Genomic DNA, 108080 nt, shown 5'->3' on the forward strand with positions numbered 1-108080 from the left:
GTGCGGGGTTGACCCCGCACCCCCGATCACCGCCCCCGCGCTGCTTCACCGGATCGACTACACGAATAGCCCGGCGGAGGGAGCGGCGATGGGTCTCCTCGATAGGCTGTGCTGCACGGCGACCTTCGCCTCATTTGCCGCAAGCGGGCGCGCGGCGGCGGTTGGCGCAGCACGTGCTTGGCCGGCCCTGGCTGCTGCTTCAGACTTTCGCCAGCATCCGGCCCAGCGGGCGCCCGCCCAGGATATGCACATGCAGATGCGGCACCTCCTGCACGCCGTTGGCGCCGGCGTTGGAGATCATGCGGAAGCCCTCCCCAGCCGTCAGTGTAACGCCTTCGCGGCGGCAGACCTCGGCAATGGCGCGGGTGTAATCCACGATTTCGGCATCCGAGGCTTCGGAGGCGAAGTGATCGTAGCTGACATATGCGCCTTTGGGAATCACCAGCACGTGGACCGGCGCCTGGGGGTAGAGATCGCGGAAGGCGAGGCTGTGCTCGGTCTCCAGCACCGTTGTGTTCGGGATCTCGCCGCGCAGGATCTTGGCAAAGATGTTCTGGTCGTCGTAGGCGTAGGTCATGCGCGCTCCTTGCAGTGTTTCGGGTGAGGCGGGCTTTCCATCAGTCGGCGAAGAGATGAGGGCTGTCCGCGATCTCGCGCGCGGCATCCTGGGAGATGGAGAGAAACCGCGCAAGCGCCTCGGCATTCTTCTCCAGATCAGCGGTTTCGCGAAAGCGATGATGGTTCTTGAACTCGGCATCGCGGATGCGGTCGCTTTCAAAGATGATATCGTTGCGAATTGTGGGCAGGAGCCGCTTGAAAGTCTCGGCCGATGTCTGTTCGCCCGCAAGCCCCACGCGCATGGCGTGTCCGATGAGGTAGTCGTCGGTGAAGGTGCAGTCGATCTCCAGCATCCGCGTGACCGAGCGGTCGGCGGCGAAATCCTCCAGAAGTTCGATGTTGCTGGGATCCATGCAGACCATCATGCGGTCGGTTTCGTAGTAGTCAAACAGCATCCGCATCAGCGCGCGCCGGTGGCGCGTCCGCTTTTCGAGGCTCGTCTGAATGCCACCCAGATCGGGTAGGACAGCACTTTCCTCGTTGAAGATGTATTCGACCGCCGGGACATTGGTCGTCTGGCGGATGCGCTCCAGCACCCGCTTGGCCACATGCCACTTCTTGCAGACGATCACCAGCAGCTCGCGCTCGCGCCCGAGGGTCGATTCCGTTTCCCAGAAACGCGAGGCAAAGCGCCGGCCGATGCGGCCGCGACCGGTGAGGAACTTGAAGAGCTCCGGCCCTTCTCCCGAGATCTGGAAGGAGACGTCCGAGGCCGCATAGAGCAGACCCAGCCGGCGCTTGAGGTCCTGTGCTTCAGGGCTGATCTTGCGCGCAAAGAGATAGTCCTGGCTGATCAGCATGTCGTAGTGATCGTTATAGAAGGTGACCGGCATCCCGTAGTCGGTGAACATCAGGAAGGTGAGCGTGCGGCTGCGGATCTCGCCCTCTGGCACCAGGTGGGGCACGACGGTCTGGAAGAACGTTTCATCCGGGATCCAGGTGCTGGCAAAGAAGCGCATCACGTCCCTGCGCCGTTTTGCAAATCTCAGAGTTTTCTCGACGGTGGAGCGCCGCAGGCACCACCACTGGCTGCCGATCCGGATCTGCAGATCCTCCGGCAGCTTGCGGTCGAGCTTCAGGCGTCGCTGCAGACCCATCGCCGCATAGAACAGGCGCTTGTTCTTGCGCTCGTTGAAATAGTGGCGGTAGATCAACCGCTCTTTCTTCATGCCGGTCTTGATCCAGTCGCTCTCGAAATAGTCGAAACTCTCGATGAAGTCGGCATCGTTGTCATCGAGAAACCGGTGCGTATGCTCAGCTGTCTTGATCGGCATGCAATCGCCAGACAGCATGTAGAAATGTGTTGCCCGCGGAAAGGCCTCGAGCGCGGCTTCCACGGCATGAAGTGTTGCCTGCACAAGCGACCACTCGCCCCAGCCGCATTTCACCCGTTTGCTGGCAAGGACCACGTTGGCATTGTCGGAAAGGGCGGTGCGGATCTGCCGGAAATCCGTGGCATCGGCCCGCGCGTCGAAGTGGATCGTAACATAGTCGCCCGCCGCTGTCAGACGCTCCGCCTGCCGGACGATGGCGTCGGGGTCCTTATGGCACAAGAGGATGTAGGCGATTTTTGCCACGTCGGTCCTTCTGCTCGTCTCGCCGCCAACCTATACTGGGGCAAGAATGAAGACACATTGAATAAACTGCATTTATTTGTTCTTTTCTAACCAAATCGGGTCGATAACCCCAAAAACCGGCAGGCCGGGCAGGAGTTGAGCAAGATGGGCTTCCCAGGCACCTGGATGACCGAAAGTGAAAGCATGGTGTACCGCGTGGTGCCCAAATGCGCCTGCTCGACCATCGGCCAGATCATGTATTACTCCGATCACGGCAGGTTTTTCGACGGCGATATCCACGATGCGAAGGATGGGCTGCACAAGTGGGCGCTGGAGGACAGCCAGCGCCCGATCACCGAAAACGTGCAGCATCACAAGTCTTATGCCTTCACCTGCGTGCGTAATCCCTACACGCGCATCCTGAGCTCGTTCTTCGACAAGATCTGCGGCATCCAGCGCAACGGCAGTCGCTATCGCGGCAATCTGGTGCCTGTGCTGACGCAGAAATACGGCATCGATGTGGGCGGTGACGATGGGCGGGACGACTTCGACCAAATCGCTTCGTTCCGGCGATTTTTGCTCTTTGCGCGTGACACCATCCGTTTTCGCAAGCCGATGGACCCCGACATTCACTGGTCGGCCATGTCAGGGCACATCAGCACCTTCATCGTGAACGGCGGCACCTACGACAAGATCGTCTGGACGGAGAGTTTCAACGCGGGCATGCAGGAGGTTCTGGATGCGATCGAGACACCGCATCCGATTGTCCTGACCGAGGTGCCGCGGTTCAACGAGAGCGAGGGGCACGGGCCGAAGCGCGCCCATCCGGTTGAGGCGTACTTCGACGATCTGTCGATGCATCTTGTCTATGAGATCTACAAGCGGGACTTCGAGCTTTTCCGCTATGATTTCGAAGACCCGTCGAAGAAGGCTCCGACCGGCGAGATCGACCTCGAAGAGGTGCACGCCAAGCTTGGCGACTAGGGCGTCACCGTTTCAATTTGAAATCTATCGAAAGACAGCTCGCGATCGAGCCTAAGGGGTCGGAAAGAAATCGCCTTTCCACAACAAGATGCGGTCAGCCCCCGGCGAAGGGGCCAAGAACGCTCGTGCGGTGGTGCACCTGGAAGATATGGTTGTAGAGCTGCGCCACCCATTGCTTGCCCTCCATCGTGTGCTCCAGATGGCCGAGCGCGGGGCCGATAAGGGGCTGCACCTGAGACCAGAAGAAATCGGGGAATTTTTCCATCAGGTCCACGGCACTTTGATAGCCGAGCTCCTCGGCCATGCCGGTTTCCTTGAACTCCAGATAGAGCGCGCCGATCTTGCGGTGATAGAAGGGATCGGCCATCTGGCCGATAAGGTCCGCGGCGCGGACAAGTGCGGGTTCGCTGCTGGTGGACTGGTAATGCGCATCATTCGGCACGGGAAAGCGCGTATAGTCGATGGCGGCGGCGATGCGCTCCTCGTCAATCAGGCTGGAGCCTGCGAAGCGCTGGCGCGCGTAGATCATCCCGCGCTCGACGTGGTAGGGGGCGAGGTAAGCATCGGATGCGCCGCGCGGCGGGGTGATGGTTGTGCCGTCCGCGTCGATCACCACCTTTGAAGCGCCATCGCCCTCGCAGATGTCGCGCATGTACCCCACGTCGTGCAGAAGCAATGCGACGATGTAGTGCAGCCAGTCACAAGGCTGCAGCGCTTCCGTGACCAGCCGGCCCCGGATGATCTGCTGACCCACAAGGGTGACCATGATCGTGTGCTCGGCGTTGTGGTAAAGCGCGTCGGAGTTCGCCAGGCGCTCCAGCACCATTTTTGCGCAGCCATTGATGAAGGCGGCGTATTCGGGCTCCCGGCCCGAGAAGTATTGCAGGAATGTATCCGAAAGATGGTCACCAAAGGACGCTGCCAAAGTGGCTGTCGGGTTGAACATCAGAACGCTCCGGGGCCGGTCTTGTGCCTTGGTCATACACTATTTTCCGCAATGGGACCATTCCGTCCGGTACCGTGTGGTCTGCCGATCGCTGGGGCCCGCTTGCGCGTCACCGCTGCACCGACTACATCTGCGCGCATGGCGCAGGTGAAATCCACTTCGAAGTCCGATCCGAACTACAAGGTTGTCGCCGAAAACCGGCGGGCCAGGTTCGACTATGCGATCGAAGACGACGTGGAATGCGGGATCGTTCTCGAGGGGTCGGAGGTCAAGTCGCTGCGGGAAGGTGGTGCCAATATCGCCGAGAGCTACGCTGCGGTCGAGGACGGTGAGCTGTGGCTGGTGAACAGCTACATCGCCCCCTACAAGCAAGCCAAGACCTTCCAACATGATGAGCGGCGGCGGCGCAAGCTGCTGGCCTCGCGCAAGCAGCTGGCGGATTTCTGGAACGCGACGCAGCGCAAGGGCATGACCCTGGTGCCTCTGGTGCTGTACTTCAATCATCGCGGGATGGCGAAGATCAAGATCGGCGTGGCCAAGGGCAAGAAACTGCATGACAAACGGGAGACGGCCGCCAAGCGCGACTGGTCGCGCCAGAAATCCCGGCTGATGAAAGATCATGGCTAGCCACGCGGTGGCCTGAAAGCCCACCGCACCTGCCGGCACAGACCTTGGATCCGGCAGGTGGGGTGGGCTTTCAGGCCGCCCCTTCCCGCAAGCAGGCTTGCCTCTGCGGTCTGCGCTCGTTACCCAATGGGCGTTCTCAACCAAGGGGGTCTCCCATGTCCGATGATCCGAAGACACTGGTCTCGACCACGTGGCTGGCGCAGCATCTGAAGGATCCCGATTTGCGGGTGTTGGATGCCTCGTGGTATCTGCCGGACGCCGGACGCGACGCCCGAGCCGAATACGAGGCCGCGCATGTTCCAGGGGCGCGCTTCTTCGATATCGACGAGATTTCCGACCACCGTTCCGATCTGCCGCATATGGCGCCACCGGTGGAGAAGTTCATGTCGCGCCTGCGGGCGATGGGTGTAGGCGATGGGCACCAGGTGGTGGTCTACGATGGCGCCGGCCTGCTGTCGGCGGCCCGGGTCTGGTGGCTCTTCCGTCTGATGGGGCAGGAAAACGTGGCCGTGCTCGACGGTGGCTTCCCCAAGTGGCAGGCTGAAGAGCACCCCATCGAGGACATGCCGCCGGTGATCCGCGATCGCCACATGACCGTGCGCTTCCAGAACCATCTGGTGCGCGATGTGACGCAAGTCTCTGCGGCGTCGAAACTCAGGGATCACCACATCGTCGATGCGCGGGCCGCGGCACGGTTCCGCGGTGATGCGCCCGAGCCGCGCGAGGGCTTGCGTCCGGGGCATATCCCGGGGTCCCGCAACGTGCCCTACTCAGAGCTTCTGAACGACGACAACACCCTGAAGGATCCCGAAGCCTGCCGTGCGATCTTCGAGGCCGCGGGCGTGGATCTGGGCAAGCCCATCATCACCTCCTGTGGGTCGGGTGTAACCGCAGCGATCCTCGCGCTCGCGCTGGAGCGGATGGGGCATGCGCAATGGTCGCTTTATGATGGATCCTGGGCCGAATGGGGCATGTTCCCCACCGTGCCCGTTGCAACTGGAGACGCCTGATGTTCGAGACCCTCAAAACCCGCCCGGCCGACAGCATCCTTGCCTTGATGCAGATGTACAAGGATGACCCGCGGCCCAGCAAGATCGACCTCGGCGTCGGCGTCTACAAGGACGCAACCGGCCTTACGCCGATCATGCGCGCGGTCAAGGCCGCGGAGCATCAGCTCTGGGAGGCGCAGGATACGAAAGTCTATACAGGGCTTGCGGGCGATCCCGGATTTTCCGATGCGATGATTCAGCTGGTCCTGGGTGATGCGGTTCCCCGCGACAAGGTGGCCGCTGTGGCCACACCGGGTGGTACCGGGGCCGTGCGACAGGCCTTTGAGCTGATCCGCATGGCGCGCCCGGAAGCGCGGGTCTTCGTGTCCGACCCGACCTGGCCCAACCATCTGTCGATCCTGAGCTATCTGGGCATGGAGGCGGTCAACTATCGCTACTTCGACGAAGACACGCGTGCCGTCGACTTCGAGGGGATGATCGCCGACATCAAGGGCGCCAAGGCCGGCGATGTGGTTCTGCTGCATGGATGCTGCCACAACCCGACCGGCGCAAATCTGAATCTCGCGCAGTGGCAGGCGGTGGTCGATGTGCTGCTCGAAACCGGTGCCGTGCCCATGATCGACATCGCCTATCAGGGCTTTGGCGACGGGTTGGAAGAGGATGCGGGGCCGACACGGCTGGTCGCGTCTTCGGTGCCGGAATGCCTGATCGCGGCCAGCTGTTCGAAGAACTTCGGCATCTACCGCGAGCGCACGGGGCTCTTGATCGCGGTCAGCCAGAACAGCGAAGCGCGCAAGCTGCATCAGGATACGCTGGCGTTTCTGAACCGCCAGAACTTCTCCTTCCCGCCGGATCATGGCGCGCGGCTTGTCACGATGATCCTGAACGATGCGGCGCTCAAGGCCGACTGGATGGCCGAACTGGAAGAAGTGCGCGGCAGCATGCTGAGCCTGCGCAGCCAGTTGGCGGGCGAGTTGCAGCGGCTCTCGGGTTCGGACCGGTTCGGGTTTCTGGCCGAGCACCGCGGCATGTTCTCGCGCCTCGGCGCGTCACCGGAGAAGGTGGTGGAGATGCGCGAGACCCACGGGATCTACATGGTGGGTGACAGCCGGATGAACATCGCCGGGTTGAACGCCGAAACGGTGCCTGTTCTGGCCAAGGCGATCATCGACGCCGGGGTGTAGCTGCAAGTGGCATGGCAGCTGCCTTACACTTCCGGCAGACGCCGATCGGACCAAGACGAAAACAAAAACCCGGGCACATCGGCCCGGGTTTTCCGTTTCGCATATGTCCGCAGGCTTAGCCTTTGGAGAAGTCCGGATAAGCTTCCATGCCCATTTCGGCCGTGTCGAGCCCGCTGATCTCGGCCTCTTCGCTGACCCGGATGCCCATCGCCGCCTTGAGGATGAACCAGACGATCAGGCTTCCGACGAAGGTGAAGACACCGTAGGCCACGATCCCTGTCAGCTGCGTCATCAGGCTCGCATCGCTGTTGTAGAAGATCACCGCGATGGTGCCCCAGATCCCGGCAAAAAGGTGCACGGGGATCGCGCCGACAACATCGTCGATCTTGAACTTGTCCAGCATCGGGACGGTGAAGACCACGATCACACCACCGATCGCACCGATCCAGAGGGCACCGAAGAGCGTGGGCGCCAGCGGCTCAGCCGTGATCGAAACGAGGCCCGCCAGTGCACCGTTCAGCACCATGGTGAGGTCCGGCTTCTTGTAGAAGATCTGCGTCAGGAGCAGAGCTGTGACTGCACCGGCAGCCGCCGCCATGTTGGTGTTGGCGAAGATCCGGCTCACGTCCGAGACGTCACCGACGGTGCCCATGGCCAGTTGCGAGCCGCCGTTGAAGCCGAACCAGCCCAGCCACAGGATGAATGTGCCAAGCGTGGCCAGAGCCAGGTTGGAGCCCGGCATCGGATTGACCTTGCCATCTTTGTATTTGCCCAGACGCGGGCCGAGCACGATGGCACCGGCAAGAGCCGCCCAGCCGCCAACCGAGTGCACAACGGTCGAACCGGCGAAGTCGGAGAAGCCTGCCTCGGACAGCCAGCCGCCGCCCCACTGCCAGGAGCCGGAGATCGGGTACATAACGCCTGTTAGGACGACAACAAAGATCAGGAAGGGCCAGAGCTTGATCCGCTCGGCCAATGCGCCCGACACGATCGAGGCCGTGGCTGCGACGAAGACGAGTTGGAAGAAGAAGTCCGAGCCCACCGACGCATAGTCAAGCGCCGCATCGGCGGCCGCCACACCCACCGGGTCGAGTACGGTTGGAGAGAAGAAGGTGCCGACGTAGCCGTTAAAGTCGCCCGGATACATCAGGTTGAAGCCCATGAACCAGTACATGATCGCGGCAATGGAATAGAGGCCGATGTTCTTCGTCATCTGCATGGTCACGTTCTTCGAACGCACCAGCCCGCCTTCGAGCATCGCAAAGCCTGCGGCCATGAAGAAGACCAGGAAGCCTGCCATGCAGAACAGCAGCGTGGTCATGATGTACGGGCCGATCTCGTCAAAGCCCGGTGCCGCATCCTGCGCCAACGCCAGCGACGGCAACACGGTAAGCGCCGCTGCGGTGGCAATTGTCTTGAAATGTGTCATATTACCTATCCCTAAATTGTCGCAGCTTCAGAGCGCGTCTTCGTTGGTTTCGCCGGTGCGCACACGCACCGCCTGATCGACGCCGAGGACAAAGATCTTGCCGTCGCCGATTTTGCCGGTCTGCGCCGTTTTGGTGATGGTATCGACCACCTGATCCACGACGCTGTCGGCGACAACGATCTCGATCTTGACCTTCGGCACGAAGTTCACGGCATATTCGGCACCACGGTAGATTTCGGTGTGACCGGACTGAGAGCCAAAGCCCTTGATTTCCGTCACCATCATACCGCGCACACCGGCTTCGGTGAGCGCTTCGCGCACCTCCTCCAGCTTGAACGGCTTGATTGTTGCAATGATGAGTTTCACCTCTTGTCCCCTTCATTTGGCAGACTTGCTGCGGTATTTGCGCCCGCAGAAGACGCCAGAGGGCTGCGATGTTGGAAGTTACGTAGGCGAAATCATGGGCAAAACGCGCCCTGAGTGTACAAAAAATAGGCAGGTGATTTTTTTTGCCTATAATTTCAGCATAAGTTTAATCACCTTTCTGCATGGCAGCGCCTCAACAATCGCAACGCGGCAGGGTAGACTGCCGGAAACAACATAGGGCCGGGCAGGGTCGTCATGAGTGATTCACGCAAACGCAGACGGCCTCTGGTCGCTGACAGGCGCTATGCGACGGCGTCGAAAACAGCGCGCAAAGCCAAAGCGAAACCGAAGGCGAAGCCGCGCAAGACGACGCGTCGCAAGGCACCTCAGCGGCGGCGCGGCGGGCTGATCGGGCTGGTGCAGCGGCTGATCGGCTGGGTTTTGCGTCTGGTCTGGCGCATCACCTGGCGCGCGGGTCTTGTGGCCTCCGTCGTGCTCGGGCTGTTCGTCGGCTACTACTATACCACCTTGCCGGATGTGACCGAGCTGCTCGACGGTCGGGCGCGCGGCTCTGTGACCTTGCTCGACAACGAGGGCCGGGTGTTCGCCTGGCGGGGTGACCAGTTTGGCGGCGCGATCACCACCGAGACGGTCTCGCCGCACTTGCGCAATGCGATCATCGCGACGGAAGACAAGCGCTTCCACCGCCATTTCGGCATCAGCCCGCGCGGGATCGCGAGTGCCGTGCGGATCAATCTGAGCGAGGGGCGTGGGCCGCTCTCGGGCCACGGCGGCTCGACCATCACGCAGCAGACCGCCAAGCTTTTGTGTCTTGGCATCCCGTTCGATCCGACGGTGCAGAGCGAAGCGGAATACGAGGCCGATTGCCGGCGCGGCACGATCAAGCGCAAGGCCTCCGAGGCGATCTATGCGCTCGCGATGGAAGCGAAGTATTCCAAGGACGAGATCCTGACGATCTACATGAACCGCGCGTTCTTGGGTGCCGGTGCGCGGGGGTTCGAGGCGGCCAGCCAGCGGTATTTCGGGAAATCGGCGGCCAATGTCACAGCGGCAGAGGCGGCGATGCTTGCCGGTCTGCTTGTCGCGCCCACCCGCTTTGCGCCCACCAATGATCTCGCGCGCTCACAGAACCGGGCGGCGACGATTGTGCGCCTGATGAACGAGCAGGGATACCTGAGCGATAGCGAGGCAAAGGAGGCCCAGGCCAACCCCGCGCAGCTTTCTCAAGCCGCAGAGGCCCGCGCGGGCGGCTACTTCGCCGATTGGGTGATGTCCTCGGGGCCTGAGTTCTTCACGCGCAAGACCACCGAGGACGTGATCATCAAGACCACGCTCGACCAGCGCATTCAGGCGGCGGCAGATGCGGCGATGGACTGGGTCTTCGAGAACAAGATCCGGCCGGGCAGCAAGGCGCAGGCGGCGATTGTGGTGATGTCCGCTGACGGGGCGGTGCGGGCCATGGTCGGCGGACGCGAAACAAAGGTCGCGGGCGCCTTCAACCGCGCGGTGCAGGCCAAGCGGCAGACCGGCTCCGCCTTCAAACCCTTCGTCTACGCGGCCGCGCTCGATCTGGGCTATTCACCGAATGACACGGTTGTGGACGAGCCCATCACCATCGACATCCCCGGCTCTGGCCCGTGGTCGCCGCGCAATTACACCAACCGGTTCTACGGCAAGGTCACGCTGACCGATGCGCTGAAAGACAGCCTGAACATCCCGGCGGTGAAGGTGTCGGAGTTCGTCGGCCGCGATTTGGTGCGCCAGGTCGCCAGTGAGTTCGGGCTTGAGAGCGATCTGGCCGCAGGGCCTGCGCTGGCACTTGGTGCGTCCGAGAGCACGCTGATCGAGATGACGAGCGCCTATGCGGGCATTCTGAACGGTGGCTCCTCCGTCCAGCCCTATGGGCTGATCGAGCTGCGCCTGCTGGGCGACGACGAGCCCCTGATGGGCACCGGCGGCGGGATCGGTGAGCGCGTTGTCCAGGAAGCGGCGGCCCGCCAGCTGATCTACATGATGGAGAAGGTCGTCTCGGAAGGCACGGGCGCCCGCGCGCAATTGGGCGGTCGGCAAGTGGCGGGCAAGACTGGCACGACCCAGGCGGCGCGGGACGCGTGGTTCGTGGGCTTCTCGGCGGACTATGTGGCGGGGGTCTGGATGGGGTATGACGACAACACCCCGCTCACGGGCGTGACGGGTGCAGGTTTACCCGCGGAGATCTGGCGCGAGACCATGGCACGCGTGCATGAGGGTGTGCCGGCGAAACCGCTGCCGATGATGCTGCCGTCGAACACGAGTGCTGCCCGCGAACCGCAGGGTGGCCAGGAAGGCGGTGGCGGCGCCGTCGGCCTTCTGGAAGGGCTGCTGCGCGACATTCTGGGTGGTGGCGGAACGAGCAGTCGCCCGGGGGCGGAAAACGTGCACGGACCCGACCGCTGAACTCAGCTGGCGTTCCGCAGATCGCCGATCATCGCGTTGATGTCTCCGCCGCGCCGGTCGAGCATCGCGCCGATCTCGCCGCGCTCGGTCAGCAGCAGGTTCACGCCCTCGATATAGACGTTGAAGAACTTGTTGCTGCCGGACTTGTCGGAGATGTGGAAGTTCACCTCGAACGGGCCCTCGCCCCGCAGATAAGCGAGCGTCCGGATCTCGTAGCCCGCATTGATCTGGCGCGCAGACTGGATTTCGACCCGTCCACCGACGAAGTCGCGGAACTGTCGGCCGTATTTGCGGGTGATGTAGGTGGTGAAGGCATCATTGAAGGCGCGTTTCTGCGAGGCAGAGGCGGAGCGGCCATCTGCGCCAAGCGCATATTGCGCCATGATGTTCACATCCGCGTAGCGCGCGAAGAGGTTTTCGAACTCACGCAGGATCGCGGCGTCGGATTGCCCGGAGTTGATGACGCGGTCGATGTCGGCCACAACCTCGTCCACCAGCGCGCGCGCGGCCGCTTCGGTCAAAGCCGCGGCGGGGGTTGCCGCGATCAGGGTAAGGGCAGATGCACTCAGGAAAACATCTCGGCGGGTGAGATTACTCGGCATAGGGGTCCTCGTATGGGTCAGCTGCAAAGGGGTCGATGTCGGTCTGGCTGTCCTGTCCCAGTTCGAACCTGCGGTTTTGCAGGTAGATCGAGCGCGATTGCGCGTAGCTGTCCGCACTCTCATAGAGCACGGAATCGATTGTATCGGAGAACTTCTCGCGATCATTCAGCACAGAAGCCGCTGCCGTCGAGGGCGGGACAGAGCGCAGATCGTCGTCGAACTTGTTGTTGGTATTGGTCGTCAGCGGGTTGGTGAAGAAATCCACCACAAGCCCGACGGTATCGCGCTGTGTCGAGGGGCCAAAGACCGGAAGCTCGACATAGGCGCCCTCGCCGGCGCCCCAGACGGCCAGCGTTTCACCGAAATCGGTGGTGTGCTGCGGGATATTCAGCTCGGTCGCTGGGTCGAAGAGCCCGCCAATCCCGAGGGTCGAGTTCATGACAAAGCGTAGCGTGGCAAGGCCCGTCCCGCGCAGATCGCCTTGCAACAGGCTGTTCACCGCCACCCGGGGCATCGAGAGGTTTTCGGAGAAATTGTTCACCGTGTTACGGATTTCGACCGGCACGACGCCATAGGCCTGTGACACGGGCCGCACGAGGTTCTTGTCGAGGCCTTTGTTGAAGCCGTGGATCTTGCGGTTTTGCGTCTCGTAGGGATCATTGATCCCGTCGGCACGGGTCACGGCCTCTTGCGTGGCGCAGCCGCCAAGGGCGAGGGCCGTCAGGAGGGCGAAGGTCGGTCGCGCGAACGCCTTGGGAAGGGGGAGTGCAGGCACTGGGATCATCCTGTGAAATTGACGATACTGGACTTAAGACTTTTTACGGTGATGCCCAGAGGGCGCATGTGGGAATTCATTCGATGTGGCAGCTGCGCGACAGCGCAACAATAGTTGTATTGGGCGTATACAGTCCACAATTCAACGGACAAGCCGCGAATTGTGAGCGGAAATGTGTCCATTCAACCTGCACGGGTGACTGGGCGAGGTCAAGGTCCGGACCGCGGCAGTCCTGAAAATCTGAGAATGGGTAGGCAGTTAGCGCCTTCAGAGGCTGGGCGGGGCAGCGCGGCTGCGATGGATCGCCGCGCCGCTAATCCGCTTGTGGAACCCGGCAGGTTTGGCATACTTCTTGCACAAGCGCCGCGCCGCGCCTTGCCGCGCCCGCACTCATCCAAGAGGATCCGACCATGAGTATTGCTTCCCGCCTTGCCGATCTGGGCGTCACCCTGCCTGATGCGCCTGCGCCAGCCGCGAATTACGTGCCTTTCGTGCAGGTGGGCAACACGCTCTATGTGTCGGGGCAGATTTCCAACGGGCCCGACGGTCTGGTGACCGGCAAGCTGGGGGCAGACACGGATGTGGAGGCCGGGGCAGCCGCGGCCAAGCTCTGCGCGATCAGCCTTCTGGCGCAGGTCAAAGCCGCCTGTGGCGGTGATATCGAGCGCCTTGTCCGGGTCGTGAAGCTGACCGGTTTTGTGAATTCGACCGCCGATTTCACGGATCAGCCCAAGGTGATCAACGGCGCTTCGGATTTTCTCGTTGAAGCGCTTGGCGAGGCAGGCCGCCACGCGCGCTCGGCCGTGTCCGCGGCGGCCCTCCCGCTTGGTGTGGCGGTCGAGATCGAAGGGATCTTCGAGATCAAATGAGGGTCGCGCTGCCAGAGGCCTTCCTGCGTTATCCACTGGCACATCGGGCGTTGCATGATGTGGCGTGCGGGCGCCCCGAGAACAGCCGCGCGGCGGTCCGCGCGGCTATCGACGCCGGATACGGTATCGAGATCGACGTTCAGATGAGCGCCGATGCCCAGGCGATGGTGTTCCACGACAATGCGCTGGATCGTCTTGCCGATGGCAGCGGCCCGGTGCGCGCGGTGGCGGCCGACCAGCTCGCAAAGACGCCGCTGAAGGGCGGGTCAGAGGGCATTCCCGATCTTCCCGAGGTGCTCTCGCTTGTTGCGGGACAGGTCCCGCTGCTGATTGAAATCAAGGATCAGGACGGCGCGCTGGGGCCTGACATCGGCCCGCTGGAAGTGGCTGTGGCAGCAGCGCTGAAGGGTTACGAGGGGCCGGTCGCGGTGATGTCGTTCAACCCGCATGCGGTGATGCGCATGGCCCAGCTTTGCCCCGACGTGCCGCGGGGGCTGGTCACCGATGCCTATGGTGCCGCGGATTGGCCACTGCCCGAAGAGACCCGTGCGCGGTTGAGAGCGATCCCCGACTACGACCGGGCCGACTGCAGCTTCATCAGCCACAACTGGCGTGACCTGAGCAGACCACGGGTGGCTGACTTGAAGGCCCAAGGGGCCAACATCCTCTGCTGGACCGTCAAGTCGCCCCAAGATGAGGCGGAGGCCCGCAAGATCGCGCAGAATGTCACCTTCGAGCAATACCTCGCCCCGCTCTCCGCTTGATCCTGCGCGAGCGGGCTACAAGTAAGACGGGGAGCAGAGGCGACCGGATGCAGGAACAGGAGATCGAGATCAGGGTTCTGCCCTCGCTGCGCGAGATCGACGCAGCCGAGTGGGATGCCTGCGCCTGCCCGGAAGCCGAAGGAGGCGCCCGGCCTGCGGACCCTTTCACGACGCACCGGTTCCTGTCGGCGCTGGAAGACAGCGGATCGGTCGGGGCCGGAACCGGCTGGCAACCGCAGTACCTTGCGGCGCGCGTCGAGGGCCAATTGATCGCCGTGGCGCCGATGTATGCCAAGTCGCACAGCCAGGGCGAATACATCTTCGATCACAACTGGGCGCATGCCTATGAACGCGCCGGCGGGCGGTACTATCCGAAGCTCCAGATCGCGGTGCCGCACACACCGGCGACCGGTCGGCGGTTCCTGGTGCGCCCCGGGTTTGAGCACACCGGCAGCGCCGCCCTGATGCAAGGGGCGGTGCAACTCGCCGAGAGCAACCGCCTTTCGTCGCTGCACGTGACCTTCTGCACCGAGGCGGAGGCGATGCGCGGCAGGGCCTTCGGACTGATGCTGCGCAAAACCCAGCAGTTCCACTGGCGCAACGACGGATATGCCGATTTCGAGGGGTTTCTGAGCACGCTGAGTTCGCGCAAACGCAAGAACATCCGCAAGGAGCGCGCGCGGGCGCAGGCCTTTGGCGGGACAATCCATACGTTCAGCGGCGACGCGCTCGAGCCCGAACACTGGGACGCCTTTTGGCGATTCTACCAGGACACCGGCGCGCGCAAATGGGGCACCCCCTACCTCACGCGGCGCTTCTTCGACATCGCGCAAGAGACCCTGCGCGACGACATGGCGCTGGTGCTGGCCGAGCGTAACGGGCGCTGGGTGGCGGGTGCGTTGAACTTTTTTGGCGCTGAGGCATTATACGGCCGGTATTGGGGATGCATCGAGCATCATCCTTGCCTGCATTTCGAGCTGTGCTACTACCGCGCGATCGATATCGCCATTGCGGAAGGCTTGGCACGGGTCGAAGCGGGCGCACAGGGGGAGCACAAGCTGGCGCGGGGCTATCTGCCGGCGCCCACGTGGTCGCTTCATTGGGTGAACGACCCGGGCTTTTCCAAAGCCATCGGCGACTATCTCGAGGCCGAACGTGCGGCCGTTGACGAAGAGATAACGGTGCTGACGGAGTACGGGCCCTTCAAACGGGCCGAAGTCGAGGAACAGGAATGACTGAAAAACTGAGTGATGAAACACGCGGCCCCCTTCTGGAGCCGCTCTTTGCAGCCGGATGGCAGATGGTCGAGGGTCGGGACGCCATCGAGAAGACCTTTGTCTTCAAAGACTTCGTGGAGGCCTTCGGCTGGATGGCCCGTGTGGCGATCTGGGCCGAGAAATGGGACCACCATCCGGAGTGGAGCAATGTCTACAAGACCGTCGAGGTGGTGCTGAGCACCCATGATGTCGGCGGGTTGAGCGCGCTGGACGCCAAACTGGCCCGGAAGATGGACAGTTTGGCGGAGTAACCCATGGAAGACCTACTGCAAACCGAGATCTGGCAGGGCAAGACCCTCGCCGATCTGCTGACGCTCGACTTCCTCCTCAGTGCCGCGGGCTCCGTGCTGGCGGCCTTCGGCATTCTGATCATCGGCTGGATCGTGTCCGCCTGGCTCCAGCGTCGGATTCAGAACCTCGGCAAAAAGCACCGCCATCTGGACGACACGCTCTTCGATTTTCTGTCGTCCATCGTGCGGTACGTCGTGCTCGGCTTTGCCGTGCTCTTCGTGCTCAACACCTTCGGGGTTCAGACCACCTCGGTCGTGGCCGTCATCGGTGCGGCGGGCCTGGCCATCGGTCTGGCGCTTCAGGGCACGCTGTCCAATGTGGCGGCAGGCGTGATGCTGATCCTCTTCCGGCCGATCAAGCTGGGTGATTTCGTGGAAGTGGGTGGAGAAATGGGCACCGTCAAGGCGATCACGTTGAATTTCACGGAACTGGCCGACATCAGCAACGTGCAGGTGATCATCCCGAACTCCGAAGTCTGGGGCAACGTGATCACGAACTACTCCACGAACGACAAGCGCCGCGCGGAATGGACCTTCGGTGTGGGCTATGGGGTCAACCTGGCCGAGGCCGAGCGGATCATTCGCGAGACGGTGATGGCTGATCCACGCTCGCAATCGCATCCGGAGCCGTTCATCCAGGTCAACAATCTGGGCGACAGCTCGGTCGATTTTCTGGTGCGGGTCTGGGTCGATGCGTCGGAGTACTTCGGTTATCAGGCCGATATCAAGCGCGCCGTGAAAGAGGCGCTGGACGCAGGCGGGATCGATATTCCCTTCCCCACGCGGACGATGGTGCAGGTCAAAGCGTCCTGACGGCTGGCGCCCGGCGGTCAGCCCGCCGGGGCCACTGGGTCACATGTTTTCAAGCAGCGCTTCGCCGCCCGAAACCTCGCAGACGCCGGGGCTTTCCTCGGCCTGCAGCAGGGTCACTTTGCCATCATCGACCAGCATCGCATAGCGCTTCGACCGGGCATGCAGCCCGGCGGGCGGGGCGTCGAAATCCATGCCGATGGCCTTGGTGAACGAGCTGTCGGCGTCACCCAGCATGGTGATGCCGGCGGCGGTGGCCCCTGTGGCCTCGCCCCAGGACTTCATCACGAAGGGGTCGTTCACCGAGACGCAGATGATCTCGTCCACGCCCTTTGCGTCGAACTGATCCTTGGTGCGGATGAAGCTCGGCACATGGGCCGAGTGACAGGTCGGCGTATAGGCGCCCGGCACAGCGAAGAGCACGACCTTGCGGCCTTTCGTCTTGTCGGACAGCGAGACGGCGGCTGGCCCATCGGCGCCCAATTGGACCAGAGTTGCGTCGGGAAGTTGATCGCCCTGTGAAATCGTCATGTGCTAGGCCTTTCTTGGAATTGCGTTTGCCTTGCCCTCGGATATAGGTTGCGACCTCGGGCGAGGCCAGTGAATTCCGACGGGCAAAAGAGGGGGCGGGATGCGTCATATCATCGTGATCGGAGCGGGGCAGGCCGGCGCGTCCTGCGTGGCCAAGCTGCGCAACATCGGCTGCAATGACCGCATCACGCTGATTGGCGCCGAGCCGGTGCCGCCCTATCAGCGCCCGCCCTTGTCCAAGGCTTATCTCATGGGGGACATGGGTCTGGAGCGGCTGTTTCTGCGGCCCGAGAGCTTCTATGCCGAGCAGGACATCACCCTGCGTACCGGCACTGAGGTGACGGCGATCGCAGCGGATACGCAACAGGTGCGGCTGGGCGACGAGACGCTGGGTTATGACGATCTGGTGCTGACCACCGGGTCCGAACCGCGCCGCCTGCCCGCCAGCATCGGGGGTGATCTCGAGGGCGTCTATTGCGTGCGAGACCTCGCCGATGTGGACGCCATGGCCCCTCGTTTCGCAGCCGGGCGCCGCGTGCTCATCGTCGGGGGTGGCTACATCGGGCTCGAGGCCGCTTCCGTGGCCGCCAAACTGGGGCTGCAGGTCACGCTGGTCGAGATGGCAGAGCGCATCTTGCAGCGTGTTGCAGCACCTCAGACCAGCGACTACTTCCGCGCGCTGCATGAGGCGCACGGCGTTGCGATCCGGGAGGGCGTGGGGTTGGAGCGGCTGACCGGTGACGGGGCCGTAGGCGGCGCAGTGTTGAGCGACGGCACCGAGGTCGAGGTCGATTTCGTGATTGTCGGTGTGGGCATTGCGCCCTCCACGACGCTCGCCGAGGCGGCGGGGATCGAGATCGACAATGGCATCCGGGTGGACGCGCAGGGTCGGACGTCGATACCGCATATCTGGGCGGCTGGGGATTGCACGTCCTTCCCCTATCGCGACCGGCGCATCCGGCTGGAAAGTGTCCCCCACGCGATCGACCAGTCGGAGTTGGTGGCTGAGAACATCATGGGCGCGGGCAAGGACTACGTGGCCAAGCCCTGGTTCTGGTCGGACCAGTATGACGTCAGATTGCAGATCGCGGGGCTGAATACGGGCTACACGGATGTGGTTGCGCGTCAGGGCGCAGGGCAGACGGCCTCTTTCTGGTACTACCGCGAGGGCAACTTGCTTGCCGTCGACGCGATGAATGACCCGCGCGCCTACATGATCGGCAAGCGGCTGATCGAGGCGGGCAAAAGTGCCGACCCTGCGCGCGTGGCCGATGCGCAGGCTGATCTGAAACCGTTGCTCAGCGCGTGAGGATCATCGCGGGTGAGTATCGCGGTACAGCGCTTGCCACTGTCGGCAGGGGCGACACGGCTGCGCATCTGCGCCCCACCACCGACCGGGTGCGCGAAAGCCTGTTCAGCGTGCTGACCCATCACGATGTGATCGCGGGCGCGCGGGTGCTGGACGTCTTTGCCGGAACCGGCGCGCTGGGGCTGGAGGCGCTGTCGCGCGGCGCCACGCGGGCCGCCTTTGTCGACGACGGGCGTGTGGCGCAAGGGCTGATCCGCCAGAATATCGCCAAGCTGCGCGTGCAGGATCGCACCGAGACGATCCGGCGCAATGCCTTGCACCTGCCAGCGCGTGACGGCATGCCCTTCGATCTGGTGTTTGTCGATCCACCCTATGGAAAGGGGTTTGGAGCAAAGGCGCTTGCCGTCCTCGAGACCGGCGGCTGGTTGTCACCGGAGGCGTTCATCGTGTGGGAGGAGGCGCAAGAGATGCCGGCGCCCAGCGGCTTTGAGGTCGTGGATCGGCGTCGCTATGGTGACACGCATATCACGTTGCTGTCGAAAACCACGCCATAAAGTGATACGCAACCCTCATGTTCGCATCTGCCATCTCCCTTTTCTGGTCGATCCCGGACGCACGCGGCGCGACCGGGCCCGCGCCCAGGCGCAGGCCGTCGCCGATCTTCATCGGGGATGCGGTGCAGCCCTGGGGTCGAGAGACCCTGCTGCTCGAAATTCTGCGCCGGGATGCGGAGGATCAGCCGTTCGAATAGGTGGGGTGGAACAACCCGCCGGGTGAGAGCGTGAAGATATCCGCACCGTCCGACGTCACACCGATCGAATGTTCGAACTGCGCCGAGAGCGACTTGTCGCGGGTCACGGCGGTCCAGTCGTCGGCCAGTGTCTTGGTCTCCGGACGGCCCAGGTTCACCATCGGCTCGATGGTGAAGAACATGCCCTCTTCGAGAACAGCGCCGGTTCCTGGCCGGCCGTAGTGCAACACATTGGGGGGCGCATGAAACACCCGGCCCAACCCATGCCCGCAGAAATCGCGCACAACGGACATGCGGTGACTTTCCACGAAGGATTGGATTGCGTGGCCGATGTCGCCGAAGGTCTTGCCGGGCTTGACCGCCTCGATCCCGATCATCAGCGCGTCATGGGTCACCTGGATCAGCCGCTCGGCCTTGCGCGGTAGCTTGCCCGCCACATACATCCGGCTGGTGTCACCGAACCAGCCATCGACGATCACTGTGACGTCGATGTTCAGGATATCGCCGTCCTTCAGCCGCTTCTCGCCCGGGATGCCGTGGCAGACCACGTGATTGACCGAAATGCAGCTGGCGTGCTTGTAGCCCTTGTAGCCGATGGTGGCCGATGTGGCGCCCGCCTCCTCGACCATTCTGGTGATGGCCATGTCGATGGCACCCGTGGTCTGGCCGACAAAGATCAGCTCTGCCACGTCGTCGAGAATGCGCGCGGCAAGCTGGCCCGCGGCCCGCATGCCGGCAAAATCGCCCTTCTCGTAAATGCGGATGCCATCCTTTGTATGGCGCCCGCGAAGATCGTCGTCCACTGGACTACTCCGTCGTGACTGTTGGGCGCGGTTTTAACGCGCAAAAGACCCAAGGGCCAGTGGCCCTCAGATCCGTATTTCGAGCGCGTCTGAGAGTTCGACGCCTTGAGGGGAGATATTGGTGCGATGACACAGGGTTTCAACGCCCTGATCGCGCGCCTGTCGATATGTCGCATCATAGAGCGGGTCGATATCGGCTGCGAGCGTGAATGCGGTGCAATCTGTCCGCTGGACCAGGTAAAGCATCACCGCACGGTGGCCCTGCCGCGCCATCTCGGCAAGCTCGGCAAGGTGCTTGGCACCCCGCGCCGTCACGCTGTCGGGAAACTCCGCAAGGCCCGACTGGCGCGAGAGCGTGACGCTCTTGACCTCGACATAGGCATCCGGCAAGCCCGGTTCCGAGAGCAGGAAGTCGATGCGGCTGCCCGCGCCGTATTTCACCTCCGGCCGCACCATCCCGTAGGCGGCAAGTCCGGGGACGGCGCGGGCCTGCAGCGCCGCCTTCAGCGCCTTGTTCGGCAGCGAGGTGTCGACCCCGGTGAAATGCCCGTTCTCGTGATCGACAAGGCGCCAGCCGTATTTCAGCTTCTTCTTCGGGTCGTTGTTCGGCTCCAGCCAGACCCTGGTGCCGGGCTCTGCAAGGCCCATCATCGAACCGGGGTTTGCACAATGGGCGGTGATCTCGATGCCTGTATCCTCGAGCACGCAATCGGCGAGAAAGCGTTTGTAGCGGCGGGTCAGCCGGGCGGGCACAAGATCGGTTTGAAAGCGCATGAGGCCGGGTCTATACCTCACGGCAGGTGAGACGCAAGGAAGGCCCTTCATGCCCAACCCCACGGCTGCGATGCTGGTGATCGGAGATGAAATCCTCTCCGGTCGGACACGCGATGCGAACATGTACCACCTGGCTGGCAAGCTGACGGAGGTCGGCCTCGATTTGCGTGAGGTGCGCGTGGTCAGCGATGATCGGGGTGCGATTGTCGAGGCGGTTCAGGCCCTTGCGGCTGCCCATGACCATGTCTTCACCAGCGGCGGCATTGGCCCCACGCACGATGACATCACGGCCGATTGCATCGCCGCGGCCTTCGGCGCCGAGATCGACGTGCGTGCAGATGCGCTGGCCATCCTGAAGCAACACTACGCCACAACCGGGATCGAACTGAACGAGGCGCGCCTGCGCATGGCCCGCATCCCCGCAGGCGCGACGCTGATCGACAACCCAGTCTCCGCCGCACCGGGGTTCACCCTTGCGAATGTGCACGTCATGGCCGGCGTGCCGTCCGTCTTTCAGGCCATGGTGGAAGCTCTGCTGCCGCAGCTTGTGGGCGGGGCACCTTTGGTGTCGGAAACGCTGCGGGTGCTTCGCGGCGAGGGCGATATCGCCGGACCCTTGGGCGCTTTGGCCGAGGAGTATCCCACGCTCAGCCTCGGGTCCTATCCGTTCCAGCAGAAAAACGGGCGCTACGGCTCCAACGTGGTGATCCGTGGCTCCGATGCGGCGCTGGTCCGACAGGCCAAGCAGCGGTTGGCCGAGACCTTCCGGGAATGACCTCGCCCGATCTTTTTGCGGTGAGTGACGCGACCTGGCCTGCGGCGGCCTATCGGCCTGTGGGCCCGTGGGTGCTGCGCGACGGGCAGGGGGGTGGCAAGCGGGTCTCCGCAACCTCTGCCACCGAGGCGGCACGGCCCGACGACATCGCGTTGGCCGAGGCAGACATGGCCGCACGCGGGCAGTCGCTGCTCTTCACTTTGCAGCCCAAGGATGCCGAAATCGACACGGCACTGGCCGACCGCGGCTATGAGGTCGTCGACCCCACAAACCTCTGGATCGCGCCCATAGATCGGTTGACCGATCTGCCGGTGCCGCGGGTGACGGCCTTCTGCATCTGGGAGCCGCTGGCGATCATGGAGGAAATCTGGGCCAAGGGCGGTATCGGCCCGGCACGGCTCGCCGTGATGGCGCGCGCGGCGGAAAAGACAGGCATCCTCGCGCGCTGGAACGAAAGACCGGCTGGCGCCGCCTTTGCGGCAATCCATGAGGATGTCTGCATGGTGCATGCGGTGGAGATCCTGCCCGAACAGCGCCGCCAGGGCGTGGCCAGCTGGGTCATGCGGGCGGCGGCCTTCTGGGCCGCGGCCCGAGGCGCGCGGCATATCTCTGTGCTTTGCACGCAGGCCAACGAGGGGGCGAACCGGCTCTATTCCTCTCTGGGCTTCGAGACCGTGGGCCAGTACCATTACCGGCATAAACGCTCACGGAAGGTGCCCTGACATGGCGGATGAGACCCTGCCCACAGCCTTGAACCTGCCTATGGTCGACCCTCTGCCCGAGGCCACGCAGAAATACTTCGACATCTGTCAGGACAAGTTGGGGCTCATCCCGAATGTCCTGCGCGCCTATGCCTTCGATATCGAGAAGCTCGACGCATTCACGGCGATGTATAACAACCTGATGCTGGCACCCTCGGGGCTCAGCAAGCTCGAGCGCGAGATGATCGCTGTGGTTGTCTCCTCGATCAACAAGTGCTTCTACTGCCTCGTGGCGCATGGGGCCGCGGTGCGCGCGCTTTCGGGCGATCCGCAACTGGGTGAGGCCCTGGTGATGAACTACCGCGTGGCCAGGCTCGATGCGCGCCAGCGCGCCATGCTCGATTTTGCGGCGCAGATGACCACGGCCAGCGCAACGATTGAGGATGCGGATCGCACCGCGCTTCGCGATGTGGGGTTCACCGATCACGACATCTGGGACATCGCGAATGTCGCCGGGTTCTTCAACATGACCAACCGTGTGGCCAGCGCGACGGCCATGCAGCCCAACGACGATTATCACGCACAGGCCCGATGACGCGGGCACGGCTCCTTTGCACGCTTGCGGCTCTGGTCGGCGCCGGTGCCGTTCCGGCGGCTGAGCTGACGCTGCCGTCCGCTGCCAGGATGACGGTCGAGCGGGCGACGGAACTGGACAGCTTCGATGCACCTCTGGGCCCCTTTTCCGACGGGCAAGTGCCGGCGCGCACCCTCGAAGGCGCCGTGACACGGCGCGCCTGGCGGATCGACACCGGCAATCTGACCTCGTTGCAGGTCATGGCCCCCCTGCGGGAGCAGATCGAGGCGCTCGGCTACGACATCGTCTTCGAATGCACAAGCTCTGCCTGCGGCGGCTTTGATTTCCGGTTCGCGATTGAGGTGCTGCCAGGGCCGAACATGTACGTCAATATTGGCTCTTATCGGTATCTGACCGCGTTCAAAGGGCCGGACGACGATCCCGACGAAACTCTGACGGTGCTGACAAGTGCCACCGCGGCCTCGGCCTATGTGCAGGTGATCCATACAGCCACTGACGCCGCCACCCCACCAGTTACCAGCGCAGCACCGGTGGCGCGCCCTGATCTGCAACCGCCCGAGCCCGAGGCGCCCGATCTTCTGCGCGATGGGTTCGTGGTACTGTCCGATCTCGATTTCGACACCGGTACGACCGCGCTTGGCCCCGGGCCTTTCGCCTCGCTGCAAGAGCTTGCAGATCTGATGGAGGCCCGCCCGGAGCTTCGGATCGCCCTGGTCGGTCATACCGACACCGTTGGTGGGCTCGAGCCCAACATCGACCTGTCGCGCGCCCGCGCGCAGGCCGTGCGCGGGCGGCTGGTCGCGCAGTACCAGATCGATCCGGCGCGTCTGGATGCGGAAGGCATGGGATATCTTGCGCCCGTCGCCTCCAATCTGACTGCCGAGGGGCGAGAGCGGAACAGGCGCGTGGAGGCGATCGTGCTCAATACGGAATAGGATTGCTGCGAAACCGCGGGGGGCGGGCGACAGCGCGGTCGCCTGTTACCAGTCCGAGGGGCCCTTGTCCGCAAAGGCGTGCACAAGAAAGTCGATGAAGGCGCGCACTTTGGGCTGGGTGAACCGCCCCGGCGGGTAGACCGCGTAGATGCCTTGCGTTTCCAGTGGCAGATCGGGGATCGCATCCTCGACCAGACCTTTCTCCATTGCGTCGGCGTAGAGAAAGCTGGGCAGGTAAGCGATCCCGAGCCCGGAGATCGCCGCATTCAGCAGCGATTGCCCGTCGTTCACGCTGAGCCAGCCGGCAGTGCGCACCTGGCGTTTCTCGCCAGATGGCGCGGTGAGTTTCCAGACGTTGCCTGACGACTGGTTCGAATAATGCAGCAGCTTGTGCGCGTTGAGATCATCGATCTTACGGGGCCGACCGTATTTCTCGAAGTACTCGGGGCTCGCAATCATGCGTTTCGTCGTTTCAGTCAGCTTGCGCGCGCGCAGCGTGCTGTCTTCCAGCTCGCCGATGCGGATCGCCATGTCGAAGCCTTCCGAAATCAGCTCCACATAGCGGTTGTTGAGCACCATGTTCACCGTGATATCCGGGAAATCGGACAGGAACTGGCTCAGGACAGGAGACAGGTGGTTAACCCCGAAGTCGGTCGCGACCGAAATGCGCAGCAGACCCGAAGGCGCACTTTGCATGGAGGTGACCAGCGCATCAGCCTCGCCCGCGTCGTTCAGGACGCGCCGCGCGCGATCATAATAGGCCAGACCGATTTCCGTGGGGCTGACCCGTCGTGTCGTGCGATTGAGCAGGCGCGCGCCAAGGCGCGCTTCCAGCGAGGAGACATGCTTGGAGACAGCCGATTTGGAAATCCCCAGCTTCTTGGCCGCATCGGTGAAGCCACCTTGGTCGACAACTGTGGCAAATGCTTCCATTTCTGTGAGGCGGTCCATCGCCTTCCCCTTCCTCGATCCCAAAGGCCTGACCGGGTTATGCGGGTGAATTCAGGCAGGAACGCGGCAGAGGTGAGACAGTATCACGGTATTTGAGTGGATCGTCCGGGGCGCGGAAACGCCGCAAGAGCGTATTATCGGACAGCCGAACGCGGTTGGAGCATCTTGAACGTCGGACCATCTTCGACAAGTTGCCTCGCCGTCTTATCTTCTGCACAGTGGGACAAAAGTGGAGGAGACCAAGATGACACGACTGTTTGCCGCTATCGCCGCAGGGATGCTGAGCGCAGGGTCTGCGTTTGCGGGGGGAGAGACGCCGTCCAATCCGGACGCCGAGCTCTATTTCGTCAATCTCGAGGACGGAGCAACGGTCTCCTCGCCCGTGCAGGTGATCTTTGGACTGCGCGGGATGGGTGTGGCTCCTGCGGGCGCGGAAGTGGAGAACACCGGCCACCACCACCTCCTCATCAACCGCCCGCCACTGGGCGAGGGTGAATTCGGCGACGAGGAGTTCGAGCTGGCCATTCCGGCCGACGAGAACCACGTCCATTTCGGTGGCGGTCAGACCGAGACAACCGTCGAGCTGCCGCCCGGTGAGCATACCTTGCAGCTGGTTCTGGGGGATTGGACCCACGTGCCGCACACCGATCCGATCGTCTCGGAGGTGATCACGATTACCGTCGAGTAGGCTCGCTCACAGGGCCGCGGCGAGCCGTGTCCCCTGATTGATCGCACGCTTGGCATCGAGCTCGGCGGCCACGTCCGCGCCGCCGATCACATGGCAGGGTGTCCCTTGCGCCTCCAACGCGTCCGCGAGGCTGCGATCCGAGAGCTGTCCGGCGCAGAGCACGATGGTGTCCGCTTCGATCAGCGTGGGGTTTTCGCGCGCCTCGCCGTGGGAGACAAGGATGCCGCCTTCTTCGATGCGCTCGTAGTTGACGCCGCCGATCATCTTGACGTCTTTCATCGCCAGGGCCGCGCGGTGGATCCAGCCGGTGGTCTTGCCGAGGCGTTTACCCGGCTTTTCCGCCTTGCGCTGCAGCAGCGTGATCTGCCGCGCCGGCGCGTCGGGCTGTGGGCCTTCGGGCGCGAGGCCCGAGCGGTGCTCGGCAGGGTCCGCCACGCCCCATTCGCGCATCCAGTCGGGCAGGCTTTCCGTGGGGCTGGTGCCTTCGTGCACGAGGTATTCGGCCACGTCGAAACCGATGCCGCCCGCGCCGACGATCGCCACGCGTTTGCCGACCTCGGCCGTGCCGCGCAGCACGTCGATGTAGCTCAGCACATGGGGCGCGTCCTGACCGGGGATACCCGGATCACGCGGCACCACGCCGGTGGCGATGATCACCTCGTCGAAGCCTGCGAGATCCGCCGCGGTGGCAGTGTGGCCAAGGCGCAGCGTGATGTCATGCTCGGCCATCATGGTGCGGTACCAGTCCACGAGGCCCCAGAACTCCTCCTTGCCCGGCACCTGCTTGGCCATGTTGAGCTGGCCGCCGATCTCCTCGGCCTGATCAAAGAGCGTGGTCCTGTGCCCCCGTTCCGCCGCCGTCATCGCTGCGGACAGACCTGCGGGGCCGGCGCCGACGACGGCGATGGATTTTGGCGTGTCGGTCGGGCTGATGGTCAACTCGGTCTCGTAACAGGCGCGGGGGTTCACGAGGCAACTGGAGATCTTGCCGCTGAAGGTGTGATCGAGGCAGGCCTGATTGCAGGCGATACAGGGCGCGATCTGCGCGGATTTGCCCGCCATCGCCTTGGCCACGAAATCCGCATCGGCCAGCATCGGCCGCGCCATCGAGACCATATCGGCGCAGCCGTCCGCCAGAACCTCTTCGGCGACCTCGGGCGTGTTGATCCGGTTCGACGTGATCACCGGGATGCCGACTTTGCCCATCAGCTTCTTGGTGACCCAGGCGAAGGCCGCGCGGGGCACGGAGGTTGCAATCGTCGGGATGCGCGCCTCATGCCAGCCGATGCCGGTGTTGATGATCGTGGCCCCCGCTTTCTCGATCTCCTGCGCCAGTTGCACGACCTCCTCATGGGTTGAGCCATTGGGCACAAGGTCGATCATCGAGAGACGATAGATCAGGATGAACTCCGGCCCCACCGCCTCGCGGGTGCGGCGCACGACCTCGATGGGCAGGCGCATGCGGTTCTCGTAGGACCCGCCCCAACGGTCGTCGCGCTTGTTGGTGTGGGTCACGAGGAACTGGTTGAGGAAATAGCCCTCCGATCCCATGATCTCGACCCCGTCATAGCCCGCCTCTTGCGCCCGCTTCGCACAAGCGACGATATCGTCGATCTGCTTTTCGATACCCTCTTCGTCAAGCGCCGTGGGCGGGAAGGGCGAGATGGGCGACTTGATCGCCGAAGGCGCCACGCATTTCGGCCCGTAGGCATAGCGGCCCGCGTGCAGGATCTGCATGGCGATCTTGCCGCCATCGGCGTGCACGGCGCGCGTGATCACGCTGTGGTTGGCGACATCCTCATCCGTGACCATCATCGCCGCCCCCGGCAGCACGGAGCCTTCGAGGTTCGGGCCAATCCCGCCTGTGACCATCAGGGCCACCTGACCGCGCGCGCGCGCTGCGTAGAACTCCGCCACCCGGTGCCAATCCTTCGTCTCCTCCAGCCCGGTGTGCATCGAGCCCATGAGCACGCGGTTCTTCAGCGTGGTGAAGCCCAGATCGAGCGGCGCCAGAAGATGCGGATAGTCAGCCATGGAACTCTCTCCCCGGATGTGGTTGGCACGAGATCACATTTTCACATATGGGCTGTCACGTCGAACGCGGCGTCACGGGGGGCATGATCATGATCAGATGGGCGGCGCCGCAGGATGCGGAGGCCTTGGGGCAGGTGTTCTATTCCGCCGTACGCGACGGGCCGAGCCCCTATACCGAGGCGCAGCGCGCCGCCTGGGTGCGCGACGTGCCGAGCGGGCCGCGCTGGGCCGCGCGTCTGACCCCGTTGCGGATCGCCGTGGCAGAGGTGGATGGAACGGTTGCAGGGTTCATGAGCATCGAGAGTGGCGGCTACATCGATCTTGCGTTCATTCGACCAGCACATCGCGGTGCGGGGCTTTTCCGCCAGCTTGCCGCGCGGGTGGAAGACCATGCGCGCAGCAAGGGCGAACCGCTGCTTTGGACCCATGCGAGCCTCATGGCGCAGCCGGCCTTTCGGGCAGTGGGGTTTTCGACTATCCATCACGAAAGAGTGGAGCGGCACGGTGAGCACCTCGACCGCGCCAGGATGGAGAAGAGGCTCGGATGACCCCGGAAGAGATCAAAAAGCTGCCTTACCGGCCATGTGTCGGTGTGATGCTGATCAATCCGCGGCACGAGGTCTTTGTCGGGCAGCGGATCGACAACTACCGGGATGCCTGGCAGATGCCGCAGGGCGGCGTGGACCCTGGCGAGGATCCGCGTGCTGCCGCCTTGCGCGAGCTCCGCGAGGAGACCGGGGTGCGTCCCGGGCTGGTGACGGTGCTGGCCGAGACCGAGAATTGGCTGCCTTATGATCTGCCGTATGACCTCGTGCCCAAACTGTGGAAAGGGCGGTTTCGGGGGCAGGAACAGAAATGGTTCCTGATGCGGTTCGAGGGGCGTGACAGTGACATAGATATCGCGACGGAGCATCCGGAGTTTTCACGCTGGCGCTGGATGCCGACCAGCAGGCTCATCGACGCGATTGTCCCTTTCAAGCGCGATGTCTACGTTTCGGTCCTCGATGCGTTTTCAGAACACCTCTAGGGTTCGAAGATCGGGATATGCGCGCCTGCGTCGCGGGGGAGAAGGCCGGTCACGCGCGGATCGTCGCAGATCTCGACCTCCTGACGCCGAGGGATGAAGCCGCTTCGCCGGTAGAAGTCAAGAGCACCGGGGCTGTCCATGGTGCAGGTATGCACGTGGAAGTGCGCAATCGGCCTGTCCCATGCGCGCGTGATCGCCTCGTTCATCAAAAACCGGCCCGCGCCCTGCCCCATGAGCCGCCGGGTGACGCCGAAATAGGCAAGCTCGCAAGCGTTCGGGCGGCGGAAGTCAAGCTCCAGCAGCGCTTCGGCCCGACCGTCGAGCAGGAGGGTGAACATCTCGACCTGCGGGTCCGCGACAAGGGCGGTGATCTCGGCGTCTGAGAGCTTCATTCGCTCGAACCAGAGCCACTCCTGAAGACCGACGCGGCGAAAGAGATCGCGGTAGTCTTCCGGGTCAGGTGTCAGCGCGGTGAAGTTCACGCCTGCGGGCAGATCAACCTGCCGCAACGCGGGCTTTGAGCGCATGTCCAGATGCGTCACGATCGTCGCGACCTTGCCGCGCGGCACCGGGTGCAGGCCGTCGGCGATCACGCTCAGACAAGTCCTTGGGTGCGAAACACCTTCATCATGTCGGTCTGCGGGCGCGGTCCCACGTGGCTGATGACCTCCGCCGCGCAGAGGTTGCCCATACGCGCGCAGGTCTCCGTGTCGCGCCCCGTCGCCACGCCGTAGAGGAAGCCCGCAGCGAACTGATCACCTGCGCCGGTGGCATCGACGGGCGTGACCGGAGTAACCGGTACATCCACGCGCTTACCGTCTGTAATGACTGTGACCCCGTCGGCAGAGCGGGTGCAGACGACCATCGGACAGATGTCGGCCGTCTTTGCCAGCGCTGTTTCCACATCCGTCTGGAAGAGCGATTCGATCTCATGCTGGTTGCCGATGACGTAGTCGAGATCCCTTTCGATGAGCGACAGGAAGTCGGCCCGGTGCCGCTCGACGCAGAACGGATCGGAAATGGCGATCCCGGCGATGCCGCCGCCCGCCTTTGTCGCCCGCGCTGCTTCGCGAAACGCGGTTTTGCCCGCGTCATGATCGAAGAGATAGCCTTCGAGGAACATGATGCGTGCGTTGCCGGAAACCTCCGGCGGCACGTCCGCCGAGGTCAGCCCGGTGGAGATGCCGAGATAGGTGTTCATCGACCGCTCGCCGTCAGGCGCCACGAAGATCATGCTGCGCGAGGTGGGCACTTCGCCGTCCTCGACGGGCGGGTTCACGAAGTCGATGCCATTGTCGGTCATGGCACTGGCGTAGAAATGCCCGAGCGCGTCATCGCGTACCCGGCCGATGAAGGCCGTCTGTAGCCCCAGTGCCCCAACACCCGCCACCGTGTTTGCCACTGCGCCGCCGGGTGTCTGCATCCGGTCGTTCATCGAGCCATAGAGCTTTTCCGACCGGTCGCGGTCCACCAGCTGCATGATGCCCTTTTCGATCCCCATCAGATCGAGAAAGCTGTCATCGGCATGGGTGATCACGTCGACAACGGCGTTTCCGATGCCGACAAGCTGGTAGTGTTTCATGGGGTCTTGTCCTCAAATGGGCAGAGATCGCGGATGATGCAGGTCGGGCAAAGCGGCTTGCGCGCTTTGCAGTGATAACGCCCGTGCAAGATCATCCAGTGGTGCGCGTGCAGTTGGAAATCTGCGGGGATGTTGTCTTCAATGGCGCGCTCGACCGCCTCGACCGTCCTGCCGGGCGCGATGCCGGTGCGGTTGCCGAGGCGGAAGATATGGGTGTCGACCGCCTGGGCCGGGTGCTGCCACCACATGTTCAGCACCACATTGGCGGTCTTCCGACCCACGCCCGGCAGACTCTGAAGGGCCGCGCGGCTGTTCGGAACCTCGCCACCGTAGTCGTCAACCAGGATCTGGCTCAGCTTCATCACGTTCTTGGCCTTCTGCCGGTAGAGCCCGATGGTCTTGATGTGCTCGATCAGCCCATCGAGGCCGAGGTCGAGCATCTTCTGCGGCGTATCCGCGACCTCAAAGAGGCTTCGGGTGGCCTTGTTGACGCCGGCATCCGTGGCCTGCGCACTTAGCGCCACCGCCACCACAAGGGTGTAAACGTTGACATGTTCCAACTCCCCCTTCGGTTCAGGGTCGGCCTCCTGAAACCGGGCGAAGATCTGTCGAATGGTATGGTAGTCGAGCTGTTTTGCCATTCGCCCGGTATGCTGTCTTTGCCGGGCATGGGCAAGCCTATGGGTCCGCGATCCTTAAAATGCGTCTCAAAACTTGGCGGATTTTTCAGCAGTATCTTCACCTCGATCTGCGAGGGTGCGATCTGGATCAATCCTGACAGGTATCGCGATGCCCACGAGTTCGTTCTACGGCTACTCCTCCGAGGCACTGGTGTACAACGCCACCAACGGCACGTTTACGCTCGACGCCAACTACGACTTCACGACGGACCGCGTTCTGTTCCAGATCACCGATGATGACGCGTCTCTCGATGGGGACGAGCACAACAACGAAGTGGGCGAAGATGCGGACCAGACAGGTGTCGTGACCCGACCGGACGGGACGCTGGTGGGATCGGGCCTTATCTACGGTGAGGAATACGCGATCCTGCAAGCCCCTGACGGGTCACAGGTCACAATCGACCGGATCGAGATCGCGGGCGTGAAGATGGGCTATGTGCCCTCCGCGCCGCTCCAGCCCGGCGTGACCTACACCTATGTCGGCGGCGGGGATATCGACAATATTCTGCAATCTCAAGGCGGTGCGGACACCCGGCAGACCTACGCGCAATACGAACAGCAGAGCGTGCCGTGTTTCGGACCTGGAACGATGATTCGCACCGAGAACGGTGAGATCCCCGTCGAATGGCTCGAGACCTCCGATAAGGTACTGACCCGCGATCACGGGTACCAGCCGATCGTCTGGATCGGGCGCACCAAGTTGGATCCGGGCTATTTTACGCAGTACCCTGCGGAACGCCCGGTGTGCATCCCGGCAGGCTCCTGCGGTGCGAACATGCCCACGCACGATCTGCACGTCACCGGCGATCACAGGCTGCTCTTCACCTCCGCCAAAGCCGAGATGCTGTTTTTCTCCAGCGAAGTCCTTCTGCCTGCCAAGGCATGGCCGGACCGTGGGCATGGTTTCCAGTTTTTTCCTGCGGAGCCCTACACGCTCACCCATATCGCATGCGCTCAGCACGAGGTGATCATGGCCTAGGGCACCTGGGTCGAGACGATATTCACCGGCCCCGAAACCTTGCGACGCCTCGCTGACGACGACGCGGCGCGTCTCGAAGCGGCACTGGGACCGGGCGGGTTCGAGCAAGAGACGGCGCGCCCCTGTCTGACCCGGAGCGAGGCGCGCCTGCTGATTGAGCCGGCGCAGGCAGTCGCGGATCAGCCGTTTCTGAAAACCGCCTGAAGCGCAGACGCAGGCCGAGATCCCGCAGGTTTCGGGTCGCGCCGAACGGCGGGATTGCCTAGTTTGATGCCATGACACAGCATCAGACCCTCCCGAACCAAACCGAGACCGCGTATCACTATCAGGTCGTCCGTCGCGCGATCGATCTCATCGATCAGGCCGAGGCGCCGCTCTCGCTGGAGCAGATCGCCGCGCAAATGGGGATGAGTGTCGCGCATTTCCAAAGGCTGTTTTCCCGTTGGGTCGGGATTTCGCCGAAGCGGTATCAGCAGTATCTGACCCTCGGTCATGCCAAGACCCTTCTGCGCGACCGGTTCACGACGCTTGAGGCGTCCCATGCCGTCGGCCTCTCGGGCAGCGGACGGCTGCACGATCTGTTTGTGAGGTGGGAATCGATGAGCCCGGGCGAGTTTGCCCGCGGCGGCGAGGGGCTCACGATCTATTGGGGCTGGTTTGAAAGCCCCTTCGGCCCCGCCGTTGTCATGGGCACCGAAAAAGGCATCTGCGGCATGGGGTTCGCGGCAGAGATGGGAGAGGACGCCGCCTTGCAGGATTTGCTCTCGCGCTGGCCGAAGGCGGAGTTTGTCGAGGATCCGATGATGCTGCGCCCGTGGGTCCTGCAGGCTTTCGGAGCGGGCGACGGACAGTTGAATACGGCACCGCTTTTCCTGATCGGCGCGCCGTTTCAGATCAAGGTCTGGGAAGCGCTGCTCAGCATCCCGTCGGGGCATGTCACCACCTATTCGGAGATTGCACAGGCCATTGGCAACCCGCGGGCCGTGCGCGCGGTGGGGACCGCGGTGGGGCGCAACCCGATCAGCTGGCTCATCCCCTGCCACCGCGCGCTGCGCAAATCCGGGGGCCTCGGCGGCTATCACTGGGGCCTGCCCATGAAGCGCGCCATGCTCGCCTATGAGGCCGTGCACGCGGAGAATTGACCCGACGCGACGGACGGCGGTCTGCTGCCGATGTTTTTCCCCCTTGGTTCGAGGCGGAACCGCGGCCATATATAGGGCGTTCAACCAAGACGCCTCGCCCGAACGGGGCCGCAACCATTGAAGGCAGACCGACATGACTTTCTTGAAAACCCCTTTGATTCTCGCCGTCTCCGGCGCCCTGGTATTGACCGCCTGCACGGACCCGAACCAGATCGGGGCCAATTCCAGCAACCCCAAGGCGCAGCGCGGGGCCCTGATCGGCGCCGGCGCTGGCGCGCTTGCGGGCGCGCTCTCCAGGGGCGATGGAAACCGCGGCGACGGTGCGCTTGTCGGTGCAGTGATCGGCGGCGCGATTGGCGCAGGCATCGGCTACAACCTCGACCAGCAGGAGGCCGAGCTGCGCCGCGAGCTCGATAACGATGTCACCATCACCAACACCGGGGATCGCCTGATCCTCAATCTGCCGCAGAGCATTGTCTTTGCCACCGACAGTTTTGCAGTGCGCCCCGATCTTCAGGATGATCTCTATTCCGTTGCGGCGAGCCTCAACAAGTATCCGCAATCGACAGTGCAGGTGATCGGGCACACCGACAGTGACGGCGAGGCCGGGTACAATCAGCAGCTGTCAGAGCGCCGCGCGACGGCCGTGGCCAATGTGCTGCTGACTGCCGGTGTGCCGTCCGCCCGGCTTCAGACATTCGGCCGCGGCGAGAGCCAGCCGATCGCGAGCAATCTCAATGCGGCGGGCAAGGCCCAAAACCGCCGGGTGGAGATTGTCATTCTGCCTACAACCTGACAGATCGCTGCGCGAACCCTGCAGGGAGCCCCGCAATTGCAGCCGGGGCTCTTGTCTTTTTGCGACATCACATCAGGGTAAGGCCAGAATTTCGAGGTGAGGAACTCTACTATGGCGAACTATAAGCTTCTTGGGATGTCCGGATCGTTGCGCAAAGCGTCGACCAACACGATGTTGGTGCGCGAGGCGGCACGGCTGTTCGGTGCGTGCGATTTCGAGCTCGCCGACCTGCATCTGCCGCTCTACGACGGGGATGCAGAAGCTGCCGATGGGGTGCCGTCCGCCGTGCAGGCCCTTGCCGATGCGGTTGCCGCGGCGGATGCGGTCATCATCTCGACGCCCGAGTACAACAAGGGACCGTCCGGTGTTCTCAAGAATGCACTGGACTGGATCAGCCGAACCAAGGGCCGGCCCTGGACGGACAAGCCGGTGGCGGTGATGTCCGCCGCTGCAGGGCGCGCCGGCGGTGAGCGCGCGCAGATGGTGTTGCGGGGCTTCATGGTGCCGTTCCGCCCGATGATCCTGCAGGGCCCCGAGATCCATTTGGCCGACAGCAGCAACCAATTCGATGGCGAGGGCCACCTGACCGGTGAGATTTATGTCCGCGAGTTGACCGCCTTGATGGAAGCCTTGAAGTCGCGGATCGCGCGCTGACGGCTCACGCGATTTCGCCACCGGCTCCGGGCATGCTGGCCTGCAGGGATCAGAACGATGCGGCGACCTCGAAGCCATCGGGGATCGCCGCACGACCGTCGAGCACCAGATCCGCCATGACCTCCGCAACCTTCGGCGCCATGCCGAAGCCGATCTTGAACCCACCATTGGCGATGAAATGGCCTGGCCGATCCGGCCATGGCCCCAGCATGGGCGCGCGGCTGCGCGCCCGGGGGCGGATGCCGGCCCACCGCTCCAGCACACGTGCCCCTTGCAGAGCGGGCACAGCCGCCCGTGCCTTTGCGATGACCTCGTCCAGCTGCGCGTCTGTCCCGGTCGGGTCATCGTAATCCCGTTCCGATGTGGATCCGATCGCAACCGTGCCATTTTGGTGCGGAACGATGTGCACCCCGTCGGCGAAGATCTGCGGCGCGCCGCGTGCGTCAAGATCCAGGAGCGCAGCCTGCCCCTTCACGCCGGTCCCGATGGCGCGATGGTGGTTTCGGCTCAGATCCGCGAGCCCAGCGACCCCCGTGGCCCAGACGACCGCACCGGTATCGGGGGCGTTGCGCACGATTTGCACCCCCTTGGCCGAGAGTGCCGCCGCAAGTGCAGCGCAGGCCTGGCGCGGGTGCAGATGCGCGCTGAGGCTGTCGCGGATCACCCAGCCGGTTGGCGAGAGCGGCGCCCAGGGCGCTTCGCTATTGCGCTCGACCGACCAGGTCGCCTCGGTGCCCCATAGATCGACAGCGTTGCGGGCCCGCTGGCGGGCCAGCTCGAGCCCCCGCGCATCGGCGATGGGCTGCAGACGCCCGCTGCGCAGATACCCCGATGGGAGGCCGCCTGCCTGTTCGACCGCAGACCAGAACGGTGCTGCAGACAGCAGGCTTTCAAGCTGGAAAGCCTTCTTGGGGTTCCAGTTTTCCGGGACATGCGGGGCCAAGGCGCCGACGATGCCGCCACTGCTCCCTGTGCCAACACCATGCGGATCGACGACGGTCACCTGCGCCCCGCGCTGCAGGCAGACCCATGCGATCGACAGGCCGAAGATGCCCGCCCCGCGGACGGTGATATCGGCCATTGCCAAAGGTCCCGCTCTCCCCCAATCTCGCCGGAGTTTCCCGGAAGCATACAAGGCGGACCCGTGCAGAACCAGACGGCAGATGTTGCGTGGAAGGCAAACGGTGTTCCGGTGTCGACCCGGTTCGACGATCCCTATTTCAGCCTCGAGGACGGCCTGGCCGAAACGCGCCATGTCTTCTTGCACGGCAATGGCTTGCCGGAGCGCTTTGTCGACGGGTTTCATATCGCCGAGCTGGGATTTGGGACGGGCCTGAGCTTTCTGGCGACCCTCCGGGCCTGGCAACAGGCCGCTTCGCCGGGCCGGTTGATCTTCACCAGTTTCGAAGCTTTCCCGCTGCGCCGGGCGGACCTTCACTTGGCGCTCGAGCCGTTTGAAGATCTCGGGGACCTGCGCGATCTCCTGACAGCGCAGTGGCACCCCGTCGGCGGGCGCTTCGAGATTGTTCCGGGCGTATGCCTCGAGCTTGTGATCGGCGACGCCCGCGAGACTGTGCCGCCCTGGACCCGTCGCGCCGACGCCTGGTATCTCGATGGGTTCGCGCCTGCCAAGAATCCGGAGCTTTGGTCGGAGACCCTGATGCAGGAGGTCGGCGCGCATACTGCCGTCGGAGGCACGTTTGCGACCTATACCGCGGCTGGGTTCGTGCGGCGCGCTCTGGATGGGGCCGGGTTCGACGTGCGCCGGGTGCCGGGTTTCGGGCGCAAGCGGCACATGAGCACCGGCGTGCTCAGATCATGATGCAGTCCACCAACACGCGGCTTGGCGTCGGGCTCATGCTGATGACGACGCTGGTTTTTGCGATGCAAGACGGCATCTCGCGGCATCTGGCCGACGCCTACAACGTCTATCTTGTAGTGATGATCCGCTATTGGTTCTTTGCGGCCTTTGTCATCGCCATCGCGGCGCGCAAGGCGGGAGGCGTAAGGGCGGCGGCGCGCACGACACAGCCTGTCTTGCAGGCATTTCGCGGTGTTCTTCTCGCGCTTGAGGTCTGCGTAATGGTGACGGGCTTCACCCTGCTGGGGCTGGTGGAGAGCCACGCGGTCTTTGCGTGCTACCCGCTGCTTGTCGCCGCACTTTCGGGGCCGGTGTTGGGCGAGGCGGTCGGCTGGCGGCGTTGGGTCGCCATCGGGGTCGGGTTCATTGGCGTGATGATCATCCTTCAGCCCGGGCTGTCCGTCTTCAATCCATATGCAGTCGTCCCGCTGGCGGCGGCGTCGATGTTTGCGCTATACGGATTGCTCACCCGCTATGCGGCGCGGCGGGACAGCACGGCGACCAGCTTTTTTTGGACGGGTGTTGCCGGCGCCGTGATCATGTCGGCCATTGGTCTGTGGTTCTGGGAGCCGATGTCCGGTCGCGACTGGGGCTGGATGGCGCTGCTCTGTGTCACCGGGGCTGCGGGCCATTGGCTCCTGATCCGCTGTTACGAAGTGGCAGAGGCAAGTGCGGTCCAGCCGTTCGCCTACTTTCAGCTGGTCTTTGCAGCCCTGATCGGCATCACGGTGTTCGGCGAGACGATCCGCCCGAATGTCGCGTTCGGTGTCGCGGTGATCGTGGGGGCGGGGTTATTCACCCTTTGGCGCGAACGCCAGCAGCGTTGAGCCTCTAAGCTCCTCCAGGAAAGGGACCGGCAATGGCTCCTGGCCCAACCGCGCGCGGTAGATCGGCAGGCTTTCGGTCACCCGCATCACGTAGTTGCGCGTCTCGCGGAATGGAATGTGCTCGATCCAGTCGATCATATCGACCTCACCCGCCCGGGGATCGCCGTAGGTCACCATCCAGCGATCGGGCCGCCCGGGTCCCGCGTTGTAGCCTGCCGACATCATCACCACGTTGCCGCGGAATCGCGCGGCCAGCCCCGCGAGATAGGCCGCTCCCAGTTCGGCGTTGTAGACCGGGTCGCTGATGAGCCGCTCCGTGCTGTGCGTGCTTCCCCGCCCCATGGCGGCTGCAACATCGCGCCCGGTTGCGGGCATGATCTGCATGAGCCCACGCGCGCCCGCACCGCTCTGGACCCCGGGATCGAATTCGCTCTCGCGGCGGGCAATTGCCAGCAGCATCTCGGGCGCCATCGGCAGATTCCGCTCAGCCAGCGGGTGCAGGGGGTAGTAGCCCCGTGGCACAACCACTGCGCGTCGCGCGGTCCGCTTTCCGATCATGACAGCCAGGTGCGGCTGGTCGACATCCAGCGCGGCCTCGGCAAGCAGTGCGGCTGTCTCCCGGTCGAGTGACTCGGCCAGATGTGTCCAAAACCGCTCGGCGAGGTTGATCTCGCCCGATGCCTGCAAGAGCAGCCCTGCGATAAACAAGGGATCGTCCGCGAGGGCCGACGTTCGCCAGTCGGCGGCGGCCCGTTCGGCTGCAAGCGCGTCGTCGAACGGCAATCCGGCCCGCTCTGCCGCGAGAAGCCCGTAGAACGAGGTCTGATACTGTGCCGCATCGGTATAGGCCTGATCCGCCGCGGCCACGTCACCCATGGCCTCCAGCGCACGACCCCGCCAGTACCCGGATCGGCCTTTGGAGATCGGTGACTGCACGGCGGCATCGTGATTGCGGAAGTGTTCGAGTGCTGTCTTGGGCTCATTCAGCTTCCGCAAGGCAATGTAGCCCGCCAGCCACTCCAGATCGGCGTAGGACGACCCGGAGGTGAGGAAGTGCCGGGCGGCGAGCTCATAGGCAAGCTCAGCCGAGCCATCTCGCATCTCGTCGCGCGCCATTGAGCGGCGGCGGTTCGCCCAGGCTTCGGGCTCGCCAAGGGCCTCAGCGCTTGTCGACGTGTCGCGCAGCAACTCCTTTGCGTCCTCCCAACGCCCCTTGCGGGCCCGCCATTCAAAGCGTTCGTACTGAAGTCCGGGGTGCTTCGCATGGCTCGACGGCACCTCCGCGATCAGCGCATCGACGCCATTGGCTCTGCCGCGCAGCGCAATCCGCGCATCGGCGACGGCAATATCCGCTTGCGAGACAAGGTCATACATCCTGCGTGCATTCTCAAATGCGCCGGCCCAGAGCATCGCATCCAGCCGGGCGCTGTGATGCGGTTTCAGCAGATCCGCATGACTGCCCAGATAAAGCCTTTGGGCCGCGGCACCCATCGGCATGGTGCGCCAGGTTGCGACAAGCAAGTTGTCAGCCTCCTCCGCTGCGCCGTTTCTGGCCAAGGCCCGCGCGTGGCGCAAGACGCCCTCAGGAGTTTGCGCCGGGACGTCGCCAAAGAAGGCGATGACCTCTGAATCGGAACGGGCAATCACCGCGCGTTCCGACTGCTTGCGAAGATATGGCTCGCCCGGCCAGTCCGGCCGCCGCGACAGAAAAGCCGTCACCTCGTCATAAGATCCGCGTCCAGCGCGCAGCCTGTTCCATTCGACGATATCTGCGGCGACATCGCCATCGCGCGCCGCGATCTTGGCGGCCGTTGTCCAATCGCCGTCTCGCACCGCCTCCATCGCATGAGCGAGGGGGCGCGGCCGGTCTGCAGCTGCGGGTGCGGCCACGGCCAAAATCAAAATGAGCGTCGTCAGCCAGTGTCTGATCACTTGCAATTCCCGGCGTTTGAGGGCTAGAGCCTCTGATACATAGAAGCGCGGTTCCGCTCGATCAAATCACGATTGTGCTGAATCAACGGTTAATCTCAGGCCATTTGCCGGCCAAAAAAGAAAAAGGAGCGTGCACATGTTCAAAGGCTCGATGCCTGCCCTCGTCACGCCGTTCAGGAACGGCGAGCTGGATCTTGAGACATTGAAAAAGCTGGTAGAATGGCACATCGGCGAAGGCTCCAACGGTCTGGTGCCGGTGGGGACGACCGGCGAAAGCCCGACTCTGACCCACCGCGAGCATGAGATTGTGGTCGAAGAGGTGGTGAAGGCCGCCGCCGGCCGCGTCCCGGTGATTGCGGGTGCGGGATCGAACAATACGGTCGAGGCCATGCGGCTCGTCCGCCATGCCGAAGCTGTGGGCGCGGACGCAGCCCTTGTGGTGACGCCCTACTACAACAAGCCGACGCAATCCGGGCTGCTGGCGCATTTCACCGCGCTGCACGATTGTGCCGAACTGCCGATCATCATCTACAACATCCCCGGTCGCTCGGTCATCGACATGTCGCCCGAGACCATGGGCGAGTTGGCCAAGCTGCCCCGGATCGTGGGCGTGAAAGACGCCACGGGTGATCTCGCGCGCGTGAGCGACCAGCGGATCACCTGCGGGCCCGAGTTCATCCAGCTCTCGGGCGAGGATGCCACGGCGCATGGGTTCAATGCGCAGGGCGGCGTGGGCTGTATCTCGGTCACCGCAAATGTGGCGCCGAAGATGCTGAGCGAGATGCAGGCGGCTTGCCTCGCCGGGGACTATGCCACGGCACTCAACATTCAGGACCGGCTGATGCCGCTGCACAAGGCCATCTTCACCGAACCCGGACTCGTAGGGGTGAAGTACGCCATGTCGCAGTTGCGGCTCTGCTCCGACGAGGTGCGGCTGCCGCTGGTGGCGCTCTCGGACACAACCCGCGCGCTGGTAGACGACGGGCTGCGGCATGCGGGGCTTCTGAACTAAAGCGCTTCACCTGTCATTTGGTAAGTCCAGGTACTCTTTTGCGTTGAAATCGTAAGATTTCAGATAGCGAAAGAGGAGGTTGCTCACAGGTGAAATGCTCAGCGCGCTCCGAGCGGGGCGCCAGCGAAACGCAAAAGGGCGTGGATTGTCCACGCCCTTTTTGTTTTGCGCCTGAGAGGCTTAACGCTTTCCGTAGTAGAGACCGACCACATGTTCGGCCTCCGCAAAGAACAGCCACCGTGCGGTCAGCACGCCTGTGATGTGGCTTATGATCGCCAGAACCCCGAGCACATGCGAAAACGGCAGCGCCAGCAGGGTCACCGGCGCCACTGTCATGAGTCCAAGCGCAATGATCCGTAGCTTCTGGCTGTGCTTGCGCCCGATCACATGCACGAACTCCTTGAGCAGATAGTTGGTGCCGGTATGCGGCGGCTCGAACGCGCGCACCGCGCCGATACCGCCAAGACCGGTCGCCGTCGCCATATCCGTGCCCGAGGCCTTCAGCGCCTTGTCGCCCTCGACCCAAGTGTAGAGTTGCACGAGGCCCGCGATCACCAGCAAAACAAGGGCGACGGAGACCTGGCCTGCCAGCAGCGCGCCGCCTGCCAGTGACAGCGAGAGAAACTTGAGGGGGGTCAGTTTCATGTTCCAGCGGGGGATCGTCTTGAGCTGGGTGTAGATCATCGAGGTGGTGAAGACGGTGGCCATCGACAGCAGCGCGCCGAGGAGGCCAAGCGCGGTCCAGCGGGCGTCGAAGAACACAAGACCCAGCCCGTAGAGGCCCATCAGCACAAGCGCGCCGACGGCGCACCACGCCTCGCGGCTCAGCCAGCTCGAGCGCCATTGCGTGAAGGCCTTGAGCGCCCGTTCCGGACGGCCGAGGTGGAAGGTGGAGGCCATCAGCCCACCTACCGCCATGAGATAGGCGATCACGAAAAAAGCGAAAGCCGTCCAGCCGGTGACCGACGGATAGCCCAGGCCCAGAAAGAACAGGAGGCCAAATCCCAAGCCGCTGAAAGTCGTAAAGAATATGACGGAAGGGGCCGGATGCATCAGAGTTTCTCCAGGGTCTTGTCGAGCCAGCCGAGGAAGCCTTTGGGCTCCTCCGCGACCGGTTCCAGGAAGGGGGCGAGCACGTCGAATTCGGGCATCTCGTCCTTGGGGCGCGGGGGCAGGTATTTATTCACCGGCTTGGTGCCCTGTTCGGGCATCAGGTCCATGCCGCCGCGCTCCGCGACAAGTTTGCTGACGTCGCTGTTTTCATCCCCCAGATCGCCAAAGTGGCGGGCTCCGGCGGGGCAGGTGCGCACGCAGGCGGGCTGGCGGTCTTCCTCGGGCAGATTTTCGTTGTAGATGCGATCGACGCAAAGGGTGCATTTCTTCATAACGCCTTCGGCCTGGTCCAGCTCGCGCGCGCCGTAGGGGCAGGCCCAGGCACACAGACCACAGCCGATGCAGTTGTATTCGTTGACCAGAACGATGCCGTCTTCGACACGCTTGTAGCTGGCGCCCGTGGGGCAGACGGTCACGCAGGGCGCATCCTCGCAGTGCAGGCAGGACTTCGGGAAGTGGATCAGCTGCGCGGCGGCATCGCCTGCGGGCTGGACCTCGTAGGAGTGCACGCGGTTGAGGAAGGTGCCTGAATTGTCGGCGCCATAAGCGTTCTGATCGGAGAGGGGCGCGCCGTAGTTCTCGGTGTTCCACCCCTTGCAGGAGATCACGCAGGCGTGGCAGCCGACGCAGGTGTCGAGGTCGATGACGAGCCCCAGTTTCTTTTCGGTCTTGGCTGGCAGAGTGGTCATGAAAGGCCCTCATGTCTGACGGTCGGAGCCGGTGTCCTGGCTACTGTGAGATGTGGTCTCAGGTTGTCGGGGGTGTGCCGGGGCTCTGTCGTCGCCGGTGGTTCTCGAACCAATGGCGCACCCCCAGCGACCCCCGGGATATTTTTGGCCAGAAGAAGGGTCATTGGCCGACTTTCCATATCAGGTCCTTTGGACCCTGGCCGACGGGGGATTTGATCGGGGCGAAGCCGGGTTGGGATTCGGCGGGGGCTGCGGCTTTCTCGATGCGGACCTTGAGGTCAAACCAGGCGGCTTGTCCGGTGATCGGATCGGAGTTGGCCCATCTCAGCCCGTCGCCTTTCGGGGGGAGGAGTTCGTGGATGAGATGGTTGAGCAGGAAGCCGCGGGTGGCTTCGGGCGCGTTTTCCTCCAGCGCCCAGGCGCCTTTGCGTTTGCCGATGGCGTTCCAGGTCCAGATCGTGTTCTCATTGAGGGCGGCCATTTCCAGCACAGGCACGGTGATCTCGCCGTGCGGCGAGGTGACGCGTGCCCAGTCGCCGTCCTGCAGCCCGTGCGCGCGCATGAGCTTCGTGGGCACGTAGAGCGGGTTGTGCCCGTGCAGCTGGCGCAGCCAGGCATTTTGCGAGCCCCAGGAGTGGTACATCGCCATCGGGCGCTGGGTGAGGGCTGTGACGGGGTAGTCCTTGGCGTGGTTGTCCTCTTCCGTGGAGTACCAGATGGGCAGGGGAGACATTGTCGCCTTGATCCGCTCCCGCAAATGGTCCGGCGGCTGGCGCTCGCCATGACCCTCGGCGGCGAGCTGGAATTTGCGCATGGGCTCCACATAAAGCGAGAAGAGATAGGGCAGCGGCGCGTCGTAGAGGCCGAGTTTCACGGCCCAGTCCTGATAGGCCATGTTCCACGGTTTGTAGTAGTTGGCACCGTCGGGAATATGTTCGACGAAGAAACCGCCGTTTTCGATGTAGCGGTCGAGCTGGTTTGGGTTCACGGCACCACGCCCGGCTTGATCGCCGTTTTCGCCGCGAAAGCCTGCCAGCGGGCCGATGCCGGGGCGCCGTTCGTGGTTCACGATGTAGTCGCCGTAATCGGCGTATTTCTGGCTGCCGTCTTCGTTCACGAAGCCGGGCAGGTTCAGTTTCGCGCCCAGTTCGCAGAGCATGGACTGGAAGCCTTTCACGTCGCGGTCGGGGGTGATCACCGGCCAGCGGATGGCATCGGCGGCGGCGTCGGCTTCGCAGATCGGACGGTCCAGCAGCGAGATGCAGTCGTGGCGTTCGAGGTATGTGGTGTCGGGCAGGATCAGGTCGGAATAGGCCACCATCTCGGAACTATACGCATCCGAATAGATGATCTTGGGGATCACGTACTCGCCGTTTTCATCCTTGTCCGTCAGCATGTCGATCACGCCGCGGGTGTTCATGGTCGAGTTCCAGGACATGTTGGCCATGTACATGAACAAGACGTCGATCTTGTAGGGATCGCCCGCGTAGGCGTTGGAGATCACCATATGCATGAGCCCGTGGCTCGACATCGGGTTTTCCCAGGTAAAGGCCTTGTCGATGCGGGCGGGCGTGCCGTCGTCCTTGAGGGCCAGATCCTCGGGGCCGTGGGTGAAGCCCAGGTGCGGGCCGTTCAGCGGTGCGCCGGCGTTCATGCCCACATGCGGTTTCGGGTGTGCGGTGGCGGGTTTCGGATAGGGCGGCTTGAAGCGGAAGCCGCCGGGCACCTCGACGCTGCCGAGGAGGATCTGCAGGGTGTGCAAGGCGCGGCAGGTCTGGAAGCCGTTGGCATGGGCCGAGATCCCGCGCATCGAGTGGAAGGAGACCGGGCGGCCGATCATCTTGGTGTGCTTTTCGCCGCGGAAGTCTGTCCAGGTGTGATCGAGCTCGAAGCTCTCTTTGAAGGCCACGCGGGCAAGCTCGGCGGCGATGGCGCGGATCCGCTTGGCAGGGATGCCGCAACGCTCGGCCACGTTCTCGGGCGCGTATTGGTCATCCAGATACATCTCGGCCATCTGGTGGAAGACGGGGCGGTGGGTGTGGCCGTCTTTGTCGTAGGTGGCCGCGAGGTCGGGTTTCACGCCGGGCTGGTCGAAGGGGGTGAGCTTACCGGTCTTGCGGTCGATGACCAGCTCCTTGCCGTTCTCGTCCCGCATCAGCAGGCCGTGGTCGGCGCCGCCGGGGTTGTTGATCACGAGAACGGGCGCGTTGGTGTATTGCGCGAGGTACGTGAGATCCATCTTGCCGGCCTTCATCAGGCAATGGATCATCGAGAGGATGAAGAGACCATCGGTGCCTGGGGTGATGCCGACCCAATCGTCGGCGACGGCGTTGTAGCCAGTGCGGATCGGGTTCACGCCGATCACGCGGGCGCCGCGCTTCTTGATCTTGCCGATCCCCATCTTGATGGGGTTGCTGTCGTGATCCTCGGCGACGCCAAAGAGCATGAAGAGCTTGGTGTGGTCCCAGTCGGGCTGGCCGAACTCCCAGAAGGCGCCACCCATGGTGTAGATGCCGGCGGCGGCCATATTGACCGAGCAGAAGCCGCCGTGGGCGGCATAGTTCGGCGTGCCGAAGTTCTGCGCCCAGAAGCTGGTAAAGGACTGGGACTGGTCGCGGCCGGTGAAGAAGGCGAGCTTTTCGGGGTTGGTCTGGCGCACGGGCTCCAGCCAGTCAGCAGCGATCTGCAGCGCCTCGTCCCATTCGATCTCTTCGAACTCGCCGGAGCCGCGGGGGCCCACGCGTTTGAGCGGTTTGCGCAGGCGGGAGGGGGCGTTGACCTGCATGATGCCGGCGGAGCCCTTGGCGCAGAGCACGCCCTGATTGACCGGGTGATCCCTGTTGCCCTCGATGTAGGCGACCTTGCCGTCTTTCATGTGCACGTTGATGCCGCAGCGACACGCGCACATGTAGCAGGTTGTCTTGCGCACCTCGTCAGAGACTTTCGGGCTCAGATTGATCACGGGCTGATTCATGGAAAGCTCCTAACGGTTTAGCGGGCGACCTGCAGGGTGGTCACGGCGATCATATTGGCGACATCCTCGGCGGTGCAGCCGCGCGAGAGGTCGTTAGCGGGTTTGGCGAGGCCCTGAAGCGTTGGGCCGATCGCCTGACAGCCTCCGATGCGCTGCGCAATCTTGTAGCCGATGTTGCCCGCGTCGAGGTTGGGGAAGATCATGACGTTGGCCTGCCCGGCGGTGGGCGAGCCAGGGGCCTTGCTGGCGGCGACGCTGGGCACGAAGGCCGCGTCGAATTGCAGCTCGCCATCGGCCACGAGGTCAGGGTGCTGGTCTGTCAGCAGGGCGGCGGCGTGTGCCACCTTATCGACGGCGGGGTGTTTGGCCGAGCCCATGGTCGAGAAAGACAGCAGTGCGACCTTCGGCTCGACATCCAGCAACTGGTGGCAGGAGCGGGCGGAGGCAACCGCGATGGCGGCGAGCTCTTCTGCGGAGGGATCAATGACGAGGCCGCAGTCGCCAAATATCATGGCATCCCGACCTGAGGGGTGACCCTCTGGCAAGGCCATAAGGAAGAAGCTCGACACAAGCGGCGCACCCTTGGCCTTGCCGATGACTTGCAAAGCGGCGCGCACCGTGTCGGAGGTGGTGTGAATGGCACCGCCGACGGTGCCGTCGGCGTGGCCTTCGCGGACCATCAGTACCGCGAAAACCAGCGGGTTCCGCACTTGGCTTTCGGCGACCTCGGGCGTCACACCCTTGTGTTTGCGCAGCTCGTAAAAGGCCGATGCCAACTCGGGGCGAAGCGAGGAAGACGCGGGGTCCTCGATGGCGATATTCGGGTGGTTGGATGTGCCGGCGGCGACAAGCTGTGCGGAAACATCGTCATGCGACCCGACCAGCGTGATCCGGGCGGTCCCGGCAGTCACGGCGGCAATGGCGCCGGCCACGATCCGGGGATCGTGGCCTTCGCTCATTACGATATGGGCAGGCCGGGCGGCGGCGCGCTCGGTGAGGGCGCTCAACACGCTCATGGCCTGGCTCCTTTGGTTATGCGGATGCTGTTTGGCACCCGGATCAGACGGTCTGCGGGCGCATGTCTTCCTTGCTGATGCCAGCAACTTCGACAGGCTTCTTCATCGCGTCGCGGCGGAATGGATCGCCCAGCTCCTGGTTGATCATGGCTTCGATCAGCGTGGTCACTCCATTCTCCATCTGGTCTTTGATGGCCTGGTTCAGCGCTGCGGTCAGCTCTTCCTGGGTGCGGGCCACCACACCTTTCAGACCACAGGCCTGCGCGATGCCGGCATAGGAGACCTGTTCGTCCAGTTCGGTGCCGACGAAGTTGTCGTCGAACCAGAGCGTCGAGTTCCGCTTTTCCGCGCCCCACTGGTAGTTGCGGAAGACGATCTGCGTGATCGCCGGCCACTCACCGCGGCCGATCGCTGTCAACTCGTTCACCGCAATGCCGAAGGCGCCGTCACCGGCAAAGCCCACAACCGGCACGTCCGGCTGGCCGATCTTTGCGCCAACGATGGCGGGCAGACCGTAGCCGCAGGGGCCGAAGAGACCCGGTGCCAGGTACTTGCGGCCTTCCTCGAAGGACGGGTAGGCGTTGCCGATGGCACAGTTGTTACCGATGTCGGAGGAGATGATCGCCTCGACCGGCAGAGCGGCCTGGATCGCGCGCCACGCCATGCGCGGGCTCATCCAGTCCGGCTTGGCCTTGCGGGCGCGGACGTTCCAGTCGGTGCCGGGATCGTCCTGCTCGTGGGTCAGCGAGGTCAGCTCCTGCGCCCACGCGGATTTGGTCTGGGCGATCTTCGCCTTCCGCTCGGCGCGGCCTTCATCCCCAGCGGTCTCGGAGAGCTGCGCGAGGATGCCATTGGCGACCTTGGCCGCGTCACCCACGATGCCGACGGTGACCTTCTTGGTCAGACCGATGCGGTCGGGGTTAATGTCCACCTGGATGATCTTGGCATCCGCCGGCCAGTAGTCGATGCCGTAGCCGGGCAGTGTCGAGAAGGGGTTCAGCCGCGTGCCGAGGCAGAGCACCACGTCGGCGTCCTTGATGAGCTGCATGCCCGCTTTCGAGCCGTTGTAGCCCAAGGGGCCGGCGAAGAGCGGATGGTTGCCTGGGAAGGCGTCATTGTGCTGATAGCCCACGCAGACCGGCGCTTCGAGCCGCTCGGCCAGCTTGCGGGAGGCTTCGATGCCGCCTTTGGAGAGCACCACGCCGGCGCCGTTCAGGATGACGGGGTTCTTGGCGTTCGACAGCAGCTCCGCCGCCTTGGCCACGGAGGTCTCACCGCCGGGGGAGGCTTCGAACTCGATCGGGTCGGGGATCTCGATGTCGACCACCTGGGTCCAGAAGTCGCGCGGGATGTTGATCTGCGCAGGGCCCGACAGGCGTTTCGCCTTGGCGATCACGCGGGTCAGCACTTCGGCGACGCGGGTGGGGTCGCGCACCTCTTCCTGATAGGCCACCATGTCTTCGAAGAGCTTCATCTGCTCGACTTCCTGGAAGCCGCCCTGACCGATGGTCTTGTTCGCGGCCTGCGGGGTGACCAGCAGCAGCGGGGTGTGGTTCCAATAGGCGGTTTTCACGGCGGTGACGAAGTTGGTGATGCCGGGGCCGTTCTGCGCGATCATCATCGAGACCTTGCCGGTTGCGCGGGTGTAACCGTCGGCCATCATGCCGGCGGAGCCTTCATGCGCGCAGTCCCAGAAGGTGATGCCCGCATCCGGGAAGATGTCGGAGATCGGCATCATGGCGGAGCCGATGATCCCGAAGGCATGTTCGATGCCATGCGCTTGCAGCGTTTTTACAAAGGCTTCTTCAGTCGTCATTTTCATCGGGCGTTTCCTTGATGAGCAGTTGTGATTCTCGGTTGAAGGTTACTTAGAGGGTTGCGGGAAGCCTCGTTAGGGCCAGTTTGCGGGTTCGCTTATGCCCAGATGGGCCATGCTGCGGATCTCGTCCGCGAGCAGATCGATGCCCTTTCCGATGCGGTTGGCGGGGATCGAGGAATAGGCGAGGCGGTAATAGCTCTTTGGCCGCGCGGAGCCGGAAAAGAAGGCATGCCCGGATTCGATCAGAACGCCTTTCGCCTGCAGTCGGCGAGCGAGTTCCTGAGTATCGACGGCCTCGGGCGCGCGCATCCAGAAGGACGAGCCACCATGGGCGCCCTGACCGGCAATCTGCAATCCGTGATGGGACAGCGCCCGCGCCATGACCTCGCGCCGCTCGTGCAGCGCGTTGCCCATGCGGCGGATCAGCGCGTCATGATGCCCCAGCGACAGGAAATACGCGGCGGTCCGCTGCACGTGTCCGGGCGGGTGACGCAGCACGCTCGCCCGCAGGGCGCGGGCCTCGCGGATGAAGGGTTCGGAGCCGACCAGATAGCCCAGCCGCAGCCCCGGAAACAGCGATTTCGAGAAGCTGCCCACATAGATCACGCGGCCATCGGTATCGAGGCTTTTCAGCGCTGGCGACGGGCTTCTGAGAAAGGACATCTCGAACTCGTAGTCGTCCTCGACGATCAGCGCATCCATATCCGCGGCCCGTTCCAACAGGTCGTGCCGGCGGTGCATGGGCATCGTGTTGGTGGTGGGGCATTGATGGCTGGGGGTCGTGAAGATCACATCCGTGTCGGGCGGGATCGCATCGGGCGGCATCCCATCCGCATCCACGCGTACCGGCGTCATATGGCAGCGCGACTGACTCAGGATGTCCCTAAGTGCATGATAACATGGGTCTTCAAGCGCTGCGCGCCGGCGTTGCGTGAGCAGCACCTGAGTGGTCAGCCAGAGCGCATTCTGCGCGCCCAGCGTGATCAGGATCTGCTCGGGCCGCGCTGTGATCCCGCGCCGGGGCAAGGTGTGCCGCGCAATGAACTCGATGAGCTGCGGATCGTCCTGATCGTAGTAGTCGGTGGTGAGCGCGGTGAAATCCTTCTGCCCCAGAGCCTTCAGCGCGCAGAGCCGCCAATTGGCATGATCGAAGAGCGCCGGATCGGCTTGGCCATAGATGAACGGATAACGATACCCGCCCCAGTCGGGTGGTTTCCGCACCGTGTCTCCGCCGGAAAACCTTTGGCCGATGGCGCGGGTCCAGTCGACCGCATCCGGCCCGACCTCGCGGGGTGCAAAGGCCGGCGGCACAGGGGCGTTGTCAGAGACGAAATAGCCCGACCGGCCGCGCGATGTCAGATAATCATTGGCCAGAAGCTCGGTATAGGCGATGGTGACGGTGATCCGGCTGACGCCAAGGTGGGTCGCGAGCTTCCGTGTCGACGGGAGCTTCTCACCCCGCTGGAAGCGGCCGGAGAGAATGCCCTGCGCGATCATTTGCTGGATCTGCGACTGCAGGGTCCCATGCGCTTCGGGATGCAGAAAGAATGTCTCGACGGGCAGCGCCATGCGGTGAGCCTATACTGGATATAGACTGATCGCAATCTGGCCTTAACCAGGCACGAAATGCCTGATTACTCCTCCCATATGCCCAGTCTGTTTTGACCAAATCAACGATTAATGAAACTCTGGGTATCATTTATTAACATGAATTGCAAGCGCTCTCATGCAGTGCGCCGCTGGTCTCTGGTCTTATCGAGCCACAGCAACGGGTCTGAACGGATAAGGCATTGTTTTGGCAGCCTCAGCGGGCCGCGAGCGCCATTATCTACCTGTGCTTTGATTCATGTCAGAGACAACCGGCTTTTTGACGCGCAGACCGTTCCACGCTCCACGACAAACAAAAGGATAGTGATATGAGAGATACGGTTCTGGACAAGCCAGGTCCGGATCCTGCAGCGGATGCTGCGGCAGGATTCGAACAGGACGAGTACCCCTACGACAAGAAGCTCGACCGGGCGCGATACGAGGCGGAAAAGGCCGCGCTGCAGGTCGAACTGCTAAAGGTGCAGCACTGGCTGCATGAGACCGAACAGAAGGTGGTCATGCTGTTTGAAGGGCGTGATGCGGCCGGCAAGGGCGGCACCATCAAGCGCTTCATGGAGCACCTAAACCCCCGTCAGGCGCGCGTTGTAGCGCTGAATAAGCCCACGGACGAAGAACGCGGCCAGTGGTTTTTTCAGCGCTACATCAAGCATCTGCCAACCTCGGGTGAAATCGTGCTCTACGACCGCAGCTGGTACAATCGGGCCGGTGTGGAACGGGTGATGGAATTCTGCGCGCCCAGTGAGTACCTCGAATTCATGCGCCAGACGCCCGAGTTCGAGCGGATGCTGACACGCTCGGGCATCCGGCTCTTCAAGTATTGGTTCTCGGTGACCCGAGCCGAGCAGCGCGCGCGGTTCATCTCGCGCGAGACCGATCCGCTGAAGCAGTGGAAACTGTCACCGATTGACCGCGCCAGTCTCGACAAGTGGGATGATTATACCGAAGCAAAGGAAGCCATGTTCTTTTATACCGATACCGCTGACGCGCCCTGGACGGTGATCCGCTCGAACGACAAGAAGCGCGCGCGGCTGAATTGCATGAAGCACTTTCTCGCCTCCTTCGACTATCCCGGGCGGGACGAGACTGTGGCTGTCCCACCTGATCCGCTGCTGGTGCGGACGGCGAGCCATGTCATCCACTCAGCGGATCATATCCTTGCGTCTTCACTCCACCCGAAGTCGCGCCGAAAGACACCCAAAATTTGACCGAGAGGAGATCACGATGTCGCACACACCGCATGAACTGGCAGAAGAGTTTCCGGACCACGTACAGGCCATAAGCACACTGAAAAGCACGGATGCGCATTTCGCCAAGCTGTCGGACGCCTACCATGAGATCAACCGGGCGATTCACCGGGCCGAGACCAAGGTGGAGCCGACGGATGATTTTCATTTTGCGGAGATGCGCAAGGAGCGGTTGCGGTTGAAGGATGAGATCGCCAGCCTGCTGACGCAGACCTGACGGAGCGGACGGTAAGCCCGCAGGCGGGGGTGGGGCCTGCCCCACCCCCGCCTGCGGGCGCCGCCTCAGGGGCAAGCCGCGGTATAGCGGGAGCCGTCCGGATTCTGGTAGATGCAGTTTCCGCTGGCGTTGCGGCCGATGTAGTTGCCCGCAATGGCTCCGGCGGCTGCACCCACGAGGGCACCGCGGCCCCGGTCGTTGTCATCAAGCGCATAGCCCGCCGCGGCGCCGCCAAGTGTGCCGGCGATGGTGCTCTGGTCCTGCGTGGCGCAGGCCGAGACCGCACCCACGAGGGGCAGAATAACAAGATACTTCTTCATAACGGAAACTCCTTTCGGTGTGGCCAGCAAACGCGCAAGCGGCCAACAGGGTTCCACCGGTGCCCACGGACCGGCGGAAACCGGCCTGCAGCGGCTGCGCCGTTGGCCGACCGCCGCCCCGCGCCCATGGGCGGGACCCTTCACAATAAGCAAAGCATCGTCCGTTGCCAGGCAGGCCGGGTCATGCATAGTTGACTGATGCACGGGAGACCCGCCGATGGACCAGTCCGACCCTTCGCTCACGCTTGGCCTCGAAGAGGAGTACCTGCTGGTCGATGCCGACACGCTCGATCTGACCGAGGCGCCGGAGGATCTGATGCAGGCCTGCGTCGAGGCGCTGGGCGACAAGGTGAGCCCGGAATTCCTGCGCTGTCAGATCGAGGTGGGCACCGGCGTCTGTGCCACCATCGCCGAGGCGCGCGCCGACCTATCTGATCTGCGAAGGCAGGTCAAACGGCTGTGCAATGCGCATGGGATCGCGCCGATTGCCGTCTCGACCCACCCCTTTGCCGACTGGACCGATCAGGCCTTCACCGACAAGGAGCGCTACCGCGATCTGGAGCGGGATCTGGCGGGCGTGGCGCGTCGCATGCTGATTTGCGGCATGCACGTGCATGTGGGCATCGAGGACGAGGATCAGCGGATCGACCTGCTGAACCAGTTCTCCTATTTCCTGCCGCACCTCCTGGCGCTGTCGGCCTCTTCGCCGTTCTGGGAGGGGCGCCAGACGGGGCTGCACTCCTACCGGCTCACGGTGTTCGACAACCTGCCGCGCACCGGTCTGCCGCCGCTGTTTCTCAGTCATGCGGAGTATCGGCGGTCGGTCGACACGATCATCCGCACGGGCATCATCGAGGATGCCACGAAGATCTGGTGGGATCTGCGGCCCTCGGCGCGGTTTCCGACATTGGAATCGCGGATCTGCGATGTGGTGCCGCGGCTGGATCATGCGATCTCGATCGCTGCGCTGACCCAGAGCCTGATGCGGATGCTGCACAGCCTGCGCCGCGAGAACATGCGCTGGCGCCAGTACGACCGCTTCCTGATCGAGGAGAACCGCTGGCGGGCGCAGCGCTATGGGCTGTCGGAGGGGCTGATCGATTTCGGCGTCGGCGAGGTGGTGCCGTTTCACGACCTGCTGCCAGAGCTGATCGAGTCGGTCAGCCCGCATGCGATGGCGCTGGGCTGTCTCGACGAGGTGCGCGGGGTGATGGACATCCTGCAGGACGGCACCAGCTCGCAGCGGCAGGCCAAGGTCTTTGCCGAGGCCAAGGAGAAAGGTGCGCAAGACAGCGCGGCGCTGCGCGAGGTGGTGCGCTCGCTGGTCGAGGAGTTCAGCCACGGGCTGTGAGGCCCGTGGTGCGCGATGGTGGCGTCGTCCTGCGGCCCGCCTCAGGCTGCGTGCGCCGGGGTCAGCCGAAGACGCGGGTGAGCGCGCCGTCGACGGCCGCGCAGATATGGTCGATGTCGTCCTTGGTGGCGATCAGCGCGGGCGAGAAGCAGAGCGTGTTGTTCTTGCCGGGCAGCGACCGGTTGGTCGCCCCGATGACCACGGCCTGGGCCATGCAATCCTTGACCACGGCCTGCACCTTGGCTTCCTCCGCCGGGTCGCGGCTGTCGCGGTCTTTGACCAGCTCTGCGCCGAGGAAGAGGCCCTTGCCGCGCACGTCGCCGATGACGTCGTGCTTGTCTTTCAACTCGCCCAGCTTGCCGAGCATGTAGCCGCCCATCTCGACGGTGTTTTCTAGCAGGTTCTCATCCTCGATGATCCGCATGTTTTCCAGCGCCGCCGCCGGTCCTGCGGTGCAGCCGCCGAAGGTGGAGATGTCGCGGAAGTAATTCATGTGATCGCTGGCGTCGTCCTTGAACATGTCGAAGACGGCCTCGGTGGTGGCGAGGCAGGAGATGGCCGCATAGCCCGAGGCGACGCCCTTCGCCATGGTGACCATATCCGGCTCGATGCCGTAGTGCTGATAGCCGAACCAGGTCCCTGTGCGGCCGACGCCACAGACAACCTCGTCGATGTGCAGCAGGATGTCGTACTTGCGGCAGATCTCCTGCACCCGCGGCCAGTAACCCTCGGGGGGGACGATCACGCCGCCGCCGGCGGTCACCGGCTCGAGGCAGAGCGCGCCCACGGTATCGGGGCCTTCGCGCAGGATGATCTCTTCGATCTGGTTCGCGGCCCATTCGCCGTAGTTCTGATCCGGGGCGCCCTCCTGCTCGTGCTTGCGGTACTCCAGGCAGTGGGGCACGCGCACGAAGCCGGGCGTGTAGGGCCCGTATTGCGCGTTGCGCTCGTCCTGACCTCCGGCGGAGAGGCAGGCGATGGTCGTGCCGTGATAGTCGCGGTCGCGGTAGAGGATCTTGTGCTTGCGACCGCCGTAGCGCTTGTGCGCGATCTGGCGGACCATCTTGAAGGCCTTCTCATTCGCTTCCGAGCCGGAGTTGGCATAATAGATGCGGCTCAGTCCCGGCATCTTGGTCAACAGCTTCTCGGCAAAGAGCGCGCCGGGGATCGAGCCCACGGTGCCGCCGAAGAAGTTCATCTTGACGATCGCATCGCGCACCGCGTCGCCCATGCTCTCGCGGCCGTAGCCGACGTTCACGGTCCAGACCCCGCCCGAGACCGCGTCGACATGTTCGATGCCCTTCTGGTCCCAGACCCGCAGGCCCTTGCCTTCGATGATGATCTTGGGGTCGGCGCCGGTGAAGAAGGGCTGGTGCTGGATCAGGTGATGCCAGACATTCGCGCGGTCCGCTTCGACGACGCGGCTGAGGTCGTTCTCGTTGAAATTGCCGTCCATGGGTCGGGCCTTTCCTTAAAGCGTAGAATCAGGTGAAATCGAGCGGAGTGCGCTCCGGATTTGACTGACATGACTGTTTTTCGGGCGTCTGTGTTAGGGCCAGACGCGGTGTAACGATAGGACCAGATGTGCCGCCTTTTCAAGCCGCATCGGGCGCATCGCGCTGGTATTGTGGCGCATTTGACCTTGCGCGGTCAAATTCCGCGCCGCCGGCGACCCATTGACCGGTGCCGCATTTCTGAGCACGAGATAGCCCATGCAGATCCCTGACGCGCTCTGGCGGGTGACCGCGCCCGATGCTGCCCCGGCTGAGCGGCTGGAGGGCGACCTTGCCGTCGACGTGGCGATTGTGGGCGGCGGGTTCACGGGCCTGCGCGCGGCGCTGGCGATTGCGGAGGCCGGCAGCACGGTGGCCGTCTTGGAGGCAGGCGACGTGGGGTTCGGCGCCTCGGGGCGCAACGGCGGGCAGGTGAACCCGATGCTGCCAGTGGCGGTGCCGGACGATCTGCACAAGGCGGTGGGGCCCACATACTTCGAGCGGATGGCGGAGACGTCGCTGCGTTCTGCGGATGACCTCTTTGATCTGATCCGTGCTTATCAGATCCCGTGCGACGCGCGGCAGAAGGGCTGGATCCGGGTCGATCACTGCCGTGCGGCGCGGGATGTGTCGCGGCGCAATGCGACGCTCTGGAACTCCCATGGGGCGGATTTCGAATTCCTCGAACGCGAGGATGTGGAACGGCTGACCGGGGCGCGGGGCTATGCCACGGGCACGCTCTCGGCGCGCGGGGGCGCGGTGCAGCCCATGGCGCTGGTGCGCGGGCTTGACCGGGTGGTGCGCGCGGCGGGGGCGCAGGTTTTCAGCTTTGCGCCGGTCAAGAACATGGCCCGCCGCGACGGGCGCTGGCATCTGGATGTGGCGGGCCACGCTGTCACCGCCGAGACGGTGATCGTGGCGACAAATGGCTATTCGGACAGTCTGGTGCGCGGCCTGAAGAAATCGGTCTTGCCGCTTTACTCGACACAGATGGCGACAGACCCTCTGGACGAGAGCGAGATCGGGCCGATCCTGCCGGAGGGCCATACGATTTCAGATACGCGGCGGCTGATCATGTATGCGCGGCGCGAGCCGGGTGGGCAGATGTGTTTTGGCGGCATTGGCTTCGACAACCTGCGCGGCGGCGTCGGCGGCTTTGGCTGGATCGAAAGGGATGCGCCCGAGACCTTTCCGAGCCTCAAGGGGGTCACGTGGCGCTATAAGTGGAGCGGCCATATCGCGCTGACCGAGGACCGGGTGCCGCATCTGCACGAGCCTGCGCCGGGGCTGATCTGCGGTCTGGGCTACAACGGGCGCGGGGTGGCGATGAGCCACGTGATGGGGCGCGAACTGGCGCGCTGTGCGCTGGGTACGCCAGCTGAGGATTTGCCTTTTCCGGTCACGAAAATCCCGGCCTACAAGTTCCGCGCGCCGCAGGTGCTGGGCGCGGGGCTGGCGATGGCAGCGCTGCGCCTGCGCGACCAGATGGAGTGGAAAAGCGAGGCCTGAGGTCGAACTGGACTCATGGAGCGTCTTAAAGTGGACATTTTTTTTGGCCCGCCCATCGCCACTATGCGCAGCGGGCCGGCACAATGGCAGACCTGACTTCAGTGTTTTGCAATGCAGAATTTCGGGATTTTGCAATGTCCCGCATGCCGAGAACAGAGGGGGCATATTTTTCGGGCAGTTTCATCTGCATGACAGTTTTGTATCAATAATGCACTTGCGGGCGCTGCAATTCTGACATTGGATGACGATGTGCAATCAAAGACGAACAAGCGGTGACAAGCCGCGTCGCACCAAATGAAGGCTGGTCTGGGATGGCTGGCGTATGATCAACGGGAGAACGAAATGATCAAGAAGACGACATGTGCCTTTGTAGCGGGGGCCGTCATGGCGCTCGGAGCGCACAGCGCCTCGGCAGATGGCCACGGTGAGATCACCGTCGCCTACTTCCTCGAATGGCCGATGCCGTTCCTGGCAGCGAAGGCCTCGGGCGCGTATGAAGAAGCGCTGGGGATGAAGGTGAACTGGGTGTCCTTCGAGACCGGCACCGCGATGTCCGCGGCGATGGCCTCGGGAGACGTGCAGATCGCCGTGAGCCAAGGTGTGCCGCCCTTCGTGGTCGCCACGTCCGGCGGTCAGGATATCCAGGTCGTGGACGTGGCGGTGAGCTATTCGGACAATGACAACTGCGTCGTTCACGCCGATCTGGAGATCGACAAGGAAACAGCGGGCGAGTTGGCCGGCAAGAAAGTGGCTGTGCCGCTGGGCACGGCCGCGCACTACGGTTTCCTGCGGCAGATGGACCACTTCGGGGTTGACCTTGCCTCGCTGCAGATCGTCGACATGGCCCCGCCCGAGGGTGCGGCTGCGCTGAGCCAGAAGGCGGTTGATTTTGCCTGCGGCTATGGCGGCGGTCTGGGCCGGATGAAGGAATACGGCAACGTGCTGCTGACCGGCGACGAGAAGGAAGAGCTGGGCATTCTGGTCTTCGATGTGACCTCGGCGCCGGCGTCTTTCATCGCCGAGAACGGAGACGTTGTGTCGACATTCCTGAAGGTGACTGCGGACGCGAATGCGGAGTGGAATGCGAACCAGTCTGACGAAATGCTGGCAGTGATCGCCGAGCAGGCCGGGATGGATCTGGATGCGGCCAAGTCGGCGATTTCCACCATGAAGTTCCCGAGCGTGGACGATCAGCTCTCCGAAGGCTGGCTGGGCGGCAACGCGGCAACCTTCATGAAGGGCGTTGCGGATGTCTTTGTCGAGGCCGGCTCGATCGACTCGGCGCTCGACAGCTACGAGGACGCGGTCAACACTGGCCCGCTCTCGGCGGCGAGCGGCAGCTAGGCGAAATGGAGCGGCGCGGGACACACCCGCGCCGCTTCACCTTTAAGGCCAGAGACGGGGCCAACCCCGTCCGTCCACCCGCAGTGCGCGGTCAACAGGTGGGGACTTCATGACCGGATTATCCATAGAGAATTTGTCGATGCGCTTCGAGTTGCCGAACGGCGACCATGTGCAGGCGCTTCAGAACGTGTCGCTGGACCTGAAGGCCGGTGAGTTGTTGAGCGTGCTGGGCCCGTCAGGCTGCGGTAAGACCACGCTGCTGAATATCGTGGCCGGCTTCCTTGCGCCGACCTCCGGCAAGCTGGTGCTGAACGGGCATGAGATCAAAGGGCCGGACGCCGAACGCGGCATGGTCTTCCAGCAGGGCGCGCTCTTCGAGTGGATGAGCGTCCGTGAGAACGTGGGCTTCGGCCCGTCAATGAAGGGCACGCCAAAGGCCGAGAAGAACAAGACGGTCAATCACCTGCTGGATGTGGTGGGCCTTCAGGACTTCAAGGAGAAGGCCGTCTATGAGCTCTCGGGCGGGATGCAGCAGCGTGTCGCGCTGGCGCGCTGCCTGGCCAACGACCCCGACGTGATCCTGATGGACGAACCTTTGGGCGCGCTCGATGCGCTGACGCGGGAAAAGATGCAGAGCCTCGTCTTGAAGCTCTGGAAGGAGACCGGCAAGACGATCATCCTGATCACCCACTCGGTCGAGGAGGCGCTGCTTCTGGGCGAGCGGCTGATCGTGATGGCGCCGCGTCCAGGACGGATCCACAAGGAGTACCGCCTTCCCTTCGCCGATCTGGGCGTCAACGCCGATCTGCGCGAGGTGAAGAAACATCCCGACTTCGGGCCCAGGCGCGAAGAGATCCTGAACATGATCTGGGATATGGAAGAAGAGATTATGGGCGGGAAGGAGGACGCGGCATGATCCCCCTTCTGATTTACGTCGCCATCTTCATCGCGGCCTTCTTCATTGTGACCAAGGTTGTGCAGGGCGCAGGTATTGGAGATTATACCTCGCTCAAGACCGTCACCTTCGGCGACGAAAGCGCGGTGCGCCCCAATCGCGCGGCCGGCATCATCTCGATCCTGACGATCTTCCTGATGTGGGGCGTCTTCACCGGGTCGAACCTCTTGCCGGGGTTTCTGCATGCGCCCGGACCCTTCGAGGGGACCACGACATTCACCTATACCGCTGAGGCCGATGGGCAGACCGATGATGCAACGGTCACCGTGGTTGTGCATCCGCGCGAGGTCGAGACAGAGGCGCCTGAGGTCGACCCGGGTGACGGATTTGCAAAGAATGACTCCGCGGCGATTGCACAATGGCGCTCGGGCCTTATTCGTGTTGACCGGAACGACGAATTGGGCCGGGACGCAGGTGCGACTGTGGTCGCGATCAACGGCGAGGCTATCGCGCCTGGCGACACGGTCGCGGTTGAAGGTGGCGCGGTCACGCTGAGCGACCGCGGCACGCCCAATTTCGAGCCCACCAAGGGCTGGCAGATGGAGCCGCTCTACCTGCCCGCACCAGAGGCGGTCTGGATCCGCTCAATCGAGGTGGTGAGCGCGGGGTTTCGAAATTTCACCTTGCTGGAGCACCTGGGTTATTCGCTGTTCCGTGTGATCGCGGGGTTCCTGATCGGGGCGCTTGTGGGTATTCCGCTGGGCTACGCGATGGGTCTCAGCGACTGGTTCCGCGGCTGGTTTGACCCGATTGTCGAATTCATGCGGCCGGTGCCGCCGCTGGCGCTTATTCCGCTGGTGATCATCTGGGCCGGCATCGGCGAGGCGGGCAAGATCATCCTGCTGTTCCTTGCAGCCCTGTGGATCATGGCGATTGCAGCGCGATCCGGCGTCTCGGGCGTGAAGATCTCCAAGGTGCACGCGGCCTACAGCCTCGGCGCCAGCAAGTGGCAGATCATGCGCCACGTCATCATCCCCAACTCCCTACCGGAGATCTTCACCGGCGCGCGGGTCGCGATGGGCGTCTGCTGGGGCACGGTTGTGGCGGCCGAACTCGTCGCGGCCGAGCAGGGCGCAGGGATGATGATTATGACAGCGTCGAAGTTCCAGAACACCGACATCGTGATCATGGGGATCATCCTCATCGGTGTGATCGGCTTCGGCATCGACATGCTGATGCGGTGGGCCGAACGCCTGTTGGTGCCCTGGAAGGGCAAGGGCTAAGCCCAAAAGCTATCTGATCTTTGCTTGTCGAAGGCTCCGTTGGAGCCTTCGATTCTTTTACGGGTGGCAAAACCGATCGGTTGCCTTTGGTGGTTGCTCCCGTTTCGCTGCGCTATGCGATCAGGCTGCATTGACAGGGCTGAGGGGGACACCGACCGGGGCGTGGCTTCTGATCCAGTCCCGATCATCTTGCGCAAAGATAGGCATAGGTGGTCTGACATAGTCGCGCGCGTCTTCTTCCCGTCTCAGATCGAACGGGCGGGTGGCCAGAAGTTTTGCAAACCCCGCCAGGGCTCTGAGGCGACCCACTGCGCTGCGGGCGAGATCGGGGCGCGCTGCACATCTGCGATGCACAACACTCTCAAAACTCTCGGGCGGCGCGCCACCGACCGTTGCGACATGGTCCGTCGGAGCGTTCACGGCGAAAGTCCCGCGGCGGTATTCCTCTGTGTAGAGGGCAAGCTGAGTGACGGCGGCGACCGAGTAATTGGCGGGCGGATTTGCCTTCAGGGCCTTGATCATCATGCGCTCGGACATGTCCATGTATCGGACCCGGCGCCCCAGCACGCGGCCCAGGGTATGCGCGATGTCATCGGGGGAGAGCAGTTCCGGCCCGGTCGGGCGATAGGTCTGACCGGCATGGGCGGTCGGGTCGGCGAGCGCGGCCGTCACAACACGAGCAATGTCCGGGTTGGATGGAGCGGCGTTCTTCTTCACATCTCCAGCGCCCAGCGGCATCGCGAACACGCCCAGATGTGCCGCCATGTCGAGCACCATCAGGTAGTTATCCGCAAACCAGCCGGGATTGACCGTCGTGACGGACATCTCGCGGCGCATCGCGATCAGACTGTCGCCCAGATAGACTTCGCGGGTGAAGAGTGAGGGATGATTGGCGCTGGAAAGCCATTGGCTGAGTGTGACCACATGCTCAAGCTTTGCCTCGTCAGCTGCGACGGTGAAAACCGCGTTGAAATGCAGCCCGTTGGGCGCGGTCGGCGCGCATTGGTAGGCGCGTTGCACCCCTTGCATCGCTGCGCGCATGTCGGCCAGCGCATATTGGTCTCCGACAAAGATTTCGGCACCCGCGCGTTCCAGCTGTTCGCTGCGGTGGTCGCGCCGCCGGACGAAGGCGCGAACCGGGAAACCTTTGTCGCGCAGCTGCAGTGCCGTGTGCCGCCCGGTTTTGCCGCTTGCACTGGTGACGAGGATCTTTGGCTTGGCAGACATCTAAATGCTCCCTTTAGATGATCATTGAAATCTTAAAATTAAGATGATACCAATAATCTTAACTGTCAACCCGTGAAGGATCGACGCCGTGCCGAGGATGTCAGACGCCGAGAAACAGAAGAGTCACAAACGGATAATCGACGCCGCCTCGTCGCTCTTTCGCGACCGGGGGATCGAGGCGACGAGCGTGGCGGACGTGATGCAGGCAGCCGGCTTGACCCACGGTGGTTTCTACAGACATTTCGCCTCGAAAGAGGCTCTGGTTCGGGACGCCTTCAAGGCGGCGGTCGACGACGTGCAGGCAGAGATGGCTGCCGCACCGACAGATGAAGTGCGCCGGGCTGCGCGTGGGGAGTATCTGGCGCGGTATCTGTCGGGTGAGCATCTTGACGACCGTAGGCGCGGCTGTCCGCTGGCCGCACTGGGCGCAGAGATCAGCCGACTAGATGGGCCGGTTCGATCCGAGGCGTCGCGCACCGTCGAGAGTATGGCGCGGCTGCTGAACTCCGATGAGGCGGACGTGGCAGAGCAGGGCCTTGCCATGATGGCCCTGCTGCTGGGGACGATCACTCTGGCGCGCATTGCCGAAACGCCTGAATTGGCCGACGCTGTCCTCGCCGCAGGGCGGCGGGGCAGCACAGTGATCGATGAGCACATGAAACCCGATCGACCGAATTGAGCGCGCGATGACCGATCCGGAAAGCGTATTGCCCAGCGGCCGACTCATCTCAACGCAAGATGCGGCCGTGCCAAGGCATCCGCAGTTTGAAACTGGCCGTACTTTTTTGACGACCTTTAGGAATGGGAAGAGACCATCGCCCGGAAACAGGTCCAACCCGCTGATCCGTAGGCGGCTACAAGGTGTCGGCCGCGCCGCACGACACAGACCGCCGCGGGGCTTCGATGCCGAAATCTCACCCCTGTCGGACCACCGCAGGGCCAGTATCGATGACGGCAGTCGCACGGGCCATGCAAAGCCGCCGCCAAAGGCCGTTCCAGAATACCCGCTGAGTATCAGTCCAGGCTGGATCTTCTGCTGATTGCTGCCTCACCGGCACATCTCAGCCAGAATTGCATATAGCATCTGGCCATCTGTTGTCAGCGCGTATTCCACCCGGACCGGTACCTCGGCGAAGACCCCGACGCGTTCTTCCGCCTCTATGGTGTCGAGAGCATCGACACAATGCGGGGGCCCGGCTGATGCGAGGCGTCGGTCAGATCAGGCGCTGGTACGCGCAGGCCTTTGAGACCATCGAAGGAACCCTGCATCACAAGGAAAAGGCTGCTCTTGCTGACGGCAACATGGCGCTGCTTCTCTGGGCCTACGACTTCGAGCCGCCCACGGGCGGTACGCCACCCGCCGATGTTCATCTCACTGGCCGCGTACTTCTGGCCGATTGCCGCAGTGACGCGGGAGCGTGGAAGCTGCTCTTTGACATCGACACCACGCCACGCAACGTGACGCGGGCCCTCTTGGCCTGAACTCTGCCTCTTCTTCCCAACGATAGTGGAATGACATCACCGACAAAGCGCAAGATCGCAGACGGCCCGCAGCAAATTGTTGAGCGCTTGGCTGAATTCATTGGGCAGGGTCATAGGGAGGGCGTGGTCTCCTTGTATCATCCGGAATGTCGCGTGGCGATGGTCCCGGATGGCCCACCGATGAAAGGCTATGCCGGTGTACGCGACCTCTTCGGGGATTTCGTAGCCAACCGCGTCACGCTTCGAAGCACAGTTTCGGGCGAGATGATCAACGGCGATACGGCCATCCTCCAAGGCGAATGGATGGTGGAGGCCAGGGACGGCACGCCGCTTGCCATCGAAGTCGCGAAACGACTGGACCACGGTGGTTGGATTTACTTTATCGATTGTCCGATCCACGGGCCGAAGCCAATCCGCAGCTGATCGTTCGCTCGAACCTCCCAAACATCGCCTGGGCAAGTGCTTTTCTGCGCCAGTCCTCACGTGAAACCGATGAACGACAACTGGTGCGCGCTACGATTTACCGCCAGACCTGCGGTGCTGTTGCCGTGCTGTAGCCCGTTGAACTGGACAAGCCGACCCCGGGCAGGCGGATCGGTCATGATCAGGCTGCGCGCAACCGGGGTCAGGCTGGACCATACGACAAAGCCGCCTTGGGTCTTCCCCGGCCTCCCCATCTGCCACACCGTGACCGAGCGGGCTTGATCGCCTTGGTCCGCTCAGGCCTCCCAGAAGCTCGCTGGCGGATCCGACCGCATTTGACGCAGCGGGAGGAGCGGACCGGGCTATTGCGAGAGTCCGGCCAGCGTGGATCAGAGCGGCCCCGACGATAGGAATAAAATGGTGGAGCCTAGCGGGATCGAACCGCTGACCTCCTGCATGCCATGCAGGCGCTCTCCCAGCTGAGCTAAGGCCCCATCGGTGGATGTGGTATCCGGTGCGCCGCTGAATAGGCCCAACGCGGGGCGGGATCAAGCGTAAAAATCGCCGCCCTCGCGCGTTTTCGACAAATCAGTTGTCGTCGTCTTCCGAGGCGACATCCGCGATCTCTTCCAAGGGCACGCTGTCATCGTCGTCTTCGTCGTCATCGAGCAGATCATCATCCAGATCGACATCGACGTCGTCCTCATCGTCGAGCACCACATCGTCATCGTCCGTATTGGCCTTGGCCTTGGCAGAGGCGGCATCCTCGGCATCCGCTGCGATCATGCGGGATTTGCTGAGGTCGATCTCGACAACCTCACCGGTATAGGGGCTGATGATCGGATCGTTGTTCAGATCGTAAAAGCGCTTGCCCGTTGTGGGGCACAGGCGCTTCGTTCCCCATTCTTCCTTGGGCATGAAAAACCCTCTTCTTGATTGCGACTCTTCGTGTAGATGATTCAGCGCAAGTGCCATATGAAGCGGGGGCTGTAAAGGGCTGCCGGAGGCTGGCCCGCTGCCGGAGAGCCGATATGCCCGAGTTGATCCTGCCTGGTGATCCGCCGATTCCCCTGACGCTGCGGCGCTCGGGCCGGGCGCGGCGGATTTCGCTGCGCATCTCGCAGCTCGACGGGCGGGTCACGCTGACGCTGCCAAAGGGCGTGCCCGAGCGTGAGGCGCTGGGGTTCGCACGCGAGAAGGAGAGCTGGATCCGCGGGCATCTGGCGGCGCGCGGCGCGGATGTGATCGTCGGTCTGGGTACGGCGCTGCCGGTGGGCGGCCAGCTGCATGAGGTGGTTCCGACCACTGGGCGCAAGGTGGTCTTTGAACCGGGGCGTGTGGCCGTACCCGGCGCGCCCGATCGGGTGGGGCGGCGGCTTGTGGGTCATCTCAAGACGCTCGCACGGGCCCGGCTGGCAGAGGCCTCCGACACCTACGCCGCGCGACTCGGCAAGCCCTATTCGGCGATCACGCTGCGGGACGCGCGGTCGCGCTGGGGGTCCTGCACCGCTGAGGGGCGGCTGATGTACTCCTGGCGGCTGATTCTCGCGCCGCCTGAGGTGCTCGACTATGTGGTCGCGCATGAGGTGGCGCATCTGGCGGAGATGAACCACTCAGCGGCCTTTTGGGCGCAGGTGACCCGGATTCACGGGGATTACGCTGAGCCGCGCAACTGGTTGCGGCGCAACGGCAGTGATCTGCACCGGTATCGCTTCGAGCGCTCTGCTTGAGGGGAGCGCCTTGACGGCCTCGTCATTTGTGATCACAGATGTTCCATGATCCTGAATCCGCGCCCCGCCGAAGCCACGAGTGCTGCGCATGACCGCGTCTACCGGGCGCTGCGCGGGCGGATCATGCAGGGGGATCTGCCACCGGGCGAGAGCCTGACTTTGCGCGGGATCGGGCGGGACTTCGATGTCTCGATGACACCTGCGCGCGAGGCCGTTCGGCGGTTGGTGGCGGAAGGCGCGCTGACAATGTCGAGCTCAGGGCGGGTCTCAACGCCTGAGCTCAGCAACGAGCGAATCGAGGAACTGGCGGCGCTGCGCGCGTTGATCGAGGTGGAACTGGCCAGCCGCGCCTTGCCGCGCGCGCATATGGCCCTGATCGAGCGGATGCAGACGATCAACGCCACCATCGCCGAAGCGGTCGCGCATCGCGATGCGGCCCGCTACATCCGGACCAATCTGGAGTTTCACCGCACCCTCTACCTTCGGGCGCAGGCGCCGGCGATGCTGGCCATGGCGGAAACGGTCTGGTTGCAAATGGGTCCGACCATGCGGGCGCTCTATGGGCGGCTACGCAAGACCGAACCGCCGCAGTTTCACCGCCTGATCATCGCCGCCCTGCGCGCCGGCGACGAACCGGGCCTGCGCCTCGCCGTGCGATCGGATGTGACGCAAGGCCTGCGCATGTTGGCGAGCTGATCTTTACCATACGACCAACGCCCCATTGAATTTTTCTACTTTATGTAGAATTTTACCCAAATTCGGCCCATTCGAGGACACAGTTTCCTGTTCTGACTGGGGCGAGCACACTGGGAACGGGGGTTTGTGTCTTGTAAGTGGTTCAGATTGAGATGAAACATCCTGTTTTCAACGGAGAGGTCCGCCCCGCGGGCCACGACGACCTTTCGACTGTTTTGCACATGGTGGCCGCATTGGCCGCTTATCACGGCGATGTCGCCACAGTGACCGCCGACCAGCTTTCGTGCTATATCGAAGGCGCCGACCCTTGGGTCCGCATCCTCTTGGCCGAGGAGCACGGCCGTGCGCTTGGCTATGTGGCGCTGACGCCCTGGTCGCAGATGCAGTTCGGCCTGCGCGGCATGGATATGCACCACCTTTTTGTCGAGCCAGAAGCCCGGAACCGCGGCGTGGGGCGCGCCCTGATTGCGGCGAGCGAACGGGCCGCGCGCGATGCGGGCTGTCACTATTTGTCTGTCGGCACACATCCGGAGAATCGCCTGGCGCAGGACATCTATCGCGGGATGGGGTTCGAGCAACTCGACCCGCCCGGCCCGCGCTTTCGCATCGCGCTTGCTTCGGCGTCCTGAGGTCAGGCCGCGAGGCCGATTCCGCCGATTTCAATGAATTTCGCCCGGCGGTCCGAGACAAGCGTCTGCGGGTCCTTACCCTCGAGGTCGTCCAGCATGCCTTCGAGGGCGCGGCCGACGGCGGAATAGGCAGCGGAGGGGTCGCGGTGTGCGCCGCCCAAGGGTTCGGCGATGATGCGGTCGATCACGCCGAGTTGCTTGAGGTCTTCGGCGGTCAGCCGCAAGGCCTCGGCTGCTTCGCGCATCTTTTCGGCGTCCTTCCAGAGGATCGAGGCGCAGCCTTCCGGGCTGATCACCGAATAGACCGAGTGCTCCAGCATCGCCACGCGGTTGGCCGTGGCAAAGGCCACGGCCCCGCCCGAGCCACCCTCGCCGATGATCACCGAGACCAGCGGGACACCGATCTGCAGACATTTTTCAGTGGCGCGCGCGATGGCTTCGGACTGTCCGCGTTCTTCGGCGCCCTTGCCGGGGTAGGCGCCCGGTGTGTCGACGAGCGTGATCACCGGCAGGTTGAAGCGATGCGCGATGTCCATCAGCCGGATGGCCTTGCGGTAGCCTTCGGGGCGCGCCATCCCGAAGTTCCGCTCGATCCGCGATTTGGTATCGTTGCCCTTCTCATGGCCGATCACCATGACGGGGCGATCGTTCAACCGCGCAAGCCCGCCCATGACCGCGTGGTCGTCGGCGAAGTTCCGGTCGCCTGCCAGCGGCGTGTAATCGGTAAAGAGCGCATCCACGTAGTCCTCGCAATGTGGCCGTTCCGGGTGCCGCGCGACCTGGCATTTGCGCCAGGGGGTGAGCGACTTGTAAAGATCCTGCAACATCGCCTTGGCCTTGACGTCGAGGGCCGCGGCCTCTTCGGTCACATCCATTTCCTCGTTGGCGCGGGCCAGGGCGCGTAACTCTTCCGCCTTGCCTTCGATCTCGGCCAGCGGTTTTTCGAAATCCATGTATTGGGTCATGGGCGCTCTTATCGTTGGTGACCTCCGTTGTATGACGGGCCTCGCGGGGCAATGCAACGACGCGTTACCTGGGCCAGAGCACAGGATAGAGCGAGGCGATGAGCAGGGCGGCCATGGTCCGGTTGAACACCCGCAGGCGGCGCGGGTTGGTCAGCACCCGGGCGAGCTGTTGTCCGAGTACGGTCCAGGCCGTAATCGCAGGCAGGTTCACACTGGCGAAGATCACCGCAACGAGCGCGAAGGCGGCGAGCGTCTGGCTGGGCGCGTAGACCGAGAGCGCGGTCAGCGCCATGGCCCAGGCCTTGGGGTTGACCCATTGGAACGCAGCGGCCTGCAGGAAGGTCATCGGGCGCCCCTTGCCCGCGTCGCCGCGGATCGGGGCCGCGGTGGCGATCTTCCAGGCGAGATAGCTCAGGTAAAGCACCGAGATCACCTTCAGGACCGTGTAGCTCACCGGGTAGCTCTCGAACACCTGCGCCAACCCTGCGCCCACCAAGACGATCATCAGGCCGAAGCCTACCGAGATGCCGAGCATATGCGGGATCGAGCGGCTGAAGCCGTAATTGGCGCCTGAGGCCATGAGCATGAGGTTGTTGGGTCCGGGTGTTGCGGAGGTGACCAGCGCGAAGAGGACAAGGGCGGTAAGAAGCTCGACTGACATGGCGCAATGATTGCGTAGAAATGGAGGCTATAAATTGCGTTCTCCCGCGGGTTCAGAGTAAATCTGCAATCTATGGGTAATATTGATGAGAAATCCGAACGAATATTGCGGGAGCTTACACGTGATGGCCGTATCAGCAACCTCGAACTGGCCGAGCGGGTGGGGCTGTCGCCCTCGGCCTGCTTGCGCCGGGTGCAGGAGTTGGAGCGGTCGGGTGTGATCCGGGGCTATCGCGCCGTGCTTGATCCGATAAAGCGCGGTATCGGCTTCACGGCCTATATCACCGTGGGGCTGAGCGACCATTCGAAGGCCTCGCAGGAGGCGTTCGAGCGGGCGATCTCGAGGGCGCCGGAGGTGGTGGAGTGCCACAACATCACTGGAGCAACCGAGTATCTGTTGCGGGTGGAATGCGCCGATCTGCCGAGCTACAAGCGATTTCACACGGACAACCTTGGGGCGTTGCCGCAAGTGAATGCGATCACCTCTTATGTGGTGATGGGGTCGCCCAAGGACGCGCGGGCGTAAGTGCTTCGGTGGTGCGCCAGAAGAGTTTCATGCCTCCGGCGGGGATATTTGGAGCCAGAAGAAGTCCCAGTGCTTAGGTCCTAGTCGGTGGCAGCTGCGGCGATTGCGGCGAAGCGGCTGTCGAGCTCTTCAGCCAGGGTTGCGAGTTCCGGGCCAGCTTCGTCCATGTAGGGTGAATAGACAAAGCTGGGGGTCTTGTACGAGAGCGTTGCCGTGCCGTCCGGCTCTTCGGTGACGTAGAAGCGGACGGGCGCTTCGATCATCGCGGCGGTGGAGAGGGCGAGGACCTTCACCGCGAAGTCGTTGTTGAAGACGCCGACGACACGATTTTCGGGGATGGTGATGCCGCGGGCGCGGGCCGCCCCTGTGGGCCCGGCCTGAGTAACGACCCCCATCCCGTTGGCCTTGACGGCGGCCTTCAGGTCGTCGAGCAGCGTTGCGTGCGGTTTCTGCGTTGGAATGACGACCCATCCGTCGCGGGGCGTGATGGACTGCGCGGCAAGGGTGGTCGCGCAGAGCAGCGTGAGGCAAAGGGTGAGGATCGGTTTCATGACGGGCTCCCGGATGGTTTGGCCCATAGGGTCAAACGGCGGGCGCCTTGCCAAGTCACGAGCGCGTCAGCCGGCGATCATTTCCGACTGGCGCACGATGACCTCGGCCTGCTTGATCGACGCGATATCGACGAGGCGGCCCTTGTAGACGGTCGCACCTTCGCCTTTCGCCTTGGCTTCCTCCATGGCGGCGAGGATCTCACGCGCCTCGGCGACGGCCTCGTCAGAGGGCGTGAAGACCTCGTTGGCGAGGGTCACCTGTTTGGGATGGATGGCCCATTTGCCGACCATGCCGAGGGTGGCGGAGCGGCGGGCCTGGGCGCGGAAGCCCTCGTCGTCGGAGAAGTCGCCAAAGGGCCCGTCGACCGGCAGCACGCCGTGCGTGCGGCAGGCCGCAACGATGGCGGCTTGCGCCCAGTGCCAGGGGTCGGACCAGTGTTTCTGGCCTTCGCGGATCATGTAGTAGTTTTCCTGCGTGCCGCCGATACCGGTGGTTTGCATCCCCATGGAGGCGGCGAAATCGGCGGCGCCAAGGCTCATGGCCGCCATGCGCGGAGAACTTGCGGCGATCTCTTCCACATGGGCAATCCCGGCAGCGGATTCGATGATCACTTCGAAAGTGATTTTCTTCGACCGCCCCTTGGCGGCTTCTATGGCGGTGACCAGCGCGTCGACGGCATAGACATCTGCCGCGCAGCCCACTTTCGGGATCATGATCTGGTCGAGCCGGTCGCCCGTCTGCTCCATCAGGTCCACCACATCACGGTACCAGTAGGGCGTGTCGAGCCCGTTGATGCGCACCGACAGCGCCTTGGAGCCCCAGTCGATGTCGGATATGGCGGCGATGATATTGGTGCGCGCGCTGTCCTTGTCGGAGGGCGCGACGCTGTCTTCTAGATCAAGGTTGATCACATCCGCGGCAGAAGCAGCCATCTTCTCGAAGATCGCGGGGCGCGAGCCGGGACCGAAGAGCTGGCATCGGTTGGGACGGGCCGGAGGGCTGGGCTGGATGCGGAAACTCATGAGCGACCTTAGGGTAATAAAGTTACAATTGCGTTGGTGGTGTTGGTATGAAATTGCGCAAGATGCTGCAAGCGCATTTTGCAGCTGCAGCATGGGATTCGCCAGAGCTTCCGTTAAGGCCTGCTGAATTCTTCGCCAATTACCGCCCATTATCGAAGAATCTTGCGTCAAAGGGGCGTAACCGACTTCATTCGAGATGTCTTTGCAGGTCAAAGAGAGGAAGTTGCAGCGCAGTTAACGGAGGCTTCCCCATGATTCAGACCCCTTACCTCTTGTTCCTCGGCGACGCGCCGGATCAGCTGGCCGCGAAGGTTGCGCAGGGCATCAAGGATTGGCGCCCAGAGAATGCAGTTGGTCAGTTCCGCCTGCCCGGTTGTGGCGCGGACATGGGTCTGACCGATATGTCGCTGGAGGAAGGGCTTGCCGCCGGAGCCAAGACGCTGGTGATCGGCGTTGCGAACCGTGGCGGGGTGATCTCTGCCGAGTGGAAGGTCGTGCTCGTCAAGGCGTTGCAGATGGGGTACGACCTTGCCGCGGGCCTGCACAACCTTCTGCGCAACGAAGACGAGCTTCAAGCGGCCTCGAAAGTGCACGGGGGCACGCTGCATGACGTGCGCGTGCCGACCGTCGCTTATCCGATTGCCAACGGAAAGAAACGCAGCGGCAAACGTGCCTTGGCGATTGGTACGGATTGCTCCTGCGGCAAGATGTATACGGCGATGTCGATGGATGCCGAGATGGTCAAGCGGGGGCTGAAGTCGGACTTCCGCGCGACCGGTCAGACCGGCATTCTGATCACCGGCAAGGGTGTGCCGCTCGACGCGGTGATTGCCGACTTCATGGCGGGCGCGGTCGAGTATCTGACGCCCGACAACGACGATGATCACTGGGACCATATCGAGGGGCAGGGAAGCCTGTTCCACGTGTCGTATTCGGGCGTGACCATGGCGCTGATCCATGGCGGGCAGCCGGATGCGCTGATCCTCTGTCACGAGCCGACGCGGACCCATATGCGCGGCTTGCCGCATTACGGGCTGCCGACGCTCGAGACGTTGCGGGACACGGCGCTGCCGATCGCACAGGTCGCCAACCCGGCCTGTTACGTGGCCGGTGTCTCGGTGAACACCAAGGCGCTGGAGGAGGCGGCGGCGCGGGCCTGCTTGCAGGAGATCGAGGACCGCATGGGCCTGCCTACAACCGACCCGTTCCGCTTTGGCGCGGGCAAGCTGGTGGATGCGCTGCTCGAGATCTGAGAGCGGCGGGACAGTGGCTGGGGCTGGTGCCGTGAGTATTTGAAGACGGGTGAAGGAGAGCGCATGCGCATTAACGTCAACCGGGATGTGTTTCGGCTTGCGCAGGTTTTCACCATCTCGCGCGGCTCGCGCACGGAGGCGCAGGTGCTGACGGTGCGTGTGTCGGATGGGGCGCACCAGGGCTGGGGCGAGTGTGTGCCTTATGCGCGCTATGGCGAAACGCTGGAGAGCGTGACGGATCAGATTGAGGCGCTGCCGGAGGATGTGACACGGGCGGCGCTTGCCGAGCTGTTGCCGGCAGGGGCGGCGCGCAATGCGGTCGATTGCGCGCTCTGGGATCTGGAGGCGAAGCGCGCGGGCAAACGGGTGTGGGAGCTTGCGGGACTGCCTGCGCCGGGGCCGGAGATTACCGCCTATACGCTGTCGCTGGATTCGCCGGAGAAGATGCAGGCGCAGGCGGCTGCGCATGCGCACCGGCCCTTGCTGAAGATCAAGCTCGGCACGCCGGACGACATGCCACGGCTCGAGGCGGTGCGCGCGGGAGCGCCGAAGGCGCGGATCATCGTCGATGCGAATGAGGGTTGGTCCGCGGAGGTCTATGCCGATCTCGCGCCGCATCTGGTACGGCTCGGTGTGCAACTGGTGGAGCAGCCCTTGCCCGCGGGCGCGGATGAGGCATTGGCCGGGATGGAGCGGCCCGTGCCGGTCTGCGCCGATGAGAGCTGTCATGACCGGGTGAGTCTGCCGGAGCTCAGAGGGAAGTACGATGTGGTCAACATCAAGCTCGACAAGACCGGAGGACTGACGGAGGCGCTGGCACTGCGCGAGGCCGCGCGGGCGGATGGGTACAGGGTCATGGTCGGCTGCATGGTCGGCTCCAGCCTGGCTATGGCGCCGGCGACACTGGTGGCGCAGGGCGCGCTGATCACCGATCTTGACGGACCGCTTCTGCTCGCCGACGATCGCGGCACGCCCTTGCTGTTTGATGAGAAAGGCGTGCACCCGCCGGAGCCCACCCTCTGGGGGTAGTCAGTGCGCGGCGTCCGGCATGGCGGGGCGGTGTTCCCGCAGGACGACGATGCTCTCGAAGCCGCTGATCGCGGGGTCGTAGAAATGCTCTTCCGTGAAGGCGGCGTAGGCCTCCATAGAGGCGCAGCGCACCGTCAGCACGAAATCCGCAGGGCCGGTCACGTGGAAGATGCGCTCGACCTGCGGCAGACGCAGAAGCTTCTGGCGCAGGCGGTCGAGCGCGTCGCGCCCGCCCCGTCGGAGCGTCAGCAGCGACAGGACCGTGATGTGGCGGCCAAGAAGCTCGGGGGCAACGATGGCCACCTCGCGTTCGACGGCGCCAATCCGGCGCAGCCGCTGCAGGCGGCGCAGGCAACTGGCCGGAGAGAGGCCAACCTGTTCAGCCAGCGCATCGCCGGTCTGGCGGCAGTCTATCTGCAACAGCGCAAGCAACTGCCTGTCGAAGTCGTCGATCTCATCCATGTCATCCACCGTCCGGATTGCGAAAGCTTTGCACCAATGCAGATTAATCGCAAGATTTTCGCGCAGGGTGAGAGAGTTTTGCAATCTCGTCTCTGCTGACGGCCCTACTCTGGTATCCATCACTCAAGAGATGGAGCTTTGATATGACCACGTTAAGCACCCTGACCCGATACTTCGAACAGCGCGGCAAGCGGATCCGGTGGCGCGCCACGCGCCGGTTCCTCGCCGGTCTGCCAGATCATCTGCGCCGTGACGTCGGTGTCGCAGCCACGGGCGAGCCTTTCGATCCGCGCCGCCGGCCCGGGCCATAAGGCGCGGTGCCTGCTATGCGGCGGGCTGACGCGCTGCTTTGGCGTTGACCTTTGCGCGCTTTGCGGTGCAGTGATGCTCTGGACGGTTCCGGCGGGAACACTGGTGGGAAAGGAGCTGCACCCATGCGCACGGTTTATCTGAACGGGCAGTATCTGCCGGAGAACGAAGCCACGGTGTCGATTTTCGACCGCGGGTTTCTGATGGCCGACGGTGTTTACGAGGTCACCTCGGTTCTGGATGGCAAGCTGATCGATTTCGACGGTCACGCGGTGCGGCTGGAGCGGTCTCTGCGCGAGCTCGACATGGTGAACCCGATCAGCAAGGAGGATCTGCTAGAGGTGCATCGCGAGCTCGTGCGGGCGAACGGCATCGAAGAAGGCATGGTTTATCTGCAGATCACCCGTGGCGCGCCCGGTGACCGGGATTTCGTCTTTCCCGACCCGGAGGAAACCGAGCCGACCATAGTGCTCTTCACCCAGAACAAGCCGGGGCTGGCCGACAGCCCGGCGGCGAAAAAGGGTATGAAGGTCATCAGCATCGAGGATATCCGCTGGGGCCGCCGCGACATCAAGACGGTGCAATTGCTCTATCCCAGCATGGGTAAGATGATGGCCAAGAAGTCGGGTGCGGACGATGCCTGGATGATCGAGGATGGCTTCGTGACCGAAGGCACGTCGAACAACGCCTATATCGTTAAGGGCAACAAGATCATCACGCGCGCGCTCTCCAACGACATCCTGCACGGGATCACGCGGGCCGCGGTGCTGCGCTTTGCCCAGGAGGCGCAGATGGAGGTGGAAGAGCGCAATTTCACCATCGACGAGGCGAAAGAGGCCGATGAGGCCTTCATCACATCCGCCAGCACCTTCGTGATGCCGGTGGTGGAGATTGACGGCGTAGCCCTGGGAGAGGGCGTCCCGGGCCGCGTAGCACCGCGCCTGCGCGAGATCTATCTCGAAGAGAGCCTGAAAGCGGCTGTTTGAAGGCTGTCTGACGCCAGCTATTATAAGGAGATGCCGTTCCGCGGTCTCCTAAGCGGACTACGTCAGCTTTCGTAAGGCCCGATGGACCTCGAACGGCCACGCACGCGCTGAGCTCCGGTCTTGGCGGCGCTCAAGCCGCCCTCCGGAGCAGTGACTTCTGGATGCCGTTCGCCGCCTTTTTCCTTCCGGACGCCGCATTGCGGCCCAATTGGACATTTTGCGTTTCCACCGCATGGGCCGGGAGCGAGACGCATGGATACGCTGATTGGATACGTCCAATTCACGATGTAGACACTCTTCAGTATGAACCAACGGCTCGCGCTGGTTTGCCTAGTTGGCACAATTGTTGTGGCTTTTGGTGTCTGGTGCTATCGGGGCATGCCCGGTGGCTCTTTTGTCAAATGGTTGTTGCCGGCAAAGGTCTATCTGCATCGCTCTAACCTGCTGGACATAAAACTCTTCTTTACCATGCGTGCCATCAGCTTTTTGGGCCGATGAGCAACGTCTCCTTTCCCGCAACTGTTGCATTATATGTCTTGTCCTGGCTTTTTGGACGGGCGGCTGGTGACTTTGACGTCCCTCCGGTCAGCTGGGATCGGAGCGTGCTGGCCACACTCATAATCGTGCGGGCCTCGGACTTCTGCAAGTACTGGGCCCACCGCCTGCATCATGAGTGGAAGGTGCTTTGGCCGTTTCACGCCGTGCATCATTCCGCAGATGTTCTGACCCCGCTGACGTTGCAAAGGGTTCATCCTGTCGAGCCGCTGATCCGTAACCTGCTGATCACGGTGATTGTCGGAGCGATTCAGGGGGTGCTTCTTTTCGTGTTGATCGGGCGGATCGATCTCGTGACCCTGGGTGGTGCGAACGCGATGTATGTCGTGTTCAACATGCTGGGCGCAAACCTGCGTCACAGCCACATCTGGCTCAGCTATGGGCGGGTCATGGAGCACATCCTCATTTCGCCTGCTCAGCATCAGATCCATCATTCGGTGGCGGTCGAACATCACAACAAGAACTACGGCTCGATGTTCGCGATCTGGGACTGGATGTTCGGAACCCTCTACGCGCCAGAAAGGGTGAGGACCTCACTTTCGGCGTCTCTGACGAAACCGGAAAGCAGATGGCCCAGCCCTACAACACATTGCGCGAGGCCCTGCTCAAACCGTTCCGCGAATGCTGGGATGCGATACAGGAGCAACGGGCAGGCCGGGCGCAGAGAAGGGCGCAGCTGCCCGAGCTCGTGATGTCGCAGGGCTTTTCGATCTGGCTGGACGTCTTGCGCGCCGCGGCTGCGATCACCGTGTTGTTTGGACATATGGCGCATATCCGGTTCACGCGCGGCGACTATTACGTCTTGCGGGAAATCAATATCGCCAGCGATGCGGTCATCGTGTTCTTTGTGCTGTCGGGCGTGGTCATCGCCTACACGGCCAAACGCGATGGCACGCTGGAGCGCTTCGCCTTCAACCGCCTGACGCGGCTTTGGTCCGTGGTCCTTGCAGCGCTGGTGCTAACGGTGCTGTTCGACGCAATCGGGACCGCCGTGCGGCCGGATGCTTATCCTGCGCGGTTCTACAACTCGGTTCCGGTGTCGGAGATGTTTCTGCGCGGGCTGACTTTCACCAATGAGTGGCAGGGCTTCTGGGACCGCGTGCGGCTTGGGACAAACGGGCCGCTCTGGTCGCTCAGCTATGAGGCTGGCTTCTATATGCTGTTCGGTGTGGTTGTTTTTCTGCGCGGTGCCTTGCGCTGGGTTCTGCTGGCCTTGCTCGTGCTGCTGGTCGGGTTGCCCATTCTGGCGCTGTTGCCCGCGTGGCTCATGGGCGTTCTGGTTTGGCACAGCAGACGTACCGAACAGGCCTCGAGAGCAACCGATGTGGCGCGCGCGATTTTGGGCATTGTGTTGCTGATCGGCCTGAAAGTCGCGGGTCTGCCGCAACTGTTGACCGATGTGACGACCCAGTGGCTTGCGCCGCTCAACCACCACGCCGTGCTGGGCTATTCAGATGAGGTGTTGTGGAACCTGGTGATAGCGTTCTGCGTCGCTCTGCACCTCGCCGGCGTTAAGAATATGGCCGATCGGCGCGCGCCGAGGCCAGAGGGGATATCCGTGCGATCGGTTCGCTGGATCGCGGGGGCGAGTTTTCTATCTATGTGATGCACTATCCCACGCTGCATCTGCTCGACGCGACCTTGCCGGAAGACCTGCCGGCCTATGATCTGTGGCTACTGGCGCTGACGTTGACGGTGTGTTTCGTATTCGCTGCGGTCTTCGAGCGGCCCCTCGGGACCATCCGTGCCAGGGTGTTGCCGCTGTGGAAGGCCCTGTGCTGGCCCATCTCGGCGGCCAGATCGACCGCGCCCTGATCAGCCCTTTCCGACGTTCTCTTCGAAAGCCTTTTCAAAGGCCTTTTGCTGGTCGCCAGTGGCTTCGGTCTGATAGTTGGCTTTCCACTCGGCCATCGTCATGCCGTAGAAGAGCTCGCGCGCCTCGTCCTTGCTCATCTCGATGCCCTTCTCGGCCGCAGCTTCCTGGTACCAGCGGCTCAGGCAGTTGCGGCAGAAGCCGGCGAGGTTCATCATGTCGATGTTCTGAACATCGGTGCGGTCTTCCATGAGGTGCTTTTGAAGGCGCCGGAAGGCGGCGGCCTGAAGTTCGATTTCTGTCTGAGTTGGCATGGCGGGGCTCCTGCACTGTCTCCGCTCAAGATTGGGTCCGTCCGGAGTGGTGTCAACCGGCTGCCGTGCTTGCGGCTTGGGCGGCGTCCATGTCATCAAGGCGTTATTCGGGCGCGGCAGGATCAGCGGAGTTGCCCCACGCCGCATCATGCGACATAAGATGCGCAAAATCGTTAGCGGTAACACGCCAAGGGGGACGACAGGACAATGAGACGCACGCGGAATGTAAAGATCGTGGCCACCCTGGGCCCCGCTTCTGAAACTTATGAGACCATCCACGCGCTGCACATGGCGGGCGCCGACGTCTTCCGGCTGAACATGAGCCACGGCAGTCATGAGGAAATCCGCGAAAAGCATAAGATCATCCGCCAGATCGAAGAGGAGACGGGCGGCAGTATCTGCATTCTCGCGGATCTGCAGGGTCCGAAGCTGCGCGTGGGTGTCTTCGCCAATGAAGAGGGCGAGATACTGGAGGAAGGCGCCAAATTCCGCATGGATCTGGACGCGGCCGAAGGGGATGCGACCCGCGTCTGCCTGCCGCATCCGGAGATTTTCGCAGCCCTTGAGCCGGGCGCGACTCTGCTGGTGAATGACGGCAAGATCCGCCTGAAGGTCGAGGACTGCGGCCCCGATTTTGCCAATTGTACGGTGATCGCCGGAGGCGTGATCTCAAACCGCAAGGGTGTGAACGTCCCTGATGTGGTGCTGCCGCTGGCAGCGCTTTCGGACAAGGACCGCAAGGATCTGGAGTTTGTCTGCGAACTCGGCGTGGATTGGCTCGCGCTGAGCTTCGTGCAGCGGCCCGAGGATGTGCTGGAGGCCTCGGATCTCGCCAATGGGCGCGCGGCGATCCTCAGCAAGATCGAGAAGCCGGCGGCGGTCAAGAATTTCGATGACATCCTCAAGGTCAGCGACGGTATCATGGTGGCGCGCGGCGATCTGGGGGTCGAATTGCCGGTGCAGAACGTCCCGCCCATTCAGAAGCGCCTCGTGCGTCAGTGCCGCCGCGCGGCCAAGCCGGTGATCGTGGCGACACAGATGATGGAGAGCATGATCGAAAGCCCGATGCCCACGCGCGCCGAGGTCTCGGATGTTGCCACCGCGATCTATGAGGGCGCGGACGCCGTGATGCTTTCGGCGGAATCCGCGGCCGGTGCCTATCCGATCGAGGCCGTGACGACGATGAACAACGTGGCCACCGAGGTCGAACTGGACCCGACCTATACGCAGATCATCGAAGCCTCGCGCGAGACCCGCGGCATCACCATCGCCGACGGGATCGTGGCCGCCGCCCGCGAGATTGCCGAGAAGACGGATATCAAGGCGATCTGCTGTTTCTCGCAGAGCGGCACGACGGCGGCGCTGACCGCGCGCGAGCGCCCGCGCGTGCCGATCATCGCAATGACGCCGCTGCGCAGCACGGCGCGCCGGCTGACCCTGACCTGGGGGATCAACTGCGTGATGACCGAGAAGCTGGATCGCTTCAAGCTCGCCGTGGTCGCCTCGGCGCGGGCCGCCACCCGGCAGGGCTATGCCGAACACACCGATCAGATCGTGGTGACCGCGGGCGTGCCCTTCAATGTCCCCGGCAGCACCAATATTCTCAGGGTCGCCCCCTGCGACGAGCGTTTGATTTTCAGCACCGACCCGGAGTAGTCTGCCGCTTGGGGGAGAAACGGGAAGGCAGGCCATGGACGCCGATACCGCGATGGTGCTTGGCATCATCATCGGGACTTTTTCACTGATTTCGATCTTCTCGGCCCTTGTCGACCGCCGCCCGCCTCGGGCTTCGGCGATCACGGTGCTGATTGCAACGGGGCTGATCGTCTATGCGGCCAGCACCTCGGAGGTGGGGTACACGTTGGCGTCCCTGCCCACGACCTTCATGATGGTGGTGGTGAATCTGCTGCCCTGAGGGCGCATCTTCTCTTGCCAAGAGGTTGGCAACCTCCTATAGGGCGGCTTTCAAACCGCTCGACCGGCTTATGTGGCATGCCGAGTCGGGCTGACACCGACCCAAGACCAGGAGACGGAAATGCCCAAGATGAAGACGAAGTCGAGCGCCAAGAAGCGCTTTAAGGTGACGGCCACCGGCAAGGTGATGTCCGCCCAGGCCGGCAAGCGCCACGGCATGATCAAGCGCAGCAACAAGTTCATCCGGGATGCGCGCGGCACCACCACGCTCAGCGCGCCCGATGCCAAGATCGTCAAGGGCTTCATGCCCTACGACCGCTAAGTGACAGGAGATCAGACATGAGCCGAGTGAAAGGTGGAACCGTCACCCACGCGCGTCACAAGAAAGTCGTCAAGGCCGCCAAAGGCTACTATGGTCGCCGCAAGAACACCTTCAAGGTTGCGCGCCAGGCTGTCGACAAGGCCAACCAATACGCCACCCGCGACCGCAAGAACCGCAAGCGGAACTTCCGCGCGCTGTGGATCCAGCGGATCAACGCCGCCGTGCGCAGCCACGACGAGGCACTGACCTACAGCCGTTTCATCAACGGGCTGACCCTTGCGGGCATCGAGGTTGACCGCAAGGTGCTGGCCGACCTCGCCGTGCACGAGCCCGAAGCCTTCGGCGCCATTGTGAAACAGGCGCAGGACGCGCTCGCGGCCTGATCCGTCGCAGATCGAGATGACAAAGAAAGCCGCTCCGTGCTGGAGCGGCTTTTTTCATCGGCTGAGGGCACGGGCCTTGAGCGCGGGCCGGCACGTGCTACAACCGCGCCAAGCGAAACGACGCGAAGGCGCCATGGCGGCAACAGGCAACACCTCCCCGAACCGCGACGATCAGGTCGGTCTGAAAGACCGTGTCGTCAGCGCGATCATCATCGGGGTGATCCGGTTGCTGACGCTACTGCCCTACCGGATGCGGGTGCCCGCCAGCGGCTGGGTGCTGTCGAGCATCGTGGGGCCGCTGATTGGCTACCGCCAGCGGGTCAGGGACAACCTCAGCCTGATTTTTCCCGATATGCCCGCTGCGGAGAAAGAACGCCTCGCTCGCGCGGTTCCCGATCAGATCGGGCGTACGCTGGCCGAGCTTTTCTCGCCGAAGGACCTGATCCGCACAGCAGCCGAGACACCGGTCGCAGGTGCCGGCGTTGCTGCGGTTGAAGAGGCGCGGCAGGCCGGACGCCCGATCATTCTGGTGTCCGGGCACTTCGGAAATTATGACATTGCCCGTTCTGTCCTGATCCAGCGGGGCCACAAGGTCGGCGGGCTCTACCGGGCGATGAACTACCGCGGGTTCAACGACTTTTATGTCTCCCGCATCGCGCAGGTCGGCACGCCGCTCTTTCTGCGGGGGCGCCGGGGCATGGGCGAGATGGTGAAATTTCTCAAAGCGGGCAATGCAATTGCGCTGCTGATCGATCAGCACATGTCGGCCGGTGCGCCGCTCACCTTCTTCGGGCAGACGGCCTATACGGCGCTCTCCGCGGCCGAGCTTGCGTTACGGTACGATGCGTTGCTGGTACCCTGCTATGGCGTGCGCCAGCCCGACGGCCTGAGCTTCGAGATGGTGATCGAAGCGCCTGTCCCGCACAGCACTCCGGAAGAGATGACGCAGGCACTGAACGACAGCCTGGAGGCTCAGGTCCGCGCGCATATGGCCCAATGGTTGTGGGTGCACCGCCGGTGGAAGTCTGCTTAGCTGACATTTGAGGCGCGTGGCCCGCAGGCAAGGCCCGGGCGGATGCCCGGGCCTTGCCTGCGGGCCCCTCTCCGGGGATAACCGGAACACGCAAATGGCAAAACGGGGAGCATGACCATGTGGACGAAACTGACGGCCGCCACCTTTGGCGCGATGCTGATCGCGGGCGGGGCAGCGGCGCAGAGTTGCAGCGACGGCAAAACGCTGACCGAGGGCAAGCTGACCATCGCAACCGGCAACCCGGCCTACTACCCCTGGGTCATCGATGACGCACCGGAGAGCGGCAAGGGCTTCGAGGCTGCCGTGGCCTATGCGCTGGCGGAGGCCATGGGCTTTGCCACCGAGGACGTCGTGTGGACCCGTACCTCCTTCGACCAGGCGATCCAGCCCGGGGCCAAGGACTTCGACATCAACATGCAGCAGTTCTCGATCACGGCCGAGCGCGACAAGGTCGTGGACTTCTCCGCGCCTTACTACACCGCGCCCATGGCGGTGCTCGTGCGCGGCGGCGGTGATCTCTCTGCAAGCCTTGACGCGCTGAAAGAGCTGAAATGGGGTGTCGTGGCCTCCACCACGGCGCTGCCGATGATCACCGATACGATCCAGCCCGCGTCAAGCCCGCTGGTCTATGACGACAACGCCAATGTGGTCGAGGCGATGAAGGCGGGTCAGGTGGATGCGGCGCTCTTCGACCTGCCCACCGCGCTCTATCTCTCGGCGGTGGTTCTGGAGGGCGGTCAGGTGCTGGGCCAGTTCCTGCCCGACGAGACCGCCAACCCCGATCACTTCGGGGCTCTCATGCCCGAAGGCAGCCCGCTCAAGGAGTGCGTGGACGCCGCTCTTGCGGAGCTGAAAGCCGACGGGGCGCTCGCGGCCCTGGAAGCGGAGTGGCTGCAAGAGGCCACCGGGGTGCCGCTGATCGAGTGATCCGGTGAACCGCAGGCAGGCATATGAGGCGGCGGAGCGGCGGCGTGCGCTGACCGTCGCCGCCGTCAGCACCGCTCTGGTGGTTGCGGCGATCATCCTGCTGGTGCCGCTGGCGCCCGGCTGGCCCGCGGTCCGCGCGAGCTTCTTCGACGGCGCCGTCTTCGCGCAGACCTTTCCGACCCTGCTGCGCGCCTTCCTGATCGACGTGATGATCTTTGCCTGGTCTGTCCCTCTGATCCTCGGGCTCGGGCTGGCGATTGCGCTCGCGCGCGGAGCACGTGCGCCGGCGCTCTTTCCCCTGCGCATCTTCGGGGCGGTTTACGTGGACGTCTTCCGCGGTGTTCCTGTGGTGCTGACCATCTACCTCATCGGCTTCGGGGTTCCTGGGCTTGGGCTGCCGCGGCCCTGGAACTCGCCTTATATCTGGGGCACCGTGGCGCTGGTGCTGACCTATTCGGCCTATATCGCAGAGGTGCTTCGCTCAGGGATAGAGAGCATCCACGCCAGCCAGCGCAACGCCGCGATCTGCCTTGGCCTCAGCGAGCGCGACACTATGCGCTACGTGATCCTGCCGCAGGCGATCCGCCGGGTGGTGCCTGCGAATATGAATATGCTCGTGGCCTTGCAGAAGGACGTCGCACTGCTCTCGTTCATCGGCCCGGTGGAGATCCTGCGGCAGGCGGGCATCTACAAGAGCCTGCTCGCGAATTTCACGCCCTATGTGGTGGCCGCTGTCATCTTTCTCGCGATCACCGTGCCCGCAACGCGCTATGCGGACCATTTGTTGAACAAGGATCGCAATGCCCGGTCCTAGGGAAGGAATACACGCATCCGATGTTGTTGAGGGCAACGCCGGCCCGCGGGGTGGGGTAAAGGCGCTGCCCGGAGGTGCCGCCGGGCGGGACACCATCGATCAGTCTTCACAAGATGCCGGAACGACCGCCAAACTCTCTTTGCGCGGGGTACGCAAGTCCTTTGGTGACAACATCGTACTGAGCGGCATCGACCTCGATGTGGCCGCGGGCGAGATGGTCTGCCTGATCGGCGCCTCTGGCTCGGGCAAGTCCACGCTGTTGCGCTGCATCAATCAGCTGGAGCCGATCGATGACGGGGTCGTACTGCTCGACGGGCAGGATATCTCCGAGCCGGGGCTCGATCTGGGGCCGGTGCGGCAGCGGATCGGGATTGTCTTCCAGTCCTACAATCTCTTCCCACATATGTCGGCGCTTCAGAACGTGCTGCTGGCCCCGCGCCGGGTGTTGCGCCGGGACAGCACCGCGGAGGCCGAGGCGCTCTTTGCGCGTTTTGGGTTGGCGGCGCATATGCACAAATACCCCGACCAGCTCTCAGGCGGTCAGCAACAGCGGGTGGCGGTGATCCGGGCCTTGGCCATGCGGCCCGAGATGATGCTCTTCGATGAGATCACAGCGGCGCTTGACCCCGAGTTGGTGGGCGAAGTTCTGAACGTCCTGAGGCAGCTGCGCGCCGAAGGCATGACGATGATCCTCGCCACCCACGAGATGGGCTTTGCCAGAGAGTTGGCTGACCGCGTGTGCTTCATGGATGGCGGCGTGATCGTCGAGCAAGGCCCGCCAGAGCGGATCTTCAGTGCGCCGGAGCTGGCGCGGACAAAAGAGTTCCTTCGGTCGGTTCTGCGCTAAACCAATTCGCCTTGAGCTTGAATCATCTATCGCTGCCTGATTTCAGTGAAATCAACGCAATAGGCGATGTACCTTGTCTTGGGCTAAAGGCGGACCGCTCTAGTCCTCCACCAGGTTCGGCAGAAAGTCTGAAAGCGCGGTCAGAACCGCGCCAGGTGCTTCCAGCTGCGGCAAATGACCGACACCGTAGAGGGTTTCGAAGCGGTTTTGACCGATCAGATCCGACAGTGCGCGGCCGCGGGCAATGGGGATCCACGGGTCGGCGTCTCCCCAGATCACCTTGGTCGGGCACCGCAGGGCTCCAAACAGCGGCTCGACCTCCGCGGTGTATCGCTCGTCGGCTTGGGCGAACTGGCGATAGAAGCTGGCGGCCCCCTCATCGGAGAGCCACGGCGTGACCAGCCTCTCGACATCCTCCTCCGCGATACCCTTGGCCAGCGCGCCGCGAATGTAGGCCTCGACGATGGCCTTGTGAATATGCGGCGGCAGCCCCTGAAAGGCCTCGACGTGGCGGCCGACGTGATCGAAAAACTCCGAGCCCCAGGGCCGCATGGCCACCACGTTCATCAGGACGTAGCGCTCGAAGTCGCAGCCATGCAGCAGATGCGCGCGCAGCGTCGTGGCGCCGCCGAAATCATGCGCGATCACCGTGGGCTTGGTGAGCCCCCAGTGGCGGATCATCTCGGCAAAGACCTCGCCCTGGACGTCGAGCGAGGTGCGCTGGTCGGCCCGCTTCTCGGACTGCCCATAGCCGGGCATGTCGTACCAATGAACCCTATGGGTCTCGGCCAGCCGCGGTATGAGCCGATGCCAGGAGAACGACGACCACGGCCAGCCGTGCGCCAGAACCAGATCGGGCCCACTACCCGTCTTGCCTGCAAGGACCCTGCCAGCGCCGGTCTGGTGGCTCTCTGTCAGCTCCCAGACCGACACAAACGCTCCCCCTTTTCATCACACTCGGACATAGCAAAAACCGCCGTGTGGCGCCCAGCAAAGCTTTTGCACGAAGTGTTGCGGCAGTACCTGCGCTTTTTCACACCGTAGCCATGACCACAAACACAGGATAGGTAAAGTCATGCAGCGAATGCGATGCGCAGCCGTTCGTGAAGCCTTTCGAACCTGTTTCGATGTGCGCAGCTGCGCTCATACTGCTCCCGCTGAATCGAGAGCCAATCAATCAACAGTCGGCCGCGCAAACAGAAATCAAGCAACTCGCTTTCGATTGGGTGGCGATAGAGCTTGAAGAACATGGATTTGCAATGCCGTGTTACGCCGCTCCGGTCCACATCGTCCAAAACGCCCGTTCGGCAGGCATCGATCTTCAGGAAGTCGACAATGTCGTATAGCGCTAGTTTTTGCTTCGCTTCTGTGAAGTCGAAACCGTGCGTGATACCCCTATCGAGGATCAGGTTGTCCGCGTGAAAGTCACCATGACAGAAGGCTTTGAACCCTTTCTTGCCCTTGTACTCGCTCGCCTGCGTTTTCAGCTTTGTAAGCAAGGTGCTATATTGGGCTTCCGATGCTTGCGGATCCCGCGCACGTGCCTTGTTCGCGCTTGTGACCATCCAATTTGGCCAAGCTCTCGCGGTCTCGGCGGGACGATAAAGATGCAGAGCGTGCAGCCAGCCGCCGGCACGTCGAAACACTTGGCCCAAGACTTGCGGGTTTTCGCTCGACCTGACCGCCGTCCTCGCCGTCTTGCCGCGAAGATAGTTCGTTACAAAGAACGTGCCATCTGGCGAGCAAAACAGTGGCTTTGGGCTTGAGAACAAACTGAAGCGCGCGAAATGCGCGTCCATTTGTTGAAGCACGGCGAACTCGGATGCAAGGCGTCCGCTGTCCGCGCCGGTTGTATCGACTTTCATTGCAAAATCTTGCGTTCCGATTGTCACCTTGAAGACAAGCCGTTCGCCACCGAAGTGAGTTGATTGGAAGATGCAGGTATAGGCAACCTCGCCTTCCAGCGTCGTGGCAGAAGTAAAGTCTTTTATCATGCGTTCGACGAGACTTCGGTCGATGTGGAACTTATTGGGCACCGCAGCTAATCCGTTTGACATCTGTTGTTCTGCCTTATGCCTTTTCGGCGAGGGGAACGCGAGGCGGCTATCGACCGTTGAGGTCGCCTGTCTTGCAATCGGCGGCCAGTCTGCTAGCACCCCTGCAGCATGACGAATGAGGCCGGAATGGACGATCTCAAGCAAAGATATCTGGGCCAGATTGCCGAGGCGGGCGATGAGGCCGCCCTCGAGTCGATCCGGCTGGCGGCTGTGGGCAAGAAGGGTGAGGTCGCGCTCAAGATGCGCGAGCTCGGCAAGATGACGCCGGAGGAACGGCAGGTCGCTGGCCCGGCGTTGAATGCACTGAAGGACGAGATCAACTCGGCGCTGGCCGCCAAAAAGGCGGCCCTCGTGGACGCGGCGCTCGATGCGCGGCTCCGCGAGGAGTGGCTCGATGTCACGCTGCACGCCCGCAGCCGCCCGCGCGGCACGATCCACCCGATCAGCCAGGTGACGGAGGAAGTCACCGCGATCTTCGCCGAGATGGGGTTCAGCGTGGCCGAAGGGCCGCGGATCGACACCGATTGGTACAACTTCGATGCGCTCAACATTCCCGGCCATCATCCCGCGCGCGCCGAGATGGACACGTTCTACATGCACCGGGCCGAGGGCGACAACCGCCCGCCGCATGTGCTGCGCACCCATACCTCGCCGGTGCAGATCCGCGCGATGGAGACCATGGGCGCCCCGATGCGCATCATCTGTCCGGGCGGCGTCTATCGGGCGGACTATGACCAGACCCACACCCCGATGTTCCACCAGGTCGAGGGGCTGGCGATCGACACGGATATCTCGATGGCCAACCTCAAATGGGTCCTTGAAGAGTTCGTGAAGGCATTCTTCGAGGTTGACGGCGTTGATCTGCGCTTCCGCGCTTCGCATTTCCCCTTCACCGAGCCCTCGGCAGAAGTAGACATCCGCTGCTCCTGGGAAGGGGGCACCTTGAAGGTCGGCGAGGGCGACGACTGGCTTGAAATCCTGGGCTCCGGCATGGTGCACCCGAAGGTGCTGAAGGCCGGTGGGATCGATCCCGACAGCTGGCAGGGGTTCGCCTTTGGCATGGGCATCGACCGGATTGCGATGCTGAAATACGGCATCCCCGATCTGCGCGCTTTCTTCGATTCAGATCTGCGCTGGCTGCGCCATTACGGCTTTGCCAGCCTCGATCAGCCGACCCTGCACGGGGGGTTGAGTCGCTAGGCGTCGACGCGACGGGAAAACCGTGCTATGATTCCCGTTATGGTAGAGGAAGAGCAAACTCCCGACCGGGGCTCGCGCGTTTTGCTTGTGGCCGTCATGCTGTGCCTGATCATCGTGGCGCATGTGTTCATGTGGTTCTCTGACATGCCGCGCGACCTGAAAATAGTCTTCACCGTGCTGAATGCGGCCGGGTGGACCATTGTGCTGGCGCCGATTCTCCTGGTTGACCGGTGGCTGGCCACCATCCAGGCCGGTGCGCCCGAGGAGGAGGCAGAGGGTCAGAGCCTCTGAAAGGGTGGGTGACGCGGACGTGATGTGACAGCGCACCTGTGCGCTTTGAGGTGCGGCCCATGAAACGTCGCATCATCGCTTCGTTCGTCTTATTGCTGCTGGCTCAGACGGCCTCTGCCATGGGGCCATGGAAAGTGCCATGCGATGCGCAGGGCCCCTGCAATCTGGGTGATCGTTCCTATCACGTTAAGGTGCCGGACGGCTGGGACGGGCTCTCGCCGATGCCGGTGCTGCTGCACTTTCATGGTTGGCAGCGCAGGGGCGCGCTTCCCGTGCGCCACCAGCGCATCTCGGGCGCGACCCGGCGGCGCGGTGTCCTGCTCCTTGCCCCGAACGGCCTCCGCAAGACCTGGAACTTCTGGGATGGCGACACGGAGGATGTGGGTTTTGCCGCCGCCGTTCTGGAGGATGCAGCGCAGCGCTATCCGATTGACCGGCAGCGGATCTACATCTCGGGCTATTCCTTCGGGGCGGCCATGGCGTGGCGGTTCGTGTGCGAAAACGGCGATGGGATCGCGGCCCTGCTGGCGGTCTCCGGCACGTTGCAGCAGTCCGAGGAGTGTCCGCAGGCGCCCCGCGAAGTACGCCATGTACACGGGCTCGCCGACACGGTCATGGACTTTCCCATGGGACCGGGCGGGGATGAGACCTATCCGGTTGCCCTCTGGCGCGATCACTTCAGCTGCACCGGGGGTGTGGCGCAGGGCCCGTGGAGCGCGCGCGCCTTCCTGACATTCCAGCGCACCACATGGGAGTGCGACGGCGGGCGGGTCAGCCTCGATCTGCACCCCGGTGGGCACGTCATCCCGCACGGCTGGCTCGCCCGTCAGCTTGACGAGCTGCTCGGGCAGCCCGCCACCTGCCCCTAGAGCATCGAATAGGGACCCTGCACAGCTTGCACAGCAGGCGCCCGCCGGACTGACCCGGCGCGTGGTTCGATCCCGATCTTGGATCCGATGCACAAGGACGCAGCAATGGCTTTCCCCGGCCCATGCTTTCAGCTATCAGGGCGCGGACTTGATTTGCCCCGGTGAAGACTCATGAAATTCACGCTCTCCTGGTTGAAGGACCATCTGGATACGACGGCGACACTGGACGAGATCGTCTATGCGCTGACCGATCTCGGGCTCGAGGTCGAGGGCGTCGAGGACCGGGGCGCGAAGCTGCGGGATTTTACCATCGGCTATGTGAAATCGGCCGAGAAACACCCCGATGCAGACCGGCTGCGCGTTTGTCAGGTGCAGACCGACGAGGGCGTGAAACAGATCATCTGTGGCGCGCCGAATGCGCGCCAGGGGATCACCGTCGTGGTCGCCAAGCCGGGCGTCTATGTGCCGGGTATCGACACCACCATTGGGGTGGGCAAGATCCGCGGGATCGAAAGCTTCGGCATGATGGCCTCCGAGCGCGAGATGGAACTCAGTGACGAGCATGATGGTATCATCGAGCTGCCCTCGGGCGAGGTGGGCGAGTCCTTCGTGGATTGGCTGACCGAGAACGATCCCGCGAAGGTCGACCCGGTGATCGAGATCGCGATCACGCCCAACCGGCCCGATGCGCTCGGCGTGCGCGGCATCGCGCGCGATCTGGCCGCACGCGGGCTCGGCACGCTGAAAAAGCGCGATGTGGAGGCGGTTGAAGGCAGCTTCCCCTGTCCGGTCAGCGTGACCATCGACGGCGACACGCTGGAGCAATGCCCCGTTTTCTACGGGCGCGTGATCCGCGGTGTCACGAACGGTCCGAGCCCCGCGTGGTTGCAGGACCGCATGCGGGCGATTGGCCTTCGGCCGATTTCTTTCCTCGTGGATGTGACGAACTTCTTTACTTACGACCGCAACCGCCCCTTGCATGTTTTCGATGCGGACAAGATCGCCGGCAATGCGCTGCGGGTGCACCGTGCGACAGGCGGTGAAACGCTCGTCGGCCTCGATGAGAAGGAGTATACCTTCGAGGCGGGCATGACCCTGATCTCGGACGCAAACGGCGTCGAGAGCATCGGCGGCGTTATGGGCGGGCTGGCGTCTGGGTGCACGGAAGAGACCACCAACGTTTTCCTCGAAGCCGCCTACTTCGACCCGATCCGCACCGCCTATACGGGCCGCGCGCTCAAGATCAACTCCGACGCCCGGTACCGCTTTGAGCGGGGCATCGACCCCGCCTGGACCCCCTATGGCATCGAGCACGCCACGCGGATGATCCTCGATCATGCGGGCGGCGAGGCGTCCGACGTGATCGTCGCCGGCAAGGTTCCGGAAACCAAGCGGGCCTACCGGCTCGATCCCGCGCGCGTGCGCTCGCTGGTCGGGATGGAGATCCCAGAGAGCGAGCAGCGGCAGACCCTGACTTCCCTGGGCTTCGTCCTCGAAGGCAGCATGGCGCATGTGCCGAGCTGGCGGCCGGATGTGCAGGGCGAGGCCGACCTCGTCGAGGAAGTCGCGCGCGTCGCATCGCTCACCAAACTCAGGGGAACGCCACTGCGGCGCGTCGTTCCGGGCGTACCGAAGCCGGTTTTGCTGCCGATGCAGCGGCGCGAGGCCATCGCCCGCCGTACCTGCGCTGCACTCGGGTACAACGAATGCGTCACCTACACCTTCATCGACAAGGCATCTGCCACACTCTTCGGCGGGGGAGATGATGCAACCAAGCTCGAGAACCCGATCAGCAGCGATATGAGCCACATGCGGCCCGCGCTGCTGCCGGGGCTTTTGCAGGCCGCGGCACGCAACCAGGCCCGCGGCTTTGCCGATCTGGCGCTGTTCGAGGTCGGGCCAGCCTTCCACGGCGGAGAGCCGGGCGAGCAGCACACGCTGGTGAGCGCCCTTCTGGTCGGACGGACCGGGCCGAAGGACGTGCTTGGCGCCTCCAGGCCGGTTGATGTCTTCGATGTGAAAGCGGATGCCGAGGCGGTGCTGTCTGCTCTCGGTGCGCCCGCCAAGGTGCAGATCCTGCGCGGCGCGGCGGAGTGGTGGCACCCCGGGCGCCATGGCATGATCTGTCTGGGCCCCAAGAAGGTGCTCGGCGTCTTCGGCGAGGTGCATCCGCGGGTCCTGCAGGCGATGGATGTCAAAGGCCCGGCCATGGCCTTCACGCTCTGGCCCACCGAGGTGCCGATGCCGCGCAGGACCGGTGCGACCCGGCCCGCGCTGGAGATCTCCGATCTGCAGGCGGTCGAGCGTGACTTCGCCTTCGTGGTGGATGCCGAGGTGGAGGCGCTGACCCTGGTGAATGCCGCCATGGGGGCCGATAAGGCGCTCATCGAGGATGTGCGCGTCTTTGACGAATTCGTCGGAGGCAGCCTGGGCGAGGGCAAGAAGTCGCTTGCGCTCACCGTTCGCATGCAGCCGGTCGAAGACACCTTGAAAGACAAGGACATCGAAGCGGTGAGCGCCAGGGTCGTCGAAAGGGTGACCAAGGCGACCGGAGCGGTGCTGCGCGGCTGAAGCGGGACAGCCCGCGGCCCCGTCCTACGTCAATTGGGACAACCAACCGAAGGAGAATGCCATGCCGCTGAACGTCTATCTGTCCGGAGAGATCCACACCGACTGGCGGGATCAGATCATGGCCGGGGCCCAGGGGCTCGACGTGCGGTTCAACAGCCCCGTGACCGATCATGCGGCGAGCGACGATTGCGGCGTTGCGATCCTCGGGGCGGAGCAGAACAAGTACTGGCATGACCACAAGGGAGCCATGGTCAATGCGATCCGCACCCGCAAGGGGATCGCGGAGGCCGATGTCGTGGTGGTGCGCTTCGGCGATCAGTACAAGCAGTGGAACGCCGCCTTCGATGCCGGTTACGCGGCGGCTCTGGGCAAGTCGCTGATCATCCTGCACGGGCCTGATCACGCCCATGCGCTGAAGGAAGTGGACGCCGCCGCGCTTGCGGTTGCGGAAGATCCTGCGCAGGTCGTACAGATCCTGCGCTACGTGCTCACCGGCGCGTTGCCGTCCTGACCTGGCGCAGAAGGGCGGCCTGAAAGCCCGCCCAACCTGCCAGCACGACCGGTGGGAGCAGGCAGGTGCGGTGGGCTTTCAGGCCGCCGCTTTGCCACCGCTCAGGCAGGCTCGCGTGGCGGGATCTGCAGGCCCGTCTTGACCGCGGGCCGCTCCAGGAACCGCTCAAGATACGCTACGACATTGGCGTAGTCGGTAAAGCCAACCACCTCTTTCGCGCCATAGAAATCGAGCGCACGCAGCCACGGCGCGATCGCGATATCGGCGATCGAGTAGTCACCTGCGATCCAGGTCTTACCGTCGAGTGCGCCGTCGAGCGCGCCCAGGAGCCGCTTCGCCTCGGTGATATACCGTTGCTGCGGGCGCTTGTCTTCCCACTCCGAGCCGGCAAATTTGTAGAAGAACCCGAGTTGGCCGAACATCGGCCCGAGCCCACCCATCTGGAACATGACCCACTGGATGATCCGCGCCTTCTCGGTTGCGTCCGATCCGATCAGCTTGCCGGACTTCTCGGCGAGGTAGATCAGGATCGCTCCGCTTTCGAAAAGCGGCAGCGGCGCACCGTCCGGCCCGTCCGGGTCGATGATCGCCGGGATCTTGTTGTTCGGGTTGAGCGAGAGGAACTCGGGGCTCTTCACATCCGCATCCGCAAGCGTGACTGTATGCGCTTCATAGGGAATGCCCATCTCTTCCAGCGCGATGGAAATCTTCACACCATTGGGCGTGGGGAAGGAATAGAGCTGCAGGACACTTGGGTCCTTCGCGGGCCATTTCTCGTTGATCTTGAAGCTGGACACATCGGCCATCTGGGCACTCCTCAAATTGGTTGTGGCTGCAAGCTAGGCGGATTTCCCCGCAAAAACAGTCTCGTCTACGCGCAGCGATGTGTTAACAAATGCACAAGGTGGCCGGTTCAAGAGGCCGGACCGCCGTAAAAAACAGTGTGAGGGACATCAATGATCAACGAATTCAAGGAATTTATTGCCAAGGGCAACGTCATGGATATGGCTGTTGGCATCATTATTGGGGCAGCGTTTACAGCGATTGTCACATCGCTGGTTGGGGATCTGATCAACCCCATCATTGCGCTCTTTACGGGCGGGATCGACTTTTCCGGCTGGTTCTACGTAATGGGCGAAGACACCTTTGCCTCCATCGAAGCCGCAACCGAGGCAGGCGTTCCGGTCTTTGCGATCGGCAAGTTCGTCATGGCGGTGATCAACTTCCTGATCGTGGCCTTTGTTGTCTTTCTGCTGGTGAAGATGGTGAACCGCATCAAGGATGCAGCAACCAAGGAAGAAGAGCCGGCACCGGAAGAGCCCGCGGGCCCGAGCGAGCTCGACGTCCTGCTCGAGATCCGCGATGCGCTGAAGAAATCCGGCTGAACCTGCAATCTGGTTGACGCCACAGCCTGCGCCCGTCATGGGCGCAGGCTTGACCTGCGGGGCAAATTCCAATGGCCTGCGGCCAACTCGGACCGTTGGCGGGAACGCTGCCGAGGCCTCTTGGCCTGGTCCGGTGAGCGCTGGACGCCGCCGGTCTGACGCGGGGCCCAGCCGCTTTGGCGTGCTTAGAGCAGGGTGATCGACGTGCGCCCTGCGCTCGTCCGCAGTGCATGTGTCTCGACGAGATCCGGGTCAGCGCGCCAGTCCACTGCACCCTCGCGGGTGTCGAACTCAAGGACTACGGCGATCTGCGGTGCCGCGATATCGCCTTCGAGCACGGTCGGCTCGGGTGAGGCCTGAAGCACCTTGCCGCCATGTTTGGCCAGCGCGTCGCCCGCCCTTTCGCGATAGGCGGCGAGCTTTTCCGGGTCGGTGATATCGAGGGTGACAAAGGCGTATGCGGGCATGGGGTGATCCTTTCCTGTTGTGTCCTTCCCAGCTAAGCCCGCACCGAGCCGTCGAAAACCGCTCAACACTGCGCAATGGATGTGCAAAAGTGATCGGATGAGCCTGAACTGGAACGACTTGCGATTTGTGTTGGAGACCGTGCGCCACGGCGGCTTGAGCGGTGCGGCGCGGGCGCTGAAGGTCAACCACGCCACAGTATCGCGCCGGATCGCGGCAGCGGAGGCGGCCATGGGGGCGCGGCTCTTTGACCGCGCGCCGGCAGGCTACCGGCCCACGGAAGCGGGGCTCGAAGCGGCAGAGATCGCCGAACAGATGGAGGCCAAGAGCCATGATCTCAGCCGCAGCCTGACAGCGCGCGATCAGGTGCTGGGCGGCAGCCTCGCGGTGACCGCGCCACAGCTCCTGGTCGATCGGCTGCTGGCGCCGATCCTGCGCGACTTCAAGGCGAGCTACCCGGCCATCGACCTGTCCGTGATTGCCGCGAACCGGACGTTGAACCTTGCCGCTCATGAGGCGGACGTCGCATTCCGGATATCTGACACGCCCGGCGACACGCTGGTGGGGCGGCGCGCCACCGAACAGGCGGCCGCTGCCTATCTGTCGCAGGATCTCGCGGAGCGGATGCGCCAGGACCCGGCGCGCCCGCTCGACTGGATCCGCTTTGCCCATTGGCCGGGGCCGCCGGAGGCCCTGAAGGAGGCCTGGCCCAATCGGCGGGTTACTCTGACGGTCGACGATATGTACGCAGCACTTGCGGCCGTGCGCAGCGGCATGGGTGCGACGCGGATACCCTGTTTCATCGGCGACAGCGAACCGGACCTCATGCGGTTGCCGGGTGTGCCGCTGTTTCCGTATCGGCCCCTGTGGGTGCTGACCCACGCAGACCTGCGCGAGACACGCAAGGTCAGAACCTTCACGCAGTTCGCGGCCTCACGGATCAACGCGCTGCGCCCGCTCTTCGAGGGGCGCACGCGCGAGACACCGCTCAGCCTTTGATCGCCACGCTGGGGGCGATCACGTCGATCCCGAGCGCCTTGCCGACAGCGTAGTAGGTCAGTTGCCCGGCATGCACGTTGAGCCCGTTCATCAGGTGCGGATCATCGAGGCAGGCCTGACGCCACCCCTTGTCGGCGAGCGCCAGCATGAAGGGCATGGTGGCGTTGCCGAGCGCGATGGTCGATGTCCGCGCGACCGCGCCGGGCATGTTGGCCACGCAGTAATGCATGATGCCGTCGACATCGTAGATCGGATCCTGATGGGTGGTCGCCTTGGAGGTCTCGAAGCACCCGCCCTGGTCGATGGCGACATCCACCAGCGCAGCGCCGGGCTTGAGGTCGGCCAGTTGCGCGCGGCTGATCAGCTTGGGTGCCGCCGCCCCGGGGACCAGCACGGCGCCGATGATCAGGTCGGCGGCCTGCGCCAGCTCGATAGTATTGCCCGCCGAGGCGTAGGAGGTCTTGAAGGTGCCGCCGAAGACATCGTCGAGATAGCGCAGGCGTGTCAGCGAGCGGTCGAGCACCGTCACATCTGCGCCCATGCCGGCGGCGATCTTGGCCGCATGGGTCCCGACGACACCGCCGCCGATCACCAGCACGCGCGCCGGTCCGACCCCCGGCACACCGCCCATGAGCACGCCGCGCCCGCCGTTGGCTTTCTGCAGCGTCCAGGCGCCGACTTGTGGCGCAAGGCGACCCGCGACCTCGGACATCGGCGCCAGCAGCGGCAGGCCGCCGCGGTCGTCGGTGACGGTCTCATAAGCGATGCAGGTGGCACCCGAGGCGAGCAAGTCGTGCGTCTGCTCGGGGTCCGGCGCGAGGTGCAGGTAGGTGAAGAGAAGCTGTCCGTCGCGGAGCATCTTGCGCTCGCCCGCCTGCGGTTCCTTGACTTTCACAATCATGTCGGCCGTTGCAAAGATCTCTTCTGCCGTATCGACAATTTTCGCGCCAGCTGCGATGTAGTCGGCGTCTTCAAACCCGGCGCCTGCACCTGCGCCTGCCTGAATGCAGACATCGTGGCCGTGGGCGACGGCCTCGCGCGCGGCGTTGGGGGTCATGCCAACGCGGAATTCCTGCGGTTTGATCTCTGTCGGGCATCCGATCATCATGGGGGCTCTCCTCCACCAAATGTTTGGCTGGGAAATAGCGCGAGTCGCGCGCAATGTTGCATCAAAGATGGCTCGCCATTTGGTCCAGAATGCGAATAAATGAGCGTTAGTGTACCAAATGACGGAAGAAGTTTGCGCATATGAGCCTTGATGCAACAGATCGGCGGATTCTGAACGCGCTGCAGCGCAAGGGCCGGATGGCGAATGCGGAGCTGAGCGAGGCGGTCAACCTCTCTGCCTCGGCGTGCCACCGGCGGGTCCAGCGGCTCGAGAAGGAGGGTTACATCCGCGACTATGTCGCCCTCTTGGACGCGCGCAAGATGGGCGTGCCCACAACCGTCTTCGTGGAGATCACCCTGCAAGGGCAGGCCGATGAGGTGCTCGATGCCTTCGAGAAAGCCGTGCGGCGCATCCCGGATGTGCTGGAGTGCCATCTGATGGCAGGGACAGCGGATTACCTGCTGAAGGTCGTCGCCGAGAACACCGAGGATTTCGCGCGGATCCACCGGCAATACCTGGCGAGGCTGCCAGGGGTGGGGCAGATGCAGTCGAGCTTTGCACTCCGGACGGTGTTCAAGACAACCGCCTTGCCCGTCAATTGAAACAGGGGTTGCGGCCCGCCCGCCCTTGATCGGCAGGCGGGCCGCGCCCGAATTACGCGAGGCAGTCCCACTCTTCGGTGAAGCGGAAGCCGCCATCGTCACCCTGCGCCGCATCCTGGGCCATCATCATGTCGTCTTCGGCCATGTCATCATCGCCGTCGCCGGACCCGTCGAACAGGCTGTCGAACAACTCGTCGACATCGAAGGTGGTTGTCTGCGGTTCACCATCGTCGCCACCGTTCCAGGTGAAGGTGAAGTCCTCATCGAAGAGGGTTGCGAGGAACCCGCTGAGGAAGAATTGTAGCTGTGCAACCGTGTCAGCATCGTCAGTGCCGCCGGGAGTGTCCGTGCCGTCATCGGGTACCTCGGGCTCCGGGGGTGTGGGGTCTTCAGGGGTCGGCGCTTCGGCCACGGGCTCGTCGGGATCGTCCGGGGTTGGCGCCTCAGCCACCGGATCGTCCAACTCAGGAGTATCGGGTGCTTCCGGTACAGGAGCTTCCGCAACCGGCTCGTCGGGGCTGGCCGGCACCGGCGCTTCCGCCACAGGCTCGTCCGGCATAGGGTCTGGTTCCGGCGCTTCCTCCACCGGGGGGTCCTGTTCTGTGAGGTCAGGCATCTCGGCGACGGGCTCTTCCGTCTCCGCATCCGGTGCCTCGGCGACAGGTGTCTCGGGGTCTGGCTGCGGGTCCGGCGCCTCGGCGACAGGCTCGGCGGATGTCGCGCTGCTGCCCTCATCGATCTGCAACTCGGCATCGGTTGCGGCAAAGTTCTGCGTCACCATGACCGCGTCGAACCCGTTGAAGTCGCCGGTTTCGATGCCAAGCCCGACAACCTCGAAATCCGGATTGAGGATGTTGGCCCGGTGGCCCGGGCTGTTCATGAGGCTGTCGTGCAGGTTCTCGACGTCATCGGCCAGGCCGGGCGCGCCGCGTTCGCTCTGATAGGCGATGTTCTCGCCCCAGGTCCAGCTGCCTTCAAAGGCGAAGTCGGCAGCTTCCATGCGGTCCCCCGCGCTGCTGCCGTTCTCGCCGGCGTGGGAAAACCGGTCTTCCTCCAGCATCCACTGGCTGTGATCTTCGCTGCTGTCGTTGAGCCGTAGCTCAAGCTCGACCGGATCGAGGTCGCGAGATGTGCGCTCCTCGTTGATAAGGTCCAGCATCTGCCGTTCTAGATCGCTTGCGCGTGACATGTCATTCTCTCCTTGATGCTTCGTGTCAGCGGGCCGATCGCTAGAAGCTGGAGATCTGTGCCGATAGGTTCGGCATCGTACGTGTGTTTTTTCAGCGGCAACGAGCGTGAATGCGCAGCCTGCGACAGCAGAAAAATGCCGCGTCCGCCTGTGCGCGCAGACATCGGCGCAACTGGCAAGAACCCGCGGTTCTTATGTGCAAGCTTTTAAGGGCGCAGATACAATAAACCCCCGCACGGGCGGACCGTCCGGGGGTTCGTATTCTGATCAGCCTGTCGGCGTGGCGCTCAGAGCATGCCTTCGCGTTGGGCTTTCTTGCGTGCCAGCTTACGGGCACGGCGGATCGCTTCAGCTTTCTCGCGTGCTTTTTTCTCGGAGGGCTTCTCGAAATGTTGCTTGAGCTTCATCTCGCGGAAGACACCTTCACGCTGCAGCTTCTTCTTCAAAGCGCGGAGCGCCTGATCGACATTGTTGTCGCGAACACTAACCTGCATGTGGTTTTCACCACCTTTCTAAGTTGAGTTGCAAGGATTTGCAGGAAGTGGGCATATAGCAAGGACGCTCTATCTTGTCCAGTGCAATGCCCGACTTTGGCCCGGAGAACCGATATGACCACATCCTACGAGACGGCAAAAACCCAGCTTCTGGACGCGGCCCTGGCCCATGTGCCCTTTGACGGCTGGTCGGAGGCGACGTTTCAGGCCGCGATTCGCGACACCGATGTCAGCTCGACCGTGGCGCGTGCCATCTGCCCGCGCGGCGCCGTCGATCTCGCCGTTGCGTTTCACAAGCGTGGCGATGAGGCGATGGAGGCGCGGCTCCGCTCGGAAGACATGAGTGCGCTGAAGTTCCGCGAAAAGGTCGCGGCGGCGGTGCGGTTCCGCCTGGAGGCGGTCGAGGACAAAGAGGCGGTACGCCGTGGCACAACGCTCTTTGCGCTGCCCATACATGCGGTCGATGGCGCAAAGCTCGTCTGGGGCACGGCAGATGCGATCTGGACGGCCTTGGGCGACACCTCGGACGACGTCAACTGGTACACCAAGCGGGCAACGCTCAGCGGTGTCTACTCCTCGACCGTGCTCTACTGGCTTGGCGACGACAGCCCCGATGCGATGGCGACCTGGGCGTTCCTCGACCGGCGTATCGAAGACGTGATGCGGATCGAAAAGGTTAAGGCCCGGGTGCGCAACAGCCCGACCTTGAGCCGTCTGATGGCCGGTCCGAACTGGGTGCTTGGCCAGATCAAGGCCCCGACACGGATGCCCAAGATGGACTTTCCCGGCAGCTGGACGGCCCCGCGCGACTGACGCCGGGGCTTCTTCTGGCTAAAAATATCCCCGCCGGAGGCATGAAGGTTTTCTGGCGCACCGCCGCCGCGCTTGCGGGCAGCCCCAATCCTCCGGATCAGCGCCAGCTGCGCAAGCCCATCGCCTCCTTCAATTTGCCATTCCGATTTGTCCTGCTAGGCATGAGGCAAAGGAAAGGATCCCCCCATGCCCCAGATGATGCGCGCCGTTGAAATCACCAAACCCGGTGGGCCGGAGGTTTTGCGGATCACCGACCGGCCGCTGCCCGAGCCCGGCCACGGGCAGGTGGTGATCAAAGTCGCATGGGCCGGCGTGAATCGCCCCGATGCGTTGCAACGTGCGGGTCTCTACGCGCCGCCGCCCACCGCAAGTGATCTGCCCGGGCTGGAAGCCTCTGGCGAGATCGTGGCACTGGGCGCGGGTGTCTCGGGTCTGACTGTGGGCGATCGGGTGTGCGCGCTTCTGCCAGGGGGGGGCTATGCCGAGTATGTGGCAACGCCCGTGGCGCATTGCCTGCCCGTCCCGGAAGGGACGTCGCTCAAGGAGGCAGCCTGTCTTCCAGAGACCTTCTTCACCGTCTGGTCCAACGTCTTTCTGCGCGGTCAGCTGAAGGGCGGCGAGCGTTTTTTGGTGCACGGCGGTTCGTCGGGGATCGGGACCACGGCGATCCAGCTCGCCCATGCCTTCGGCGCAAAGGTCTTTGCCACCGCCGGGTCCGAGGAGAAATGCGCGGCCTGCCGGGACCTCGGGGCGGAGCGCGCGGTGAACTACCGTGACGAGGACTTTGTCGAGGTGCTGCGGGCCGAGGGTGGCGCCGATCTGATCCTCGATATGGTGGGTGGCGACTATATTCCCCGCAATCTGAAGGCACTCGCCGACGATGGCCGCCTGGTGCAGATCGCCTTCCTGCAGGGGCCCAAGGTCGAGGTGAACTTCGCCCAGCTGATGATGCGCCGCCTCACCATGACGGGCAGCACCCTGCGTCCACAGAGTGATCTGGCCAAGGCGCAGATCGCACAGGACCTGCGCGAGACGGTCTGGCCCCTGATCGCCGCCGGGCGGATCGCGCCGGTCATGGACCAGGCCTTCCCGCTGGAAGAGGCCGCCAAGGCGCATGCCCGGATGGAAAGCTCCACCCACATCGGCAAGATCGTCCTTGAGGTGTCCGGCGGGTAGGGCGGGCTTTCAGGCCGCCCCAGCTAGCGGACTGGTGTGAAGAGCGCGTTTGGCGCGGAGCAGTCCCGCTTCACATCTCCTTCGCAGCGGCGCGGTTGTAGATCGCGGGTCAGGCAAATCCGCGCCTCCTGAATGTGCCCCCGGCGGCAGGTGATGGTGAGCCCGTCGGCGGCTAGGTGCGGGTTGGCTTCAAGGAAGGCCTCTTCGACCACGGAGGCCGGCAGCCGGACGCTCTGTTCCAACCGGCGGAACACCGGTGGTCGCGCGATGCGACCGTAGGCCTCGCGCGAGAGCGCGTAGTAGTCGGCGGCATTGAGCCCGCTGCAGGTGCCGTGCTTTTTCCACTGGTGCCACGCGAGGCCGGAGGTGCCCATGATATCCGACATCTCGCCCGTCATCCGCCGCGACGGTGCCCGCGCCGGAGTGCGACAGTACTCGGGATAGCCGCGTTCGTATTGCGGCCAGAGCCCGTGCAGGATCCATCCGTGATCCTCACCAGCGTCGCATTGCTCCGATCCCCGCGCGTCCCCTTCGAGTGCGCACCAATTCGGCGACCAGCTCAGGCTGAGCACATAATAGTCGAACACGCCCGCGCGATGTTCCTGCGCCGCAAGGGGCAGGGCGCTCAAAAGCCAGAAAAGCAGGCTGCGCATTGGGTCTTTCCTTATGCTGATCATCCGCCTATATAAGCCACAAGTTCCCCCACAATGGAAACCGTTCCGGCCCTCGGGACCGCCCCTCCAGGCGACAGGACAGATGTGGGCGCAGACCGGTAGACAGGAGAAAGACAATGGCAAAACCGATCATGGCCAAGGCGACCGCCGTCTGGTTGGTCGACAACACCACAATCAGCTTCAAGCAGATCGCGGATTTCGTCGGCATGCACGAGCTGGAAGTGCAGGGTATCGCCGATGGCGACGTCGCACAGGGCGTGAAAGGCTTTGATCCGATCTCGAACAACCAGCTGACGCAGGAAGAGATCGACGCGGCACAGTCCAACCCGCTGCACAAGCTGAAGCTGAAGTTCAACGCCGCAGCCCAGGGCGAGGAGAAACGCCGCGGTCCGCGCTATACGCCGCTCAGCAAGCGACAGGACCGCCCTGCGTCGATCCTGTGGCTGGTGAAATTTCACCCCGAGCTGACGGACGGCCAGATCAGCAAGCTGGTGGGCACCACCAAGCCGACGATCCAGGCGATCCGCGAGCGCACGCATTGGAACATCGCCAATATCCAGCCCATTGATCCGGTCGCCCTGGGCCTCTGCAAACAGTCCGAGCTGGATGCCGCGGTTCAGAAGGCCGCCGCTAAGAAGGCCGCCGATGCACCGGTGATGAGCGATGATGAGCGTCGCAAGCTGGTGAGCACCGAGCAAAGCCTCGGCATGGAAGCGGAGCCCAAGATCCCGACCGCAATCGAAGGTCTGGAAACCTTCACCCTCTCCGGCGAGCCTGCAGAAGAGGCGACAAAAGAGGAGAAGGAAGCCTTCGCGGATGCGGACAGCTTCTTCAACCTGCCCGATGGCCCTGTCGAAGAAGACGAGGACAGCGATCCGCGCAGCTGATCGTCGCTGCGCGCGGCTCCTCAGATCGACTTGCGGGCGCGCATCGCGGCCGCAATCGTGCCATCGTCGAGATAGTCGAGTTCACCTCCGATGGGCACGCCCTGCGCCAGCGAGGTCAGCGTGACCTGACCGTCAAGCTGGTCGGCGATGTAATGCGCCGTGGTTTGCCCGTCGACCGTGGCATTGAGCGCGAGGATCACCTCGGTGATGTTCTCGCTCGGCACCCGGTCGATCAGCCGCGGAATGCGCAGGTCCTCCGGCCCGATGGCATCCAGCGCCGAGAGCGTGCCGCCGAGCACGTGGTACCGGCCCTTGAAGACGCCCGCGCGCTCCATCGCCCACAGATCGGCCACATCTTCCACCACGCAGATCTCGCCGTTGGCGCGTTTTTCGGACGTGCAGATGTCGCAGATGTCCAGCGTGCCCACATTGCCGCAGTTCAGGCATTCGCGCGCCGTGGCGGCCACGGTCTGCATCAGGTCAGCCAGCGGCGTGAGCAGCAGGCTGCGCTTGCGGATGAGGTGCAGCACCGCACGGCGGGCCGAACGTGGGCCCAACCCCGGCAGTTTCGCCATCATGTCGATCAGCGCATCGATGTCCCTGGTGCTGCTCACGGCTTTGCCTCTTTTTGCCTCTGACCGGGCGGATCAGAAGAATTTGCGCATCGCGTAGTCTATGAGGGTGGGCATGAAAGACAAGAAGGTCACGATGGCAGCCGCCGAGACGGAGATCTGCCCGCCCGGCGGCAGGGTCCGAACCTTGAGCAGCAGGTCGCGGGCATTGACCAACTCGCCAAGACTGGGAAGCGTCTCGACATCGCCCCCCAGATCCTCCCGCGCGGGTTGATGGCTCAGACGGCGGACATGGGCATCGATCAGCCGCTCGATCCGATCCAGCTCTTCCGCCTTCTTGGCGGCCAGCAGGTCCGACAGCGGCAGGATTGGGACGGCGTAGGTTGCGACCACCATCGCCAGCGCCGAGAGGGAGAAGACGAGGATAATGGGGTCGATGGCGTAGTCCGAAAGCACCAGCGCGAGGATCGAGAGGCACGTAACCAGCGCCGTGGCCATCACGATCTGGCTGTTGATCCGCAGAAGCGTGATCATTGGCGCGCGGTTGAGGTTGAGAACGCGCAGATCGAGTGTCGGTAACTCACGCAGCACCGCTTGCCAGAAACGCGCAATGGCGACAATGACCGTGCCGACGATGAGGTTGTTCACGAAGAGAAACATACAGAGCCAGACCGTCAGCTCGGGCACGTCGCGCCAAGGATCGATCTGCCAGACGGCAAAGGCGATGAAGCCGGAAAAGACGATGGCCGGCAGGGCGGTGGCACGGTCTCCCAGGAGGTGATTGACGGCGGTTTGCGGATCGCGGCGCGCTTGAGGAAACTCGTCGAACATCGCGCCGATGCGTGGCGCGATATGGATGCCGAAGCGATAGATGAAAAGCGTGTTGGCCGTCACCAGAACAATCAGGGCTGCATCCTTCAGCCCGCCGATGCGCGCCACCTGGATGCCGGCGTAGATCCCGGCCACAAGGGCCGAGGCGAGAACGGCCCACCCGCCGGCCTGTACCCAGTAGCCAGGTGGGTCGACCCTTGCAGTGGCGGCGGTGTCCGTCACCTTCGCCTCAGAACGGCAGCTTCATGTCCGCGGGCAGGCCGAGCCCTTCGGTGAGCTTTGCCATCTCGGCCTGTGCGCGTTCGCTCGCCTTGGTCTGCGCGTCCTTGATCGCGGCGAGGATGAGGTCTTCGACCACTTCCTTGTCATCCCCGTTGAAGATCGAAGGGTCGATGTCGAGCGTCTTCAGCTCGCCCTTGGCCGTGCAGGTTGCCTTGACCAACCCGGCGCCTGAGGAGCCTTCGACGATGATATTGTGCATATCCTCCTGAAGCTGGGCCATCTTGCCCTGCATCTCCTGCGCCTTCTTCATCATCCCGGCCATATCGCCGAGCCCGCCTAGTCCTTTGAACATGTTTTCTATCCTTGTTGTGTCCGCATGAGCTGTACTGACCCGAGGTTTATCCTGTCCGGTGCCGCGCGACCACCGTGAGTTCCGGTGAGTGCCGCCCGCGCCGTGCTGCCGGCCAAAGCGCGGGCGACGCAGCGGCCCGCAGCGATCCCGTGCCGATCAGTCATCTTCGAACGGGTCCCATTCGTCATCCACCACCGGCAGCGCGGCTCGCTCGACTTCGGCGGCGATCTTTTCAGGCGTACGGATCTCCTTGATCTTTGCCTTCGGGAATTCCGCGAGCACGGCCTGCATCAACGGATGCGCCCGTGCCGAGTCCTGCAAGGCGTAGAGCTCCGCGTTGCGCTCCTCATCAATCGTCTTGCCGCCGCCCTCGTTGACAATGGTCACCGCCCAGCGGTTGCCGGTCCACATCTGCAAACGGTGGCCAAGGCGTTGGGCGAGATCGCGGGGGGCGCGCTCCGTCGGTTGGAATTCGATGCGTCCGGGCTGGTAGGACACCAGCCGCAGGTCGGTCTCCACGTCCGCTAGCAGCTTCCCGTCGCGGTTGGCTCGGATCAGCTCGACCACGTGATCGAAGGTGGGGAACCGCGCCAGAGCTGCTTCCGTATCGAGCGCGCGCGCGGTGGCAGATGCTGCACTGCCGCCTGCGGATGTCGGGGCCGAGGCAATCGCCGAGGCCCCCCCGCCCGCGGCACGCGCGCCTGTGCCGTGCACAGGCTTTGCACCGCCGCCGTTCGCGGCGGGCGCAGGGGGCGGGGTGGTCCCATGCAGCTTGCGTACGAGGTCTTCGGGGCTCGGCAGGTCCGCCACATGGGTCAGCCGGATGATCGCCATTTCCGCTGCCATCATCGCATTGGGCGCAGCGGAGACTTCATCGAGCGCCTTGAGCAGCATCTGCCACAGTCGGGTCAGCACCCGCATGGGAAGTGCGTCAGCCATGGCCAGACCCCGGCTGCGCTCGTCGGGTGAGACGGTCGGATCCTCCGCGGCCTCCGGCGTGATCTTCACAACCGAGACCCAATGGGTGATCTCGGCCAGGTCCCGCAGCACCGCCATCGGGTCGGCCCCTTCGGCATATTGCGCCGACAGTTCACTCAGCGCGCCGGCCGCATCTCCCTTCAGGATCATGTCGAAGAGGTCGAGCACACGCCCGCGGTCCGCAAGCCCGAGCATGGCCCGGACCTGCTCTGCGGTGGTCTCGCCCGCACCGTGGCTGATCGCCTGATCGAGCAGCGAGGTGGCATCGCGGGCCGAGCCTTCCGCCGCGCGCGCGATCAGGGCCAACGCGTCTTCAGCGATATCCGCGCCTTCTGCGGCCGCGATCTTGCGCATGAGCGCGATCATCACCTCCGGTTCGATCCGCCGCAGATCGAACCGTTGGCACCGCGACAGCACCGTGACCGGAACTTTCCGGATTTCAGTGGTTGCAAAGATGAACTTCACATGCGCGGGCGGCTCTTCCAGCGTCTTCAGCAGCGCGTTGAACGCGCCGGTGGAGAGCATGTGCACCTCGTCGATGATATAGACCTTGTAGCGCGCCGAGGCTGCGCGGTAGTGCACCGAATCGATGATCTCGCGGATGTTGGCCACGCCGGTGTTCGACGCGGCATCCATCTCGATCACGTCGACATGGCGCCCTTCCATGATCGCGGTGCAGTGCTCGCAGGTGCCGCAAGGCTCGGTTGTGGGCCCGCCGGCGCCATCCGGTCCGATGCAGTTCATGCCCTTTGCGATGATTCGCGCTGTGGTCGTCTTTCCGGTGCCGCGAATGCCGGTCATGATGAAGGCCTGCGCGATGCGGTCCGCCTCAAAGGCGTTCCTCAGGGTCCGCACCATCGCGTCCTGACCGACCAGATCCGCGAAGGTCTCGGGGCGGTATTTTCGCGCCAGAACCTGATAGGTCGAGGGGGTGTCTTGCATGGGTCTGCCTTCCGGGCCGCGTGCTGGCAAACTAGTGACTTCGCCGGGCGGCGTCCAGCGGTCCAGGCCGGTTCAGGCCGGTGCGATCGTGGTTTGCGGCTGCATCTCAAGAAGCGCGGGCAGCGATCGCAGCACATCCGACGACCGGCGTGCGCGCGCCAGCTGCCAGCCACCCTGGATCAGCAGGAAGAGATGTTCCGCGCGACGCCCCGCCTCGGCGGCATCAAGGCCGAATCGGGATGCATGGTCGTGTACCTCCGCGATCCAACCCGAATAACAGCGGTCAGCGTATTCGAGAAAGCCGGCGTTTCCGGGCCCCTCGAAAAGCGTCGACCCGATGGGGCAGCCATCCTGCTGACCGGTCAGATCGAAGAGCTTGGCCAGCTTGAAGCACAGCGTTGTGGCCCCGTCCTCGAATGTCTCGGCCTCGGCAAAACTCGCCGCAATCACACGCAGCATCTCGTCGGAGGCCCAGGTTGCCGCCGCGATGGCGAGGTCAGCCTTGCCGTTGGGAAAGTGATGGTAGAGCGAGCCTTTCGGCGCAGCGGCCTCGCTCAACAGATCGTTGAGTCCGACCCCATGGTAACCATGAGTGCGGAAGAGCTTCGCCGCGGCGCGGATCAGCCGATCTTTGGTCGGAAGTGCAGCAGTGTCCATGAAACGATCTTGACAGCGCTAGACCAAATGGTCCAGTGAAGAGGGTAGACCACTTGGTCTAGTCATGCTGCGCGTGGAGATCGAAATGCTGAAAGTCGTCGAAACGCCCGTTGTCCGCCGACGTCTCATCAAGACACCCGACGGCGCCGAATTGGGCGGAACGCTGTTCCGTCCCGCCTTCCGACCCCGCGCCGCCCTGGTGCTGAACGGTGCAACTGGCGTGCCGCAAGGCTATTACCGCGCTTTTGCGCAGTGGGCGGCGGCGGAACATGCGATCGCGGTGCTGACCTATGACTATCGGGGCACCGGCAGATCCCTGACCGGTGCGATGCGGGCCAGCCGAGCGACGATGTCCGACTGGGGCTTGCGCGACAACGCGGCGGCGCGACGGCACTTGCGGAGAGCCGTGCCCGACGTGCCGCTTTGGGTGATGGGCCATTCGCTGGGTGCCATGATGCTGCCCATGCAAGACGATGTCAGCGGCATCGACGGGGTCATCGGCGTTGCAAGCGGCCTTGTGCATCATGCGGACCACCCCTGGCCCTACCGGGCTCTGGCGCTCTATTTCTGGTACGGGCTGCCGCCGCTCGCCGCGGCTATGCTGGGGTATCTGCCGGGACGCCGCATGGGCCTGGGCGCCGATATGCCGGCGACCGCCTATGCCGAGTGGCGCCGGTGGTGCACGACGCCCGGCGTCTTCGCGGGCGAGGTACGCGATACGCTACCACGGCCCGACTGGCGGAGATCTGCGGCCCCCGTCCGGCTGGTCTCCTTCACCGATGACGATGTCTGCCCCGAGGTCTGTACACGCCGTCTGGCCGGTCTCTATGACGGTTTTGCGCAGGTGGAGGTGATCTCGCCAGCTGAGCTTGGGGTGCGGCGTGTGGGCCACATCGGCGCCTTTGCACGCCAGAATGAGGCGATCTGGCCGGCGCTGCTGTTCGGGCAGCGGCCGATACAGGAGCGCTTCTCCTAAGCCATGGGCGTTCGGGCGGCATGAAGAAGAGGTGAGAGGCTGGACAACGACCCAAGCGGGGCTCGTTACGGCTGCTTCCTTCCGGACCTGACCGGGTTGGCGAGGCGCTCGCCCGCGCCAACCTCTCAGCCCTCCATATAGTCGAGCCTGTCGCCGGCCGCAAGATCGCCGCCTAGAGATGCAATCGCAGGCGGGCAAAGCCATCTTTGGTGAAGCCGCAGGGCTCGGGGCGCATGTCCGCGATGTCTGGCAAATGGTTCAACGCTTCTGGCGCAGTGTGCAGGATCGCGCTTAGCCCCGGGGCGGGCGCAAAGCGCCACGGCGGCGCGACGCTTGGGCGATGGGCAGTTGGTGTCGACAGATAGTCGATCAAGGTGCGGTCCAGCGGTGCCTCGTCCCGCACAACGATATCGTCTTCCTCGAACGGCCGGAAGCTCCCGCCGCCACCGGCGCGGTGATCGGTCACCGCAACAAGGAACTCCTGCTCGGGATGCACCGGCTCACCTTGCCACATGATCTGCGAGACACGACCGGCCGCGCCGGGGACAGGCCGTCCCGCGGCGTCGAACCGGGACGCGGCGGTGAGGTCGATCACATAGGTCAGCCCATAGAGCGCATCGTAGCGGAACCCTGGCACCTGCGGGTCGATGAGCATCTGATCCGGCTGGTCGGGGCGCAACACGTTGAAGATGAGCGCCGACCGTTCGAGCCATCCGGCAATACGCGCGCCGGTGGCTTTCACGGCCCAGATCTGATTGGCGTAAGGGATGAGGCCGGCGATGTGACGGCGTTCCAGCTGGCCCGCTGGCAGAGAGATGAAATTGCCCGGTCCGTCGAAGCCGCCCGTCGCGGGTGTCGCCGCGGCCGAAAGCAGCGGTAGTTTGGCCAGATCGGTCCCCTCCACCAGCCGGGCGATGGCGTATCGTTTGGCGGCGCCCATCAGCGCGGTCACCGAGCTGGGGTTGGCCAAGGCGAAATAGCTGTGCATCGGCGCCTCGGTCCGCGCAACCGGACGGGCAAGCGCGCGGCGCGTCGCCAGATGCGCCTCGTTTGCCAGCGTCGCCAGCACCGGGTCTTCCCGCACATCATCGGTCAAAGGCCGCAAGGCGACCGTGCTTTCTGCCACCCGCCAGGGCGTGCCCGGCGTTCGGCGCTCCAGCGACAGGTCGATCACACCGAGATCCGACGCGCCGCTGCCCGGCATGACCACAGGCACACCGGCGACAAGACCGGCCTCCGTATCGACCGCTGCAGCCGCCCGATGGTCGGGGCCTGGAAAGCGCAGGTGCGTATGGCCGGCGACCACGGCATCAAGACCCGAAAGCGCGCAGACTTCCGTCACAAGGTTCTGTGGCTCATCCCCTTCGTCGAACCGGGCAATGCCCATATGCGCGAGTGCGATGACAAGATCCGCGCCCTGCGACTTCACGGTCTCGACCGCCTCTCGCAGCGCTTCGATCGGGTGGCGGATGCGGGCGGACGGATCCAGATGCTGGCGGTTCCACAGGGCGGTTTGGCGCGGCAGGGCCGAGACCACACCGATGCGCAGCGTCGTTTTCTCGCCAGACGTCAAGCACAGCTCGCGCTCCAGCACGACATAGGGTTTCAGCTGCGGCAGCGCGTCCGAGCGCATGTTGGAACAGACAATCGGCGCGTCGCACTCTGCCATGCAGCGCGCAAGATGCGCGACACCGTGGTCGAAGTCGTGGTTGCCAAGGCCAAGCGCATCGTAGCCGAGCGCGTTCATGGCCGCGATCATCGGATGCGGCATCGCTCCGTTGCCAGCCAGAAAAGACCCGAGCGGGTTGCCCTGCAAGGTGTCGCCGTTGTCCATGAGCAGGCAGAGCGCACCGTCCGCTGCGGCATCTGCGCGGGCGGCGTGGATCAGGGTGGCGAGGCGCGCGAGGCTCTCTTCACCCGTCAGACAGTCCTTTACATAGTCGTACGCGATAAGCTGCATATGCAGATCGCTGGTGGCCAGGATCCGCAGCTTGGCCTCGCCAACGGCCGATTCCGAAGACGGGTCACCCGAGGTCGGCGCGGGAGCCATGGTCAGGGAGCTCAACTTCTGCACGAGGTCATATCCATCAGATCGCGTGTGAGTTGGCAAGCCTTGGCAGATCGAACGGCCCGCTTGAGCCTTGAAAGAGCGCGAAACGCGTGCGAGTCGTATCAAAAATGCGGGGACAGACCATGAAACATGCGGAAACGGTGACCTTCGGAGGGTCGGCGCTGGACCGGGCCGCGGAGATACGTCTCGACACAGATGCGGTTTCAGCCGGTGCGGCGCGTCCGGAGGCGCGCGCGGTTCTGTTCTGGCGGGGCAAACCGCTGATCCGGACGGAGCGGCCGGCAGAGCTCGCCCGCTTGCCGATGGATCATCCGGTGCTGTCGGCGGCCTCGGGCGAGCGGATTCTGCTCGGCCGGGAAGACGGCGCCTTGCGGTTTGCCTTCGATCTCTCGGACTGGGCGCCGGAGGACCTGGACGAGGCGATGCTGGGCGGTTTTCTCGACCCCAGCGAGCAGCGGCATCCGTTGCTGCCTGAGACCATGGCCTTTCTGGAGTTGCGGCGGATCATGACTTGGCTCGGCCCGCGCGACGCCGAACTGGCGGCAACCGGCAAGGCTCTTTTCGGCTGGCATGAGACTCATCGGTTCTGTTCCAAATGTGGAAGCCCGTCGGATATGAGCCAGGCGGGGTGGCAGCGCCGGTGCCCGGCTTGCGCAGGCACCCATTTCCCCCGGACGGACCCGGTGGTGATCATGCTGATCACCCGTGGCAACTCGGTCTTGATGGGGCGCTCGCCGGGCTGGCCTGAGGGCATGTACTCGCTGCTCGCCGGTTTCGTCGAACCCGGCGAAACGCTTGAGGCGGCCGTGCGGCGGGAGGTTTTCGAGGAAACCGGTGTCGAGGTCGGGCGCGTGAGCTATCTCGCCAGCCAGCCCTGGCCCTTCCCCGCGTCACTCATGTTCGGCTGCGCGGGAGAAGCGACAAGCGGTGAGATCACCATCGACCCGGTCGAGATCGAAGATGCGCTCTGGGTGAGCCGGGAGGAGATGATGGCCATTTTCGCTGGCGAACACCCGGTCGTAAAGCCGGCCCGCAAAGGGGCCATTGCACATTTTTTGCTGGAAAACTGGCTTGCGGACCGGTTGGATTGAACGAAGCGCCACGCTCGAGGCACGGACAGGCAGAGGATGAAGTTTTCCACACAAGAGGTCATGGAGGTGCCGGCTGATGCGGCTTTCGCCCTGCTGACGGACTTCGCGCTGCTCGAGCAGGCCGCGGTACGCCGGGGCGCGGATGTCAGGCGGCTCGACAGCTTGGCGGAGCCTGGCGTCGGGCAGGCGTGGGACGTCACATTCGCCGTCCGGGGCCGGCCGCGGCAGGTTGCGCTTGATGTGGTGATCTATCGCCCGCCGCAGGAGCTCGTGATCGGCTTTAGCTCGCAGGGTCTTGAAGGTGAGACCCGTCTGGAGCTCACGCCGTTGTCGCCGTCGCGCACCCGCGTGATGGTCAGCCTCGAGATGCGTCCGGCGACCCTGCCCGGGCGTCTTCTGCTGCAATCGCTCAAGCTGGCGAAGGTGCGCCTGGCGCAGCGGTACAA

At 63.6% G+C, this 108080-nt stretch carries 119 protein-coding genes, 1 tRNA gene and 1 other RNA gene (1 of these 121 running past the window's edge); 71 read left to right on the plus strand and 50 right to left on the minus strand.

Annotated features, from left to right (window positions below):
- Positions 1-199: 199 nt before the first annotated feature.
- Together MUB52_RS09250 and MUB52_RS09255 are read right to left on the minus strand one after the other, a co-directional pair.
- Positions 200-577, minus strand: a complete 378-nt coding sequence (locus tag MUB52_RS09250; protein WP_263843933.1) for a histidine triad nucleotide-binding protein — start codon at positions 575-577, stop codon at positions 200-202.
- Positions 578-617: 40 nt separating this feature from the next.
- Positions 618-2195 (minus strand): beta-1,6-N-acetylglucosaminyltransferase, encoded by a 1578-nt coding sequence (locus MUB52_RS09255; RefSeq protein ID WP_263843934.1) that lies wholly within the window; start codon positions 2193-2195, stop codon positions 618-620.
- A gap of 144 nt (positions 2196-2339) precedes the next feature.
- On the opposite strand from MUB52_RS09255, the gene MUB52_RS09260 reads away from it, so the two are divergent.
- Positions 2340-3158, plus strand: a complete 819-nt coding sequence (locus tag MUB52_RS09260; RefSeq protein WP_263843935.1) for a sulfotransferase family protein — start codon at positions 2340-2342, stop codon at positions 3156-3158.
- 94 nt (positions 3159-3252) lie between these two features.
- On the opposite strand, the gene MUB52_RS09265 is transcribed toward MUB52_RS09260, so the two are convergent.
- Positions 3253-4140, minus strand: coding sequence for a hypothetical protein (locus MUB52_RS09265; protein WP_263843936.1), 888 nt, complete (start codon positions 4138-4140; stop codon positions 3253-3255).
- A 102-nt stretch (positions 4141-4242) separates the two neighbouring features.
- On the opposite strand from MUB52_RS09265, the gene smpB reads away from it, so the two are divergent.
- From smpB to MUB52_RS09280, 3 genes are all read left to right on the plus strand, one after another.
- The gene (smpB, locus tag MUB52_RS09270; protein WP_263843937.1) at positions 4243-4731 is read left to right on the plus strand and encodes an SsrA-binding protein SmpB; all 489 of its coding nucleotides are present in this window, start codon (positions 4243-4245) and stop codon (positions 4729-4731) included.
- Positions 4732-4886: 155 nt separating this feature from the next.
- Positions 4887-5741: a 3-mercaptopyruvate sulfurtransferase gene (sseA, locus tag MUB52_RS09275; protein WP_263843938.1), complete on the plus strand. Its 855-nt coding sequence runs from the start codon at positions 4887-4889 to the stop codon at positions 5739-5741.
- Positions 5741-6925, plus strand: coding sequence for an amino acid aminotransferase (locus MUB52_RS09280; RefSeq protein WP_263843939.1), 1185 nt, complete (start codon positions 5741-5743; stop codon positions 6923-6925). The genes sseA and MUB52_RS09280 overlap by 1 nt, the downstream gene beginning before the upstream one ends.
- Positions 6926-7040: 115 nt before the next feature.
- Here MUB52_RS09280 and MUB52_RS09285 read toward each other — a convergent pair whose 3' ends face one another.
- Together MUB52_RS09285 and MUB52_RS09290 are read right to left on the minus strand one after the other, a co-directional pair.
- Complete coding sequence (locus tag MUB52_RS09285) at positions 7041-8354, minus strand: ammonium transporter (RefSeq protein ID WP_263843940.1); 1314 nt, start codon at positions 8352-8354, stop codon at positions 7041-7043.
- A 27-nt stretch (positions 8355-8381) separates the two neighbouring features.
- Complete coding sequence (locus tag MUB52_RS09290) at positions 8382-8720, minus strand: P-II family nitrogen regulator (RefSeq protein WP_263843941.1); 339 nt, start codon at positions 8718-8720, stop codon at positions 8382-8384.
- 255 nt (positions 8721-8975) lie between these two features.
- On the opposite strand from MUB52_RS09290, the gene MUB52_RS09295 reads away from it, so the two are divergent.
- Positions 8976-11177: a transglycosylase domain-containing protein gene (locus MUB52_RS09295; RefSeq protein WP_263843942.1), complete on the plus strand. Its 2202-nt coding sequence runs from the start codon at positions 8976-8978 to the stop codon at positions 11175-11177.
- 2 nt (positions 11178-11179) lie between these two features.
- Here MUB52_RS09295 and MUB52_RS09300 read toward each other — a convergent pair whose 3' ends face one another.
- Positions 11180-11779, minus strand: coding sequence for an MlaC/ttg2D family ABC transporter substrate-binding protein (locus MUB52_RS09300; RefSeq protein WP_263843943.1), 600 nt, complete (start codon positions 11777-11779; stop codon positions 11180-11182).
- Positions 11769-12554, minus strand: a complete 786-nt coding sequence (locus MUB52_RS09305) for an MlaA family lipoprotein (protein ID WP_263843944.1) — start codon at positions 12552-12554, stop codon at positions 11769-11771. The genes MUB52_RS09300 and MUB52_RS09305 overlap by 11 nt, the downstream gene beginning before the upstream one ends.
- Before the next feature lie 410 nt (positions 12555-12964).
- On the opposite strand from MUB52_RS09305, the gene MUB52_RS09310 reads away from it, so the two are divergent.
- From MUB52_RS09310 to MUB52_RS09330, 5 genes are read left to right on the plus strand one after another with little or no spacing between them, the layout of a single operon-like run.
- On the plus strand, positions 12965-13423 hold the full coding sequence (locus tag MUB52_RS09310) for a RidA family protein (protein WP_263843945.1): 459 nt from the start codon (positions 12965-12967) through the stop codon (positions 13421-13423).
- Complete coding sequence (locus MUB52_RS09315; RefSeq protein ID WP_263843946.1) at positions 13420-14187, plus strand: glycerophosphodiester phosphodiesterase family protein; 768 nt, start codon at positions 13420-13422, stop codon at positions 14185-14187. Before MUB52_RS09310 ends, MUB52_RS09315 begins: the two co-directional genes overlap by 4 nt.
- 47 nt (positions 14188-14234) lie before the next feature.
- A complete protein-coding gene (locus MUB52_RS09320; RefSeq protein WP_263843947.1) occupies positions 14235-15422 on the plus strand; it encodes a GNAT family N-acetyltransferase in 1188 nt (395 codons plus the stop codon).
- Positions 15419-15715: a 4a-hydroxytetrahydrobiopterin dehydratase gene (locus MUB52_RS09325; protein ID WP_263843948.1), complete on the plus strand. Its 297-nt coding sequence runs from the start codon at positions 15419-15421 to the stop codon at positions 15713-15715. The genes MUB52_RS09320 and MUB52_RS09325 overlap by 4 nt, the downstream gene beginning before the upstream one ends.
- A 3-nt stretch (positions 15716-15718) precedes the next feature.
- Positions 15719-16567: a mechanosensitive ion channel family protein gene (locus tag MUB52_RS09330; RefSeq protein WP_263843949.1), complete on the plus strand. Its 849-nt coding sequence runs from the start codon at positions 15719-15721 to the stop codon at positions 16565-16567.
- 39 nt (positions 16568-16606) lie between these two features.
- Here MUB52_RS09330 and MUB52_RS09335 read toward each other — a convergent pair whose 3' ends face one another.
- Positions 16607-17095 (minus strand): peroxiredoxin, encoded by a 489-nt coding sequence (locus tag MUB52_RS09335; protein ID WP_263843950.1) that lies wholly within the window; start codon positions 17093-17095, stop codon positions 16607-16609.
- Between the two features lie 100 nt (positions 17096-17195).
- Between MUB52_RS09335 and MUB52_RS09340 the strand changes: the two genes are divergently transcribed.
- The 3 genes from MUB52_RS09340 to MUB52_RS09350 are packed head-to-tail and all read left to right on the plus strand — an operon-like array spanning position 17196 to position 19155.
- Positions 17196-18404 carry an NAD(P)/FAD-dependent oxidoreductase gene (locus MUB52_RS09340; protein ID WP_263843951.1) on the plus strand — a complete coding sequence of 403 codons (1209 nt, stop codon included), beginning with the start codon at positions 17196-17198 and terminating at the stop codon, positions 18402-18404.
- Positions 18401-18958 carry a 16S rRNA (guanine(966)-N(2))-methyltransferase RsmD gene (rsmD, locus tag MUB52_RS09345; protein WP_263843952.1) on the plus strand — a complete coding sequence of 186 codons (558 nt, stop codon included), beginning with the start codon at positions 18401-18403 and terminating at the stop codon, positions 18956-18958. The genes MUB52_RS09340 and rsmD overlap by 4 nt, the downstream gene beginning before the upstream one ends.
- A gap of 17 nt (positions 18959-18975) precedes the next feature.
- Positions 18976-19155, plus strand: coding sequence for a hypothetical protein (locus MUB52_RS09350; RefSeq protein WP_263843953.1), 180 nt, complete (start codon positions 18976-18978; stop codon positions 19153-19155).
- Here MUB52_RS09350 and map read toward each other — a convergent pair.
- Both map and sfsA read right to left on the minus strand, forming a co-directional pair.
- Complete coding sequence (map, locus tag MUB52_RS09355; protein WP_263843954.1) at positions 19140-19958, minus strand: type I methionyl aminopeptidase; 819 nt, start codon at positions 19956-19958, stop codon at positions 19140-19142. The two genes, MUB52_RS09350 and map, sit on opposite strands and share 16 nt — an antisense overlap.
- A gap of 66 nt (positions 19959-20024) precedes the next feature.
- Positions 20025-20732 (minus strand): DNA/RNA nuclease SfsA, encoded by a 708-nt coding sequence (gene sfsA, locus MUB52_RS09360; RefSeq protein ID WP_263843955.1) that lies wholly within the window; start codon positions 20730-20732, stop codon positions 20025-20027.
- A 49-nt stretch (positions 20733-20781) separates the two neighbouring features.
- Between sfsA and MUB52_RS09365 the strand changes: the two genes are divergently transcribed.
- From MUB52_RS09365 to MUB52_RS09380, 4 genes are read left to right on the plus strand one after another with little or no spacing between them, the layout of a single operon-like run.
- Positions 20782-21507: a competence/damage-inducible protein A gene (locus tag MUB52_RS09365; RefSeq protein WP_263843956.1), complete on the plus strand. Its 726-nt coding sequence runs from the start codon at positions 20782-20784 to the stop codon at positions 21505-21507.
- Entirely contained in the window at positions 21504-22229 is a 726-nt protein-coding gene (locus MUB52_RS09370) for a GNAT family N-acetyltransferase (RefSeq protein ID WP_263843957.1), read from the plus strand. The genes MUB52_RS09365 and MUB52_RS09370 overlap by 4 nt, the downstream gene beginning before the upstream one ends.
- A gap of 1 nt (position 22230) precedes the next feature.
- Positions 22231-22803: a peroxidase-related enzyme gene (locus MUB52_RS09375; RefSeq protein ID WP_263843958.1), complete on the plus strand. Its 573-nt coding sequence runs from the start codon at positions 22231-22233 to the stop codon at positions 22801-22803.
- Positions 22800-23738, plus strand: coding sequence for an OmpA family protein (locus MUB52_RS09380; RefSeq protein WP_263843959.1), 939 nt, complete (start codon positions 22800-22802; stop codon positions 23736-23738). Before MUB52_RS09375 ends, MUB52_RS09380 begins: the two co-directional genes overlap by 4 nt.
- Positions 23739-23783: 45 nt before the next feature.
- On the opposite strand, the gene MUB52_RS09385 is transcribed toward MUB52_RS09380, so the two are convergent.
- Positions 23784-24689, minus strand: a complete 906-nt coding sequence (locus MUB52_RS09385; RefSeq protein ID WP_263843960.1) for a LysR family transcriptional regulator — start codon at positions 24687-24689, stop codon at positions 23784-23786.
- Between the two features lie 244 nt (positions 24690-24933).
- Between MUB52_RS09385 and MUB52_RS09390 the strand changes: the two genes are divergently transcribed.
- On the plus strand, positions 24934-25377 hold the full coding sequence (locus MUB52_RS09390) for a DUF4399 domain-containing protein (RefSeq protein ID WP_263843961.1): 444 nt from the start codon (positions 24934-24936) through the stop codon (positions 25375-25377).
- A 6-nt stretch (positions 25378-25383) separates the two neighbouring features.
- Here the strand turns inward: MUB52_RS09390 and MUB52_RS09395 are convergent, their stop codons facing one another.
- Complete coding sequence (locus MUB52_RS09395) at positions 25384-27411, minus strand: NADPH-dependent 2,4-dienoyl-CoA reductase (protein WP_263843962.1); 2028 nt, start codon at positions 27409-27411, stop codon at positions 25384-25386.
- Positions 27412-27500: 89 nt separating this feature from the next.
- Between MUB52_RS09395 and MUB52_RS09400 the strand changes: the two genes are divergently transcribed.
- Together MUB52_RS09400 and MUB52_RS09405 are read left to right on the plus strand one after the other, a co-directional pair.
- Positions 27501-27959: a GNAT family N-acetyltransferase gene (locus MUB52_RS09400; protein ID WP_263843963.1), complete on the plus strand. Its 459-nt coding sequence runs from the start codon at positions 27501-27503 to the stop codon at positions 27957-27959.
- Positions 27956-28438, plus strand: a complete 483-nt coding sequence (locus MUB52_RS09405; protein WP_263843964.1) for an RNA pyrophosphohydrolase — start codon at positions 27956-27958, stop codon at positions 28436-28438. The genes MUB52_RS09400 and MUB52_RS09405 overlap by 4 nt, the downstream gene beginning before the upstream one ends.
- On the opposite strand, the gene MUB52_RS09410 is transcribed toward MUB52_RS09405, so the two are convergent.
- From MUB52_RS09410 to nth, 3 genes are read right to left on the minus strand one after another with little or no spacing between them, the layout of a single operon-like run.
- Positions 28435-29031, minus strand: coding sequence for a GNAT family N-acetyltransferase (locus MUB52_RS09410; RefSeq protein WP_263843965.1), 597 nt, complete (start codon positions 29029-29031; stop codon positions 28435-28437). The two genes, MUB52_RS09405 and MUB52_RS09410, sit on opposite strands and share 4 nt — an antisense overlap.
- Before the next feature lie 2 nt (positions 29032-29033).
- Positions 29034-30020, minus strand: a complete 987-nt coding sequence (locus MUB52_RS09415; RefSeq protein WP_263843966.1) for an adenosine kinase — start codon at positions 30018-30020, stop codon at positions 29034-29036.
- The gene (gene nth, locus MUB52_RS09420; protein ID WP_263843967.1) at positions 30017-30661 is read right to left on the minus strand and encodes an endonuclease III; all 645 of its coding nucleotides are present in this window, start codon (positions 30659-30661) and stop codon (positions 30017-30019) included. Before nth ends, MUB52_RS09415 begins: the two co-directional genes overlap by 4 nt.
- A gap of 148 nt (positions 30662-30809) precedes the next feature.
- Here nth and MUB52_RS09425 point away from each other — a divergent pair, with 148 nt between their 5' ends.
- The 5 genes from MUB52_RS09425 (at position 30810) to MUB52_RS09445 (ending at position 34271) form a co-directional block, all read left to right on the plus strand.
- A complete protein-coding gene (locus MUB52_RS09425; protein WP_263843968.1) occupies positions 30810-31679 on the plus strand; it encodes a Hint domain-containing protein in 870 nt (289 codons plus the stop codon).
- A gap of 39 nt (positions 31680-31718) precedes the next feature.
- Positions 31719-31883, plus strand: coding sequence for a hypothetical protein (locus MUB52_RS09430; RefSeq protein WP_263843969.1), 165 nt, complete (start codon positions 31719-31721; stop codon positions 31881-31883).
- Between the two features lie 71 nt (positions 31884-31954).
- The gene (locus MUB52_RS09435) at positions 31955-32821 is read left to right on the plus strand and encodes a bifunctional helix-turn-helix domain-containing protein/methylated-DNA--[protein]-cysteine S-methyltransferase (protein WP_263843970.1); all 867 of its coding nucleotides are present in this window, start codon (positions 31955-31957) and stop codon (positions 32819-32821) included.
- 133 nt (positions 32822-32954) lie between these two features.
- Positions 32955-33617 (plus strand): OmpA family protein, encoded by a 663-nt coding sequence (locus tag MUB52_RS09440; protein WP_263843971.1) that lies wholly within the window; start codon positions 32955-32957, stop codon positions 33615-33617.
- A gap of 111 nt (positions 33618-33728) precedes the next feature.
- Positions 33729-34271 carry an NADPH-dependent FMN reductase gene (locus MUB52_RS09445; protein WP_263843972.1) on the plus strand — a complete coding sequence of 181 codons (543 nt, stop codon included), beginning with the start codon at positions 33729-33731 and terminating at the stop codon, positions 34269-34271.
- Positions 34272-34320: 49 nt separating this feature from the next.
- Here MUB52_RS09445 and MUB52_RS09450 read toward each other — a convergent pair whose 3' ends face one another.
- Positions 34321-35352 carry an NAD(P)/FAD-dependent oxidoreductase gene (locus tag MUB52_RS09450; RefSeq protein WP_263843973.1) on the minus strand — a complete coding sequence of 344 codons (1032 nt, stop codon included), beginning with the start codon at positions 35350-35352 and terminating at the stop codon, positions 34321-34323.
- 63 nt (positions 35353-35415) lie between these two features.
- Between MUB52_RS09450 and mnmD the strand changes: the two genes are divergently transcribed.
- Together mnmD and MUB52_RS09460 are read left to right on the plus strand one after the other, a co-directional pair.
- Entirely contained in the window at positions 35416-36093 is a 678-nt protein-coding gene (gene mnmD, locus MUB52_RS09455) for a tRNA (5-methylaminomethyl-2-thiouridine)(34)-methyltransferase MnmD (RefSeq protein ID WP_263843974.1), read from the plus strand.
- Positions 36093-36959, plus strand: a complete 867-nt coding sequence (locus MUB52_RS09460; RefSeq protein WP_263844208.1) for a DMT family transporter — start codon at positions 36093-36095, stop codon at positions 36957-36959. The genes mnmD and MUB52_RS09460 overlap by 1 nt, the downstream gene beginning before the upstream one ends.
- Here MUB52_RS09460 and MUB52_RS09465 read toward each other — a convergent pair.
- On the minus strand, positions 36924-38897 hold the full coding sequence (locus MUB52_RS09465; RefSeq protein WP_404818212.1) for a lytic transglycosylase domain-containing protein: 1974 nt from the start codon (positions 38895-38897) through the stop codon (positions 36924-36926). The two genes, MUB52_RS09460 and MUB52_RS09465, sit on opposite strands and share 36 nt — an antisense overlap.
- A gap of 130 nt (positions 38898-39027) precedes the next feature.
- Here MUB52_RS09465 and dapA point away from each other — a divergent pair, with 130 nt between their 5' ends.
- On the plus strand, positions 39028-39903 hold the full coding sequence (gene dapA / locus MUB52_RS09470) for a 4-hydroxy-tetrahydrodipicolinate synthase (protein WP_263843975.1): 876 nt from the start codon (positions 39028-39030) through the stop codon (positions 39901-39903).
- Positions 39904-40083: 180 nt separating this feature from the next.
- Here dapA and MUB52_RS09475 read toward each other — a convergent pair whose 3' ends face one another.
- From MUB52_RS09475 to pdxR, 6 genes are all read right to left on the minus strand, one after another.
- Positions 40084-40956 carry a dimethyl sulfoxide reductase anchor subunit family protein gene (locus MUB52_RS09475; RefSeq protein ID WP_263843976.1) on the minus strand — a complete coding sequence of 291 codons (873 nt, stop codon included), beginning with the start codon at positions 40954-40956 and terminating at the stop codon, positions 40084-40086.
- Complete coding sequence (locus MUB52_RS09480; protein WP_263843977.1) at positions 40956-41705, minus strand: 4Fe-4S dicluster domain-containing protein; 750 nt, start codon at positions 41703-41705, stop codon at positions 40956-40958. Before MUB52_RS09480 ends, MUB52_RS09475 begins: the two co-directional genes overlap by 1 nt.
- 160 nt (positions 41706-41865) lie before the next feature.
- Positions 41866-44679, minus strand: coding sequence for a molybdopterin oxidoreductase family protein (locus MUB52_RS09485; RefSeq protein WP_263843978.1), 2814 nt, complete (start codon positions 44677-44679; stop codon positions 41866-41868).
- 17 nt (positions 44680-44696) lie between these two features.
- Complete coding sequence (gene pta / locus MUB52_RS09490; protein ID WP_263843979.1) at positions 44697-45695, minus strand: phosphate acetyltransferase; 999 nt, start codon at positions 45693-45695, stop codon at positions 44697-44699.
- Between the two features lie 43 nt (positions 45696-45738).
- On the minus strand, positions 45739-47517 hold the full coding sequence (gene xsc / locus MUB52_RS09495) for a sulfoacetaldehyde acetyltransferase (protein ID WP_263843980.1): 1779 nt from the start codon (positions 47515-47517) through the stop codon (positions 45739-45741).
- 69 nt (positions 47518-47586) lie between these two features.
- Positions 47587-49083, minus strand: a complete 1497-nt coding sequence (pdxR, locus tag MUB52_RS09500) for a MocR-like pyridoxine biosynthesis transcription factor PdxR (RefSeq protein WP_263843981.1) — start codon at positions 49081-49083, stop codon at positions 47587-47589.
- A gap of 347 nt (positions 49084-49430) precedes the next feature.
- Between pdxR and ppk2 the strand changes: the two genes are divergently transcribed.
- A complete protein-coding gene (gene ppk2, locus MUB52_RS09505) occupies positions 49431-50327 on the plus strand; it encodes a polyphosphate kinase 2 (RefSeq protein ID WP_263843982.1) in 897 nt (298 codons plus the stop codon).
- 16 nt (positions 50328-50343) lie between these two features.
- Positions 50344-50583, plus strand: coding sequence for a YdcH family protein (locus MUB52_RS09510; RefSeq protein ID WP_263843983.1), 240 nt, complete (start codon positions 50344-50346; stop codon positions 50581-50583).
- A 65-nt stretch (positions 50584-50648) separates the two neighbouring features.
- Here the strand turns inward: MUB52_RS09510 and MUB52_RS09515 are convergent, their stop codons facing one another.
- Positions 50649-50903, minus strand: coding sequence for a YMGG-like glycine zipper-containing protein (locus tag MUB52_RS09515; protein ID WP_263843984.1), 255 nt, complete (start codon positions 50901-50903; stop codon positions 50649-50651).
- 217 nt (positions 50904-51120) lie between these two features.
- On the opposite strand from MUB52_RS09515, the gene MUB52_RS09520 reads away from it, so the two are divergent.
- Positions 51121-52254, plus strand: coding sequence for a carboxylate-amine ligase (locus MUB52_RS09520; RefSeq protein WP_263843985.1), 1134 nt, complete (start codon positions 51121-51123; stop codon positions 52252-52254).
- A 61-nt stretch (positions 52255-52315) separates the two neighbouring features.
- On the opposite strand, the gene MUB52_RS09525 is transcribed toward MUB52_RS09520, so the two are convergent.
- Positions 52316-53710 (minus strand): aminotransferase family protein, encoded by a 1395-nt coding sequence (locus MUB52_RS09525; RefSeq protein ID WP_263843986.1) that lies wholly within the window; start codon positions 53708-53710, stop codon positions 52316-52318.
- Positions 53711-53966: 256 nt separating this feature from the next.
- On the opposite strand from MUB52_RS09525, the gene MUB52_RS09530 reads away from it, so the two are divergent.
- The 4 genes from MUB52_RS09530 to MUB52_RS09545 all read left to right on the plus strand — a co-directional run bounded on the left by MUB52_RS09530 (position 53967) and on the right by MUB52_RS09545 (position 58778).
- A complete protein-coding gene (locus MUB52_RS09530) occupies positions 53967-55256 on the plus strand; it encodes an NAD(P)/FAD-dependent oxidoreductase (protein ID WP_263843987.1) in 1290 nt (429 codons plus the stop codon).
- A gap of 342 nt (positions 55257-55598) precedes the next feature.
- A complete protein-coding gene (locus tag MUB52_RS09535) occupies positions 55599-56600 on the plus strand; it encodes a taurine ABC transporter substrate-binding protein (protein WP_263843988.1) in 1002 nt (333 codons plus the stop codon).
- A gap of 109 nt (positions 56601-56709) precedes the next feature.
- Positions 56710-57516 (plus strand): taurine ABC transporter ATP-binding protein, encoded by an 807-nt coding sequence (locus MUB52_RS09540; RefSeq protein ID WP_263843989.1) that lies wholly within the window; start codon positions 56710-56712, stop codon positions 57514-57516.
- Entirely contained in the window at positions 57513-58778 is a 1266-nt protein-coding gene (locus MUB52_RS09545) for an ABC transporter permease (protein ID WP_263843990.1), read from the plus strand. The genes MUB52_RS09540 and MUB52_RS09545 overlap by 4 nt, the downstream gene beginning before the upstream one ends.
- A gap of 120 nt (positions 58779-58898) precedes the next feature.
- Here MUB52_RS09545 and MUB52_RS09550 read toward each other — a convergent pair whose 3' ends face one another.
- Positions 58899-60005: an NmrA family NAD(P)-binding protein gene (locus MUB52_RS09550; RefSeq protein WP_263843991.1), complete on the minus strand. Its 1107-nt coding sequence runs from the start codon at positions 60003-60005 to the stop codon at positions 58899-58901.
- Between the two features lie 97 nt (positions 60006-60102).
- Here MUB52_RS09550 and MUB52_RS09555 point away from each other — a divergent pair, with 97 nt between their 5' ends.
- On the plus strand, positions 60103-60684 hold the full coding sequence (locus MUB52_RS09555) for a TetR/AcrR family transcriptional regulator (RefSeq protein ID WP_263844210.1): 582 nt from the start codon (positions 60103-60105) through the stop codon (positions 60682-60684).
- Positions 60685-61053: 369 nt separating this feature from the next.
- On the opposite strand, the gene MUB52_RS24060 is transcribed toward MUB52_RS09555, so the two are convergent.
- Positions 61054-61167 (minus strand): winged helix-turn-helix transcriptional regulator, encoded by a 114-nt coding sequence (locus tag MUB52_RS24060; protein ID WP_404818216.1) that lies wholly within the window; start codon positions 61165-61167, stop codon positions 61054-61056.
- Positions 61168-61205: 38 nt separating this feature from the next.
- On the opposite strand from MUB52_RS24060, the gene MUB52_RS09560 reads away from it, so the two are divergent.
- Together MUB52_RS09560 and MUB52_RS09565 are read left to right on the plus strand one after the other, a co-directional pair.
- The gene (locus tag MUB52_RS09560; protein WP_263843992.1) at positions 61206-61487 is read left to right on the plus strand and encodes a hypothetical protein; all 282 of its coding nucleotides are present in this window, start codon (positions 61206-61208) and stop codon (positions 61485-61487) included.
- A 30-nt stretch (positions 61488-61517) separates the two neighbouring features.
- Positions 61518-61910 (plus strand): YybH family protein, encoded by a 393-nt coding sequence (locus MUB52_RS09565; RefSeq protein ID WP_263843993.1) that lies wholly within the window; start codon positions 61518-61520, stop codon positions 61908-61910.
- 418 nt (positions 61911-62328) lie between these two features.
- Here the strand turns inward: MUB52_RS09565 and MUB52_RS09570 are convergent.
- Both MUB52_RS09570 and MUB52_RS09575 read right to left on the minus strand, forming a co-directional pair.
- Positions 62329-62404 (minus strand) — tRNA-Ala (locus MUB52_RS09570).
- Between the two features lie 94 nt (positions 62405-62498).
- Positions 62499-62828, minus strand: coding sequence for a TIGR02300 family protein (locus MUB52_RS09575; protein ID WP_263843994.1), 330 nt, complete (start codon positions 62826-62828; stop codon positions 62499-62501).
- A 113-nt stretch (positions 62829-62941) separates the two neighbouring features.
- On the opposite strand from MUB52_RS09575, the gene MUB52_RS09580 reads away from it, so the two are divergent.
- The 3 genes from MUB52_RS09580 (at position 62942) to MUB52_RS09590 (ending at position 64965) form a co-directional block, all read left to right on the plus strand.
- Entirely contained in the window at positions 62942-63640 is a 699-nt protein-coding gene (locus MUB52_RS09580) for a M48 family metallopeptidase (protein WP_263843995.1), read from the plus strand.
- 45 nt (positions 63641-63685) lie between these two features.
- Positions 63686-64336, plus strand: a complete 651-nt coding sequence (locus MUB52_RS09585; RefSeq protein WP_318527417.1) for a GntR family transcriptional regulator — start codon at positions 63686-63688, stop codon at positions 64334-64336.
- A 152-nt stretch (positions 64337-64488) separates the two neighbouring features.
- A complete protein-coding gene (locus MUB52_RS09590) occupies positions 64489-64965 on the plus strand; it encodes a GNAT family N-acetyltransferase (RefSeq protein ID WP_263843996.1) in 477 nt (158 codons plus the stop codon).
- A gap of 2 nt (positions 64966-64967) precedes the next feature.
- On the opposite strand, the gene MUB52_RS09595 is transcribed toward MUB52_RS09590, so the two are convergent.
- A complete protein-coding gene (locus MUB52_RS09595) occupies positions 64968-65930 on the minus strand; it encodes an acetyl-CoA carboxylase carboxyltransferase subunit alpha (protein WP_263843997.1) in 963 nt (320 codons plus the stop codon).
- Positions 65931-65994: 64 nt separating this feature from the next.
- Positions 65995-66591, minus strand: coding sequence for a LysE family translocator (locus MUB52_RS09600; protein WP_263843998.1), 597 nt, complete (start codon positions 66589-66591; stop codon positions 65995-65997).
- Between the two features lie 72 nt (positions 66592-66663).
- On the opposite strand from MUB52_RS09600, the gene MUB52_RS09605 reads away from it, so the two are divergent.
- A complete protein-coding gene (locus MUB52_RS09605; protein WP_263843999.1) occupies positions 66664-67116 on the plus strand; it encodes an Lrp/AsnC family transcriptional regulator in 453 nt (150 codons plus the stop codon).
- Positions 67117-67196: 80 nt separating this feature from the next.
- On the opposite strand, the gene MUB52_RS09610 is transcribed toward MUB52_RS09605, so the two are convergent.
- Both MUB52_RS09610 and MUB52_RS09615 read right to left on the minus strand, forming a co-directional pair.
- The gene (locus tag MUB52_RS09610) at positions 67197-67667 is read right to left on the minus strand and encodes a DUF302 domain-containing protein (protein WP_263844000.1); all 471 of its coding nucleotides are present in this window, start codon (positions 67665-67667) and stop codon (positions 67197-67199) included.
- 66 nt (positions 67668-67733) lie between these two features.
- The gene (locus tag MUB52_RS09615; protein ID WP_263844001.1) at positions 67734-68690 is read right to left on the minus strand and encodes an L-malyl-CoA/beta-methylmalyl-CoA lyase; all 957 of its coding nucleotides are present in this window, start codon (positions 68688-68690) and stop codon (positions 67734-67736) included.
- A 251-nt stretch (positions 68691-68941) separates the two neighbouring features.
- Between MUB52_RS09615 and dgcN the strand changes: the two genes are divergently transcribed.
- Together dgcN and dgcA are read left to right on the plus strand one after the other, a co-directional pair.
- Positions 68942-69943: an N-acetyltransferase DgcN gene (gene dgcN, locus MUB52_RS09620; protein ID WP_263844002.1), complete on the plus strand. Its 1002-nt coding sequence runs from the start codon at positions 68942-68944 to the stop codon at positions 69941-69943.
- Positions 69944-70006: 63 nt separating this feature from the next.
- Complete coding sequence (gene dgcA, locus MUB52_RS09625; RefSeq protein WP_263844003.1) at positions 70007-70972, plus strand: N-acetyl-D-Glu racemase DgcA; 966 nt, start codon at positions 70007-70009, stop codon at positions 70970-70972.
- Here the strand turns inward: dgcA and MUB52_RS09630 are convergent, their stop codons facing one another.
- On the minus strand, positions 70973-71434 hold the full coding sequence (locus tag MUB52_RS09630) for an Lrp/AsnC family transcriptional regulator (protein ID WP_263844004.1): 462 nt from the start codon (positions 71432-71434) through the stop codon (positions 70973-70975).
- Positions 71435-71577: 143 nt separating this feature from the next.
- Between MUB52_RS09630 and MUB52_RS09635 the strand changes: the two genes are divergently transcribed.
- From MUB52_RS09635 to MUB52_RS09655, 5 genes are all read left to right on the plus strand, one after another.
- The gene (locus MUB52_RS09635; protein ID WP_263844005.1) at positions 71578-71745 is read left to right on the plus strand and encodes a hypothetical protein; all 168 of its coding nucleotides are present in this window, start codon (positions 71578-71580) and stop codon (positions 71743-71745) included.
- 123 nt (positions 71746-71868) lie between these two features.
- Entirely contained in the window at positions 71869-72729 is an 861-nt protein-coding gene (locus tag MUB52_RS09640) for a D-amino-acid transaminase (protein WP_263844006.1), read from the plus strand.
- A gap of 602 nt (positions 72730-73331) precedes the next feature.
- Positions 73332-73976 (plus strand): sterol desaturase family protein, encoded by a 645-nt coding sequence (locus MUB52_RS09645; RefSeq protein WP_263844007.1) that lies wholly within the window; start codon positions 73332-73334, stop codon positions 73974-73976.
- Positions 73976-74890 carry an acyltransferase family protein gene (locus MUB52_RS09650; RefSeq protein ID WP_263844212.1) on the plus strand — a complete coding sequence of 305 codons (915 nt, stop codon included), beginning with the start codon at positions 73976-73978 and terminating at the stop codon, positions 74888-74890. Before MUB52_RS09645 ends, MUB52_RS09650 begins: the two co-directional genes overlap by 1 nt.
- The gene (locus tag MUB52_RS09655; protein ID WP_263844008.1) at positions 74890-75099 is read left to right on the plus strand and encodes a hypothetical protein; all 210 of its coding nucleotides are present in this window, start codon (positions 74890-74892) and stop codon (positions 75097-75099) included. The genes MUB52_RS09650 and MUB52_RS09655 overlap by 1 nt, the downstream gene beginning before the upstream one ends.
- Here the strand turns inward: MUB52_RS09655 and MUB52_RS09660 are convergent, their stop codons facing one another.
- Entirely contained in the window at positions 75100-75411 is a 312-nt protein-coding gene (locus MUB52_RS09660; RefSeq protein ID WP_263844009.1) for a DUF1244 domain-containing protein, read from the minus strand.
- Positions 75412-75618: 207 nt separating this feature from the next.
- Here MUB52_RS09660 and pyk point away from each other — a divergent pair, with 207 nt between their 5' ends.
- The 8 genes from pyk (at position 75619) to MUB52_RS09700 (ending at position 81651) form a co-directional block, all read left to right on the plus strand.
- A complete protein-coding gene (pyk, locus tag MUB52_RS09665) occupies positions 75619-77067 on the plus strand; it encodes a pyruvate kinase (protein WP_263844010.1) in 1449 nt (482 codons plus the stop codon).
- A 34-nt stretch (positions 77068-77101) separates the two neighbouring features.
- The gene (locus tag MUB52_RS09670) at positions 77102-77326 is read left to right on the plus strand and encodes a hypothetical protein (RefSeq protein ID WP_263844011.1); all 225 of its coding nucleotides are present in this window, start codon (positions 77102-77104) and stop codon (positions 77324-77326) included.
- 120 nt (positions 77327-77446) lie between these two features.
- A complete protein-coding gene (gene rpmI, locus MUB52_RS09675) occupies positions 77447-77647 on the plus strand; it encodes a 50S ribosomal protein L35 (RefSeq protein WP_263844012.1) in 201 nt (66 codons plus the stop codon).
- Positions 77648-77664: 17 nt separating this feature from the next.
- Complete coding sequence (gene rplT / locus MUB52_RS09680) at positions 77665-78030, plus strand: 50S ribosomal protein L20 (RefSeq protein ID WP_263844013.1); 366 nt, start codon at positions 77665-77667, stop codon at positions 78028-78030.
- A 133-nt stretch (positions 78031-78163) separates the two neighbouring features.
- A complete protein-coding gene (locus tag MUB52_RS09685) occupies positions 78164-79063 on the plus strand; it encodes a lysophospholipid acyltransferase family protein (protein WP_263844014.1) in 900 nt (299 codons plus the stop codon).
- Between the two features lie 111 nt (positions 79064-79174).
- Entirely contained in the window at positions 79175-79990 is an 816-nt protein-coding gene (locus MUB52_RS09690) for an ABC transporter substrate-binding protein (protein ID WP_404818213.1), read from the plus strand.
- 4 nt (positions 79991-79994) lie between these two features.
- Positions 79995-80804, plus strand: coding sequence for an amino acid ABC transporter permease (locus tag MUB52_RS09695; protein WP_263844015.1), 810 nt, complete (start codon positions 79995-79997; stop codon positions 80802-80804).
- Positions 80791-81651 carry an amino acid ABC transporter ATP-binding protein gene (locus tag MUB52_RS09700; protein ID WP_263844016.1) on the plus strand — a complete coding sequence of 287 codons (861 nt, stop codon included), beginning with the start codon at positions 80791-80793 and terminating at the stop codon, positions 81649-81651. Before MUB52_RS09695 ends, MUB52_RS09700 begins: the two co-directional genes overlap by 14 nt.
- 99 nt (positions 81652-81750) lie before the next feature.
- Here MUB52_RS09700 and MUB52_RS09705 read toward each other — a convergent pair whose 3' ends face one another.
- Entirely contained in the window at positions 81751-82584 is an 834-nt protein-coding gene (locus MUB52_RS09705; RefSeq protein WP_263844017.1) for an alpha/beta fold hydrolase, read from the minus strand.
- 140 nt (positions 82585-82724) lie between these two features.
- On the minus strand, positions 82725-83852 hold the full coding sequence (locus MUB52_RS09710; protein ID WP_263844018.1) for an aminoglycoside phosphotransferase family protein: 1128 nt from the start codon (positions 83850-83852) through the stop codon (positions 82725-82727).
- Between MUB52_RS09710 and pheS the strand changes: the two genes are divergently transcribed.
- The 5 genes from pheS to MUB52_RS09735 all read left to right on the plus strand — a co-directional run bounded on the left by pheS (position 83835) and on the right by MUB52_RS09735 (position 89150).
- On the plus strand, positions 83835-84908 hold the full coding sequence (gene pheS, locus MUB52_RS09715; RefSeq protein ID WP_263844019.1) for a phenylalanine--tRNA ligase subunit alpha: 1074 nt from the start codon (positions 83835-83837) through the stop codon (positions 84906-84908). The two genes, MUB52_RS09710 and pheS, sit on opposite strands and share 18 nt — an antisense overlap.
- Positions 84909-84935: 27 nt before the next feature.
- Entirely contained in the window at positions 84936-85199 is a 264-nt protein-coding gene (locus MUB52_RS09720; protein ID WP_263844020.1) for a hypothetical protein, read from the plus strand.
- A gap of 59 nt (positions 85200-85258) precedes the next feature.
- On the plus strand, positions 85259-86068 hold the full coding sequence (locus tag MUB52_RS09725; protein WP_263844021.1) for an alpha/beta hydrolase family esterase: 810 nt from the start codon (positions 85259-85261) through the stop codon (positions 86066-86068).
- Positions 86069-86239: 171 nt separating this feature from the next.
- Positions 86240-88639: a phenylalanine--tRNA ligase subunit beta gene (pheT, locus tag MUB52_RS09730; protein ID WP_263844022.1), complete on the plus strand. Its 2400-nt coding sequence runs from the start codon at positions 86240-86242 to the stop codon at positions 88637-88639.
- Positions 88640-88700: 61 nt separating this feature from the next.
- Positions 88701-89150 carry a YtoQ family protein gene (locus MUB52_RS09735; RefSeq protein ID WP_263844023.1) on the plus strand — a complete coding sequence of 150 codons (450 nt, stop codon included), beginning with the start codon at positions 88701-88703 and terminating at the stop codon, positions 89148-89150.
- A 101-nt stretch (positions 89151-89251) separates the two neighbouring features.
- Here MUB52_RS09735 and MUB52_RS09740 read toward each other — a convergent pair whose 3' ends face one another.
- Positions 89252-89956 (minus strand): glutathione S-transferase family protein, encoded by a 705-nt coding sequence (locus tag MUB52_RS09740; RefSeq protein WP_263844024.1) that lies wholly within the window; start codon positions 89954-89956, stop codon positions 89252-89254.
- A 150-nt stretch (positions 89957-90106) separates the two neighbouring features.
- Here MUB52_RS09740 and mscL point away from each other — a divergent pair, with 150 nt between their 5' ends.
- On the plus strand, positions 90107-90535 hold the full coding sequence (gene mscL / locus MUB52_RS09745) for a large conductance mechanosensitive channel protein MscL (RefSeq protein WP_263844025.1): 429 nt from the start codon (positions 90107-90109) through the stop codon (positions 90533-90535).
- Between the two features lie 185 nt (positions 90536-90720).
- Here the strand turns inward: mscL and MUB52_RS09750 are convergent, their stop codons facing one another.
- Entirely contained in the window at positions 90721-91002 is a 282-nt protein-coding gene (locus MUB52_RS09750) for a DUF1330 domain-containing protein (RefSeq protein WP_263844026.1), read from the minus strand.
- A gap of 97 nt (positions 91003-91099) precedes the next feature.
- On the opposite strand from MUB52_RS09750, the gene MUB52_RS09755 reads away from it, so the two are divergent.
- Entirely contained in the window at positions 91100-91999 is a 900-nt protein-coding gene (locus MUB52_RS09755) for a LysR family transcriptional regulator (RefSeq protein WP_263844027.1), read from the plus strand.
- On the opposite strand, the gene ald is transcribed toward MUB52_RS09755, so the two are convergent.
- The gene (gene ald / locus MUB52_RS09760; protein WP_263844028.1) at positions 91989-93107 is read right to left on the minus strand and encodes an alanine dehydrogenase; all 1119 of its coding nucleotides are present in this window, start codon (positions 93105-93107) and stop codon (positions 91989-91991) included. The two genes, MUB52_RS09755 and ald, sit on opposite strands and share 11 nt — an antisense overlap.
- Before the next feature lie 140 nt (positions 93108-93247).
- On the opposite strand from ald, the gene MUB52_RS09765 reads away from it, so the two are divergent.
- Positions 93248-93709, plus strand: a complete 462-nt coding sequence (locus MUB52_RS09765; RefSeq protein WP_263844029.1) for an Lrp/AsnC family transcriptional regulator — start codon at positions 93248-93250, stop codon at positions 93707-93709.
- Positions 93710-93761: 52 nt separating this feature from the next.
- Here MUB52_RS09765 and MUB52_RS09770 read toward each other — a convergent pair whose 3' ends face one another.
- Complete coding sequence (locus tag MUB52_RS09770; RefSeq protein WP_263844030.1) at positions 93762-94898, minus strand: CAP domain-containing protein; 1137 nt, start codon at positions 94896-94898, stop codon at positions 93762-93764.
- Positions 94899-95185: 287 nt separating this feature from the next.
- Positions 95186-95392, minus strand: a complete 207-nt coding sequence (gene rpsU, locus MUB52_RS09775) for a 30S ribosomal protein S21 (protein ID WP_008207378.1) — start codon at positions 95390-95392, stop codon at positions 95186-95188.
- 114 nt (positions 95393-95506) lie between these two features.
- On the opposite strand from rpsU, the gene MUB52_RS09780 reads away from it, so the two are divergent.
- Together MUB52_RS09780 and MUB52_RS09785 are read left to right on the plus strand one after the other, a co-directional pair.
- The gene (locus tag MUB52_RS09780; RefSeq protein WP_263844031.1) at positions 95507-96205 is read left to right on the plus strand and encodes a COQ9 family protein; all 699 of its coding nucleotides are present in this window, start codon (positions 95507-95509) and stop codon (positions 96203-96205) included.
- A 186-nt stretch (positions 96206-96391) separates the two neighbouring features.
- Positions 96392-97381 (plus strand): NAD(P)H-quinone oxidoreductase, encoded by a 990-nt coding sequence (locus tag MUB52_RS09785; protein WP_263844032.1) that lies wholly within the window; start codon positions 96392-96394, stop codon positions 97379-97381.
- Between the two features lie 23 nt (positions 97382-97404).
- Here MUB52_RS09785 and MUB52_RS09790 read toward each other — a convergent pair whose 3' ends face one another.
- Positions 97405-98034, minus strand: a complete 630-nt coding sequence (locus MUB52_RS09790) for a ribonuclease T2 (protein ID WP_263844033.1) — start codon at positions 98032-98034, stop codon at positions 97405-97407.
- Between the two features lie 137 nt (positions 98035-98171).
- On the opposite strand from MUB52_RS09790, the gene MUB52_RS09795 reads away from it, so the two are divergent.
- Complete coding sequence (locus MUB52_RS09795; protein ID WP_263844034.1) at positions 98172-98942, plus strand: DUF1013 domain-containing protein; 771 nt, start codon at positions 98172-98174, stop codon at positions 98940-98942.
- A 20-nt stretch (positions 98943-98962) separates the two neighbouring features.
- Here the strand turns inward: MUB52_RS09795 and recR are convergent, their stop codons facing one another.
- The 5 genes from recR to MUB52_RS09820 form a co-directional block, all read right to left on the minus strand.
- The gene (gene recR, locus MUB52_RS09800) at positions 98963-99556 is read right to left on the minus strand and encodes a recombination mediator RecR (protein ID WP_263844035.1); all 594 of its coding nucleotides are present in this window, start codon (positions 99554-99556) and stop codon (positions 98963-98965) included.
- Positions 99557-99589: 33 nt separating this feature from the next.
- Entirely contained in the window at positions 99590-100567 is a 978-nt protein-coding gene (locus MUB52_RS09805; protein WP_263844036.1) for a hypothetical protein, read from the minus strand.
- A gap of 7 nt (positions 100568-100574) precedes the next feature.
- Positions 100575-100919, minus strand: a complete 345-nt coding sequence (locus MUB52_RS09810; RefSeq protein ID WP_263844037.1) for a YbaB/EbfC family nucleoid-associated protein — start codon at positions 100917-100919, stop codon at positions 100575-100577.
- A gap of 156 nt (positions 100920-101075) precedes the next feature.
- On the minus strand, positions 101076-102839 hold the full coding sequence (locus MUB52_RS09815; RefSeq protein WP_263844038.1) for a DNA polymerase III subunit gamma/tau: 1764 nt from the start codon (positions 102837-102839) through the stop codon (positions 101076-101078).
- 72 nt (positions 102840-102911) lie between these two features.
- Positions 102912-103496 (minus strand): TetR/AcrR family transcriptional regulator, encoded by a 585-nt coding sequence (locus MUB52_RS09820; protein WP_263844039.1) that lies wholly within the window; start codon positions 103494-103496, stop codon positions 102912-102914.
- Between the two features lie 85 nt (positions 103497-103581).
- Between MUB52_RS09820 and MUB52_RS09825 the strand changes: the two genes are divergently transcribed.
- Positions 103582-104472, plus strand: a complete 891-nt coding sequence (locus tag MUB52_RS09825) for an alpha/beta hydrolase family protein (protein WP_263844040.1) — start codon at positions 103582-103584, stop codon at positions 104470-104472.
- Positions 104473-104501: 29 nt separating this feature from the next.
- Here the strand turns inward: MUB52_RS09825 and ffs are convergent.
- Positions 104502-104600: signal recognition particle sRNA small type (gene ffs / locus MUB52_RS09830), an RNA gene on the minus strand.
- Between the two features lie 44 nt (positions 104601-104644).
- Positions 104645-106546, minus strand: a complete 1902-nt coding sequence (locus MUB52_RS09835) for a 5'-nucleotidase C-terminal domain-containing protein (protein WP_263844041.1) — start codon at positions 106544-106546, stop codon at positions 104645-104647.
- A 119-nt stretch (positions 106547-106665) separates the two neighbouring features.
- Between MUB52_RS09835 and nudC the strand changes: the two genes are divergently transcribed.
- Positions 106666-107634, plus strand: a complete 969-nt coding sequence (nudC, locus tag MUB52_RS09840; protein WP_263844042.1) for an NAD(+) diphosphatase — start codon at positions 106666-106668, stop codon at positions 107632-107634.
- A gap of 36 nt (positions 107635-107670) precedes the next feature.
- A protein-coding gene (locus MUB52_RS09845; protein ID WP_263844043.1) for an SRPBCC family protein crosses the window boundary here: on the plus strand, positions 107671-108080 show its 5' portion. It continues 58 nt past the right edge of the window; 410 of the gene's 468 nt are visible here — the first part of the coding sequence; its start codon is at positions 107671-107673; its stop codon lies beyond the right edge, outside the window.

It is taken from the genome of Roseobacter sinensis, from assembly GCF_025755255.1.
Classification (GTDB): Bacteria; Pseudomonadota; Alphaproteobacteria; order Rhodobacterales; family Rhodobacteraceae; genus Roseobacter; species Roseobacter sinensis.

Excerpts from the sequence above, each read along its gene's own strand:
- MUB52_RS09250 (WP_263843933.1), bottom strand. The coding sequence starts at position 577 with ATGACCTACGCCTACGACGACCAGAACATCTTTGCCAAGATCCTGCGC.
- MUB52_RS09260 (WP_263843935.1), top strand. The coding sequence starts at position 2,340 with ATGGGCTTCCCAGGCACCTGGATGACCGAAAGTGAAAGCATGGTGTAC.
- MUB52_RS09265 (WP_263843936.1), bottom strand. The coding sequence starts at position 4,140 with ATGACCAAGGCACAAGACCGGCCCCGGAGCGTTCTGATGTTCAACCCG.
- smpB (WP_263843937.1), top strand. The coding sequence starts at position 4,243 with ATGGCGCAGGTGAAATCCACTTCGAAGTCCGATCCGAACTACAAGGTT.
- sseA (WP_263843938.1), top strand. The coding sequence starts at position 4,887 with ATGTCCGATGATCCGAAGACACTGGTCTCGACCACGTGGCTGGCGCAG.
- MUB52_RS09280 (WP_263843939.1), top strand. The coding sequence starts at position 5,741 with ATGTTCGAGACCCTCAAAACCCGCCCGGCCGACAGCATCCTTGCCTTG.
- MUB52_RS09285 (WP_263843940.1), bottom strand. The coding sequence starts at position 8,354 with ATGACACATTTCAAGACAATTGCCACCGCAGCGGCGCTTACCGTGTTG.
- MUB52_RS09295 (WP_263843942.1), top strand. The coding sequence starts at position 8,976 with ATGAGTGATTCACGCAAACGCAGACGGCCTCTGGTCGCTGACAGGCGC.
- MUB52_RS09300 (WP_263843943.1), bottom strand. The coding sequence starts at position 11,779 with ATGCCGAGTAATCTCACCCGCCGAGATGTTTTCCTGAGTGCATCTGCC.
- MUB52_RS09310 (WP_263843945.1), top strand. The coding sequence starts at position 12,965 with ATGAGTATTGCTTCCCGCCTTGCCGATCTGGGCGTCACCCTGCCTGAT.
- MUB52_RS09315 (WP_263843946.1), top strand. The coding sequence starts at position 13,420 with ATGAGGGTCGCGCTGCCAGAGGCCTTCCTGCGTTATCCACTGGCACAT.
- MUB52_RS09320 (WP_263843947.1), top strand. The coding sequence starts at position 14,235 with ATGCAGGAACAGGAGATCGAGATCAGGGTTCTGCCCTCGCTGCGCGAG.
- MUB52_RS09325 (WP_263843948.1), top strand. The coding sequence starts at position 15,419 with ATGACTGAAAAACTGAGTGATGAAACACGCGGCCCCCTTCTGGAGCCG.
- MUB52_RS09330 (WP_263843949.1), top strand. The coding sequence starts at position 15,719 with ATGGAAGACCTACTGCAAACCGAGATCTGGCAGGGCAAGACCCTCGCC.
- MUB52_RS09335 (WP_263843950.1), bottom strand. The coding sequence starts at position 17,095 with ATGACGATTTCACAGGGCGATCAACTTCCCGACGCAACTCTGGTCCAA.
- MUB52_RS09340 (WP_263843951.1), top strand. The coding sequence starts at position 17,196 with ATGCGTCATATCATCGTGATCGGAGCGGGGCAGGCCGGCGCGTCCTGC.
- MUB52_RS09350 (WP_263843953.1), top strand. The coding sequence starts at position 18,976 with ATGTTCGCATCTGCCATCTCCCTTTTCTGGTCGATCCCGGACGCACGC.
- sfsA (WP_263843955.1), bottom strand. The coding sequence starts at position 20,732 with ATGCGCTTTCAAACCGATCTTGTGCCCGCCCGGCTGACCCGCCGCTAC.
- MUB52_RS09365 (WP_263843956.1), top strand. The coding sequence starts at position 20,782 with ATGCCCAACCCCACGGCTGCGATGCTGGTGATCGGAGATGAAATCCTC.
- MUB52_RS09370 (WP_263843957.1), top strand. The coding sequence starts at position 21,504 with ATGACCTCGCCCGATCTTTTTGCGGTGAGTGACGCGACCTGGCCTGCG.
- MUB52_RS09375 (WP_263843958.1), top strand. The coding sequence starts at position 22,231 with ATGGCGGATGAGACCCTGCCCACAGCCTTGAACCTGCCTATGGTCGAC.
- MUB52_RS09380 (WP_263843959.1), top strand. The coding sequence starts at position 22,800 with ATGACGCGGGCACGGCTCCTTTGCACGCTTGCGGCTCTGGTCGGCGCC.
- MUB52_RS09385 (WP_263843960.1), bottom strand. The coding sequence starts at position 24,689 with ATGGACCGCCTCACAGAAATGGAAGCATTTGCCACAGTTGTCGACCAA.
- MUB52_RS09390 (WP_263843961.1), top strand. The coding sequence starts at position 24,934 with ATGACACGACTGTTTGCCGCTATCGCCGCAGGGATGCTGAGCGCAGGG.
- MUB52_RS09395 (WP_263843962.1), bottom strand. The coding sequence starts at position 27,411 with ATGGCTGACTATCCGCATCTTCTGGCGCCGCTCGATCTGGGCTTCACC.
- MUB52_RS09400 (WP_263843963.1), top strand. The coding sequence starts at position 27,501 with ATGATCAGATGGGCGGCGCCGCAGGATGCGGAGGCCTTGGGGCAGGTG.
- MUB52_RS09405 (WP_263843964.1), top strand. The coding sequence starts at position 27,956 with ATGACCCCGGAAGAGATCAAAAAGCTGCCTTACCGGCCATGTGTCGGT.
- MUB52_RS09415 (WP_263843966.1), bottom strand. The coding sequence starts at position 30,020 with ATGAAACACTACCAGCTTGTCGGCATCGGAAACGCCGTTGTCGACGTG.
- nth (WP_263843967.1), bottom strand. The coding sequence starts at position 30,661 with ATGGCAAAACAGCTCGACTACCATACCATTCGACAGATCTTCGCCCGG.
- MUB52_RS09425 (WP_263843968.1), top strand. The coding sequence starts at position 30,810 with ATGCCCACGAGTTCGTTCTACGGCTACTCCTCCGAGGCACTGGTGTAC.
- MUB52_RS09435 (WP_263843970.1), top strand. The coding sequence starts at position 31,955 with ATGACACAGCATCAGACCCTCCCGAACCAAACCGAGACCGCGTATCAC.
- MUB52_RS09440 (WP_263843971.1), top strand. The coding sequence starts at position 32,955 with ATGACTTTCTTGAAAACCCCTTTGATTCTCGCCGTCTCCGGCGCCCTG.
- MUB52_RS09445 (WP_263843972.1), top strand. The coding sequence starts at position 33,729 with ATGGCGAACTATAAGCTTCTTGGGATGTCCGGATCGTTGCGCAAAGCG.
- MUB52_RS09450 (WP_263843973.1), bottom strand. The coding sequence starts at position 35,352 with ATGGCCGATATCACCGTCCGCGGGGCGGGCATCTTCGGCCTGTCGATC.
- MUB52_RS09460 (WP_263844208.1), top strand. The coding sequence starts at position 36,093 with ATGCAGTCCACCAACACGCGGCTTGGCGTCGGGCTCATGCTGATGACG.
- dapA (WP_263843975.1), top strand. The coding sequence starts at position 39,028 with ATGTTCAAAGGCTCGATGCCTGCCCTCGTCACGCCGTTCAGGAACGGC.
- MUB52_RS09475 (WP_263843976.1), bottom strand. The coding sequence starts at position 40,956 with ATGCATCCGGCCCCTTCCGTCATATTCTTTACGACTTTCAGCGGCTTG.
- MUB52_RS09480 (WP_263843977.1), bottom strand. The coding sequence starts at position 41,705 with ATGACCACTCTGCCAGCCAAGACCGAAAAGAAACTGGGGCTCGTCATC.
- MUB52_RS09485 (WP_263843978.1), bottom strand. The coding sequence starts at position 44,679 with ATGAATCAGCCCGTGATCAATCTGAGCCCGAAAGTCTCTGACGAGGTG.
- pta (WP_263843979.1), bottom strand. The coding sequence starts at position 45,695 with ATGAGCGTGTTGAGCGCCCTCACCGAGCGCGCCGCCGCCCGGCCTGCC.
- xsc (WP_263843980.1), bottom strand. The coding sequence starts at position 47,517 with ATGAAAATGACGACTGAAGAAGCCTTTGTAAAAACGCTGCAAGCGCAT.
- pdxR (WP_263843981.1), bottom strand. The coding sequence starts at position 49,083 with ATGGCGCTGCCCGTCGAGACATTCTTTCTGCATCCCGAAGCGCATGGG.
- ppk2 (WP_263843982.1), top strand. The coding sequence starts at position 49,431 with ATGAGAGATACGGTTCTGGACAAGCCAGGTCCGGATCCTGCAGCGGAT.
- MUB52_RS09510 (WP_263843983.1), top strand. The coding sequence starts at position 50,344 with ATGTCGCACACACCGCATGAACTGGCAGAAGAGTTTCCGGACCACGTA.
- MUB52_RS09515 (WP_263843984.1), bottom strand. The coding sequence starts at position 50,903 with ATGAAGAAGTATCTTGTTATTCTGCCCCTCGTGGGTGCGGTCTCGGCC.
- MUB52_RS09520 (WP_263843985.1), top strand. The coding sequence starts at position 51,121 with ATGGACCAGTCCGACCCTTCGCTCACGCTTGGCCTCGAAGAGGAGTAC.
- MUB52_RS09525 (WP_263843986.1), bottom strand. The coding sequence starts at position 53,710 with ATGGACGGCAATTTCAACGAGAACGACCTCAGCCGCGTCGTCGAAGCG.
- MUB52_RS09530 (WP_263843987.1), top strand. The coding sequence starts at position 53,967 with ATGCAGATCCCTGACGCGCTCTGGCGGGTGACCGCGCCCGATGCTGCC.
- MUB52_RS09535 (WP_263843988.1), top strand. The coding sequence starts at position 55,599 with ATGATCAAGAAGACGACATGTGCCTTTGTAGCGGGGGCCGTCATGGCG.
- MUB52_RS09540 (WP_263843989.1), top strand. The coding sequence starts at position 56,710 with ATGACCGGATTATCCATAGAGAATTTGTCGATGCGCTTCGAGTTGCCG.
- MUB52_RS09545 (WP_263843990.1), top strand. The coding sequence starts at position 57,513 with ATGATCCCCCTTCTGATTTACGTCGCCATCTTCATCGCGGCCTTCTTC.
- MUB52_RS09550 (WP_263843991.1), bottom strand. The coding sequence starts at position 60,005 with ATGTCTGCCAAGCCAAAGATCCTCGTCACCAGTGCAAGCGGCAAAACC.
- MUB52_RS09555 (WP_263844210.1), top strand. The coding sequence starts at position 60,103 with ATGTCAGACGCCGAGAAACAGAAGAGTCACAAACGGATAATCGACGCC.
- MUB52_RS09560 (WP_263843992.1), top strand. The coding sequence starts at position 61,206 with ATGCGAGGCGTCGGTCAGATCAGGCGCTGGTACGCGCAGGCCTTTGAG.
- MUB52_RS09565 (WP_263843993.1), top strand. The coding sequence starts at position 61,518 with ATGACATCACCGACAAAGCGCAAGATCGCAGACGGCCCGCAGCAAATT.
- MUB52_RS09575 (WP_263843994.1), bottom strand. The coding sequence starts at position 62,828 with ATGCCCAAGGAAGAATGGGGAACGAAGCGCCTGTGCCCCACAACGGGC.
- MUB52_RS09580 (WP_263843995.1), top strand. The coding sequence starts at position 62,942 with ATGCCCGAGTTGATCCTGCCTGGTGATCCGCCGATTCCCCTGACGCTG.
- MUB52_RS09585 (WP_318527417.1), top strand. The coding sequence starts at position 63,686 with ATGATCCTGAATCCGCGCCCCGCCGAAGCCACGAGTGCTGCGCATGAC.
- MUB52_RS09590 (WP_263843996.1), top strand. The coding sequence starts at position 64,489 with ATGAAACATCCTGTTTTCAACGGAGAGGTCCGCCCCGCGGGCCACGAC.
- MUB52_RS09595 (WP_263843997.1), bottom strand. The coding sequence starts at position 65,930 with ATGACCCAATACATGGATTTCGAAAAACCGCTGGCCGAGATCGAAGGC.
- MUB52_RS09600 (WP_263843998.1), bottom strand. The coding sequence starts at position 66,591 with ATGTCAGTCGAGCTTCTTACCGCCCTTGTCCTCTTCGCGCTGGTCACC.
- MUB52_RS09605 (WP_263843999.1), top strand. The coding sequence starts at position 66,664 with ATGGGTAATATTGATGAGAAATCCGAACGAATATTGCGGGAGCTTACA.
- MUB52_RS09610 (WP_263844000.1), bottom strand. The coding sequence starts at position 67,667 with ATGAAACCGATCCTCACCCTTTGCCTCACGCTGCTCTGCGCGACCACC.
- MUB52_RS09615 (WP_263844001.1), bottom strand. The coding sequence starts at position 68,690 with ATGAGTTTCCGCATCCAGCCCAGCCCTCCGGCCCGTCCCAACCGATGC.
- dgcN (WP_263844002.1), top strand. The coding sequence starts at position 68,942 with ATGATTCAGACCCCTTACCTCTTGTTCCTCGGCGACGCGCCGGATCAG.
- dgcA (WP_263844003.1), top strand. The coding sequence starts at position 70,007 with ATGCGCATTAACGTCAACCGGGATGTGTTTCGGCTTGCGCAGGTTTTC.
- MUB52_RS09630 (WP_263844004.1), bottom strand. The coding sequence starts at position 71,434 with ATGGATGAGATCGACGACTTCGACAGGCAGTTGCTTGCGCTGTTGCAG.
- MUB52_RS09635 (WP_263844005.1), top strand. The coding sequence starts at position 71,578 with ATGACCACGTTAAGCACCCTGACCCGATACTTCGAACAGCGCGGCAAG.
- MUB52_RS09640 (WP_263844006.1), top strand. The coding sequence starts at position 71,869 with ATGCGCACGGTTTATCTGAACGGGCAGTATCTGCCGGAGAACGAAGCC.
- MUB52_RS09650 (WP_263844212.1), top strand. The coding sequence starts at position 73,976 with ATGTCGCAGGGCTTTTCGATCTGGCTGGACGTCTTGCGCGCCGCGGCT.
- MUB52_RS09655 (WP_263844008.1), top strand. The coding sequence starts at position 74,890 with ATGCACTATCCCACGCTGCATCTGCTCGACGCGACCTTGCCGGAAGAC.
- MUB52_RS09660 (WP_263844009.1), bottom strand. The coding sequence starts at position 75,411 with ATGCCAACTCAGACAGAAATCGAACTTCAGGCCGCCGCCTTCCGGCGC.
- pyk (WP_263844010.1), top strand. The coding sequence starts at position 75,619 with ATGAGACGCACGCGGAATGTAAAGATCGTGGCCACCCTGGGCCCCGCT.
- MUB52_RS09670 (WP_263844011.1), top strand. The coding sequence starts at position 77,102 with ATGGACGCCGATACCGCGATGGTGCTTGGCATCATCATCGGGACTTTT.
- rpmI (WP_263844012.1), top strand. The coding sequence starts at position 77,447 with ATGCCCAAGATGAAGACGAAGTCGAGCGCCAAGAAGCGCTTTAAGGTG.
- rplT (WP_263844013.1), top strand. The coding sequence starts at position 77,665 with ATGAGCCGAGTGAAAGGTGGAACCGTCACCCACGCGCGTCACAAGAAA.
- MUB52_RS09685 (WP_263844014.1), top strand. The coding sequence starts at position 78,164 with ATGGCGGCAACAGGCAACACCTCCCCGAACCGCGACGATCAGGTCGGT.
- MUB52_RS09690 (WP_404818213.1), top strand. The coding sequence starts at position 79,175 with ATGACCATGTGGACGAAACTGACGGCCGCCACCTTTGGCGCGATGCTG.
- MUB52_RS09700 (WP_263844016.1), top strand. The coding sequence starts at position 80,791 with ATGCCCGGTCCTAGGGAAGGAATACACGCATCCGATGTTGTTGAGGGC.
- pheS (WP_263844019.1), top strand. The coding sequence starts at position 83,835 with ATGGACGATCTCAAGCAAAGATATCTGGGCCAGATTGCCGAGGCGGGC.
- MUB52_RS09720 (WP_263844020.1), top strand. The coding sequence starts at position 84,936 with ATGATTCCCGTTATGGTAGAGGAAGAGCAAACTCCCGACCGGGGCTCG.
- MUB52_RS09725 (WP_263844021.1), top strand. The coding sequence starts at position 85,259 with ATGAAACGTCGCATCATCGCTTCGTTCGTCTTATTGCTGCTGGCTCAG.
- pheT (WP_263844022.1), top strand. The coding sequence starts at position 86,240 with ATGAAATTCACGCTCTCCTGGTTGAAGGACCATCTGGATACGACGGCG.
- MUB52_RS09735 (WP_263844023.1), top strand. The coding sequence starts at position 88,701 with ATGCCGCTGAACGTCTATCTGTCCGGAGAGATCCACACCGACTGGCGG.
- MUB52_RS09740 (WP_263844024.1), bottom strand. The coding sequence starts at position 89,956 with ATGGCCGATGTGTCCAGCTTCAAGATCAACGAGAAATGGCCCGCGAAG.
- mscL (WP_263844025.1), top strand. The coding sequence starts at position 90,107 with ATGATCAACGAATTCAAGGAATTTATTGCCAAGGGCAACGTCATGGAT.
- MUB52_RS09750 (WP_263844026.1), bottom strand. The coding sequence starts at position 91,002 with ATGCCCGCATACGCCTTTGTCACCCTCGATATCACCGACCCGGAAAAG.
- MUB52_RS09755 (WP_263844027.1), top strand. The coding sequence starts at position 91,100 with ATGAGCCTGAACTGGAACGACTTGCGATTTGTGTTGGAGACCGTGCGC.
- ald (WP_263844028.1), bottom strand. The coding sequence starts at position 93,107 with ATGATGATCGGATGCCCGACAGAGATCAAACCGCAGGAATTCCGCGTT.
- MUB52_RS09765 (WP_263844029.1), top strand. The coding sequence starts at position 93,248 with ATGAGCCTTGATGCAACAGATCGGCGGATTCTGAACGCGCTGCAGCGC.
- MUB52_RS09770 (WP_263844030.1), bottom strand. The coding sequence starts at position 94,898 with ATGTCACGCGCAAGCGATCTAGAACGGCAGATGCTGGACCTTATCAAC.
- rpsU (WP_008207378.1), bottom strand. The coding sequence starts at position 95,392 with ATGCAGGTTAGTGTTCGCGACAACAATGTCGATCAGGCGCTCCGCGCT.
- MUB52_RS09780 (WP_263844031.1), top strand. The coding sequence starts at position 95,507 with ATGACCACATCCTACGAGACGGCAAAAACCCAGCTTCTGGACGCGGCC.
- MUB52_RS09785 (WP_263844032.1), top strand. The coding sequence starts at position 96,392 with ATGCCCCAGATGATGCGCGCCGTTGAAATCACCAAACCCGGTGGGCCG.
- MUB52_RS09790 (WP_263844033.1), bottom strand. The coding sequence starts at position 98,034 with ATGCGCAGCCTGCTTTTCTGGCTTTTGAGCGCCCTGCCCCTTGCGGCG.
- MUB52_RS09795 (WP_263844034.1), top strand. The coding sequence starts at position 98,172 with ATGGCAAAACCGATCATGGCCAAGGCGACCGCCGTCTGGTTGGTCGAC.
- MUB52_RS09810 (WP_263844037.1), bottom strand. The coding sequence starts at position 100,919 with ATGTTCAAAGGACTAGGCGGGCTCGGCGATATGGCCGGGATGATGAAG.
- MUB52_RS09815 (WP_263844038.1), bottom strand. The coding sequence starts at position 102,839 with ATGCAAGACACCCCCTCGACCTATCAGGTTCTGGCGCGAAAATACCGC.
- MUB52_RS09820 (WP_263844039.1), bottom strand. The coding sequence starts at position 103,496 with ATGGACACTGCTGCACTTCCGACCAAAGATCGGCTGATCCGCGCCGCG.
- MUB52_RS09825 (WP_263844040.1), top strand. The coding sequence starts at position 103,582 with ATGCTGAAAGTCGTCGAAACGCCCGTTGTCCGCCGACGTCTCATCAAG.
- nudC (WP_263844042.1), top strand. The coding sequence starts at position 106,666 with ATGAAACATGCGGAAACGGTGACCTTCGGAGGGTCGGCGCTGGACCGG.